Source organism: Pseudomonas sp. E315 (assembly GCF_055406205.1).
Window position 1 is genome coordinate 55862 of sequence record NZ_JBUZPJ010000010.1, and the last position, 115343, is coordinate 171204.

Below are 115343 nucleotides of genomic sequence, written 5' to 3' on the forward strand. Positions count from 1 at the left end.
CCGTTCCGGCCTCGCAGTGGCCGGCGGTACAGAGCAAAGCAACGAATTTTTGTTCGCTGGCGCTGACTACAAACCGACCAAACAACTCACGCTGCAATACTACGCAGCCCAGTTGGAAGACTATTACGTTCAGCATTTCGGCGGCCTGGTACACGTGCTGCCTTTGGGCGAAGGTCAGTCGCTGACCACTGACCTGCGTTACTTCAAGACCGATGCTTCCGGGCGCAACGATTCGGCCTCGGGGCGCGCCGCAGGCTATCGGGTCAGTGGTCTGGGGGATACCGCAGGCAAAATTGACAACGACACGTGGAGCGCAATGTTCACCTACGCGCTGGGGGGTAACGCCTTCTTGCTCGGTTATCAAAGCGTGTCCGACAGCGGCAACTTCGTACAACTGAACCAAGGCAATACCAACGAAGGCGCGGCGGGCAGCAGTATTTACCTGTTCACCGACCGCTTGGTGACCAGTTTCACCCGAGCCGGCGAACGCACCGCGTTCGGACAATACGCTTACAACTTCGCCGCAATGGGTGTGCCCGGTTTGGTGGCATCGGTTACCTACCTCAAGGGCACCAACATCCGCATGGCCAGTGGTGGCGATGAGAAGGAATGGGAGCGCGATATTGCACTGGACTACGTGGTGCAGAGCGGCACCTTCAAAGGGGTTGGCTTCAACTGGCGTAACGGCATGCTGCGCAGTGGCGTGCCCAGCGAATACGCCCAAGACCAAAACCGTCTGACCCTCAGCTACACGCTGGCGCTGTTCTAATCAGCCGGGGGCTGCGTTTATCGAGAGCCCCCTGTTTGGCACAGATCAATAAAAATGGCAGCGGGGTGTTGATCGCCACGCTGCCATTTTTATACCCGAGCCTTTCAGCCCTCGCTCTGCCAGTGCCGACATTTTGATGTTTTGCCGATACCGGGGTTGAAGCTGTTGCATGGGTCCAGCGTTTGATAAAACGCTTTCAGCTCGGCCTTGGCGTGGTAAAGATGGCCCACGTTATGCTCCGCCGGATACTCCGCGCCTCGATCATCCAGCAACGCCCACATTTGATGCTCCACGGCCAGGCAATCGCTGCCCTTACGCACGATGTAATCCTGATGGAAGACGTGGCAGAAGAAATGCCCGTAATACAGTTTGAGGATCAGTTGCTGCTCGATGGCTTCAGGCAGCGTCTCGAACCAGTCTCGATCATTGCGGGCCAAGGCGATGTCCAACGCCACAATGTCCTCGACGGCATCGTCATGAATCGCCCGATACCGTACCGCCGCGCCAGCCGCCGCAAACCGATGCAAAAACGCCTTGCTGCCCTCTTCAGCCGTGCACCGAAAAAAGCCCCCTTCGCGTGCGTCGAACAATTGGCTCAGGTAAGCCTGCGTCGGCGCTGCCGAAGCGCCAGACACTTTGAGCATCAAGTAATGCTCATACCGTTGGCGATAGTCGGCCATACGCTTGGGCAGGTGATCTGGAAAACAGCGCGCAACCCACTGCAACACGCGGTCAGACAGGTGCGATCGCAGCCATCCAAAACGACTGAGCGCGTTGTCCACACGGCTTTTGAGGGCGAACATTTTCGGCAGACGTTGGGTGCCCAGATGATGAATCATCAGGAAGGTGTCCTTGCCGTACTTCGCCGCTACGTCATAAGCGTCGCGGTGCATGTATTCGCCCGCAATCGGCAGCTCGGCGAAGTGCTCAAGCATGTGCCGACGAATCTGGGTCAAATCTTGGGTGTGATTGGTGCCGATATAGAACACGGCGGTGTCGTGCTCAGCAGCAAAGGTGTCCAGCCGCACCGCAAAAACTGCCAGCTTGCCTGCGCTCCCACTGGCTTCGTGCAAGCGCTGTTTATCCGCGTTAAAACGAGCGGGCGTGTCGGCATCAACATCCCGCACATGCTCGGCATAACCGTGATCGGAGCCCCGCCCGTAATCGGCCTGAATGTCCGCGTCGCTATAACGGCCAGCCTCCAGGTTGCCGAGAATTTGCTCTGGCGTGTCACCCAGATGAACCCCCAAGTGATTGACCAGATGCAGTTGCCCCTGCGCATCAAGCTGAGCGTATAGCGACATCTCAGTGTAGGCCGGGCCGCGTCGGATCAACGACCCTCCTGAGTTATTGCACACCCCCCCAAAAACTGAAGCGCCAATGCACGACGAACCGATCACTGAATGGGGCTCGCGTCCCAGCGGCTTGAGCACTTTTTCCAGTTGATCCAGTGTCGAACCGGGAAAGCAAATCACCTGCCGCCCCTGCTCAATCACCTGCACTGTGCGCATGCGCAAAGTGCTGATGATCACAACTTCACGGTCATAGCCACCGTCCGGCGTTGAGCCTCCCGTCAGCCCCGTGTTGGCCGCCTGCATGATGATGATCATGTCGGCGGCCACACAGGCTTTGACCACGCGCCATTGTTCAAGCAGCGAGCCCGGACACACCACCGCGACGGCGCTGCCTTTACCAAATCGAAAGCCTTGGCGAAAGCGCACGGTGTCGCTGGCCTCAGTCAGTACATGGCTGTCACCGACGATGGTTTTAAGGTTGGCGAGCAGTTCGAGGGCACGCAATTGAGGCACTGGGGTGGCAATAGAGTTCATCTGTCTTTGCTCAGGTAAAAAGGGAGAAGCCGTCAGGAAGGGGTGACCACCCGGCGGCGAAGAACTCGCGCCGGGTGACACGTATGACAGGCAGGTTTTAGCAGGATGTTTGCAAGTGAGGCATCGTTAAGCGATACCCAAGCCGCCGCTTAAATTTCCAGAATGCCCGACGCCATAAACCCGCCATCTACCGGGATCACATGACCGCTGATGTATGACGAATCGTCGGACGCGAGAAACGCCACTGCGCCGGCCATTTCTGCTGGCGTTCCATAACGACGCATCGGCACAGCCTTGGCGTAAGACTCACGAGTGGTGGCCGAATGCAGCTTTTGGGTCAGCGGTGTGTCCACCGGGCCGGGCGCGATGCCGTTGACGGTGATGCCGTATTCGGCAAGCTCCACAGCCATCTGCCGCGTTAACCCGATGATCGCGGCTTTGGACGTGCCATAAGCCGTACGCCCCATGCTGGCACGCATGCCGCTGATAGACGCGACGTTGATAATCCGCCCCCAGCCATTAGTGCTCATCAGACGTGCCGCGTGTTGGCCGCACAGCAGCGAACCGGTCAGGTTGATGTTCAGCACACGTTGCCAGTCCACGAGGTCGCAGTCCAAAAACGCTTGGGTCTTGGCAATACCGGCGTTGTTCACCAGCACATCACAGCGGCCAAAGTACTCTTGCAGATAGGCAAACGCTGCTGCGATGGACTGCGCATCCCCCACGTCGATGGCCAGCGCCATCGCTTCAATGCCTTGAGCGTTGAGCTTGGCGACCATTTCTTCGGCCGCCGTCAGGTTGAGGTCGGCGACCACAACGGTATGCCCATCGTGCCCCAGACGCTCGGCAACCGCCGCACCGATCCCCATCGCGGCGCCGGTGACCAAGGCCACACGCCCTTGGACGAGCGCAGCTTTTTTGTTCGCTAATTGGCTCATGACAAATGCTCTCTTAAAGGAAACCGATGGAAATCCATGGGAAGCAGGCAACGATAATCAACGCCACGATCAGGGCACCTAAATAACCCCAGACACGGCGGATGACGTGGTCAGACGAGACCTTGCTGATCGCACAGGCCGCGTAGAAGCCGACACCCAACGGCGGTGCAAACAAGCCAATGCCCATCGCCAGAATCACCACCATCGCGTAATGCACAGGGTGGATGCTGAGCATTTCTGCCAACGGAAACATCAGCGGGCCAAACAATACGATTGCCGGAATACCCTCCAGCACGCTGCCCAGCACCACGAAGATGACGATGGTCACAAACATAAAGCTGATGGCACCGCCCGGAATTTCACTGATCAAGTCCACCAGCGACGCCGAGAACCCAGACTGAGTCAGTGCCCAGGCCATCGCCGAGGCCATGCCAATAATCAACAGGATGGAACCTGACAAGGCCGCCGCTTCGAGCATCATCGGGTACACCCGTTTGAACTCGATATGACGCATGAACAGGTGCATCACCAACCCGACCATCACCACATAAGCCACGCCGATAGTCGACACTTCTGTGGCCGTGGCGGCGCCTTCAAGCACGGCAACTCGAATCAACAACGGCAGCGCCAACGCTGGTAAAGCAACCATGAAGGTGCGTGCGACCACCGACAGCGGCGCGCGCTTGACCTTGGGCATGACTTCTTTGCGCGAACGCCACCAGCACACCATCGCGATCACCACCGTCGCCACGACTGCAGGCATCAAGCCCCCGATGAACAGCGCCGTAATGGACACGCTGCACACTGCGCCAATGGTAATCAGCACCAGACTCGGCGGGATGGTTTCGGTCATAGCCCCGGTCGCTGCCAGCAAGGCCGCCAGCTCCTCAGGCTCGGAGCCGCGTTTTTTCATTTCAGGGAACAGAGCCGGAGCAACAGCTGCCATGTCGGCCACTTTGGAGCCAGAAATACCCGACACCAAAAACATTGCGCCCAGCAAAACGTATTGCAGACCACCGCGCACATGGCCGAGCAACGAAGCCATGAAGTCGATCAGCGTGCGCGCCATGCCCGACAGTTGCAGCACCACGCCAAGCATGACGAACAACGGCACCGCCAACAGCACCATGTGCGACATGCCTTCATCCATGCGGCCGACCACAATCGACAGCGGCGCATGGGTAGCCAGCGCCAGATAGGCCATAGTTGCCGTGCCGAAAGCAAACGCGATAGGAATGCCGCCAAACACACAGGCCCCCAGCAACACCAGAAAGAACACGATCAGGTTGTAGTTGCCGATAGTCGCCAGCAGCGGCTGACTGACCCACAACACAGCAGCCACCACCGCCAACACGCCAATGGCAGCCACAAACTGACGCACCGTAGACAATCGTGCCATGCGCGACACTGCCGCCAGCAGCATCAACACCGCGCCGACCGGCAATGCAGCGGCACGCAAACCGTCAGGAATCCCCAACGCTGGCGTGGTGATCGACATCTGTTCATGGGAGTGCTGCATCGCAGGCCCGATAATCATCACCACAAACAGGCACACCACCAACGCTGACACGGTTTCGCAGAACCCACGCCAAGCGTGGGGCAGCTTGTTAACCAGTGCAGACATACGCATGTGTTCGCCGCGATCCAAGGCCAGCACCGCGCCAAACATGGCCATCCAGATGAACAGCGACGACGCCAGTTCATCCGTCCAGATGAGCGGGTTGTGCATCACGTAGCGAGAAAAAACCCCGGCCAGCAGCACGAAGGTTTCGATCACCATCAAGGCGACAGTGATCGCACCGACCACCTGCATGGCCCATCGGTTCAGACAAACAAGCGCCCGGGCCGGCAGGCGCATGGAAGACGTGGAGGCCACTGCCGCTGGCGCGCCCATCATGCGAGTTTCCCGGCATATTGCTCAAGAATGGCCCAAGCGTCATCACCGAACTTCTCGTGCCAGTCGGCGTAGTAATTGGCGTTTTTGAGCTGCTGACGGAAAGGTTCAGGCGCTGACTCCACCAGTTCAAGGCCTTTTTCCTTGAGCGTGTCGCGGATGGTGCCCTGCAATTTGGCCAAGTCATCGCGTTGAGCAACTACCGCGTTATTGATGTGTTTGCTGACCACCGCTTGCAAGTCTTTAGGCAAGCGGTTGAACGAAGCGCTGTTACCCAACATCCAGAAACCATCCCAAACGTGGTTGGTCAGGGAGCAGTACTTCTGCACCTCGTACAACTTCGCCGATGACACCAACGTAAGCGGGTTTTCCTGGCCTTCCACGATGCGCGTCTGGAGCGCCGAGTACACCTCAGAAAAGTTGATGCTGGTCGGCGCGGCTTCAAAGGCGCGGAAGATCGACATGATAATCGGGCTCGGTGGCACGCGCAGCTTCATGCCCTTCAAGTCATCGGGCGTAGCGATCGGGCGGGTGCTGGTCGTGGTCACACGAAAACCGTTGTCCCAGATTTTGTCGAACGCGAACAGGGTTTCGGTCTTGGCAATTTCGGCGCGCACGTGAGCCCCCAAATCGCCGTCCATAGCATTCCAAACCTGCTCGTAATCTTTGAAGGCGAAACCGACTGCGCTGATTTGCACCGATGGCACCATCGTGCCGAGGATGACTGGCGACAGCGCAAACATGTCCACGGCCCCCGAGCGAACCTGAGCCAAGGTGTCGGTATCACTGCCGAGCTGGCTGCTTGGGAAAATCTGAATCTGCACCGCACCCTCCGTTTCGTCACGAATAGCCTTGGCCATTTCGCGAGCACGCACGTTCATCGAGTGGGTGATGGGCATGTTGTTGGCAAACTTCAACTTGAACTCGGCGGCCTGACTCTTGCCGCTGTATAAACCGACCCCGGCAACCGCAACAGCAGCAGACGCAAGGGAGGCCGTTTTGAGAAAGTTGCGGCGAGTGAAGTCGCTCATTTAGTTCTCCTGACTTTATTGTTTTTATTGATGGGTGGCCTTGGGGTAGCCACTGGATACAAGTGATAAAGCAATTCAGGTGCCAGACGTTGAAAAAAGCATTCAACTCGCCCAAATGGTTAAGCGCATTTGACCTAACCCACTGTATTTACAAGAGAGAGACGTATCTTTACTAAATGTATCCGCTTCTTGTTTTTGGGCTCAAATCACCACTGAGGTAACAGGTGTCTCCTGTGAGCTGTCGCCCGCGGCTCCACAAGCGACACCTGTCATGGGCAACGCTTATGCTTGTGCAATATCGAATACTTTCCCGGCCGCGGGAAGGGGCTCGACCCTTTCTAGAGCTATGGACGCAACGACCCTGTCTTTTTGGCTGTTTGAATGACAAGCCAGTGACAGCGTTAACAACTCGGCGCATGGCTTTATTTGACGTCAATTAAACAATGTTAATTAGCCATCATCTCCTTTAATATCGCCGCGCTTTCTTGCGTAGCACATAGCCACTACCTAAAAGCTCACGCATGGAAGCGCCTGGATTATCAGCCGATGTGTTAAGGAAGATTCTGTGTCCCCTGTTAAATTCCGTAAAAGCCTGCTTGCCCTCGCCATCACCGCGTGCGCCCTACCCGCCTATGCCCAAACCTTGCAATTGACCAATGATGGTCTGCTGCTCGAAGACAAAACCTACACCGATAACGTCGAAATCACCGGGGCTTTCAACAGCTCGACACTCGATGACGACGCGGTGCAGATTGCAGGTTCAAAGTTTGAGAAGGATCTGGTGTTCAACGCCACGATTACCTCCAGCGGCAAGCACCCGGGCGGTATCGATATGGATACCTTTGACGCCGGTAAATGGCCGGACAATGGCAACACCGTAGGCGGCAATCTGATTAACAAGGGCACTGTGTCGGCGACAGGAATCGGCGCCACCGCTTGGCTGATCGACCCGGTTACCGTTGAAGGCGATGTGATCAACCAAGGCGTGTTGATGGCAAGAGGCGAACCTGAAATCGATGAAGATGACGGCTCTTCGCAGCCTGTGCGTGCGGTGAATATTTCCGGTTCCAGCCACATCAAGGGCGACTTCAAAAACGCTGCTGGGGCCCAGATTATTGCTGAAGGCACCGACGCCAAAGCCCTGCGCATGGAAGGCGGAACGCTGGACGGCAAGATCATCAACAACGGCCTGATTTCGGTTTCCGGCGAAGGCTCAACGGCTGTTGATCTGACGTCGCAGGAATACTTCAACGGCCTGCAACTGATCGTTGATCGCGCCAATGTTCGCGGCATCGAAAACAACGGCAAAATCGTCGCCACCGGTAACGATGCCGAGGGCATTCGCGTAGACGGCGCGAACTTCACCCAATCCGACGCCCAAATCGTGAACAACGGTTCGATCCAGGCTGAAGATGCTGCCATCGTGGTAGGCGGGTTCACTGTCAATGGCAAACAAGCTGAGCTGCATATCGTCAACAACGGCGTCCTCACCTCCCTGGACGAAGCGGTTGATGCGTCGGAAAGCGACAGCGAAGTGCGTCTGACCTTGGCCAACGGCAGCCAAACCAACGGCAACTTGATCGACCTGAGCCAGATCTCGGTACAAGGCAACGCCTCGTTCACCGGCACTGACAGCACTGCGGATGGCGCCAATATCCGCATGAAAAACAACGGCTGGGTAGATGTCGGCAGCAAATCTACTCCCGCTCACCTGGACTTGGGCCTGGCCCACACCACGTTGGACGGCAACCTGTACGTGGCGGGCAACTCGTCGCTGGGCCTGAACCTGAGCAACGCCACAGATGCCAACAAAGCGGTATTGAGCGTCAGCGGCACCGCTCAGTTCGGCGAAGGCTCGCAAATTAAACTGGCCGCCAAAGGCAGCGATTTCCGCGCCGATGGCACCACGTACACACTGGTACAAGCCAAAGACCTGCAAGACAACGGTCTGAAAGTTACCAGCAGTTCGTCGCTGCTGAACGTCGACAGCTATGTGGTTGAAAACAACCAGATCGTGACCAAAGTGACGAGCAAAAACTCCGCTGAAGTGGGCGATGTGATCGCCAACATCGGTGGCTCGCATAACGCACAGCAAGCCGGTGCAGCCTTCTCTCAGGTCGCGACCCAACTGGCCCAACTGAGCCCGCAAGACCCGTTGTTCCAGCACTACGTCAACGCGTCGAATAGCCCTGAAGCCTTGAAAAAATTGGCTGAGCAACTGGCACCCGACGTCAACGGCGGCGCCACTCAGGCAGCCACCACCAGCCAGTCCTTGATCAGCAACGTGACGGGCAACCGTACCGGCGGCGGGCGTGGTTTGTCCTCGGGCGACACGCTCAAGGAAACCGGCGTGTGGGTGCAGTCGCTGTACAGCGATGCGACTCAAGACATGCGTGATGGCGTCGCAGGCTTTAATGCTTACAGCCGTGGTATCGCGGTGGGCGCCGATGGCAAGGTCAACGATCAAGTGACGTTGGGCGTGGCGTACAGCTACCTGAACACTGATGTGAATGGCAAAGCTGGCAGCAAAACTGAAGTCGATAGCCATGCGTTCACGCTGTACGGCGGTTTTGAGCAAGGCAATTACTTCGTTGACGCCGGCCTGACCTATGGCATGAACGACAACGACAGCCAGCGCACGGTGGGTAACACCAAAGCCAAAGCTGATTACGACAGCACCCTGTTTGGCGTGAACGTGATGGGTGGTTACACCTACAACATCACCCCAGACCTGCTGATCGAGCCTCGTGTAGCAGCGCGCTACAGCCTGGTAGACATCGATGGTTACCGCGAAAAAGGCTCTTCTGCCGCGCTGAAAGTCAAAGACCAGCGTTACGAAGTGGCCGAGCTGGGCGCAGGTTTGCGCGTTGCTGCCAACTACCCACTGGGCCAAGGCACCCTGACGCCGCAAGCCAAAGTGATGGCGTTCCACGACTTCGCCGCTGACCAAGCCAGCAGCACCTCGACCTTCACCCTCGGCAACACGCCGTTCGTGACCAGCGGTGCTAAAGCTGTGCGCAACAGCTACGAAGCAGGTATCGGCGCAGACTATCGCTTAGGCGCGGTGACGATAGGTCTGAACTACGACTACGTCGGCAAATCAGGCTTCGACGCCGACACCTTTTCGGCCAAAGTGCGTTACGACTTCTGATGAAGTGTGCAGGCTTCAACCCGCGCTCGCGGGTTGGCGTCTGGCTGCCAAGCGTGGCGCTGTTGATCAGCGCTGCGCTTAGCGGTTGCCAGACCCCGCTTCAAGCGTTGCAAGACCAAGCCTCACTCCGGGGCCAGCACCTTGAAGTTATCCACACCCCAAATTTTCCGCTGATGCTGGGCATACCCTCGCCAGCCCCTGCGTTATCGCGTATTCGGGTTTACCTCGAAGGCGACGGCCATGCGTGGGCAACGGCCCGCCAGCCCAGCCTTGATCCCAGCCCGAAAAACCTGTTGGTGGCCCGCCTGGCCTTCAGCGATCCGACACCCAGCCTGTATATGGCCCGGCCCTGCCAGTTTGTGAGCGCCAGCGCTTGCAAAACTGTGCTGTGGACAGACCGGCGTTTCAGCCCCGAGGTCCTCAACAGCCTCGACCAAGCGCTCGACCAGATCAAGCACCGCTTGGGCAACCAGAGCTTCGAACTGGTGGGGTATTCCGGCGGCGCAACCTTGGCGCTACTGCTGGCCAGCCGCCGCGATGATGTGGCGCAAGTGCAAACGCTGGCAGGCAACCTCAGCCCGCGCCAATGGGTCGAGTTGCAACAGCTAAGCCCGCTCAAGGGGTCGCTGGAGCCCTTGGATGAACGCGCACGTCTAGCACGCATCCCGCAGCGGCATTTTGTGGGAAGCGCCGACCGCGTAGTGCCCCCCGTGCTGCTCGAGCATTATCGCCAAGCGCTGGGGGCAACGCGTTGCCTGCAAAGCGTCGTGGTGCCCGGCGCCGATCACACCCAAGGTTGGGAACACGCATGGGCCATATGGCGAAATCAACCTATTGAGTGTCAGCCCTAAAACCGAAACATAAGCTGTTTTCCAAATTCGCGAGAGTATTTGAGAAAAGCCCTACACCCGAAGATTAGGACTATCCGTTAGCGTTCCCGCCCTTGCCTGAAGACAGGCGTGTGCTGAACCAACGGAGGGTCAACTGTGACGTGTGCTTACCTGCTGCTCGACAGCAATCAGATCCCTGACCTCTACGTGCGCCTGTTCCAACTGGAGCAAAACACAGTCCCTCACTCGCTGTACTTAACCACGCAATACGCCGAACTGGCGCCCTGTGGCCCGGTGTTAGTGGCCGTTAAACCCGGCAGTCTGCTGGCTAAAACCTTCACTCAGGAATGGCAAACCACAGCGGGGATCTGGCTGGAGTCCGATGCTGATGAGCCCGCCTTGATCGCACATTTACGCAGCCTGATTCATGTGCGACTTGAGGGCGACGTCACGGCTTTTTTTCGTTACTACGACCCACGCATTACCCGACTTTGGCTGGCAGATTTAACCGGTGCCGAGCGGGATCGTCTGATGGGCCCAGTGTGCTTAATTCGCCTGCCTGATGGCCTGTCGATCACCCGGCAAACCCCTGACCAACACGGCGCGCGTTACGCAAACACACCTTGGCTGAGCCTCAGTTCGCAGCAACTGGAGCATTTGAGCCAAGCCAGCCGTGATCAATTTACCCAACTGCTTATTGCCCATTGCCAAGACCACTTTCCTCAGTGCTTACAAGCGCTTGATGCCCACCAACAACAGGCGTGGGCAGGAGCTTGCCAGCGCAATGCTGCCCGCCAAGGTTACAGCGCAAAAGATGAAGTGCTGAGGTGGGTCGTACTGTATGCCGCTTTTGGAGACGCGTTTCCGGACGGGCGAGGCCAAGAGGTTTATCGCCAATTATTGAGTGAGCGCGAGGTATCCCCTGCGCAGCGTCTGGAGCATGTATTAACGGAGTTAACGCGCCAAGCCTTCAGTGGAGAAGTCACGTTATGAGCAACGAAGACCGTTGGGCCACGGCCGTTCGTTTGTCACAGGCCAATCGCGCCGCCAAGACCCACGAGCACATCGACATCAACCATCTGGTTCAGCAATGCCCGGCTCATCAGCCCCACATTTTTGTTGTCCCGGTCCGCTATGCACTCAGCGAAGAGCCAGCTGCCCACCCTGCTTTTCAGCCCGGTGTTGCCCCCAAAAGCCACCCCTTGGCGGCACGCCCGCTGCGCTCAGGCTTTGTCTACGTGTGGCATGACCAAGGCCCCCTTAAGCGTTACGCAGTGGGATTAAACGCCCTGCTTAAAGAGCAACCTCTGGACGCTGGACACAATCATTTGATGGCGGGCGAGCTCAGCGGTCTGACGCTTGACAAACACCACGAAGCTTGGATGCTTTACAGCGAAATCCCACTTAATGCGGCGCACTGCGAACAACTCAAAGAACGTGACGCCCGAGTGAAACGCATGCGCCGCCTCGATCTGCGCCAAATCGCCAATGAGCTCCAGGCACCGCACTGCGCCCCACTGACCGACGCCAAAAGCGTGATGGCGGAGTTAATCCCTGCCACCTACGACTTGGCGCTGGCCATTGATTACCAACGTAACCAAACGAGCCTTAATAACAGCGCTAATCAATTGGGCGCTCAAGCGCTCAAACACCCAACACCTATCAACATCAATGCCTACACCGAGGCCATGCACTGGCTAAACGAGCGAGAGAACATCGCCGCTCACTACCCGCAAGTGCCCGCCAGCACCCCACCGCCAGGCGATTGGAGCGCCGAAACCTGGGCGCCAACTCGCACGCAAAACCTGATAGAAACCGCCCATACCGCATCACGCGGGCTGTACACCGTGCTCGCCTGCCTAGACGACGACCTTGGCGTATTGCGTGATATCAATCATGAGCAAGAGCAGGTCGAAACCCGCCATGAACAATGGCAAGCCGATAACAACCTGCGCCTGAGCATCGGCGGGTTTGTGCGCAGTTTGATTACTGAGGATGGTGCCGAAGTCGCGGGCAATCTAAGTTATCGCTACCGGGAACACGACATTGAGCTCACCCCAGAACAAGGCAAAACCTTACTCAAGGCCCATCACCGACTCGATGAGTTGTTCAAAGAAGAATCACGCATCAATCAGCAACGTGGTGGCCAATACAGCAACACACAGGCCGAGGCTTTACTACGTAGTGTTCACACCGACGTCCAAGCCGCAGTGGCCCCAGTGCGCATATTTATCCCGGCGCAGTTGCACACAGAAATCGAATACGTCATTCGTGAATACCGTGCAGCGAAAGTCGCCAATCTGCAAAACCACCACGCCAGCGACAAAGTAGAGCAATACATCGACTTGCCCGCCATGAACCAATGGCTGGATGAAACCGCGCCCGCGCACTTTGCGCAGATTCAACAGCGCCACGAAACCCTCTTTGCCGACCGGGGCCTTTACTTGCCCCGGCACCACAGCGGCACCTGGTTTGTTGACTACACCAACGCAAACGACCTCGAATGGCTCGACCAACTGGCCATCACCTGCTTGAGCGCTCAATGCGTGCGCAACGTCGGTGCCGAGCAATACGCTGCCTATGTACGCAGCGCAGATGACGGGGCGTTGCGCCAATTGTTTTCAGGCTGGAACCCCTCGCTTGAAGGTGCGGTAAACACCACCAGCCGAGCGAGCGAATTACTGGCGGCGCTGGCACTTGAAAACCAGTCCAACGCCGAACAGGCCCTCGCCAAAGTGCTGGGCGCGCTGGGGCTGCCAATGATCAAAGCACTGGCACAGCGTGCCAATGATCCACAAGGCAACTGGAGCACTTTGGTCAAACGCCTTGGTGCTGCATTGTTACTGCTCAAAAGCGAACACGGCGCTGCGCCGAGCGCCTCATGGCTGAGCATCCTCGTAGCGGCGCGACTGGGCAACGGCGTGGGCTTGCGTGCCGTCAACGAAGGTGGGCTGCGCGTGTGGCAACTGTTTGGCAAAGCGGCCGAAGACCTGACCCAGTGGGCTAAAAGTACCGGCAAAGCCATCGGCCTCGGCCACGCAGCCAACATCGTCAACTCCCCGGCCGTCAACGGCAGCGCAGGCTTGGTTGCCTTAGTCGCGCTGCTACTTAACAGCTGGAATGCCAGTAATTATCTGGCGCAGGCCGGAGTGTTGGAGGGAGCAGATGATCAGCGGTTATACGACACGGCGTCAGCAACGTTGTATGCGGGGGCGGCGTTGGTGGCGGTGATTGATAGTCAATTGAGAAGGAACGCACCGGATAGGGTATTTGGAATAAAGTTCTCAAATAATCGATGGGTTGGCGCTCCAGTCTTGACACTTTTTGGAGGATTCATTGGCGCGCTTTCATTCGGTGCGGCTGTATCTGAGTTCATATCACTCCAGCAACAATTAGAAGATGCACACAGCACGTTAGACCCTTGGTTAGACCTTCGCCACCTTGTTGTTGGAGGGCAAATAGCTGCTTTTGGTGTGCAAGCCTTTATGGGATTTAGATTCACCTTTAAAGCTATTGCAGGAACTATGACGACTGATGTTGCAATTGCGAGATACCTGCTGTGGATGGGGCCGCTTAACTACCTAATTGCGGTATTGGGCGTGTTGTACCTGGTTGCTTGGTACTTACAGCAGACGCCGATGCAGAACTTTCTTAGTTATTGCTGTTGGTCCAAGGCCCGCGCGCGAGACCTAAACCCACTATCGATTGACGATCAGCAAACAGAACTTAGCCGCTTGTACAGCATTCTTTATATGCCCAGAGTCAGTTTTGTCAGCCACGATCAGACAACTGGAACCAGCAGTCATATGGGGCTTCAATTCACATCCTTTATTGACTCACTGACCATCGACTTACCGGGGGCTGAACCCAGCAGTGCTTATCTTGAAATCACCATGCTGGGTAACCCGCGAGATACCTTGGCAATGCGAGAGCGGGTCAAAAATGGTGAGGGTGTTTATCGTACACAAGAGCCCATGCAAGACATTGCCGACTGCTGGATAGACAGCAGCCGTTGCCAGTGGATACCCGCTAAAGAGGGCCAAGGCTTGCGCTTAACAGGTCTGTTTAAAAAAGAAGTGCCGAACCTGTTCGCCTCGCAGCCCTCCAAAGTATCGTTGCGCTTACGCTACCAAACACCCCTGACCTCAATGCTAGGTGCCCTTGGCTTTATCGGAGGGGAGCATGGTGTTGCATTTACCTTGAGCCAAGCCTCTGGGGTAGTGGCATTGAGGAACGATCCAACCCCAGAACTAGACGAAGCCAAGCGCTATATCTATTTACTTGCAACGAGGGGTTGAATGATGAGCCAGCCTAATGCCGGTACGCGTAAAAATGGACTGCTTTCACAGCATGACTCTCTCGCCCCACTGCCCATCCCTACGGGGAAAAAACCAGCCGATATGCTGAACACTGTTTGGCGAAAAAATGATGTTTTTTTAGATATTGGCAATTACAGCATCGGCTCCGCTGTCATGGTTATGTGGTGCATGTCTATGTTTTATCTGGCGCTAGGTTTGGGCTTAAGAAGTATTGCCCCACAGGGCGGTAATGCCATTTTATGGGGAGGCGCAATAATTGTAGGCATCCCCTCATTGATGTTTATTTACGACCTATTCCAACCCACGCCCTTACCCATCCGCTTCAACCGCCAACGCCGTGAAGTCTGCGTGCCACGCGAAGACGGGGAATATTGGATCGTGCCGTGGGAAACAGTGACTGCCGCCGCGGCTCAAAGCTCATCGGTCAGCCAGGCTGGGCAACATACATCGGGATTGTTGTTCATTGGTTTTGACAATCCCGACCCTGATGCCAAAGAGGACAACAAGCATTTCATGTGGGGTTTTAACTGCGGCGGTAACGAAGCGGCGATGGCGCTGTGGGAGTGCATGCGCAGTTACATGGAAATAGGCCCGCAGGCGTTAACTCAATCCAATGACTTTGAAGGTGGTCGCGACAGCCTCAAAGGGCGAGGCATTGTGTGGGGAATTTGTTGCGAGTATGCAGACGGAATTTGGCAGCACTTACGAACTGGGGAGCTGGGTAAAGCTACATGGCTAGTGCTCTGCATCTTTCTTTTCGGCGGACCTTTCGTGTTTATGCTGCAAATCTGGAAGCTCTCCCCGCCCCCCGACCTCACCCACCCCGACATCATCGAATGGTCTAAACCTCTACCTCCCGAGCAGTGGGCCAAACGCTCACCCGAACTTGAAGCGGCCATCGCCCAGCGCGAGGCTGAGCTGGCCGCGAAGGATGCTTAGTTGGATGCTTTTACTTGTCTCAGCTCTTGCCGTGATTGCATTACGAAACGACCCAACACCTGAGTTGGACGTAGCAAGGCGCTATGTTTTGGCCGATCCGAAGGGTTCGATTTACTTGCAGCCGGGGGGCCGGCGATGAGTTTGTCTACTGCCGGTACGCGTAAAAATGGACTGCTTTCACAGCAGGACTCTCTCGCCCCACTGCCCATCCCTACGGGGAAAAGACCAACCGATATGCTCAATATCGTTTGGCGTAAAAATGACGTTTTTTTAGATGCTGGCAATTACAGCATCGGAACATGTGTGATGCTTTTATGGCCAATGATCATGATGTTTATAGCTCTGGCCTATTTCACAAACGACGCCGACGTTCTTTGGTTGGGAGTAGGCATAACTGGCATCCCAGCACTAATGCTGATCTATAGCTTGTCCCAACCAACACCCCTGCCCATTCGCTTCAACCGCCAACGCCGTGAGGTTTGCGTGCCACGCGAAGACGGGGAATATTGGATCGTGCCGTGGGAAACAGTGACTGCCGCCGCGGCTCAAAGCTCATCGGTCAGCCAGGCTGGGCGACATACCTCGGGGTTGTTGTTCATTGGTTTTGACAATCCCGACCCTGATGCCAAAGAGGACAACAAACATTTCATGTGGGGCTTTAACTGCGGCGGTAACGAAGCGGCGATGGCGCTGTGGGAGTGCATGCGCAGTTACATGGAAATAGGCCCGCAGGCGTTAACTCAATCCAATGACTTTGAAGGTGGTCGCGACAGCCTCAAAGGGCGAGGCATTGTGTGGGGAATTTGTTGCGAGTATGCAGACGGAATTTGGCAGCACTTACGAACTGGGGAGCTGGGTAAAGCTACATGGCTAGTGCTCTGCATCTTTCTTTTCGGCGGACCTTTCGTGTTTATGCTGCAAATCTGGAAGCTCTCCCCGCCCCCCGACCTCACCCACCCCGACATCATCGAATGGTCTAAACCTCTACCTCCCGAGCAATGGGCCAAACGCTCACCCGAACTTGAAGCGGCCATCGCCCAGCGCGAGGCCGAGCTAGCCGATGCGCTGAAATAAGCCAGAAGGTGAGAGCTCACTTTTGGCTACAACCCCCCAGTAAGCTCGGGTGTGGATGCGGGATAGAGTTCGTCTAGCACCTGCATTAGCGCCCGCTTGCGCGGGGTTTCCAGTCCGGTCCAGGCCACGCCGATGCCTGCCCCGCTCATGGCCAGTGCCAAAGGGCGGGTCACAACTCCCATTGGCAACGCCGATGCGGCGCCGCTTGGCAAGATGCCGACCCCCAGCCCCGCAGCCACCAATGCCAACTGAGTGGTGAACTCGCCCATTTCTCGGGCAATGGTCAGGGTAATTTTGCGGCGGTGAAAACCCGCCAGCATCTGGTCATACAACCCGGGGGCGTACTTACGCGCCAGCACCAGCACCGGGCAACCGGCCAAGTCTTGGGGCTGTATCCGACGCTGACTGCATAAGGGGTTGTCTTGCGGCAGCGCCACCACCAGCGACTCTTCGAAGAGCATGCGCGTGTTCACGCCAGACACATTCAAGGGCAAGCGCACCAGACCAAAATCCAAGGCGTTGTCCAACAAAGCCCGGGCCTGCGGCAGCGAAGGCATGTCTTTGAGATCCAGTTCGATACGAGGGTAGCGCTGCTCCAGTGTGCGCACGAGTTCTGGCAATAAGTGCGACAACGTTGAAGACACAAAGGCCAGGCGCAAGACGCCAACTTCTCCAGCCGCAGCCTGCTGCAACACTTCACGGGCACGCCTGGCCTGGCGCAAGGTTGCCAAGGCCTCGGGCAAAAACAGCGCCCCCTCTTCGGTCAACTCCACTCGGTGTCGGTCACGCTCAAAAAGCTGCGCCCCCACATCGTCCTCAAGGGCGCGTATTTGCGCACTCAAGGCTGGCTGAACAATGTGCAGATGCGCCGCTGCACGGCCAAAGTGCAGCTCTTCGGCCAAGGCCACAAAAGCCCGTAGATGTTTGAGTTCCACGTCTTCTCCCGAGTCGGTACAGCGTTTCTGGTGATCACGGTCGGTGATCACGGCATCACCATAAACGATTGGCACGTCAGGGCGATAGCGGTTGAAAGTGGCGTTATTGCTCCACTCATAAACCCAGGACAAGGAGGCACACATGATCGACAACTTTCGCCTTAATCGGCGTCGGGCGCTGATCACCGGTTCAGTGCGCGGCATTGGCCTGGCTCTGGCGCGCGGCCTGGCACAAGCGGGCGCTCAGGTGGTGCTCAATGGCCGCGATGCCGAACGCGCCCAAGGCGCCTGTGCCCTGTTGCGCGATGAAGGCCTGAACGTCGAATACTCGGTGTTCGACGTAACCGACCATCAAGCCGTTGCAACCGCTGTCGATGCGCTGGAGAACCGCTTGGGCCCCCTAGACATTCTGATCAACAACGCCGGGTTGCAGCATCGTCAGACACTTCAAGACGTCAACGCCGAAGACTGGAACCGGCTCATCAATACCAACCTCAATGGCGTATTCAATGTGTCCAAGGCAGTGGCCCGGCACATGATCGCTCGCCAGCGCGGCAAGATCATCAACATCGGCTCGGTACAAAGCGAGCTGGCCCGCCCCTCAATTGCGCCTTATGCCGCCAGCAAAGGCGCCGTGCGCATGCTCACCCGTGGCATGTGCGCCGACTGGGCCGGTCATGGGTTGCAGATCAACGCGCTGGCTCCGGGTTATTTCCAGACTGAATTGAATCAGGCGCTGGTCGACGATCCAGCTTTCTGCGATTGGCTGCTCAAGCGCACTCCCGCCGGGCGCTGGGGCAATGTTGAAGAGCTGTGCGGTGCGGCTGTATTTCTTGCCTCGCCAGCGTCCGACTTCGTGAACGGCCAGACCCTTTTCGTCGATGGTGGCTTGACCAGCGTCGTCTAACTCTCGTGCAAGGACTCCAACATGCCTCAATCCCTGCCAACCCTTTGCGGCTCAATCATGGGTTCGCCATTTTCGCTCGCAGTAAAAATCCACAACGCGGCGTATGCGGCCTTGGGTCTGGACTACACCTTTGTCTGTTTTGGCGTCGAAGACCCGGTTGCTGCCGTAGCGGCCATTCGGGCACTGGGCGTGCGCGGCATGAACGTCTCCATGCCCTACAAAACAGCGGTAATGCCTCATCTGGACAAGATCGACGAATCGGCCCAAGTGATTGGCGCGGTCAACACCATCAATAACGTCGACGGTGTATTGACCGGCTACAACACCGACTACCTGGGTGCGATTCGCGCCTTGCAGGAGGTCACCGAGCTAAGCGGCAAACGTATCGCGGTGCTGGGTGCGGGTGGCGCTGCGCGAGCGGTGGTTTACGGCTGTCTGCAAGCGCAAGCCCAAGTCACCGTGTTCAATCGCAGTGCCGAACGCGGTGGCGCGCTGGCCGAAGACTTGGGCGCCCGTTGGGGCGGCAGCGTCGAAGCCTTTGCGGCCAAGGCCTTCGATATCGTCATCAACGCGACTTCGGTTGGCTTCAAACAGCCGGACAGCAATCCGTTGGACGGCCATTTGGCCAGCCATCTGATTGTCATGGATGTGGCCTTCATGCCAGTGCACACCGCTCTGCTGCTGCAAGCCAAAGCGCTGGGCTGTATCACCGTGAGCGGCACTCGCATGCTGGTGCATCAGGCTTGCCGTCAAATTGAGTTGTACACCGGCAAAGACGCGCCCATCGACATCATGGAGCAGGCCATGCTCCAGGAAATACAGCGGTTGAAACTGTAAGCGACCCAACGACCAGTCCATAACAAGATGCCGTAAAGGCACCTGGAGGTACCAAGATGACTCACGATCATTCGCCATCCGACACCGCCTTGAACCCCGACGCTCAAGCACACAAGAAAGACCTGCACCGTGCCGCTTGGGCCTGCTCTTTGGGCAGTGCCCTGGAGTACTACGATTTTGCGCTTTACACACTGGCCGCTGCGCTGATCTTCGGGCCTCTGTTCTTTCCTGAACAGACCCGGGCCATGAGCCTGATCGCCAGTTTTGGCACCTACTTTTTGGGCTTTGCGATACGGCCACTGGGCGGTGTGCTGTTCGGCATGATCGGTGATCGCGTGGGTCGTAAGTTTGTGCTGACGTCGACGGTGTTGCTGATGGGTATTTCCAGCACCCTGATTGGCGCCTTGCCAACCTTCCACGAGGTCGGTTATTTGGCGCCGGTGCTGCTGGTGATTTTGCGCTTGCTCCAAGGGCTGGGCGCAGGGGCCGAACAAGCCGGGGCAGCGGTAATGATGACCGAATACGCACCCGAGGGCCGACGCGGCTTCTACGCAGCCTTACCGTTTTTGGGCATCCAATTGGGCACCATTCTCGCGGCATTGGTGTATTTCTTGGTGGTGACTGGCAATGACAACGTGATCGAGAGCGGGCTTTGGCGCATACCGTTCTTCAGCAGTGTGGTGATCGTTGCGCTGGGCCTGTACATGCGTCTATCACTCAAGGAGTCACCTACTTTCATCCGCCTCAAGGCACTCAAGCGCGTCTGTGTTAACCCACTGAAAAGTGCAATGAAACACTCCAAACCGACCTTGCTGATCGGCATCGGCCTGCGTCTGGGCGAAAACGGCGGTTCATCGATTTATCAGGCGCTGGCTGTGAGCTACATCGTCGGTGTAGTGGGGCTACAAGGGCCGGTGGGCGTGCTCACGCTTATCTGCGCGGCCAGCCTCGGCGCGATCACTGTGCCGATTGCTGGCAAGCTCAGCGACCGCTTTGGGCGTGTGGTGGTTTACCGAGCCTTCGCACTGCTGCAACTGGCACTGGCCTTTCCGGTGTGGTGGGTGCTCAGCCTGGGCAACGTGGTGGCGAGCATCATTGCTATCTCCATCGCGCTGGGCATCGGCACGTGGGGCATGTTCGGCACTCAGGCGGCGCTCATGCCAGAGCTGTTCGGCTCACGCCACCGCTACATGGGGGTGTCGATAGCCCGGGAAGCCTCGGCAGTGATTGCCGGTGGCATTGCGCCGATGATCGGTGCAGCAATCATCGCTCTGGTGGTGGCAAACAACGATGGCGACGCCAGCGCCGGTATCGGCGCATGGCTACCGATTGCCTGTTATCTGGCGCTGCTCACGCTGATTACCCTTTACGCTACGTTCAAGACCCCAGAAACACTCAACCGCGACTTGGATGAGCCGCGTGATGCCTGGGAAATAGCCAACGCCGTAACAGCCAACCCGGCCCCGTCCAGCGCCTTCACACCTACAGCGTGATGCTGAACTTACTAAAGCGGTATGGCTGATGCACCGTATTGCCTGACTTCACGACACAGAACGTGCTCGCACCTACCGTAAGACTGTTCACTTAAGGGCAACTGTAGGTGCGAGCTTGATGGATTGCACGCATAAAAAAACACCCCAACCCTCAGGACGAGGGTCCGAGGTTTGGGGTGTTTTTTAGACGCGTTTGTTCAGCTGTGTGGCCTGCTTAACAGGCCAGCGGCATCAGAACACGTTGATTGGGTAATCAACGAATACGCGTACTTCGTTACCTTCTTTGTTGTACTTGTCGGCGTTGTTCGACACGCGCAACCATGAGCCACGCAGGCGCACGCTCAAGTCTTTAGCCGGGCCGCTTTGTACAACGTATTTAGCCTGGTTGAAGATTTCACGCTCGTTGCCACGGCCACGGCCTGAACCGTCGTCGATGTTGTTACCGCGCACGTAAGCGATGTTGTAGGTCAGGCCCGGAATACCAACAGCCCCGAAGTCAAAGCCATAGCCCAACTGCCACGAACGTTCGTCCTTGGCGTTGAAGTCAGACCAGTAGGAGTTGGCCAGCAGAATGGTGTTGCCGCCGTCGCCCACGCCGTGGTCATTGGCGTAGCCGCCATACTGGTAGCCGGTTTCGCCCGTGCTCTGCTGGTAAGCCACGATCACCGAGTGCGCGTCAAACGCGTAGGTGGCCGCCAAGCTCCAGATCTTGTTGTCCTGACCATTAACTTCCAGCACGTCGCGTGCGTAGTCAGAGTTCAGGTGCGTGCGGTAGCCGTTAAAGTCAAACGTCAGCGACTGCTTGTCTTGCAGCGGCAGCGCGTAGGTCATGCCCACGTATTGCTTGCGCAGCACGTCTTCCATGTCGGAAGCGTACAGGGAGGCCGAGAAGTTTTCGGTGAACTTGTAGCTACCACCGAATACGTTGATGCTTTTCAGGCCAGTGTCACGGGCTTGAGCACTTTTACGCGACTCAGCGGTGAAACGACCCACGTTAAGCTCAAGGCCTTCGATTTCCTTGGAGGTCAACAAAGTACCGGTGTAGCTTTCTGGCATCAGACGCGAGTTGTCGTACATCAGTACCGGCAGTGCTGGCATTTGATTACCGTACTTGAGCACGGTATTGGACACGCGGAACTTAACCGCAGCGCCTGCTTTGGCAATGTCTTTGGCCGCTTTGCCGCTATCGCCAACTTTGAAGAAGTCGATGCCGCCCGCGCCGCTGAGCTTGCCTTCGCTGCCCAAACGCAGTGCGTAAATACCGAACGCATCCACACCCACACCGACGGTGCCTTGGGTAAAGCCGGAAGTGAAAGTGCCGAGGAAGCCTTGGCCCCATTCTGCTTTGTCGTGGTTACCGTGTTTGTAATCGCGGCTAATGTAAGCGTTGCGCACCAGCACATTGAGGTGGCTGTCTTCTACAAAACCTTTTGCGTCAGCTTGATCGTTAGCCATGGCTTGGGTAGCACTGAGCACACCCAAAGCGAGCAGACCTATCCGTTTGTTCAACATTTTATTTTCCTTATTTCTGAATAAAGGCGCGCTGTGGCTATCAAGCTGAAACATTGAGTGGTGGTTGCTTCACATAAACAAAAAAGACCTTTACCGAAGACGCGGTGCAGGTCTTTCGAAGAGTTGCTGTATGGCTTTCCCCACAGGCGTTGACGGCGATCCTATCTTTCACTACGGCAAAGTGTCAATTTGATGAAACTTCCATAGCCTTTTGTGGTCGCGACAGTTCATCGGTGAAAGCCCGCCAGCATTACGCCCTTACACCCTGCCACGGACAAAATGACGCGCCTGTTGCGAGGCACGTGCAGAGGCGTTTTTCGAGATTTTCACCGCCAAGCAATATATAGAAATACTTTTACCGAGAGCATCAGTGGTAATAATTAACATCAGCTAACAAGAACCATTACTATTTGCACCCTAAAAAATAGAACCGCTTTAACCCTCTCGGAAGTCTCTCAACCATGTTGTCCCCCTATCGCTTAATGCCCCTTAATTTGGGGCTTTGCGCTTTGCTGTACGTCGGATTCAGTCAAGCTGCCACCACCCTGCCAGAACTTGCCATCAACGCCAGCGAAGCCGAGACCGATGCCGATGACCCGCGTGTCAAAGACGTCACCACCGCCACCCGCACCTCAACCCCGGCGCGCTATGTGCCACAAGCCATCGACTCGGTAAAAACCAGCAATCTGCTGGACTACGGAATCAACAGCCTGGGCGAAGCCTTAAGTGGTGTCCCCAACGTCAGCAGTACCGCTGATACCCGTTTTGACAGCCTGCGCATCCGAGGCTTCGACGCCAGTAACGACTTTTATCTGGACGGTATTCGCGACGACAGCCAATACGTGCGCGACCTGCATAACATTGAGCGCATCGAGGTACTCAAAGGCCCGGCAGCGGTGCTCTACGGACGAGGCAGCCAAGGCGGGATCATCAACCGTGTGAGCAAAATGCCGCAATTTGGGCGTCAGTCGAGCATTCAGGCACAAGGCGGCAGCGATGACCTGCGCGGCCTGTACGCAGACCTCAGCGCCGACCCAAGTGACACCATCAGCCTGCGCCTGAACATGGGTAACGAGGACAAAAACAGCTTCCGCGATCACGTCAGTGGCAACCGCCAACTGTTTGCACCGTCGATGAGCTGGCAGATCAACCCCGACCTGAACTGGCTGGTGCAATACGAATACAGTCGCTACAACCGCACGCCAGACCGCGGCATTGCGAGCATTAATGGCCGCCCAGCCGATGTCAGCCGTAAAACCACCTACGGCGGGCAAAACGACTTCATCGACGACAAAACTCAAACCTTGCGCTCCAAACTCAGCTACGAGTTGAGCGACAACTGGCAACTGCGCCACACCTTGGGCGTGTTCACGCTCGACAGTCAGTTCGAAAACACCTACCTGACCGGTTACGACACCAAAACCCACAAGGTCAATCGTCAGAGCTGGCAGCAAGACATGACCACCCGCAACCTCTTTAACAACGTCGAAATAGAAGGCACCTTCGACACTTTCGGGCTAGAGCATCGTCTGCTGACCGGTCTGGAAGTCGGTAGCCAACGTCGCGATCCAAAACTCTATAGCGCCAAAGGTGTGCCTCAGGTTGATGTGTACAACCCGGACCGCCATTTGCGCCCTACCGGGCCGATGGTGATTGCCAGCGACAACCACACTGAAGTGCAAAGCAGAGGCCTGTATGTGCAAGATCAAATTCGCCTCAACGATCAATGGCAAGTACTGGCAGGCTTGCGCTATGACCGTTTTGAAGTTGAATCGACCAGCAACCTGAAAAACATCACCGAAGCGCGCAAAAGCCACAGCACCAGCCCTCGTTTGGGCGTGGTCTGGACGCCACTGGACAACCACTCGTTTTACGCATCGTGGACCAAAACCTTTTCGCCCGTGGGCGGCGGTTTGATCGGCATTACGCCGGGCGCGGCAGGCAATACCAACGACCTGAGCCCTGAACTGACCAAGCAAAAAGAGATCGGCGTAAAAAGCGACTGGCTGGATGATCGACTGAGCACCACGCTGGCGATTTATGAGCTGGAGCTCTACAACCGTCGCACCAAAGACCCAGATGATCCAACCATAACCCTGCTCTCTGGCCTGCAACGCTCACGCGGCATAGAGCTGACCGCCAGTGGCAAACTCGGCGGCAACTGGTATATGCGCGGTGGCGTGGGGGTGCAAAACGCAACGGTGGTCAAAGACAACAATGGGCTTGAAGGCACGCGCATCAGCGGCGTGGCCAAACACAACGCCAGTCTGTTTATTACCTGGAAACCAGAAATGGGCTGGTACGCCGAAACAGGCCTGACCTTGGTTGGCCAACGTTTTGCTGACAACCAAAACACCGTGGTCTTACCGGGTTACGGGCGCTGGGATGCGCTGGTAGGGTATCGCGAGCAGGATTGGGACGTCACGGGCGCGCTGACCAACCTCACTGATCGTTACTACTACGCGTCAGCGACCAGCGGGGCACAGATCATGCCGGGCGAACCGCGCAGCCTGGTCATGACAGGGACGTATAAGTTCTAAATTGCACATTCCACTGGCAGGAGCGAGCGCACTCACTCCTGCGCAGGTGTATCAACTCATCAATACTCCCGACAGAGCCTCCAATTCGGCTTCGCTGAACAACCCGGCCGGGTAACGTTCGCGAAGCAGTTGATAAGCAGACTGGCCTGAATTGTTATTGCACGGTCCATTGCGTTTAAACCAATTGGCCAGAACGAGAAGCGACTCACGGCTTACCGATTGGGGCCGCGAAACGCGCTCGCAAAATACGTTCATGACAGCGCTCTCCAGGTACTTGAGCCGCAAATGTACTCAAGGTGTGTGACAGAACATCGCCGCCTGAAGCAAACGAGTCTGGGCATGGCTCCCTTCGATCTTTTTTATGAACTCTTTTACAAAATCTATACCAATTTTTTAATTAACCTTTTGATCTGGAACAAAAAACCCGCAGTCCTTTCGGACAGCGGGTTTTTATGCAGACCAGTTAACGGCTTAAACGGCTGGCTTAAGCCTTATAAGGCGCTGGCTGTTGTTGAGTCAGACAATGAATATTGCCGCCACCCAGCAAGAGTTCACGGCCCGGCACCATTACCACCTCATGCTGGGGGAATAGCCCCTGCAGGATTTTCTTGGCTTCGCCGTCCATCGGATCATCAAAGCTCGGCGCGATAATGCCGCCGTTAACGATCAAGAAGTTCACGTAAGAGCCAGCCAAACGCACCGAAGGGTTGCGCTCCTGGCTGCCCGCGACCAGATCAACGCCATCGCACTCTTCTTGAGTGGCGTACATCGGGCCCGGAATCGGCATTTTATGCACCAAAAAAGGGCGACCTTTAGCATCAGTGCTCGTTACTAACACATTCATCGCCGCGTGGCAGCGAGCGTAGTTCGGGTCTTGCTCATCGTCCGTCCAGGCCAGCAGCACTTCCCCCGGCGCAACGTAGCAGCAAAAGTTATCCACATGGCCGTCGGTTTCATCGTTGAACAAGCCATCTGGCAGCCAAATGATCTTATCCACAGCCAAGTGCATGCGCAGCACGCCTTCAATCTCTTCACGCGACAAGTGCGGGTTGCGATTGCGGTTCATCAGGCACTCGGCTGTGGTGATCAGCGTACCCTCGCCATCCACGTGGATCGAGCCACCTTCAAGCACAAAGCCCTCGGTGTAGTAGCGCGGGCAACGCTCGATTTCCAGCACCTTGCTGCCCACTTGCTGATCGCGATTCCACGGGAAGTACAAGCCACCGTCAAACCCGCCCCATGCGTTGAAGTCCCAGTTCACACCCCGAACTTCACCGCTGTTGTTGATCACAAACGTTGGCCCGCTGTCACGTACCCACGCATCATCGCTGGACATTTCAACCACGCGAATATTGGGCACGTTGAGCTGGGCACGGGCGTTTTCATATTGCGCGGCCGACACGCCGACAGTGACGGGCTCAAAGCGCGCAATGGCCTTTGCCACCGCCGCGTGGGCAGCCTGAGCGGGCTTGCCACCCAAACGCCAGTTGTCCGGGCGCTCGGGCCAGATCATCCAGGTTTGGGTTTGTGGCGCCCATTCGGCGGGCATGTGAAAACCATCAGCGCGAGGGGAACTGTGCAACGTAGTCATCGTTTTCTGGGCTCCAGAGAACCATCAAGGGTTTTGATCGCGCCGTACAAACCCGGCCGGCAATCACAAAAAGTACCCCACGCGCAGCGAATAAGCGCCCGCTCGTCAAGGTCAAAGGCATCAGGTTAGCGCCAGCATCACCCCGCTGCACGCGTTGCCAGTGATCACGGGACGAAATGCGCGTGTCGTGCGGCGTGCTGTTATACGTGAGCGACAAGGCCCTTTATAGCCGATAAATATCCATAATAAAATGTATTAATTGACTAAAAACCATCTTAAAGGCGATTTTTATCGATATTAATCGGAAATAAAATTTGCTCATCCCTAACGGCTCGCCCTCGTTACTGACTTCTGCTTGCACCGCTTGTTGCCTGCCCACAAGCTATGCGCCAAACGTTTAAACACCGTCAGGGAATAAGGAACATCCACATGCGCATTTTAGTGACCGGCGGCGCCGGCTTTATTGGTTCAGCTTTGATCCGTCATCTGATCAAAAATACAGAGCATGAAGTGCTCAATCTGGACAAGCTGACCTACGCCGGCAACCTTGAATCGCTGCACAGCATCGTCACTGACACCCGCTACGAGTTCGTACAAGCCGATATTGTCGATCAAGCCACCGTCAGCGCCGTGATCGAACGCTTCCAGCCGCAGGCCATCATGCACTTGGCCGCGGAGTCGCACGTGGACCGCTCCATTGACGGCCCATCCGACTTTATCCAAACCAACATTGTGGGCACTTACAGCCTGCTTGAGGCCGCCCGGGCCTATTGGTCGCGCCTTGAAGAGCCGGCTAAAAGTGAGTTCCGTTTCCACCACATTTCCACCGACGAAGTGTATGGCGACCTGCACGGCGTCGACGACCTGTTCACCGAAACCACGCCCTACGCGCCAAGCTCGCCATACTCAGCCAGTAAAGCGGCGTCTGACCATTTGGTCCGCGCCTGGAACCGCACCTACGGCCTGCCGGTATTGCTGACCAACTGTTCAAACAACTACGGCCCGTTCCACTTCCCGGAAAAACTGATCCCGCTGGTGATCCTCAATGCGCTGGCAGGCAAACCGCTGCCGGTGTATGGCAACGGCCTGCAAGTGCGTGACTGGCTGTTCGTCGAAGATCACGCGCGTGCACTGCTCAAAGTTGTGACCGAAGGCACTGTGGGCCAAACCTACAACATTGGCGGCCACAACGAGCAAACGAACATCGACGTGGTGCGCGGAATCTGCGCCCTGCTTGAAGAACTTGCCCCGCAGCACCCGGCAGGTGTTGCGCAATTTGCTGACCTGATCACCTTCGTCAAAGACCGCCCAGGCCATGACCTGCGTTATGCCATTGATGCGAGCAAAATCGAACGTGAGCTTGGCTGGGTACCAGAAGAAACCTTCGAAACGGGTCTGCGCAAAACCGTGCAATGGTATTTGGACAACCTGGAGTGGTGCAAAAACGTTCAGGACGGCAGCTATCAAGGTCAGCGTCTTGGCTACACAGACCCTAAGGATCTGATTGCATGACAAAAGGTATTGTTCTAGCCGGTGGCTCAGGCACACGCCTGCACCCGATCACCCTGAGTGTTTCGAAGCAACTGCTGCCGGTCTATGACAAGCCGATGATTTATTACCCGATATCTGTGTTGATGCTGGCCGGTATTCGCGACATCTTGCTCAAAGCGCCGCAGTACGTTCAAACCATTGAACAGCGCCAAGGCTTGAAGGTCGCGTGCCTCGAGGAGATCGCCTACAACAAGGGTTGGATCGACCGCGATCACGTGTTGGAGCGTGCGCGTTATTTTGGCAAAAGCGGCTATGGTCAATATCTGTACGGTCTGGCGGGGGACCACCCATGACAATCATCACAAGCGATTTGCCAGGCGTCATGATTCTCGAACCCAACGTGTTTGAAGATGCCCGCGGCTTTTTCTATGAGAGCTTCAACGAGCGCGCGTTCGAAAAAGAAACCGGCTTTCAGGGCAAGTTCGTACAAGACAACCACTCGCATTCAAAGCAAAACGTTTTGCGTGGCCTGCATTATCAAATCGACCACCCTCAGGGAAAACTGGTGCGCGTCACAGCCGGTGAAATTCTGGATGTCGCGGTCGATATTCGTCGCAGCTCGTCCAACTTTGGGCGCTGGACCAGCAAGCGTTTATCCGCCAAAAATGCCCATCAACTCTGGATCCCCCCCGGCTTCGCGCATGGCTTTTTGGTCTTAAGTAACTCTGCGGACGTGATGTATAAGACCACGGATTACTACACGCCTTCAGCCGAGCGCTGCATCCGCTGGGACGATCGGCAACTGAACATTGACTGGCAACTAAATGGCCATGTACCGCTGCTGTCCGCCAAGGATCAAGTCGGTTGTGCCCTTGATGAGGCTGAGTTGTTCCCATGAGCACGCCATCGCTGAAGATCCTCATCAGCGGTAAGACCGGTCAACTTTCAATTGAGCTGCAAAAGCGGCTCGTCGATTTAGGCGAGCTGATTGTGCTGGGGCGTGATGAGCTGGATCTAAGCCACCCCGAGCACATTCGGGCGCAGGTTCGGGCACACAAACCCGACCTGATTATCAACGCCGCCGCTTATACCGCTGTCGATCTGGCCGAGCACGAGCCTGAATTGGCCAACACCATCAACGGCACAGCCCCCGGTGTTTTCGCTGAAGAGGCCAAAGCGTTAGGCATCCCCCTGATCCATTACTCCACCGACTACGTGTTTGACGGTACCAAGACGACGCCCTACACCGAAGACGATGAGCCGAATCCACTGAACGTTTACGGTAAAAGCAAGCTGATGGGCGAGCGCGCCATTGCGCGAGTCGGCGGTGACTATTTGATCTTGCGCACCAGTTGGGTGTACGCCAACCACGGCAAAAACTTTTTGCTGAGCATGCAGCGCTTACTGCAAGAAAAACCCGAACTGCGCGTGGTAGCGGATCAGATTGGCGCGCCCACATGGGCAGGCACAATTGCCCAGAGCACACGGCAACTGATTGAACACTGGCAAGCCGGCAAAAATAGAGCCTCGGGCATTTATCACCTGACCGCCCACGGCCAAACCTCATGGTTCGGTTTTGCTCAAGCCATTGGTGAGCAGTTAATTGCTCAAAACAAGCGCTGCGCCATCCTCCAAGCCATTCCGAGCAGCGCCTACCCAACGCCAGCCAAGCGCCCGCTCAACTCACGGCTCGATTGCAGCAAACTCGAACGTGACTGGCACGTGGCTCAGCCCGATTGGCACACCGCATTGCGCGAGTGTTTAGCTGAGCAAGGCTAGGCATAATGCGCCGTACATTCGCGGCGCATTATTCCGATGATTAAAACTCCACCCACTCCTCGCAGACCCCGCTGGCGCAGCTTGGCCCTTTTGGCGCTGTGCCTGGCGCCCTTATTGTGGCCACTGCAACATCTGGCCGAGCGCTATTACCGCAATGAGCTGGCCGGGCAAAACCTTCAAACCCTCGATTTGTATGTGGCCAACCTGCTGGGCACGTTGCATCGTTACGAAGTGCTGCCACAAATTCTCGGTGAGCTGCCTGCATTGCGCGCAGTGCTCTCCACCCCGGAAGACCCGCAAACCGTCGGCAATGCCAACCAGTTGCTCAATGACATCAGCCGAAAAACCGGCGCTGAGGTCATGTACTTGATGGACGCTCACGGCGACACCCTTGCTGCCTCCAACTGGGACAAAAAAGACAGTTTCATCGGGCGTAACTTCGCCTTTCGCCCCTATTTCAGCGAAGCAATGGAAGGCAAATTGGGGCGCTTCTTCGGGTTAGGCACTACATCCGGCAAACGCGGCTACTTCTTTGCCGCCGCCATCACCGACGGTGACCAAAAAATCGGTGTGTTGGTGGTCAAAGTCGATCTCGATCACACCGAACGCCTGTGGGGCAAAACCCCTGAACAACTGCTGATGACCGACCACAACGGCGTGGTCATCCTTACCTCACGCCCAGAGTGGCGTTTTAGAGCCACCCGCGAGTTGTCCGAAGAAGAGCGCCAGGCCATTTTCGCCATCCTGCCCTACCCGACTCGTGACCCGCAGCCGCTGAACCTCGACTTGAATGCCTGGCTGGTGCAAACCCAGAAAATTGACGAAACCGGCTGGAGCGTCAACATTCTCGCGCCGCGAACCTTGATCGACCGCCCCGTGCGTACAGCGTTGGCCATTGGCGGCGCGACCTTGCTGGTGGTCATGTTGTTGATCAGTCTGATGATGCAGCGCCGCCGTCACTACCTTGAGCGCATCGCCTTCGAAGGCAAGGCCCGGCGTGAACTGGAAATGCGTGTGGCCGAACGTACCAGCGATCTGGAAGGCCTCAACCAGCGACTGCGCAAAGAGGTGCTGGAGCGTGAGCACGCCCAGCAAGAGTTGGTGCGCGCGCAGGACGATTTGGTGCAAGCAGGCAAACTCTCGGCGCTGGGCACCATGTCAGCCAGCATCAGCCACGAACTCAACCAGCCACTGGCCGCTATCCGCAGTTACGCCGAAAACGCTGAAGTGCTGCTCGATCACCAACGCATCGACGATGCCCGCGGCAACCTCAAACTGATCAACGAACTGACCGGGCGCATGGCATCGATCATCGCCCACCTGCGCGCCTTTGCCCGGCGTGATCGTCACGCACCTGAAAGTGTTGCCCTGCAACCTGCGCTAGACGACGCCTTGGCACTGCTGGCCAAACGCCGACGCAGCATGGAAGTAGAACTGATTCGCGACTTGCCCGCCGCCACCTTGTGGGTCGAAGCGGGCGAAACGCGCTTGCGCCAAGTGTTGGGCAACCTGCTGGCTAACGCACTGGATGCGTTGACTGAAAAAGGCCCTCCGCGCCGTTTGTGGCTCAGCGCCCAATCCACGGCGCAAGGCGTCACGTTGCACATTCGCGACAACGGCCCGGGGTTTTGCATGGAGGCCTTAGGCCGAGCCGGCGAGCCCTTTTACACCACCAAAACCCGCACCCAGGGCTTGGGCTTGGGGTTGGCCATTTGCGACACATTGATCCGAGCGTTTGGCGGCGAACTGCTATTTGCCAACCATAAAGAAGGCGGCGCCTTAATTACCCTGCGACTGCGCGCGGGAGCGCCGGGCGTCAGCTTGCAAGCTTCAGAGGACTCCAGGTGATGAGCCAACCCATCGACCCACGCGTTCAGATCATCCTGATCGATGATGACCCGCACCTGCGCCAAGCGCTCACTCAAACGCTGGATCTGGCCGGTCTTAACGTACTGCCGCTGGCTCAAGCCACAGGGCTTGCCGAACGTGTCGGCCGCGACTGGCCGGGCGTGGTGGTGAGCGACATCCGTATGCCGGGCATGGACGGCCTTGAGTTGCTGGCCCAACTGCACGCCCAAGACCCTGAGCTGCCGGTGCTGTTGATTACTGGCCACGGCGACGTGCCGCTCGCGGTGCAAGCAATGCGTTCGGGGGCTTACGACTTTCTGGAAAAACCCTTTGCCAGCGACGCGTTAATCGACAGCGTGCGCCGGGCGCTGGCCCTGCGCGCTTTGGTATTGGACAACCGCAGCCTGCGACTGGCCCTGAGTGATCGGCAACAACTGAGCACCCGGCTGGTGGGGCAATCACCCGCCATGCTGCGCCTGCGCGAGCAAATCGGCGCACTGGCCGCCACCAAAGCGGACGTGCTGATTCTGGGCGAAACGGGCTCGGGCAAAGAAGTGGTCGCACGGGCGCTGCATGACTTGTCCAATCGTCGTAACGGGCCGTTTGTGGCGATCAACGCGGGTGCATTGGCCGAATCGGTCGTCGAGAGCGAACTGTTCGGCCACGAACCCGGTGCGTTCACCGGCGCGCAAAAGCGCCGCATCGGCAAGTTTGAGTTTGCCAATGGCGGCACGTTGTTCCTCGATGAAATCGAAAGCATGAGTTTAGACGTGCAAGTCAAACTGCTGCGCCTGTTACAAGAACGGGTGGTTGAACGCTTGGGCGGCAATCAACTGATCCCGCTGGATATCCGAGTGATTGCCGCCACCAAGGAAGACCTGCGCCAAGCCGCAGATCAAGGCCGGTTTCGCGCCGACTTGTATTACCGGCTGAACGTCGCGCCGTTACGAATTGCGCCGTTGCGCGAGCGGGGCGAAGACGCACTGATGCTGTTCCAGCACTTTGCTGACGAAGCCAGCACTCGCCACGGCTTGCCTGCCAATGTACTGCAACCGGCGCACCGCGCCTTACTGCTGCGCCACAACTGGCCGGGCAACGTGCGAGAGCTGCAAAACGTCGCCGAACGCTTTGCACTGGGGTTGGAGTTGGCCTTGGACGATCAATCGGCCCAAGGCACGCAATCGTCCGCTCTTGAAGTCTCGGGCGGGTTGAGTGAACAGGTGGAACACTTCGAAAAAAGCCTGATTGCTGCCGAACTAGAACGCTCTCACAGCTCAATGCGCAGTTTGGCTGAGGCATTGGGCGTGCCGCGTAAAACCCTGCACGACAAATTGCGCAAACATGGCCTGCACTTCGAGAGCGGTAGCCACCCCCATCCTGATGAGCTTGATTGAAGAGGCCTTTGCATGAATCGCGACAGCCGTTATCTGGAATCCGTCCTCCATCACGACATTCCGCTCACGCGTGAAATGGGTCTCAAAGTATTGAGTTGGCACGACCAACAGTTGCGCCTGCAATTACCACTGGACGCCAACATCAACCACAAAAGCACCATGTTTGGCGGCAGCCTGTACTGCGGCGCTGTGCTGGCGGGGTGGGGCTGGCTGCACTTGAGCTTGCGTGACGCGGGGATCGAAGACGGGCACATCGTGATTCAAGAAGGCCACATCAGCTACCCGCTGCCTGTGACCCAAGACGCAATCGTGCTGTGCGATGCGCCCACTGCCGCGGCCTGGAATAAATTTTTAGCCATGTACAAACGCCACGGCCGCGCACGCTTGAGTCTCGATACACGCGTGATCAACGCCGAGGGCGAAGACGATGCGGTTAAATTTAAAGGGCAATACGTGTTGCACCGTTAAACACCTGCATGGGCGCCTACTGCTGCGCGTCTTATGGCTACTAGCGGCACCTGAATTAACGGCAGCGAAGCGATTTTTTGCGCAGGCAACACAAAACGCCAACAGGCAGGCCAAGCCTCTCGCAGTCGCTAAACGATTGAATCAATATCCAGCTCATAAGGCGCACCGATCACGTACTCGCCGATCAATGCCGCAATCGCTTGATCATCGCTGTCGATAACCGGGCCTCTGGGGGAGGCTCTGTAGGCAATTTCATTACTTGCGCTCTGTGGCTGGGCTTGCCAGGGGGCGGCCACACCCTTGAGCACCGCGATCAGGTTGTCCGTTGTGGCGTTTTTCTCGGTCAGTGCAGGCGGGGCAGGTAAGGCTTGCACGGCTTTAACCACGCTGCCCGGGTCTTTGGTGTAGGCCCTAATGGACTCCAGCCCTTCAAGCATCGGCAATACGCGCCCGGTGACGTTGTCAAACGCACTGATGATGGGCAAGCCCACTTTGCCGCGAAACACCGGTGTACCCAAACTAGGAATAATCAGCCCCACCAAAAACCGTGGGTCGTGACGTTTTACACTCAGCCCCACACTGGCCACGGCCAGCCCTACACCGACCACCTGCCCGGCAGCCACGACCAAGGACAGTTCGTTGTTGGACTCATTGTCAAAAAAGATGCCGCGATAGCGAAAGTAGTCGCTGAACAATTCGCGTTCGTTTAAGGCCGAGTTCATAAACCAGGCCCGCGAGTCATGCACATGCTCGTCAAACAGGCCGACGATCAACCAGGCTCTGTCGTCCACCGGTTTGCCTTGGTGACCAAACAGCTGCGCCTCGCAAGCCTCCCCGGCAGCCCGCAAATCGGCGTAGTGCTGGGCTTCATCCTGGCTGTTGGTCATGTACACCAACCCGCCCACCAAGGTATTGGCCAACGTGCCTAAACCGAGCATTTCCGAGGCGCTCAGCCTCCACTCCGGCACGTAATCGCGCCGAAAGTCGTCCATCGCATTGATCAATTGCTGGCAGTCCAGGTTCGGTTCGAAATCCTTACTGGTGTTGAATTCCGGGATGCCGGGCGACGTTCCGGTGCGGGTTTCGTAGCTTCTTTTGATTTTCTTCCAGGCGTCCCGCTGTTTTTCATCGGCCTCAGACAGCACCGGCGGTGCCTCACCCTTAAGGCGAGCCACATCTTCAGCCAGCTGCAAGTTGTGCAGCTTTTTGAAAGCGGTGCGCTCTTCATTGTTCATGTCGGGCGTTTCAGGCTTGCCCGCCTCGTTTTTCGTCACCTTCATGACATTACGATACGAGCCGGTGAACCGGGCTCGGCCCTTGGCGTAACGGTTGATCCGCCAACCGGTGATCAACCCCGCTTCACGGGCCATGACCTCCTCCAACGGGCCGTTGTCCATGTTGTCCAGCCAGGTGTTGAAGCGGTTAATGAGGGTGGGGCCAACGTCGTATTCGTTTCGGGTATCACCATCCATCACCAACCATGGCCAGCGATCTTCCAGTTCAACAGTGAGAGCTTCTTTAGGCGCCTGCAACGGAGCCCCCACTTTGTAGGCTTCGTCAAACATGTGATGCAGCGCAATTTGCGACAACACTTCATGGGTGCCTTCTGATGCCCTGCCTTGATCGCCCGGCGGGTAACCACCGCCCACATCCGAGTGCATACCGGGGTACATAAACTCATCGGTGCCGTTGCGGTAGGTCGAAACGCACTGCGGGTCGTCGGGGTTGGCTTTGCGCCGTATCGAGTCCACCGGGAAGCAACTGCGCTGCTCATGGGCAGCTACCATATGTACGCAGCGCTCCAAAAACTGCTCTGAATCGGGCAAACGCATGCTGCCATCGGCCCAGCCCATATGCCCGGCCGCAAACGGCACTAAATAAGGGATGCCCACCGAGGCCACGGTGTCGAACAAACCCATAAACACAATCTTGATCGGCAGCCCGGCAAACAGGTAGCAGGTGCTGCCTTCCACCTCGACCTTGGTCAGGGCTTCGAGCCAAGTGGCAAACGCCCGCGCCTCAGCAGCGCCTCGTGAAAAGCCGTACACAAACAGACGCAACGCCTTGATTGGGGCGATGCTTTTAGCGCTATGGCAGGCCTCGATTTGGCTTTTTAGCTCGGCCAGCGGTTGTTGCAGTGCGTCTTGACGGCGGGCGTAGCTGCTTTTGAACAAGGAGGCGCCGAGGGCGTCTGCAGTAACGCTGGTGCCCATTTTTTGAACCAAACTGTAACTTTCGTCCATGGTTGGTGGCTTGTTGCCGGTGGCCTTTTTGAGTGCGTCAATCAAACGGGTCAGCCCCCAGTTAACTCTGTTCTCACCGCCAATAGACATCATCAACCCCAGCGAACTGGGCTCAAACTCGCCTATTTCCTTGAACTCAGTGCCAACGCCCGGCATGTAGTAAGCATAAAACCCCTCATAGTCGAAGGCTTTATGCTCAGTCCTGCCCAAACTGGCATGGTACAAACGAGCCACATTCGTAGTCGTTGAAGGCTTGGCGATGTTGTCGCTGGGCTCATGGTTGTTGGTGCCATCAAAGCACAGGGTGATGGACAAAATTTTCATACACGGCGGGCCGACGTAAGGTCGGCTCGCAGCACGAGCTTCGTCCATAGCCTGCTGCTCAAACTCGTTGTAGGCTCTTTGCTGTACGCGGTAGTTACTTAGCACATCACTCGGGGTCGCAGGTAACAGTCCTCCCATCTTGAAGTCTGGGGTTGGGCTCATAAATTGCGGCTTTGGCTTCCGGGTCTTAGGGCTCATGGCTTCGGACATGTCTTGGGCTCCTCCATTTTCCTAAGGTAGTGAAACGGGTAATCTGGACGCCCCGGGTAAGTAGCACCGGCTGACACTGCTACTTGGTTGCACGGTAAAAAATGCACGTTGACCAAACCTAGCTCTTCATACGGCGCAACTGGGGCAACAACGCGATGGCGGGTGTATTTAGCCGCATGCACTTTGTAGGCGGCTCTATAACCGTCAGTGCCTAGCGGCGGCCAATTTACGTAAGCATGTGGATCAGGATCTTTTTCCCACTCCACGACCACGGTCAAATCAGGGCGCCACTTAACCGGTAGCGCCACACAGCAGTTTTGCTTGCCTCCACCACCATAAGGGCTGATGTTGGGCCCGCCGCCGCCGTTGACCGAAAAGCGATTAATCGCTGCCGAGGTATGGCTATACCCCTCAATCGGCGCCCCCAGCATCTTGGGCCTCGGCTCAGCACAGCCTTGCAGCGCTAGGCCGCTAACACAGACTAAGAACAGCAAACGCCTCATGGCTTCGGACATGTCTTGGGCTCCTCCATTTTCCTAGGGAAGTTGAATGGGTATCCCGGCTGGCCGGGTAGCTCGGCAACAGCCGACACTGCAACTTGATTGCAGGGTAAAAAGTGAACATCGACTACACCCAGTCGTTCATACCGAGCAACTGGGGCAACAACGCGATGGCGGGTGTAATGGGTTTCGTGTTCCCTGGCGGCCTTACGCCAAGCATCGGAATATCTGGGCTCAGGCCAGTTTTTTGAATCGTAAGGATCAGGATCTTTTTCCCACTCCACGACCACGGTCAAATCAGGGCGCCACTTAACCGGTAGCGCAACACAGCACATTTGCCCTCCGTTATAGCCATAGGGGCTGAGATTCGGGCCGCCATTGCCGTTGACCGAAAAGCGATTAATCGCCGCCGAGGTATGGCTATAACCCTCAATCGGCGCCCCCAGCATTTTGGGCTTCGGCTCAGCACAACCTTGCAGCGCTAAGCCGCTAACACAGACTAAAAACAGCAAACGCTTCATGGCTTCGGACATGTCTTCGGCTCCTCCATTTTTTGAGGAAAGTGATAGGGGTATCCGGGCTGGCCGGGCAGCTCAGTGCTGGTTAGGGGGGCGCAACGCTCTGCACGCACAGCTTCGCCCTGCTGATTGAGCAGTGCGTGCTGGTAATCCAGTGGGATGGCGCGTCGGCCAATGAGATGGCGACCGTAATGCGTTGGCACAGGCAGGACTGAACATCCGTTGTTCCTCACGTGTGAGCATGGATTTACGGCTTACAACACGGCCCCGACTTGAGGGCGCAATGCGAAGCCGCTCTTCGATCATAGCCCGCGAGCGGTATTAGCCGGTCGTTAGCAGCCGAAGTACCGGGCACCTCCGTGTGCATCGGTAATGGTTCAAATCAAACGCTCGCCAGCAACAATGGCGAAAACGGGCAAATACCTTAGTGTTTTCTACCCGTTAATGCACGTATTGACTGATGGTTTAGCTTAGGGTTGATGTCGGGCATAGCCGGTGGCACCTCAACCATACAAGTTCCTACGTTGCTACTGGCCCTGAGCCAAAGCCAGCAATTGTTCACGCCAGGGGGCGTTTGCGGGCAAGGCCAAAAACGACGCATTGAGCAGCGATTCACGCGCCGGGTACTCAAAAGGCTCGCCGTTGAGTTGCAGCACCACGCCGCCCGCGCCTTCGAGCACGCCTTGGGCTGCCGCCGTGTCCCATTGAGACGTCGGCGCCAAACGCGGGTAACAATCAGCAGCCCCTTCGGCCAACAAACAAAATTTCAACGAGCTGCCCACACTGGTCAGTTGCAACTCGCCCAAGTGCTTACTGAGCCCGGCCAGCAAACGCTCTTGTTCAGGGCTGGAATGGCGACGGCTGGCGACCACCGTCAAGGCTTCGCCGGCTGGCGGTGTGTTGCGTACGCTGATGGGCACAATCACGTCAGCATCTGCACGCCAAGCCCCCAAACCTGCCCCGCCGTAGTAGCAACGACCGCTGGTCGGCATCGACACCACGCCAAACACCACGCGGCCCTGCTCAATCAGGGCAATGTTGACGGTGAACTCCTCGCTGCCCGAAATGAATTCTTTGGTGCCGTCCAGCGGGTCAACCAACCACCAGCGCGTCCAACCTTCACGCACGTTTTGCGCGATGTTGGCGTCTTCTTCCGAAAGCACGGGAATGCTTGGGTCCAATGCCGTCAGGCCATCGAGCAGCACATGATGTGCCGCCAGATCAGCGGCTGTGACCGGTGAATCATCGGCTTTGGCGGTGACCGCAACGTCAGCTCGCCAAAATGGCAAAATCGCTTCGCCCGCCCGATGGGCAAGTGCAATGACCGGGGCCAGTAATGGATGAGGTAAGTGCGCAGCAGGCACACTCACGACGGAAACACTCCACGCTGGGTCAGCAAGTCACGCACCAGATACAGCGCAGCCAACGCGCGGCCTTCGCTGAATTGCGGGTTTTGCACCAGGTTCGACAACTCGCGCAAGTTGACGCGATCCACACGCATAGGCTCCGGCTCGTCGCCCTCCAAATGCGCCTCATACAGATCGGTTGCCAAGACCACTTGAATTTTTTGGCTCATGTAGCCGGGCGACAGCGACAGCTCAGTCAGGTGCTCAAGTTGGCGAGCGCCGTAGCCGGCCTCTTCCTTCAACTCACGCTCGGCGGCCGCCAACACATCTTCGCCCGGCTCAATCAGGCCTTTAGGCAAAGACACTTCGTACTCGTCGGTGCCGCCGCAATACTCTTCGACCAAAATGGCGTGCTCGGCATCGACCATCGCGACAATCATGACCGCGCCATAGCCATTGCCGCGCCCCACCAACCGCTCATAAGTACGCTCAACGCCATTGGAAAAGCGCAGTTGCACTTCTTCGACCCGAAACAAACGGCTGCTGGCAACAATTTCACGGGCAAGTACGGTGGGTTTTTGGCGCATAGGGGCTCCTCAATATGAACGGGTTACTATACCCCGGCTTTTCCGATTGTCTGTCTCGGATATTTATCGACTGCTGGAGACGTTTTGCATGACCGCTTTACCTTGGCGCGACATCGACACCGTACTGCTCGACATGGACGGCACGCTGCTCGACCTGCATTACGACAATCATTTTTGGCTTGAACACTTGCCCAAACGCTATGCCGAGCTGCACGGCATTAGCCGGGCAATGGCAGACCTGGAACTGATGCCACTGTTTGAGCGCAATGCAGGCCAATTGAAATGGTATTGCCTGGACTTTTGGAGCGCCGAGCTCAATATTCCGGTGCGCGAACTGAAGCTCGAAACCGCCGACCTGATCGCCTTGCGCCCCGATGCAGATACCTTTTTAGCCGCGATCAAACAGGCTGGCAAGCGGGTCATCATGATTACCAACGCTCACCGCGATTCGCTGTCGCTCAAACTTGAGCGCATTGAGTTGGCGCCCTACTTCGAGCGTTTAATCAGCTCTCACGACTATGGTTTTGCCAAAGAAAGCCCGGCGTTCTGGGATGCCTTGCAAGCAGACATTGGCTTTGAGCCAAGCCGCAGTTTGTTTATCGACGACACCCTGCCCATTCTGCGCAGCGCCCGTGATTTCGGGATTGCTCACTTGCTGGCCGTGAAACAACCCGACAGCAAAAAAGGACCGAAAGACACCGAAGAATTTGCCGCACTGGGGGATTATCGCGAGTTGCTGGAAGGGCTTTGAGCTGCACCTTGTAGCCGCTGCCGAAGGCGGCGAGAAGGCCCAAGGGCCTTCAAGGCTAAGGCAGCGACTACAAGGTCGAGAGTGTTACTCAGGAATACGCAGTGTTTGCCCTGGGTAAATTTTGTCGGGGTGCTTGAGCATCGGTTTGTTAGCTTCGAAGATTTTGTTGTACTGGTTAGCGTTGCCGTACACCTGAAGCGAAATTGCGCTCAGTGTGTCGCCTTTTTTTACCACCACAAAACGCGAGGCCACAACGGTTGGCCCAGTCACCGTGATCTTGTCTTCAACACTGGCAACGCCTGCGATGTTGCCCGCCGCCAGAATGATTTTTTCTTTCTCTTCCTGCGTGGCGACTTCACCACTGACGGTCACTTTGTCGCCTTCAACGGTGGCCGTGATGTTGGGGTTTCCCAAACCTACCTGCTCAACGTGCTTTTTGAGTTCGTCACTGGCATTGGCATTGCCGGGGGTCAGCAAGTCGATTACTTTCTCGCCCGCTTCCTTGATAAAGCTAAAAATACTCATCGTTCACGCTCCTAGGGTTGGAATAGCCAGACACTGAGCGTAGACCAACATTGGCGAAGCGGGTTCCAACGCAAGCGCGCTAGAATCGCCCGTTGATTTGCACCCGGAGCGACGATGGACATCAAACAGCTGAAATTCCTGATTGCCCTCGATGAAACTCGTCACTTCGGCAAAGCGGCCGCGCGCTGCCATATCACCCAGCCCACACTCTCGATGCGCTTACGCAGCCTTGAGCAAGAGCTTGATCTGCAACTGGTCAATCGCGGCCAACGCTTTGAAAGCTTTACCGCCCCCGGTGAGCGCGTGTTGGCCTGGGCCAAAACAGTCTTGGCTGCTTACGATGGCTTGCAGGCTGAAGCCGCAGCCTGTCGTGGCAACCTGATCGGTACGCTGCGTTTGGGCGTGGTGCCACTATCGAGTTTCGACCCGCTGCTGTTATTGCAACGCCTGCATCAAGCGCACCCCGAGTTGCGCTTTGAACTGTCGGCACTCAGCTCTGAACAAATTCTCGACCAATTGGCCAGCAACCGGCTGGACCTCGGCGTGTCTTATTTGGACCGCCTCGACCATGACCGTTTTGACACGCTGGCCTTGGGCGAAACCCGCATGGGTCTGCTTTATGATCAACGCCATTTCAGTTTTGGTGACCAACCCCTGAGCTGGGAGGCGTTGATCGAACTGCCGCTGGGGCTGCTCAACGGCGGCATGCACTTTCGTCAGTCCATTGACCACAACTTCCACAGTCGCGGCCTCACGCCCCACCCGCTGCTGCAAACCGATGCCGTCCATCAATTGCTGCAAGCCGTACAGGGTGGATTCTGTTGCGCTGTCATGCCGCTCGAAGGCGGGCTTGATGCGTTAACAGACGACCTGCGCCTGCACCCCATTGAAGACGCACACACACTGGCCAATCTGGGCCTGATCATGCGCCGCGAAGCCCCGCGCTCTGCGTTGGCTGAAGCCTGCTTTGCGCTGTACCAGAAATCAGCAACACCATCTTGATCGACACGATCTATCAATAGATCAGCATTAGCGATTAGACGCGACACTGTGTCGCGCCTAGGCTTAGTGCTGAACAAACCGTCGGTAATGCCCTATGAACGCCAAGCGCCCCCTGTGCGCTGCGCCCGCCTCTGATTCGCCCGCGCCTGCTGCCAGCCAGAACTATCACTACGTCACGCTGGACAACAGCACCTGCGCGCAAACCGCTCTCGCTGAAGAAGTCGCACTGGCGATTGCCTACAACGGCATTAGCCAGGCCGTGATGCTGGTTACGCCCACTGACCTTGAAGACTTCATCGTCGGTTTCAGCCTGGGCAGCGGCATCATTCATGACCCCAGCGAAATCTACGACCTCAAGCTCACTGGCGCAGGCTCGGCGCACTACGCGCAGGTCGAAATCGCCAGCCGTGCGTTCTGGAACCTCAAGCAGCAACGCCGACAACTGGCTGGCACCAGCGGCTGCGGCTTGTGCGGTGTAGAAGCGGTTGAGCAAGCCTTGCCTGACCTCAATGTACTGCCGGGCGCGCCCCTGCCGCCCGCGCAATGGCTTGAAGGTTTGCGCCAGCGCATCAGCGAGTTTCAGCCCTTGGGCCAACACTGTGGCGCGGTTCATGCCGCCGTCTATATGGATGCTCAGGGTGAACTCTTGATGGGCCGCGAAGACATCGGCCGCCACAACGCCCTTGATAAATTGATCGGCGCACTGGTGCGTCAAAACATTGATCTGACCGGCGGTGCCGCCATCGTCACCAGCCGTTGCAGCCTTGAGCTGATTCAGAAGGTGTTGCGCGCAGGCATTCAAACCCTGATCAGTCTGTCTTCGCCTACCGGCCTGGCACTGCAATGGGCCCGACGCCACAACCTGAACCTTATTCATCTGCCACAAAAAAGCGCACCGCGTGTTTACAGCCCGGTGCAGGAGAATCAAGCGTGAGCACTCATCATCAAGCCGACCAAAAACCAACTCCGCGCTACAAGCCCTATAAAGGCCCAGCCGGTGGCTGGGGCGCGCTGATCAGTGTGGCGCAAGCGTGGTTGACCAGTGACAACGCACTAAAAAACTTGCGCATGATGCTCAAAACCAACCAGAACGGCGGCTTCGACTGCCCGGGTTGCGCCTGGGGTGACTCGCCAGAAAGCGGGTTGGTCAAGTTCTGTGAAAACGGCGCCAAGGCCGTGAACTGGGAAGCCACCAAGCGTCGAGTGGATGCGGCATTCTTCGCCAAGCACAGCGTCAGCGCCTTGCTGGAACAAAGCGATTATTGGCTGGAATATCAGGGCCGCCTCACCGAGCCCATGACGTACAACGCCCAAACCGATCGTTACCAACCCATCAGTTGGGATGCCGCCTACGCGCTCATCGCCAAACACCTGCTCAATCTTGCTAGCCCCAATGAAGCCGAGTTTTACACCTCGGGCCGGGCCAGCAACGAGGCCGCGTATTTGTACCAACTGTTTGTACGAGCGTTCGGCACCAACAACTTTCCCGATTGCTCAAACATGTGCCACGAAGCCAGTGGCGTCGCTTTGGCGCAAAGTATCGGAGTCGGCAAAGGCACCGTGACGTTCGACGACTTTGAACACGCCGACGCGATTTTCGTACTGGGGCAAAACCCCGGCACCAACCACCCGCGCATGCTTGAGCCCCTGCGCGAAGCGGTTAAACGCGGCGCCCAAGTGGTGTGCGTCAACCCGCTCAAAGAGCGCGGGCTAGAACGCTTCCAACATCCACAACACCCGCTGGAGATGCTCACCAACGGTGACCGCCCTACCAACACAGCCTATTTACGCCCGGCATTGGGCGGCGACATGGCGCTGTTGCGCGGCATGGCCAAATTTTTGTTGCAGTGGGAACGTGACGCTCAAGCCGCTGGCGCACCCGCGGTGTTCGACCACGCCTTCCTGAATGAACACACTGCAGGCGTACTCGATTACATCGCCAGCCTTGATGACACCTCATGGGAGCACATCGTCGAGCAATCGGGCCTGACGCTGGTCGATATCGAACGCGCCGCCCGCATGTACCTTAAAGGCAAAAACGTCATCATGTGCTGGGCAATGGGCATCACCCAGCACCGCCACTCAGTGCAAACCATTCAGGAAATCGCCAACCTGATGCTGCTGCGCGGCAACATCGGCCGCCCAGGCGCGGGGCTTTGCCCGGTGCGCGGCCACAGTAACGTGCAAGGCGACCGCACAATGGGCATTAACGAACGCCCACCGGTGGCCTTTCTTGATTCACTGGAGCGTCGCTTCAAGTTCAAGGTGCCACGCGAAAACGGCCATAACGTGGTTGAAGCCATTCACGCCATGCTTGAAGGTCGCGCCAAAGTCTTTATTGGTCTGGGCGGCAACTTTGCGCAAGCCACACCCGACAGCCCGCGCACAGCTCAAGCCCTGCGCAATTGCGACCTCACCGTGCAAATCAGTACCAAGCTCAATCGCAGCCATTTAATGCACGGCAAAGAGGCGCTGATCCTGCCGTGTTTGGGCCGCACCGACATCGACGTGCAAGCTGAAGGGCCACAAGCCGTCACTGTGGAAGATTCATTCAGCATGGTGCATGCCTCCAACGGGCAATTGCAGCCGCTGTCCAGTCAGATGCGCTCAGAGCCTGCGATCATTGCCGGGATTGCCGCTGCCACACTGGGCACCCATCCCATTGACTGGCATTGGGCTGTGGCCGATTACCGACGTATACGTGACTTGATTGACGACACCATCCCCGGCTTCAAAGACTTCAATACCCGGATTCAAAACCCTGGCGGCTTTTATCTGGGTAACTCAGCAGGCGCGCGAAAGTGGAATACACCCACTCAACGCGCCAACTTCCGAGTCAACGTATTGCCCCAAGACTTGGTGGATGCTCGCACTCGCGCCACAGGGCGGCTGCCGGATCTGATCCTGCAATCCATGCGTTCACACGATCAGTACAACACCACCATTTATGGACTGGATGATCGCTATCGCGGGGTCAAAGGGCAGCGTAATGTCCTGTTCGTCAACGAAGCCGACATTATTCGTCTGGGCTTCAAGCCGGGGCAGCAGGTGGACATTGTTTCGATCTGGAATGACGCCCATGAGCGCCGGGTTACAAACTTCACCCTGCTCGCGTTTGATATTCCCGCCGGGCAAGCTGCCGCTTACTACCCCGAGGTCAACCCACTGGTGCCGCTGGAAAGCACGGGCGACGGCAGTCACACGCCTACGTCCAAGTTCGTGGCGATTTATCTGGAAGCCGCCAGCCCATCAAAATTGATTATGGCCAAAGCGAGCTGACACGCTGACGTCAGTACTCGCATCAAATTTCAGGCACAAAAAAGGCCGTTTTCTTACGAAAGCGGCCTGCCTGAACTAGCTAACAGACCGTCATATATTCATTAAGTTCCCAACTAAAAACAATAACTTAGCGAATTGTGTACAACTCGTGTTACTGGTCGGATTTCGATTGTAAGCAACCGCTTCGAGCCTCAGGATCGCGCCGTCATCCCTTTGAGGCTCACCTATGAAGCTCACCTCGATTCTCTTGTTGTCCCTTGGCCTGGTCAGTGGCGCAGCCTCGGCCGGTGGCACCACCGAAGCCGGTGTAGGCGGCGCATTAGGCGGGGTTCTTGGCGCCGTAGTAGGTCAACAACTCGGCGGCTCGACTGGATCCGCTATTGGTGCCGGTGTAGGCGGCGCAGCAGGCAGCGCCGTAGGTGCTGACAAACGCAGCCGTGGCGAAGCCGCCATTGGTGGCGCTCTGGGCGCAGCAGGCGGTAACGTGTTGGGCCGCAGCATGGGCGGCAACACTGGCAGTCTGGTCGGCGCAGCCGCTGGCGGCGGTGCAGGTGGCGCGCTAGGCAACTACATGGGCAACAAAAGCGATGCCGATGATCGCCGCTACCGTGACCGCGATAACCGCCGCTACTACCGCGACGACAACCGTGGTCGTGGCCACGCCTATGGCCATCGCAAGAAAAACAAACATCGTCACCATTAATACGATGCCTAAAAAACGGGAGCCTCCAAACGGCTCCCGTTTTTTATTGCGAAACAAAAAGCCACTAAATCATTTCAAGGCATTACGCCCGCCTCCAATTGTGTCAACCATGCAATCTGCATGACCAAGCGGAACACTAGGATTTTTAACTCATTGAAAGATATGAAATTTTAATAAATTGGTAATTGGCACAAGCCCTGCAACCTCCTGATTGAACGCTGCACACTCAGCCATTTCAGGAGCACAACAACAATGATCGGGACTAATGAGCACTATCCCGCAGCCCTGCAAGACACCTCTGCACACTCAGGGGTTTCGTGGGCCGCAATCTTTGCCGGTGCTGCCGCCGCTGCCGCGCTTTCTCTGCTGCTACTGATGCTGGGCGCAGGCCTTGGCTTTTCTGCTGTTTCGCCGTGGTCCGGTGAAGGTGTAGGCGCCAAAGGGCTGGGCATTACCGCGATCATCTGGCTGGCGGTGACGCAGATTATCGCATCGGGAATGGGCGGTTATCTGGCGGGCCGTCTGCGGGTCAGATGGGCCAACCTGCACGGTGATGAAGTATATTTTCGCGACACCGCACACGGTTTTCTGGCTTGGGCAGTGGCCACACTGGTCACTGCAACGCTCGTTGCTGGCTCAGTGAGCAGCGTGATCGGCAGCGGCGTGCAAGCCGGGGCCAGCGTTGCATCGGGGGCCGCCACCGCGATGAGCAGCGCAGCCGGTAGTGCTGCGGGCTCTAGCGCCAAGCACAGCTCGGGCAACAACTCGGATTACTTCATCGACACCCTGTTTCGTGATGATCGCGGCACAGCTGTCAGTGAAGACGCCGCTCATGGCGTTGTAACGCGCATCTTTGTACGCAGCCTGAGCAATGATGGCCAGCTCAGCGCCGACGACCGAACCTATCTTGCCCAAGTCGTCGCCCAACGTACCAACCTGAGCCAAGCAGAAGCCGAGCAGCGAGTGGATCAGGTCTACGCCAAGGCTCATCAAGCCGTAGAAGAGGCCAAGGTCAAAGCCAAGGAAGCCGCTGATACCGCTGCAAAAGTTGCTGCCTGGACCACCTTGTGGATGTTTATCACGCTGTTGATCGGTGCGTTCTTCGCCAGCCTTTGCGCCACCTTTGGCGGTCGTCGCCGCGATGCCGTGACGTATCTGGATCACACCACCACAACGACTGTTCGTTAACTCTGGAGAATAAAAATGCGCTCACTTCTGCTGTTTTTCCTCGGCATTCCAATCCCGATTATTATCCTGATCGCGCTGTTTGTTCATTGACACGCACAGGTTTAAAACTGAAAACGGCCTTCCTTGTGAAGGCCGTTTTTTTAGTTCGTTTTAAACCGGCAAACAGGTGGTGGATTTGATTTCAGACAGCGCCACAATCGAGTTCACCTCTTGAATGCCGGGCACCATCGAGAGCTTTTCAAAGAAAAACCGCTCATAGGCTTCGATATCCGAGGTCACAATGCGCAGCAAAAAATCCACAGCCCCCATCAGCACATAACACTCCAACACCTCAGGAAAACCACGAATGGCGTCGGTGAATTCCGTGAAATTGGAACGCCCGTGAGCGTTCAATTTAACCTCGGCAAAAATTTGCGTATTAAGGCCGATTTTCTTGCGATCGAGTAACGTCACCTGCCCGCGAATGATGCCTTCGTCTTTCATTCGTTGAATACGGCGCCAGCAAGGCGATTGCGACAAGCCCACCTTCTCGGCTATCTGCGCACTGGACAGCGAAGCGTCCTCTTGCAGCAGGGCCAAAATGCGACGGTCATAGGCGTCCAATTCACTTTGCATAAAAAAACCCTATAAAAGATTAACGGCGACTTATTTAAGTCTTAAGAAGCCAAATTCCACGCATCATAGATAAATAATTTCCGGCAGGGCATGTGAATATTTCCCCAGCCTAAACCGGAGCCCTTGCATGCCACATCTAGAAGCCGTGAACAGCGCCACCCGCGCCGATGTTTGGGCCGTCAACGCCGTCCCTTGTGCCGTAGTTTTTCGCATCGTGGCCGAGGCCGATGCCGACGTGCTGTGCCGAGCGCTTAATCTATTTGCCTTGCAGCAACTGGTTCCACAGCAGGTTGACGTGGTTCGAGAACAGGAGGTTCTGCGCATTGAAATTATCAGCGACGAACAAAGCTGGCATCGCGCTCAAGTGATTGGCGAAAAACTGCGCAATCTGGTCAGCGTGTGCGAAATGGAGCTTTACCCCCTTCAGGACGCCCAAGCCCGTATTCGGCAGTCGTCTTGATAAACCTTATGCCCGCAAAACAAGCAACAGTTCGCAACCATTGAGCCCGCGCAGGTAAAACCACTGCGACTAGGCTTGGGTTTTCTCGGCCAGACAAGGACACGTCTGAGCCGATGTATAAACCCTCATGGAGCTGTTATGTACGTCGCCTCGTCGCCAGATCGCTGGCTCGACCTGAAACACCTGATGAGCGCGCTGCTCGCCCAAGGCCGCATCCCACAAGAGGACGCCGAACAAGCCTTGATTGCCCATCGCCAAGTCACCCGCGACGCCCACCACCCGCTGGTGTTTTTGGCCGAACAACAACTCCCCGACCTGCGCCGCCCCGGTCACACACTCGACATTGAAACCCTGACAGCCTGGCTGGCAGAAGAGTGTGAACAGCCTTACTTGCGCATTGACCCTCTCAAGATTGAAGTGGCCACCGTCACGGCCCTTATGTCATTTGCCTTTGCCCAACGGCATAAAATTCTCGCCATTGGCGCAGATGAACACGCCGTCACCATTGCCAGCGCACAGCCTTACGTCAGTGGATGGGAGACCGACTTAACCCACACGCTAAAGCGCCCCGTTAAACGCGTTATCGCCAACCCGCTTGAAATCGAGCGTTTGAGCCTTGAGCTGTTTGCGCTGGCAAAGTCAGTGAGCGGCGCGGTGCTTAACGATCAAAAAGCCAACAGCACAGGCAACCTTGAGCAACTGCTCACCCTTGGCGCAGTCGATCAAGAACCTGACGCCAATGACGCACACATTGTGAATATCGTTGACTGGTTGTTTCAGTACGCATTCGAGCAACGCGCCAGCGATGTGCATATCGAGCCACGACGCGAACAAGGCTGCGTGCGCTTTCGTATCGACGGGGTGCTGCACAACGTTTATCAGTTTCCGCAGCAGGTCACGACGGCCATTGTCAGCCGCCTTAAAAGCCTTGGCCGAATGAATGTCGCCGAAAAGCGCAAACCCCAAGACGGTCGAATAAAAACCAAAACCCCAAGCGGAGCTGAGGTCGAGCTAAGGCTTTCAACCCTGCCCACCGCGTTTGGCGAAAAAATGGTGATGCGGATTTTCGACCCGCAGGTGTTGCTTAAAGATTTCGACCAATTAGGATTCAGCCCACACGACCTGCTGCACTGGCAGCAAATGACGGCACGCAGCAACGGCATCATCTTAATCACCGGCCCAACAGGCTCGGGTAAAACCAGCACCTTGTACGCAACGCTCAAGCAGCTCGCGACCCCGCAGATTAACGTGTGCACCATCGAGGACCCCATCGAGATGATTGAACCCGCGTTTAACCAAATGCAGGTTCAGCCCTCAATCGAGCTGAGTTTCGCCAGCGGCGTGCGGGCACTGATGCGCCAAGACCCGGACATCATCATGATCGGCGAGATACGCGACCTCGAAACCGCCGAAATTGCCATTCAAGCTGCGCTGACCGGGCACTTGGTGCTCTCAACCTTGCACACCAACGATGCGCCCAGCGCCATCAGCCGTCTGCAAGAGCTTGGGGTCGCGCCTTATCTGATAAAAGCCACATTGCTGGGGGTCATGGCTCAACGGCTGGTGAGAACCCTGTGCCCAAGCTGCAAAACCGAGCACGCGTTGAGTGCTGCCGACTGGCAGCATTTCGCGCCCAAATGGTTTGCGCCCACGCCGCCTCACACTTGGCGAGCCACTGGCTGCATCGAATGCCGCCACACGGGTTATCACGGGCGGGCGGGGGTTTACGAAATAATGCCCATGAGCGAACCCCTCTGTGCGCTGATCGGCCCCGAAACAAACCTGCCGGCCCTGCGCCACGCAGCTTGGAATGAGGGTTTGAATGACCTGCGGCAGGCGGCGGCGTACAAAGTGGCCTCGGGCCAAACAACACTGGAAGAAGCATTGAGAGTGACCACCGTTCACACCTGATACCTCGCACATCGCTAAATGACACGTTGTCGCTCGAACCCACGGAACTACATCGACCTCGCTAGAATCAAACCTGTCAGTTAACTATTTCGGAGTCACTCATCATGCGTCTCAAATATGCTGTCGCCGCCTTGGCCCTGCTGTCCCTTCCTGTTGGCTCAGCAATGGCCGACAGCTTCTGGCGCAACGTTCTGTCATCAGGTGCAACCACGGGTTCCACGTACCTGACCTTCAAAAAAGACCGCAAAGTCATTGCTGCACAAGATGATGCGGGCAGCTTTGTTGCCAGCAACGGTGCAATTCGTGGCCCATACCTGGAATCTGCAATGCAGCAAGTGCGCACTGACAATCCAAACCTGAAAATCAGCGACATGGACTTGGCCAACGCCATCTTGGCCAAGAACGCCACAGCAGAATAAACCCTGCCCTTACTTTAGGAGCGGGCCTGCTCACGAAGCGCTTAAAGCCTTCGCGAGCAAGCTCGCTCCTACTGGTTTTTGGGAAGCTTTACTCTCTAGCCGCCTAAGAGGGCTACGTTCAGCCTTCATACAGAATTTTCACCCGTCGTGAGCCATGCTCTGGGTATGATCTGGGCACTGTGCTACTGCTCTATGGTCCTCCACACTCACTCACATCGGATGTCACGCCTCTATGAGTTCGCTGCCCTTCCTGCCGTTTTCCAAACCCTCGATTGATGAAGCCACCATTGCGGCTGTAGGCGATGTGTTGCGCTCTGGCTGGATTACCAGCGGCCCCAAGGTGCAGGCATTCGAAGCGCAGCTGTCCGAGTACTTTGGCGGGCGCCCTGTACGCACTTTTAACTCTGGCACCTGCACTATGGAAATCGCCCTGCGTATTGCTGGCATCGGCGCAGGGGATGAAGTCATCACCACCCCCATTTCGTGGGTGGCCACCGCCAACGTGATTATCGAGGTGGGCGCCACGCCGGTGTTTGCCGATATCGACCCGATCACGCGCAACATTGACTTAGCCAAACTCGAAGCCGCCATCACCCCGCGCACCAAAGCGATCATTCCGGTTTATTTGTCGGGTTTGCCGGTGGACATGGACGCCCTGTACACACTGGCCAAAAAGCACAACCTGCGCGTGGTCGAAGATGCGGCGCAGGCGCTGGGCTCCAGCTGGCAAGGCCAGCGCATCGGAGCACGGGGCGATTTTGTTTCGTTCAGTTTTCAGGCCAACAAAAACATCACCTCATCCGAGGGCGGTTGCTTGGTACTGAACAACGAAGAAGAAGCACGGCTGGCCGAGAAGTACCGCCTGCAAGGCGTGACTCGCACAGGCTTTGATGGGCTGGATGTGGACGTGCTGGGCGGCAAGTTCAACATGACTGACATTGCGGCAGCCATCGGCTTGGGCCAGTTTGCCCATATTGAAGCCATCACGGCTCATCGTCGCGCATTGGCCAAACACTATTTCGAGTGTTTCGGCCCCGAGTTCGAAGCCCAATACGGCGCGCAATTACCGGTTGCTGACTTCACTAACACCAACTGGCATTTGTTCCAGTTGGTGCTGCCAGAACGCAAAGACAGCGAGCCTGCGCGGGCAACGTTTATGAAAGACATGCAGGCCTTGGGCGTGGGCGTGGGTTATCACTACCCGCCCATTCACTTACTGAGCTTGTACCGGGCGCAAGGTTTCAAAGAAGGGATGTTTCCCATTGCGGAACACGTAGGACGTTTAATCGTGTCGCTGCCCATGTTTACTGCCATGAGCAAAGCGGATGTGGAGCGTTCGGTTGCCGCCGTGAAAGCGGTCCTGAAGAACAACTGATGCACGCTGTCATTGCTGCCGCAGGCTGGGGCAGCGATGACAGGTTGACGGGTTACTCGCCGATAGCGGCTTTGTAGCCCGCAGCGTCCAGCAACTTATCCAACTCAGCTGTGTTGGTTGGCTTGAGCTTGAAGATCCAGCTGTCGTACGGCTTTTCATTCAGGTTTTCTGGGCTGTCAGCCAGCGCCTCATTGACTGCAATCACTTCGCCCGACACTGGCGAGTAGATGTCAGATGCCGCTTTGACCGACTCAACAACCCCAGCCGTGTCGCCAGCCGCGAATACTTTGCCAACTTCGGCCAACTCAACAAACACCACATCCCCCAACGCTTCTTGAGCGTGATCGCTGATACCCACGGTAACCGTGCCATCCGCTTCAAGGCGTGCCCACTCGTGACTTTCAGCAAAGCGCAACTCAGCAGGGATCAGGCTCATATTCAGTGTCCTCAAGAAGAAATGTCGGCGGCTCACACACGGTGCAAGCCTGCTCGTAAACGTTAGATCAAGGCTTTGCCAAGACGAACAAAAGTCGGTTTGACTACGCGAACCGGGTACCACTTGCCACGAATTTCGACCTCGGCACGGTCTGCCGTAGCCATTGGAACTCGCGCCAAGGCAATCGATTTACTTAGCGTAGGAGAGAAACTACCACTGGTTATCTCTCCTTCGCCAACATCAGCTATACGAACGACCTGATGAGCACGTAGGACACCGCGCTCTTCAAGCACCAAACCGACCAATTTCAACTGCACACCAGCAGCTTTTTCGGCCTCAAGTGCCTCACGCCCTATGAATGCTCGCGTGGCAGGCTCCCACGCAATGGTCCAGGCCATGTTGGCTGAAAGAGGCGAAACAGAGAGGTGAATATCTTGCCCGTAAAGGTTCATTCCGGCCTCAAGACGCAACGTATCGCGGGCACCCAGACCAATAGGCGAAATGCCAGCGCCCACCAGGTCGTTAAACAAGCCGGGGGCCTGATCAGCAGGCAGGATGATTTCCAGACCGTCTTCACCGGTGTAACCGGTACGGGCGATAAACCAATCACCCTCGACCAGCCCTTCGAAAGGTTTGAGCGTCTGGATTAGCTGACCACGCACCTGACTCACCAGCTCAGCCACTTTGTGCCGCGCCTGTGGGCCTTGAATCGCCAGCAGCGCTAATTCGGGGCGTTCCTGCAGTTGAACGTCATAACCTTGGGCCTGCGAGGTCATCCAGGCCAGATCTTGATCGCGGGTGGCTGCGTTGACGACGAGCCGATAACCCTGCGCCATCAGGTAGACGATCATGTCATCGACAACCCCACCCTTCTCATTGAGCATGGCGCTGTACAACGCACGGCCGGGTGTGGTCAAACGCTCGACGTCATTGGCCAGCAAGTGCCGCAGCCATTCTTTGGCTTGAACACCCGTGACATCAATGACGGTCATATGCGAAACATCAAACACCCCGCAGTCTCGGCGCACTTCATGGTGCTCCTCAACTTGCGAACCGTAATGCAAGGGCATATCCCAACCGCCAAAATCGACCATTTTCGCACCAAGGGCGAGGTGCAGGTCATACAGAGGCGTACGCTGTCCCATGGGTTTCTCCTTCCGGGCGTGGCGAAGGTGCGGACAGGCTTGCTTCACACTTCAGACCGTTGAAAGTGGCCTTGCTGTGTTTAACAGAGAACCTGGCCTGACAGACAGACCGCACCGAATGCCGCGCATTGTAGCCGCAAGGAAGAGGACTGACACCTAACCGATGCGATGGGCAGAACGTCGAATAAGCCCGATGACAGGCAACAACCCCACCAGCACCAGCGTCAGTGCCGGCAGAGATGCCCGCGCCCACTCACCTTCACTGGTCATCTCAAAAATTCGCACTGCCAGCGTGTCCCAACCAAACGGGCGCATCAGCAAGGTGGCAGGCATTTCTTTGAGTACATCCACAAATACCAGCAGCGCAGCACTCAACGTGCCCGGCAGCAATAACGGCAGATACACTTTGAAAAACAGTCGTGGCCCACTGACGCCCAAACTGCGAGCCGCTTCTGGCAGAGAAGGCCGAATACGCGCCAGGCTGTTTTCCAAAGGGCCGTAAGCCACGGCAATAAAGCGCACCAAATAGGCCAACAACAAGGCCGACAGGCTGCCCAGCAGCAGGGGTTTACCTGCACCGCCTAGCCAGCTCGATAGCGGAATGACCAGTTCACGGTCCAAATAGCTGAACGCCAGCATGATCGACACTGCCAACACTGAGCCCGGCAAGGCATAACCCAGGTTCGCTAGGCTGACACCCGCGCGAATCGTAGGCGTGGGCGCCTGACGCCGTGCAAAGGCCAACACCAACGCAACGCTGACTGTTATCAGCGCTGCCATGCCCCCCAAGTACAAGGTGTGCAAAATCAGGCCGGTGTAACGCTCATCCAGGTCAAAACGCCCGCGCTGCCAAAACCACACCACCAATTGCAGCATGGGGATCACAAACGCACAGGCAAACACCAGCCCGCACCAACTGCTGGCCAGCCACGCTTTTGGGCCGCTTAGGTGATACAGCGCTTTACCCCGTGGTCGCTCATTACTGGCGCGGCTTGCACCTCGGGCGCGACGTTCGCCATAGAGCACCACTATCACCACTAACAGCAACAAACTCGCTAGTTGCGCCGCTGTCGACAGGCTGAAAAAGCCGTACCAAGTTTTGTAAATGGCGGTGGTGAAGGTGTCGAAGTTGAATACCGATACAGCGCCGAAGTCTGCCAGTGTTTCCATCAACGCTAACGCCACACCGGCGCCAATAGCGGGCCGTGCCATTGGGAGCGCTACGCGCCAGAAGGCTTGCCACGGGCTTTGCCCCAGCACCCGCGCCGCTTCCATCAAACCCTTGCCCTGCGCCAAAAAGGCGGTACGTGCCAGCAGGTAAACGTAGGGGTAGAAGACCAAAATCAGCACGATGATCACGCCGCCGGTCGAGCGTACGCGTGGCAGCCGCAAGCCCGTACCAAACCATTCACGCAGCAGCGTTTGCACAGGGCCGGCAAAATCCAGCAACCCCACAAAAACAAACGCCAGCACATAGGCTGGAATCGCAAACGGCAGCATCAACGCCCAGTCCAGCCAGCGTCTGCCGGGGAACTCACAGAGGCTGGTTAGCCATGCAAGGCTAACCCCGAGCAGTGTCACCCCAATGCCAACACCGACAATCAAAGTCAATGTGTTGCCCAGCAGGCGCGGCATTTGCGTGTCCCACAGGTGGCTCCAAATCTGGGTATCAATGCTTTGCCATGACAACAGCAAAACGCTTAGCGGTAACAACACCAAAGCGGCAATGACAAAAACCAGCGGATACCAGCGACGTTGGGCGGGATGGGCCACGAAAAACTCTCAGAAGGTGTGGGAAGTTGCCAAGGGCAAATGTGGAAGACTCAATGCTGAATGGCAAGCCGCAACTGTACTCGCTGCTGCTGGCGAAGGTTGCGTGCGCTTGTGAACACCCACACGCCTGAGCATGGGTTTTAGCTCAACACCCCGTCACACCTGACGCAGCCCGACGGCAGTTGCTACACAGGGTGAGCAACTGCCGCCAGCATTTTAGTTCCAGCCAGCGCGGTCCATCATGCGGATTGCTTCAGCCTGACGCTTGCCTGCCACTTCAACCGGCAATTTATCTGCTTTGAATGTGCCCCAACTGGCCACTTCGTCCGAGGGCGCAACGCTTGGGTTCGCTGGGAACTCTTGGTTGGTGCCGGCGAAAATGGCTTGGGCTTCTGGGGTAGTCATCCACTCCACCAGCGCTTTTGCCGCCTCAGGGTGCGGTGCGTACTTGGTCAGACCAATGCCCGACAAGTTGACGTGAACGCCACGATCAGCCTGATTAGGCCAGAACAACTTAACGGCCAAGTCCGGCTTCTGCTTATGCAGGCGGCCGTAGTAGTAAGTGTTAACGATGCCGACATCACATTGCCCGGCATTGATCGCATCAAGCACCGCGATGTCATCGGAGAACACATCAGTGGACAGGTTATTGACCCAGCCCTTGAGGATTTCTTCGGTTTTTTCCGGGCCGTTCACTTCGATCATGGTCGCGGTTAGCGATTGGTTATAAACCTTCTTCGCGGTACGCAAGCACAGACGCCCTTCCCACTTTTTGTCCGCTAGGGCTTCGTAAGTGGACAACTCTTGCGGTTTAACCCGATCAGTGGCGTAGGCAATGGTACGAGCGCGCAGGCTTAAACCTGTCCACTCGTGGGACGAGGAGCGATATTGAGGTGGGATATTTTTATCAATCACATCCGAGGTAAACGGCTGCAAGATGCCCATTTGCTCGGCTTGCCACAGGTTGCCAGCGTCAACCGTGAGCAACAGGTCAGCAGTGGCGTTTTGGCCTTCTGCCTTGATGCGCTGCATCAGCGGGGCTTCCTTGTCGGTGATGAACTTGACCTTAACCCCGGTTTTAGCGGTGTAGGCGTCAAATACCGGCTTGATCAGCTCGTCGATACGCGAGGAGTAAACCACCACTTCCTCGGCAGCAAAAACGCTGCTCCCGAACAGGGTAAAGGCCAGGGCAGTCAGTAGACGCTTGGGTGCCAACATGGGAGCGGTCTCTCTCAATGCGAATCGGGCGTAAATGGTAGTGAATCACATTTGCCATCTCAACCGAACTCGCCCTAGAGGCGTTACGGGATGTTACAACGAGCTCTGTATTCGCTGCCCAAGGCTGCGATGGCAGCGACTACAAGACCCGTTACGCCTTGGCCAGCGGCGGTAAGTCACCCGTCAGTCCTAGCGCCTGACGCACGAACATAGCTTTGGCTTCGGGCATTTTGTTGACCCACTTCAAGCCCGTGTTGCGCAACAAGCGTGCCGTTAGGGAGTCCGCCTGAAACAACCGCTCAAAACCTTCCATCGCCGCCATCAGGGCCAGATTGTGTGGCATGCGACGGCGCTCAAAACGGCTTAACACCCGCACATCTGCCAATCGCTCACCCCGATCAATCGCATGCAACAGCACATGCGCCAGCACTGCGGCATCGAGAAAGCCCAAGTTAACGCCCTGTCCGGCCAGCGGATGGATGGTGTGCGCCGCATCGCCAATCAAGGCCAGCCCCTCAGCCACGTAGCGTTTGGCGTGGCGCTGACGCAGGGGCACGCAAACACGCGGGTCAGCGCTGAGTACTTGGCCCAAACGGCCTTCAAATGCCAGTTCTAGTTCGCGGCAAAAAGCGTCGTCATCCAGCGCCATTAGGTATTCGGCTTGCTCGGGCGTGGTAGACCACACAATCGAGCACCAATCTTGCTGGCCATCGCGTTCAAGCGGCAAAAACGCCAACGGCCCATGATCGGTAAAACGCTGCCAGGCGGTCTGCTGATGCGGCTCAGTGCAGCGCACGCTGGTCACGATGGCGTGATGCAGATAATCCCATTGGCGAGTTTCGCAGCCGGTAAGACGGCGCACAGCCGAGTTGGCGCCATCGGCGGCAATCACCAGCGGCGCACGCAAGGTGCGGCCATCGGCCAGCGTCAGTAACCAGTCATCGCCGGAGCGGCGCATTTGCTCCATGCGCGCATTGGCCAGCATCTCGATGTTCGTGTCTTGCAGGCACTCAAGCAGTGCGTCTTGAACCACCCGATTTTCAACGATATGACCCAGCACGTCGGCATGCACACTGGCGGCTGAGAAGTGGATCTGCCCAGTGCCGCTGCCATCCCACACGTGCATGTGCGAGTAAGGACTAACGCGCCGTTGGGTGATGCCATCCCAAGCCCCAAGGCGTTGCAAAATACGCTGGCTAGCTGCCGACAAGGCGCTAACCCGAGGCTCGAACGCAGCGTCAGCGGCAAAGGGTTTAACGCTGAGCGGGCTGCCGTCGAGCAGCAGAATCTTTAATCCGCTGTTTTTGAGCGCCAGCGCCAATGCGCTTCCGACCATTCCGGCCCCAACAATCAGCAGATCTGCGCGCGTTTCCATGCTTTAAGCCTGTCTCGCTAGCGGCGTACGCCGCACCTGAAAAAGTAGATCGACAGGGGCTTACTCGCCCCGGTCGTCATCAAATGTCTGCGCGGGTGCCCAGGCCCATTGCCTGACGGGCAAACCAGCGCTTGGCCGGCGGCAGTAAATCGAGCCCTAACAAACCGAGGTTACGGCCCAACGAAACCAGTGTTTGGTCGCTGCCAAAAAGGCGCGTCACTTGATCCGAAAAACCAATGGTCAGTTGTTGGTCGAGCTTTTGACGCTGTTGATAACTCAACAAAGTGGCAAAGTCGCCCACGCCTTTGTCGCTCGCCAGCAGAGCATCGGCCAACGCCTGAGCATCCCGCAGGGACAAGTTGAAGCCCTGGCCCGCAATCGGATGCAGGCTGTGGGCCGCATTACCCAACACCGTCAGATGTGGGCGCACTTGCTCTTCGGCTTCAATCAGCGTCAGTGGGTACAAATGCCGAGCGCCCACTTGCTTGAGCGTGCCCAAGCGATAGCCAAATACACCCTGCAATTCGCTAAGAAAGCTGCGTTCATCCAGTGCGGCCAACCGTTGCGCGTCCATACCAATACGCGTCCAGACCAACGCGCAGCGGTTCTCTGGCAGCGGCAGCAGCGCCATCGGGCCTTCGTCAGTAAAACGCTCAAACGCCATCCCGCAATGGGACTCGCTTGGGGTGATATTGGCGATCAATGCGCTTTGGTTATAAGGCTGCTGACGCACATGAATACCCAACTGCTCGCGCAGCCCTGAACGACCGCCATCAGCCAGCACCGCGAGGTCGCACTCCAGCGTGGTTTCATCGTTAAGGGTCAGGCGGTAGCCATCTTCGAGCGGCTGCATGTGGATAACTTCAGCCGGGCAACGCCAACTGATAACGTCTGGGTCCAGGCCTTGCCACAGGCATTGGCCGAGCCAAGCGTTTTCGACCACATAGCCCAGCGCCGGAACGCCTTCTTCGATGGCAGACAAACGGGCAGTGGAGAAACGCCCGCGGTCAGACACATGAATGTCTTTGATCGGCTCGGCGCGTGCAGCAATGGCTTGCCACAGGCCCAATCGCTCATAAATTTGCCGGGCGCCGTAGCTCAGCGCCGATGAGCGGGCGTCGTAACTTGGCTGGTACGTGTTGCCGGGTGCGAAGGGTTCGATCAGTACGATCTTCCAGCCGCGTGCTTTGGCCCCGGCCTGCAATGCCAGCGCAAGGCTCGCGCCGACCAGACCGCCACCAATAATTGCCAGATTGACTCGACTCATGCCGCGCTCGCCCTTGCTGCTGCCATCAAGGCCTCGATGTCTGCGACGGTTTTGGGCACGTCGCTGGTCAAGATGTCACAGCCCTGTTTGGTGACCACTACGTCGTCCTCGATTCGCACGCCAATGCCGCGCCACTTTTTGGCGACCTGTTGGTTGTTGGGGCTGATGTAAATACCCGGCTCAACAGTCAGGGTCATGCCCACCTCCAGCACGCGCCACTCGCCGCCCACCTTGTATTCGCCCACGTCATGCACATCCATACCCAGCCAATGGCCAGCGCGGTGCATGTAAAACGCTTTGTAAGCTTCACTGGCGATCAGCTCATCGACGTCGCCCTGCAACAACCCTAACTCGACCAAACCTGCGGTAATCACCTGAACCGTGGCTTCATGTGCCTGATTCCAGTGTTTGTTCGGTGCTATTTGTGCGAATGCGGCCTCTTGCGAGGCCAGCACCAACTCATAAATAGCTTTTTGCTCAGGCGAGAACTGACCGTTCACCGGGAATGTGCGGCTGATGTCACTGGCATAGCAGTCGATTTCACAGCCCGCATCGATCAATACCAGATCGCCATCCCTGAGCAGGGCGTCGTTTTCTTGGTAATGCAAAATGCAGCTGTTGCCACCCGATGCGACGATTGAGCCATAAGCTGGCATTTTTGCCCCGCTTTTACGAAATTCGTAATCCAGTTCGGCCTCAAGGCTGTACTCATGCAACCCGGCCCGACTGGCCTGCATGGCACGCACATGGGCGCGAGCCGAGATTTGCGCCGCATGGCGCATGACCTTGATCTCTGTCGCCGATTTATACAGGCGCATGTCATGCAGCAGATGATCCAGAGCAACAAACTCGTTAGGCGGCTGGGCGCCGAGGCTGGCTTTGGAGCGAATCGTGTTGATCCACTCCATCAAATGGCGATCAAATTCAGGGTTGTTGCCCATCGCCGAATACACCCGATCACGGCCTTCAATCAGGCCAGGCAGGATGTCGTCGATGTCAGTAATCGGAAAGGCATCATCCGCGCCGAAGTTGCGCATGGCGCCTTCTTGCCCGGCACGCAAGCCATCCCACAACTCGCGCTCGGCGTTGCGCTCGCGGCAAAACAGCACGTACTCCCCATGCACCCGGCCCGGAATCAAAACGATCACGGCCTGCGGCTCGGGAAAGCCACTCAGGTACTGGAAGTTACTGTCTTGGCGATAAACGTGTTCAACGTCGCGATTGCGAATGGCTACTGCCGCAGCGGGCAAAATCGCAATGCTGTTGGGCTCCATCTGCGCCATGAGCGCCTTGCGGCGACGTACGTATTCCGATTTCGGGATATGGATCATGGGCAGACGGGTTCCTCTTAACGATCAATCAGTGCAGCGAAGGCTTGGCAGCCGCAGGCTCAACGGTTTTTTTGGTTTCGGTGAACAGCAGCAGCGGCGCGACGCGCAGGTATTCCATTACTTGCATGTAATCGGTTTCGGCGTCTTCGGACTCTTCGAGGGCATCTTGCACCTGAGAAATAGCTGCCAAGTCTTGCAGGACTTCTTTACCTTCAGTGCTCAGGGCATTGTCGCGGTAGTTAAGACCAAAACCGGACAGGAAGCCCTGACACCACTCGCCCAAGGCGATTGCACGCTCGGTCAGCGGCGCGTCATCTGTCGGCAACAGCAGCACGACGGTCATGTCGTCGCTGGTCAGCTCGCCTTTCACCATCTCTTGCAAGCCGATCAGAGCATTGCGTACGTTGTCATTGATTTCGTTGTCGCTTTGAATCAGCTCAGCAGCGTCGGCCAACCAACTGTCGTGGTCGAAGCCTGCGCCAGCAGCACTGCGGCCCAGCAACAGGCCGTGCAGTTCGGCAGGCGAAACATTAAGGCCGCTGGAAGTCAGCAGGGTGACAAAGGCTTGATACGGGGAATTTTGAATAGGCATGGGCTGCTAGGCGCCAAGCGGCGCAATGTCTAGAATGAAGGCCTTGTATCCTAGCATCGGCAGCCGTGGCAGACCATCGAGGCGTCAACTCGTTTGACAGTCACCATCCATCAGAAATTACACAGTAGGACACAATGGAAGACACCGACCTGCATGCACTGATGGCTAGACTCGAGCTGCTAATCAGCCGAGTCGAGCAACTTAAAAGCCAAAACGGACTCTTACTTGCTCAGGAAAAGACTTGGCGCGAGGAACGCGCGCACCTCATTGAAAAAAACGAAATCGCCCGACAAAAGATCGAATCGATGATTTCGCGCCTCAAAGCCCTGGAGCAAGACTCATGAGTTCAAGCAATAGCGTCACCGTGCAGATCCTCGATAAAGAGTATTCGATCATCTGCCCACACGAAGAACGCAACAATCTGGTGAGTGCCGCCCGTTATCTGGATGGCAAAATGCGCGAAATCCGCAGCAGTGGCAAAGTCATTGGCGCCGACCGGATCGCGGTAATGGCCGCGCTAAACATCACTCACGACCTGCTGCACAAGCAAGAAGTAGCGGAAGTCCAAACCAGCAGTTCGACCCGCGAGCAGGTACGCGATCTGCTTGATCGGGTCGACTTGGTGCTTGCCGCTGATCCGAACGAACGTGAGAGCTGATTCAAAAGGTGTCTTTGGGGTATACTCGCGCCACTCCCTGGAGTATTCGCCAGTTAGCGATGTCCCTGAGCCGATTCGCACTACCCTGGAGCTTGCACGTTGGACCGGTGTGCATGTCCGCTCGACGGAAAGCCTTAAGGTCTACTGCAACTTCCACCTTGAACTTTCGGGTTCAAGGGCCAAGCCGACAGCGGTACGTCGGGGAGCCTGATTTCCTAGCCCAATGCCAGCCAACTGCTGGTATTGGCTTTCGTGAGCCAACCGTCCGGTGGCTCAACCTTTGAACAGCACGCCATCATGACCGAACCTGCGACGCCTACCCGCCCGCAACTTCGCCGACTGCTGCGCAAAGCCCGCCGCGAACTTTCGCCCTGCGCACAACGCAAAGCCGCACGCGGCTTGTATCAACAGTTGGCACAGCATCCATTGTTTCGCCGCGCCAAACACATCGCGTTATACCTGCCCACAGACGGTGAAATCGACCCGCGCTTACTGCTGCGCGAAGCTCAGCGCCGCGGCAAGACCACTTACTTGCCGGTGCTCAGCGCCTGGCCTCGCACCAAAATGGTCTTCCAGCGCTTGAGCCCCGGCGAAAAACTTCTGCCCAATCGCTTTCGGATTCTTGAGCCACGCATTAATCGCGCACGCCAACGCAAAGTCTGGGCACTTGATCTGGTGCTGTTACCACTGGTGGGCTTCGATGAGACGGGGGGCCGCTTAGGCATGGGCGGTGGTTTTTATGACCGCAGCCTTGCGTATCAGGCGCGCCGACAAAGTTGGCGCAAGCCGACGCTGTTGGGCTTGGCCCACGAGTGTCAAAAAGTCGGAAGTCTGGCTCAAGCCAGTTGGGATGTACCCTTACAAGGTACTGTTTCGGACAAACAATGGTATGTCGCCCACTGAAAGCCAAGGCATTGCACTAAAAGCGATGCCTTTTAACTGACTTAAGTTAGCGTTTTAGCGGCTGTACTTGTTGTTGCGCCAGCTCAGTAGGCGCCTCGGTCGAGTGGGACCAAAGACTCTGCGCATAACCCGTTGTAACGACGCCTAAACCGAACAAAATAACCAAAATCCACAGTAAATCCGGTTTGCGTTTCATCGATTGCCCCCCTTCAGGCAAATCAACACGATGACAGCAACGGTTTTGTTATAGGCCGTGCAGCAGCGTCAAGCTTAAAATCCCGGCATTCTGCGACAACACGAACAGACACGCAAATACTGACGTCAACCGACTGTCGGTTTAACAAAATGTTGCAAGAGTTAATGACCCAGCAGCACTTGAGGAGTAACAGCAATGGCCTATTGGTTGATGAAATCCGAGCCTGACGAGTTCTCGATCAAGGACTTACAAAAGATCGGCGAAGCTCGCTGGGATGGCGTGCGTAACTATCAGGCACGCAACTTTATGCGCGCGATGGCGGTGGGCGACGAGTTCTTCTTTTATCACTCCAGCTGCCCCGAGCCGGGCATTGCCGGAGTTGGCCGCATTGCTCAAGCCGCTTACCCAGACCCAACAGCGCTTGACCCGCTAAGTCACTATTTTGACCCCAAGGCTAACGCCGAAAAAAACCCGTGGAGCGCATTGCAGGTGGCTCACGTGCAAACCTTTCCCAAGGTCATCAAACTCGACTACTTGAAACAGCAAACTGCGCTGGCTGAAATGCCATTGGTGCAAAAAGGCAGTCGCCTGTCAGTGATGCCCGTCACACCCGAACAATGGGCAGTGGTCATGGGTTTGCTTTAAGGGCACATAACCCCGCAAGAGTGAACCTGTATCAGCAATCAGGCAGCATCCTGCATTAGCGTCTAGGCTAGAACCTTCCTTTGACGGGCATCAAATCGCCTCGGCGTTGAAACCATCAAACTAGAGCGCTCTGTGACACAGGAAGTTGGCATGTCAACGAATCACCGTATTTCCCATTATTTCGTCATCCCTTTGGTTGCCCTGCTGGTCGCAGCAGGCGGGTTTGGTTACTGGAAATCCCAGCACGACCGACTTCCTGAAGGCATCAGCATGGGTAACGGTCGGCTCGAATCCACAGAAGTGCAAATCGCCGCTAAGATTCCTGGGCGTTTGGCCGAGGTGCTGGTTGACGAAGGTGACCGCGTAACCAAGGGCCAATTACTGGCTCGCATGGACACCCGCACGCTCGAAGCCAGCCGCAATCAGGCCGAAGCCGAAGTGCTGCGCGCCCGCCAAACGCTGGCCGCCAACGAAGCCAACGTACAGCTGCGCCAAAGCGAAAAACTGCTCGCCAGCCAAGAGCTCAAGCGTTTTCGCCAGTTGGCCCAACGTGGCTTTGCCAGCGGCCAACAACTCGACCAACAACAGGCACGGTTCGACACTAGCAACGCGGCTGTGGTGGCCGCGCAAGCACAAGTGGCAGCCGCAAAAGCGGCCATTGGCGCCTCTGAGGCACAGGTCGCCCAACTCACCAGCGAAATTGATGACAGCAGCCTGCGCGCGCCCATCGATGGTGTGATTCAGCTACGTTTGGCTGAACCCGGCGAAGTGCTGGGCTCAGGCGGACGCGTATTTATGATGATCGACCCCGGCGATCAGTACATGAACCTGTACCTGCCCGCTTCGGTGGTCGGCAAGCTGACCGTTGGTGCTGACGCCCGTATCGTGCTGGACGCCCTGCCCGACCAGCCGCTGCCCGCGAAAATTGCTTTCGTCGCGGCCAAATCGCAGTTCACCCCAAAAGAAGTCGAAACCCGCGATGAGCGCCAAAAATTGGTGTTCCGCGTCAAGCTACGCCTCACCAACCCAAGTGCTGTGCCGCAAGCAAAACCGGGCATGCCCGGCGCAGGGTATGTGAAAACAGCCGACGTTGACTGGCCGGCTAATCTGCAATGAGTGACTTGGCGCTAAACGCCAGTGGTATTAGCCACCGGTACGGCAAGCAGCAAGCGCTGATCGACATCACCTTCAGCCTGCCCAAAGGAACGCGCTGCGGGTTGATTGGCCCGGATGGCGCGGGCAAATCAAGCTTGCTGGGGCTGATTGCCGGGGTCAAAAAGCTCCAGCAAGGCACACTTGAAGTGCTCGGCGGGCCGATTGATAACCGCCGTCATCGCAACACGCTGTACCCACTGATTGCCTTCATGCCTCAAGGCTTGGGCGGCAACCTGTACCCCGAATTGTCGATCAGCGAAAACATACGGTTTTTTGGCACACTGTTCGGCCTGTCCAGGGACGACTGTGAGCAGCGCATGGCCAGCCTGCTCAAAGCCACTGACCTTGAGCGCTTTGCTGAGCGCCCGGCAGGCAAGTTGTCAGGCGGCATGAAGCAAAAACTCGGGCTGTGTTGCGCGCTGATCCACGAGCCTGACTTGCTGATCCTTGACGAACCCACCACGGGCGTCGATCCGTTGTCACGGCGGCGTTTTTGGGAGCTGGTCGATGACGTGCGCAGCCAACGGCCACAACTGACACTGCTGGTCGCTACGGCCTACATGGAAGAAGCCGAGCAGTTCGAACATTGCTTGATGCTCGATCGTGGCAAGTTGATTGCGGCAGGCTTAAGCCAAGAACTGGCCGCCGTTACCCCTAACGGCAAACTCGATGAAGCCTTTACCCACTATCAGGGAGACAGCGGCCACAACAATGAGCCGCTGGTGATCCCGCCCCGCACCAGTGACAACAGCGATATCGCAATTGAAGCCCATGATCTGACCCTTAAATTCGGTGATTTCACCGCTGTGAACAAGGTGAGTTTTGCCATTGGCCGGGGCGAGATCTTCGGCTTTTTGGGCTCCAATGGCTGTGGCAAAACCACCACCATGAAAGTCCTGACCGGTTTAATGCCAGCCACCGAAGGCAGCGCCAAACTATTGGGCAACCCGGTCAACGCCAAAGACCTGGCCACCCGCAAACGTGTGGGTTTTATGTCGCAAAGCTTCTCGCTGTATGGCGAGTTGAGCGTGCGGCAAAACTTGGTGCTGCACGCGCAACTGTTCGATTTGCCCAAAGATGATAGCCATGCGCGCATCGAAGAACTCATTGAACGTTTCGACCTCGGCGAAGTGGCCGAACAGCAATCCGGCGAGCTACCTCTGGGTCTGCGTCAGCGTCTGTCATTGGCAGTGGCGGTGCTTCACCGCCCTGAAGTGTTGATCCTCGACGAGCCAACCTCAGGCGTCGACCCGGCAGCGCGCGATGACTTCTGGCGACTGCTCATTGAGCTGTCTCGCGAACAAGGCGTAACGATTTTCCTCTCAACTCACTTCATGAATGAAGCCCAGCGCTGCGACCGAATCTCGCTGATGCACGCAGGTAAAGTGCTGGCCTGCGATACCCCACACGCTCTGCAACAGCAGTTCAAGGGCGACACGCTGGAGGCGGCTTTTGTCACCTGTTTAGAGCAAGCGCAAAACGAGCAAAGCGCGAGCCCGGCACCTGCCGCCGAGGCCAACGCAGCACCTGCGCTCAACGCACCACCGCCACCGAGTAAAAGCGGCTTCAGCCTGTCACGACTAATTGCCGTCGCCAGTCGCGAATCCAAAGAGTTGTTGCGCGATAAAGTCCGCATGGCCTTCGCCCTGTTGGGCGCCGTGTTCATGATGGTGATTTTTGGCTATGGCATTTCGCTGGACGTCGAAAACCTCGCCTTTGCCGTGTATGACCAAGACCAAAGCCCGCAGAGCCGCGCCTACCTTGAGGCATTTCGCAGCTCGCGGTACTTCGAAGAGCATGCACCGATCCAAAGCGCAGACGAACTACACAAACGCCTGCAACGCTCCGAGATCAAAATCGCGCTGGAAATCCCACCGGGTTTTGGTCGCGATTTGTACGCCGGGCGCCAGCCCACAGTGGCCGCTTGGCTCGACGGCGGCATGCCGTTTCGTGCCGAGACCAGTCGTAACTACGTTGAAGCTGTACACACGGCTAACCTTGAGCAACTGGCCGCGCACAGTAGTCTGGCGCAAAACAAGCAGGCTGTTGCAAAGCTCGAAACCCGTTTTCGGTACAACCAAGACGTCATCAGCGTAAACGCCATCGGCCCCGGCGTGATGGCTCTGATTCTCGCCTTTATCCCTGCAATGCTCACCGCACTGGGCATTGTGCGCGAAAAAGAACTGGGCTCGATCACCAACTTCTACGCCACCCCACTCACCCGGCTTGAATTTTTATTGGGTAAACAGGCGCCTTATCTGGCCGTGAGTCTGGTCAATTTGGCATTGCTCGTGGCGATGAACCGGTGGCTGTTTGGCGTGCCCTTTAAAGGCAGCGCAATGACGCTTGCATTGGGCGGGCTGCTGTATGTGCTGGCGACCACCAGCATGGGCCTGCTGATATCGGCCTTCACCCGCACCCAGATCGCGGCGATCTTGGGCACGATGATCATCACCAGCCTGCCGACGATTCAGTTTTCGGGGTTGATCGTGCCGCGCTCCTCGCTCGACGGCTCGGCAGCGTTGATGGGCATGCTGTTCCCGGCCGGGCACTTTCTCGACATTGCTGTGGGCACCTTCACCAAAGCGCTAGACCTTCGCCAACTGTGGCCGCAGTGCTTGGCGCTGCTGGGGTTCTTTGTGGCGTTTACGGGGCTGAGCCTGATCATGCTCAAGAAGCAGGAGGTTTGATGCACAAGCTCTCGCACATCCTGCGCCTGGGTCTCAAGGAACTCACCAGCCTGCGACACGACAGTGTGCTGCTGCTGTTTTTGTTTTACGCCTTCACTGTGGCGATTTATATGCCAGCGGCAGGCTCAATTATTGGCGTACATAACGCCAGCGTCGCCATCGTCGATGAAGACCACAGCGCCCTGTCACGCAAACTGAGCGAGTCGCTATTGCCGCCGGAATTCCAGACACCGCAACCTCTGCCCTACGACCAACTGGATCAGTCGATGGACAGTGGCCAGTACACGTTTGTGATTAACCTGCCGGCCAACTTTCAAGCCGACTTGCTGGCGGGCCGCGAGCCGAGCGTGCAGGTCAACGTCGATGCCACCGCCATGAGCCAAGCGTTTATGGGGGCGGGTTATATCGGGCGGATCTTCCAGCGCGAGCTGCTCGACTATGCAGGCCAAGCACAAGCGGCAGCAAAAACACCCGCATTGCTCAGCAGCCGTGCGTTGTTCAACCCCAACCTGGAAGGTGGCTGGTTTTTAGCAGTAATCCAGATCGTCAACAACATCACCATTTTGGCCATTGTGTTGACGGGCACGGCACTGCTGCGCGAGCGCGAACATGGGACTCTCGATCACTTGCTGGTGTTGCCGCTGACTGCGCTGGAAATCATGCTCGCCAAAATCTGGAGCAACATGCTGGTGGTGGTGCTGTGCACTTGGGTGTCACTGGAAGTCATCGTCAAATGGGCACTGGGCGTGCCGCTGGCAGGGTCGTTGTCGCTATTTTTAGGGGTGACGGCGCTGTACCTGTTTGCTAGCACTGCGTTGGGTATTTTTCTCGCCACCTTGGCACGCTCTACACCGCAATTCGGGCTACTGGCGATTCCCGTAATCATCCCGATGCTACTGCTCTCGGGGGGCAGCACGCCGCTGGACAGCATGCCCGAGTGGCTGCAATGGGTGATGCAATGCTCGCCATCCACCCATTTTGTGAGCTTGAGCGCGGCTATCTTGTTCCGCGATGCCGGGGTAGAAGTGGTGTGGCCGGACTTACTGGCACTGGCCACCATCGGGCTGGTGTTCTTCGCCATTGCATTGGCTAGATTCCGCAAGAGCCTAGCGTCGTAAGCACCTACATGTATCGACAAGGCACTAGCGAAAGCTGCGAACTTTAGTCGTTTAAAGCTCGCAGCCTTGCCAGCGTCTACGGGATTGGCGTTGCGCCCTTACTGAACAATCAAATTGTTGAACAGTAAATCTTCCACCATTGGCTTGCCGGTTTCGTCGTTCATTACCTGCTGGATCTGCTTCAAGGCTTCTTGACGCAGTTTTTCCTTGGCTTCGACGTTGCTCATGCCTTCTGCGGTTTGCTGGGTAAATAGCCCAACCAGTTGATTACGAATCAACGGCTCATTGTCTTTCACGGCCTTGGCCGCCTCAGCCCCCGTAACGCGCAGGGAAATATCCGCCTTATAGACCTTGAGCTTCGGGCTGCCGTCCAAGCCGTAATTGCCCACAAATGGAGGCGTCAGACTGATGTAGCTGACCTTGGTGTCACCCTCTTTAGCCTCTTGCGCGACCGCCGCCATCGGCAAAGACAGGGCCAGCATCAACATGATCCACGCTTTCACAATTCGCTCCTTTGTACGGTTTGGGGCCAAGCATACGGGGCAGCTTGAAGGCCTATCCAGTGTTATCGGCCAATTCCCGGAGAAAAGAAGAGCTTGTTGACATGAATAAAACCGCACGCCCTGTACGCAGGCTTAAAGAGGCGAATACGGGCAAGCCCGAATCATTAGGCGGCTCATTGTTCAGCGGCTATTTTTTGCTCCATCGCACCAAGGTTTACAGCCCCTGCTAACAGGAGTGCCTGAGTACTTTCGGGCAGCATGTCCACAAATTTGCGGCTGGTTTTACGCTGGCACGTTCTTACTATTGCCTTCATTTGTTGCGAAAGGTCATACAACCCGGTCGATAACTGTTCATTGGAGTACCGACCTTTTACATAGCCATCAATCAATCGGCTGCGCGTTATCTGAAACAAGCTCAAGTTTTGCAAAGGCATATGGCGATGACCATGGCGAAAGAGGTCTTCAACCTCGAGGTTGAACTGGCGACAGGTAGCGGCCGTGATATCGAAGCCTGGTTTTATCTTGAGAGTTTTGGGATTGGAATGGGCATTGAAAACCACTGAAGTAGTCGCTTTTATCTCCTTAGGGCTATCTCCCTCTATCGGCCAGCTTGAGAACCTCCACTGACGAACAGCCTCAAGCGTCGCTCCCGCAAAATCAGGGTGGGTGCTGTAAAGAATTTTAGGATCAACTGCAGAGCCGTCAGGCTTAATCACGAATGCCACCCGAACATCCCCGGACAATCCCATTTTGCCTGGCCCTAGTGGGTATTCAGGCTCTGGCTTGTACTCAAGCGCGGGTGGCACCTGATCTGCCCACACGCCAAACGCTATAAACATCACCACCCATCCAGCTAAACACTTCATCACCTTCACCCCGGTGCTCGCGCCATACGCGCCTGCATCAATGCAGAGGTAGGGATGATATGAATATGTAGCCAATTCTTTCAGTTCACGAGCTCCGATCGTGATGTGGGATGGCTCCGATTAAACGGGCAGCCGTAAAGCCTATAAATACGCCTGCACCGGCCATTCTTCAGGCCCTGTGGATAGTTTCACTCCCGACTCAAAGGCACGTCACCTGTGGACAGGTTTATACGTGAACGACATGTTCATAAGTGAACATGCCACGCCCGATGTTTCCTTCCGCTTCAGATGACAAGGCCTGTCATTTTCAGTAACGAAAATGTAACGTTCGGCACCGCTGATATAACAAGAAATTTGGAGCTCTTGAATGTTTGCTTTTTTCCGACCTGCCGCACACCAGGCACCTCTGCCTGAAGAAAAAATAGACAGCACTTACCGACGCCTTCGATGGCAGATTTTCGCCGGTATCTTTTTTGGCTACGCGGGTTACTACCTGCTGCGCAAAAACTTCTCGCTGGCCATGCCGTACTTGATTGACGAGGGTTACACCCGGGGCCAGCTTGGCGTTGCCATGTCTGCCATTGCCATTGCTTACGGTTTGTCCAAGTTCCTGATGGGTTTGGTGTCCGACCGCTCTAACCCAAGGTTTTTTCTGCCGTTTGGCTTGCTGATTTCAGCAGCCGTAATGTTTATTTTCGGTTTCGCACCTTGGGCAACGTCCAGCGTGACCATGATGTTCATTTTGCTGTTTATCAATGGCTGGGCGCAGGGCATGGGCTGGCCGCCCAGTGGCCGGACGATGGTGCATTGGTGGTCGCAAAAAGAACGCGGTGGCGTGGTTTCAGTCTGGAACGTGGCGCATAACGTGGGCGGTGGTTTAATCGGCCCTCTGTTTTTACTGGGCATGGCCTGGTTCAACGATTGGCATGCGGCCTTTTATGTGCCCGCGACCGTGGCGCTGTTGGTGGCGATATTTGCCTTTGTCACCATGCGCGACACCCCGCAGTCGGTAGGCTTACCGCCGATTGAGCAGTATAAAAATGATTACCCGGCGGGTTACGACTCCAGCCACGAAGACGAATTCAGCGCCAAAGAGATTTTCGTCAAATACGTGCTGCGCAACAAAATGCTGTGGTACATCGCGCTGGCCAACGTGTTCGTCTACCTGCTGCGCTATGGCGTATTGGACTGGGCGCCCACCTACCTCAAAGAAGCTAAGCATTTCACGGTGGATACAACATCGTGGGCGTACTTCTTTTATGAGTGGGCCGGGATTCCGGGCACGCTGTTGTGTGGCTGGATGTCGGACAAGATTTTCCGTGGCAACCGCGGCCTGACCGGGATTGTGTTTATGTCACTGGTCACTGTGGCGACGCTGGTGTACTGGCTCAACCCACCGGGCAACCCGACCATCGACATGATCGCGCTGTTCTCCATCGGCTTCCTGATTTACGGGCCGGTCATGCTGATTGGCTTGCAGGCACTGGAGCTGGCGCCGAAGAAAGCAGCAGGAACGGCGGCAGGCTTTACCGGACTATTCGGCTACTTGGGCGGCTCGGTCGCAGCCAGTGCCGCAATGGGCTATCTGGTTGACCACTTCGGTTGGGATGGCGGCTTTGTGCTGCTGATCAGCGCTTGCCTATTGGCCATCGCGTTCATGATCCCGACCTTGCGCCACAAGAAAGAGGCCAGCGAAGCACGCAACGCTTAAGGCTGAATTGACTCACAGCGCTTGAGCCGCGCCTCCAGATTACGATCTGGCATGGCGCGGCTACGCAGAACACTCAAGGTATGCCCAACATGAACATGAACATGAATGAAGTTATCGCCCGCGCAGCCTATAACGTTCTTCCAACATCCTCGACACGTCCATTCAACAAATGACAACGCGTCATATACGGAAATAAAGCGCCATAAATAGTGGCGAAAGACCAGTCCGTCCAATGAAAGAACTGGAAGCAATATCAGCATCACATTAATGCGCACTTAACGTACTATCGCGCCTTGAAATAAGGCACTCGAACATGATGAACTTAGAACACATAATAAATAAGCACCATTACAGAAAATCGGTAGGTTTTTACAACGCTCTAATCAAAAAAGCGCTTCCTCCTACCCACACGAAGAAAAAAATCCTACTTGTTTGCCCAGGTTATAATTCAACCTTATCTATGATCGAAAGCATTTCAAAAAATTTCGATCTATGCGGAATCATTCTTAAAAACTCGACAAATAAAAATAACCTGACACGACGCATATTACTGCGGTCAAATTATCCGATTCTTGATATATCAAAAAGTGACATGACTGCACTCTCCGATGAGACCGTCAGCACGATAGAACGGGCTATTGGCAGCGATGGCGACTGCATTGTCCTTGATCATGGTGGTTACTTCTCACTCAACCCGAACACGTTGAAAGTGTTCAAACCTAATATGATATCGGGCATTGCTGAATACGCTATCAATGGTGAAAACCGATACCTCAACAGTACGGTTAACGATAGACCCATGATATCTATTGGTCGCTTGAGTATTAAAAAGAAAAGCGATTTTGCTTCATCTGATAGCATCATGCTGGTCTCTGAACTCTATCTTCAAAACGAAGGAATCATGCTATTTGGAGACGACATTAAAGTAGGTATCATTGGGCATGGAACGCTAGGGGGACGCATAAGATACTTGCTGCAGGAACGCGGGGTTAAAAACTTTCTTGTTTATGATATCGACGAAAAAAAACTAAACGATATAGCGCTGGAAAATATTGCCCCGCACAAAACTGAGTTATTGAAACAGTGTGATGTTTTATTTTGTGCCACCGGCAATAAAGCCATTACCAAGGAGGATTTAAAGTTTCTGAAAGATGGCGCAATTATTCTCACCGTCACGTCTCCAGACGACGAGTTAGACCTTCCTGCACTGAAGAAACAAAAGCTGGTTCAGCTCAAAACTGAAAAATGCAGAGAGCAGACCTTCATCTACAGCATTTCAGAAACGGGTCATGAGTTGGTGCTTCCTTTTGACGGTGAATCACCCAATACACAGATCAGCTTCGGAATCGCTGACGCCTCAATTCATCAACCCTGCGCAACACACATTGTTGCCGGCATACGCCTTATGCAAGGTTGCGCCGAACATAAAACCGGCATGCACGCCTTAAGCTTGAAAGATGAGCTAATGGTTGAGCAGGTTTGGGATGAACATTTCAAATCTCTGGCTTGATCAATACACAGCGCTTGAGCCGCGCCTCCAGATTACGATCTGGCATGGCGTGGCTACGCAGGGCGCTCACGGTCTGCTCGACATAATCGCGAGTGGTGCCATAGCGCCCGCAAGCGTTGGCCAGTACCTGACTGAGCACGCCATCTGGCAGGTTGCCCGCGTAGCTGGGCAAATGCCGCTCTAACACAAATCCCAACGCCTGAACCTGAGTGCCGTCTTCAAGCCGGCAAGTGAGCCAGTGCGGCCGATAAGAGGGCACGGGCATTTCACGCAACCACAGGGCGTAGAGCGCAGCGTCGAGGTTTTCTTCTGGCAGGCGATAGGCAAAACCACTGCACGAGCCGCCACGATCCAGACCAAATACCAAACCCGGTAACTGGGGCGTTCCGCGATGCTCGTGGGACCACAAATACAGGCCGCGATGGTAGCCATGCACCCGCCCCCGCACACGTTCAACCGCCGAACACTCAGGCCGCCAAATCAGTGAACCATAGGCAAACAACCAGACAGGCCCGCCTTGATGGCGCGCCATGGTGCTGTGCATGGAGCTAAGCAATTGTTCGGGGGTTAACGGCGCCCCAAGATCGAGTTGCGGGGGATAAACCGACGTTAAACAGGCGGATTCAATGACAGTCATATCGAAAGGTAAGGGGCCTTGCAGGCTGCAAACAAAAATAACGCGATGAATCTTATAGCACTAAAAATGGAATGACTCGCACCACCTGACATATGACAAGCCAATGTCACAAACACGGCTACGCTCAACGGGACGTTCACGGGTCTGTATGGGTAAGGTTCAAGCTGAGCGCAAAAATTATCTCTATAGTGGCCCGCCACAGGCGCATGCCTAATGACTGACAGAGCCTTTAAATGACGAAATCAAGAACCTTTGGCCTCTTGATGTTGGCAAGTGCCAGCGCCGCAGTCGCGCAAGACAACACACAACAACAGGGCAAGGAGTTCTGGTACGTACAAACCAGCGTCTATACCAAGCACTTCTCGCCAGACCCCGAACACAATAACAATCAGGATTTGATTGGCCTTGAATACCACGACGGTTCGGGGTGGCTGGTAGGGGGCGCGACGTTTCGTAACTCGTTCAGGCAGCGTTCGTACTACGCCTACTTCGGCAAGCGCTTTGATAGCGATAACTACCCGGTCTATCTCAAGCTAACCGGCGGGTTGCTGGAAGGCTATCACGGCGACTATCAGGACAAGATCCCACTCAACCGCTTTGGCGTTGCGCCGGTAATTATCCCGTCGGTGGGCCTGCATTACGGCCCAGTGGCTGCCGAGCTGGTCTTGCTCGGCTTTAACGCCGCCATGATTACCACCGGGTTGCGTTTTTAATCTGGGCTCAAGTGCGCGGGCAGTAGGCAAACACATCCGCGCGCATTTGATGAGCGTCCATACCCGCTTCAACCAACGCGTCCAGGGTGCCGTAAATCATCGCCGGGGAACCACTGGCATAAACGTAGACGGAGCTGAGGTCGCTGATGTCTTGACACACGGCCTCGTGCAGCAGACCACAACGACCTTCCCAACCGCATACATCGCTCACCACCTTGTGCAGGAACAGATTGGGCGTTTGCTCCCACGCGCTCCACTCGTCCAAGGTGTAAAAGTCGTCAGGACGGCGCACACCCCAATACAGGTGCACCGGGTGGGCAAAACCCTGTTTACGGCAGTGCTCGATCAGGCTGTGCATCTGAGCCATTCCCGTGCCCGCCGCAATCAATACCAACGGGGCATTCGGCAGTTCGGATAAATGCGTGTCACCAAACGGCAGCTCAACACGAATCATCTTATTGCGCTGCAACTGCTCGATCAGGCTGCGAGCGCTGTCTTCGCGCACCAACACATGCAGCTCAAGATCACGCCCGGCATGCGGCGCGCTGGCCAGCGAAAAGGCCGATTTCTCGCCGTTCTCGCGCTCCAGCATCACGTATTGCCCCGCGTGATAACGCGGCGGCTTGCCCGCTGGCGCACGCAAGCGCACACGCCACACATCGCCACCCAACTCGACACATTCAACCAACTGACAGGCCAAACTACGCACCGGCAATTCTCCTGGCGCAAGCACGCCATCCCACAACACAACGCAGTCGTCCACAGGCTCGGCAAGACAGGTATAGATCTCGCCGTGGTCGCGCACATCACCGGCTTGCTGCACTTGGCCTTCAACCAGCAAGGCAGCACACACATGGCAGTTTCCGTTACGACAGCTTTGCGGGCATTCGTAGCCCAGACGCTGCGCTGCATCCAGAATCCGCTCGCCAGGCAAGGTCTCCAACACGGCGCCTGACGGCTGCAAGGTTACACGCATCAATCTATTCCTAATTGATTCCAAATGTCATCGATCCGGCGAGTAACAGCCTCGTCCTTGACGATAACCCGGCCCCATTCACGGTCGGTTTCACCCGGCCACTTGTTGGTCGCATCCAGCCCCATCTTCGAGCCCAGGCCCGACACGGGCGAAGCAAAGTCGAGGTAGTCGATAGGCGTGTTTTCGATCATCACCGTGTCACGCTTGGGGTCCATGCGCGTGGTAATGGCCCAAATCACGTCGTTCCAGTCGCGGGCGTTGATGTCGTCGTCGGTCACGATAACGAACTTGGTGTACATGAACTGGCGCAAAAACGACCACACACCGAGCATGACCCGCTTGGCATGGCCGGGGTACTGCTTCTTCATGGTCACGATGGCCATGCGGTACGAGCAGCCTTCAGGCGGCAGGTAAAAATCGGTGATCTCCGGGAACTGCTTTTGCAGTATCGGCACGAACACTTCGTTCAGCGCCACACCCAAAATCGCTGGCTCATCGGGTGGACGGCCAGTGTAGGTGCTGTGGTAAATCGGTTTGACCCGATGGGTGATGCGTTCAACGGTGAACACCGGGAAGCTGTCGACTTCGTTGTAATAGCCGGTGTGGTCGCCATACGGGCCTTCAGGGGCCATCTCGCCTGGGTGAATCACGCCTTCGAGGATGATTTCAGCCGTGGCTGGCACTTGCAAATCATTGCCCCGGCACTTCACCAGTTCGGTGCGATTACCGCGCAACAAGCCTGCAAACGCGTATTCAGACAAGCTGTCTGGCACGGGAGTTACAGCGCCAAGAATCGTCGCTGGGTCGGCACCAAGCGCAACGGACACAGGGAACGGCTGACCGGGATGCTTTTCGCACCAGTCGCGATAGTCCAGCGCCCCGCCACGATGGCTCAACCAGCGCATGATGACCTTGTTACGGCCAATCACTTGCTGACGATAAATGCCCAGGTTCTGGCGATCTTTGTTTGGGCCTTTGGTGACAGTCAAACCCCACGTGATCAACGGAGCCACGTCGCCCGGCCAGCAATGCTGAACTGGCAGCATAGCCAGATCTACGTCATCACCTTCAATCACGACTTCCTGGCACACCGCGTCTTTGACGACTTTCGGGGCCATAGAGATGATTTTGCGGAAAATCGGCAGCTTGGACCACGCGTCTTTCAGGCCCTTAGGCGGCTCCGGCTCTTTGAGGAAGGCCAGCAATTTGCCGATTTCTCGCAACTCACTGACCGCTTCAGCGCCCATGCCTAAAGCAACACGCTCGGGTGTACCGAACAAGTTGCCCAATACCGGGATGGTGTGGCCCGTGGGGTTCTCGAACAACAGCGCCGGACCTTTGGCTCGCAGCGTGCGGTCGCAGATTTCTGTCATTTCAAGCTTAGGGGACACCGGGATCTGGATGCGCTTAAGTTCGCCGCGCGTTTCCAGCCCGCTAATAAAATCGCGTAAATCGCGGTACTGCATGCTTGAGCCTCGTGTTGGCCGTGGCGTTGGGAGACCGAGTGTAGCGCCCAAGCCGCCTGTTCAGAAGGGAGAGCTGCCCAGATCAAAAAAGGTCAGACAGCAAAAAGCCGGGGTTCCCCGGCTCTTGCTTGGCGTGCAACGTATTACTTGCGCTTCATCGACAAGAAGAACTCGTCGTTGGTCTTAGTCTGCTTGAGCTTATCGATCAAGAACTCGATAGCCGCGACTTCGTCCATAGGGTGCAACAGCTTGCGCAGAATCCACATGCGTTGCAGCTCGTCATCAGCGGTCAGCAGCTCTTCACGGCGGGTGCCGGAGCGGTTGATGTTGATCGCAGGGAAGACGCGCTTTTCAGCGATTTTGCGGTCCAGAGGCAGTTCCATGTTGCCGGTGCCTTTGAACTCTTCGTAGATCACTTCATCCATCTTCGAGCCGGTTTCAACCAGCGCGGTAGCGATGATGGTCAGCGAGCCGCCTTCTTCGATGTTTCGCGCAGCACCGAAGAAACGCTTTGGTTTCTCCAGGGCGTGGGCATCAACACCACCAGTCAATACCTTGCCGGAGCTTGGGATCACGGTGTTGTAGGCACGCGCCAGACGAGTGATGGAGTCGAGCAGAATCACTACGTCTTTTTTGTGCTCAACCAGGCGCTTAGCCTTCTCGATCACCATTTCAGCAACCTGCACGTGGCGGGTTGGTGGCTCGTCGAAGGTGGAGGCAACCACTTCGCCGCGCACGGTGCGCTGCATTTCGGTGACTTCTTCCGGGCGCTCGTCGATCAGCAGAACGATCAAGTGCACTTCAGGGTTGTTACGTGAAATGTTCGACGCGATGTTCTGCAACATGATGGTTTTGCCCGCTTTTGGCGGAGCAACGATCAGACCACGCTGACCTTTACCAATCGGAGCACACAGGTCGATAACACGACCGGTCAAATCTTCGGTGGAACCGTTACCGATTTCCATCTTCATGCGCACAGTCGGGAACAGCGGGGTCAAGTTCTCAAAGAGAATCTTGTTTTTCGCGTTCTCTGGACGATCGTAGTTGATCGTGTCGACCTTCAGCAGTGCGAAGTACCGCTCGCCTTCTTTTGGCGGACGGATTTTGCCGACGATGGTGTCACCAGTGCGCAAGTTGAAGCGACGAATCTGGCTAGGCGAGACGTAGATATCGTCCGGGCCGGCCAAGTAAGAGGCGTCAGCAGAACGCAGGAAGCCGAAGCCGTCCTGGAGGATCTCCAGCACGCCATCACCGGAGATTTCCTCGCCGCTTTTCGCGTGCTTTTTCAGCAGGGAGAAAATCACGTCCTGCTTGCGCGAACGGGCCATATTTTCTATGCCCATCTGTTCGGCCAATTCGAGCAGTTCGGTAATCGGCTTTTGCTTGAGTTCAGTCAGGTTCATATAGGAATGACGTAATCATTTATGGAGGGGGAAATTAAGCTTTTGGCTTAATGAGGCCGCGCCGCAGAGAAGGCGACAGGATCGCGTACTAATTCGATAAGGAGTGCGTCGGCGACGGCTTGTAGGGGGCAGTGGAGAAACCAGTGCGGGGCCGAATGTACCACTTGAGTTTCATAGCGTCTAGTCCTTGAGCCATGAAAAAGCCCCGCATTTAGCGGGGCTTTTATCGACACTTAGATGTTAGCGTCGAGGAACGCAGCCAGCTGCGACTTCGACAGCGCACCTACTTTAGTCGCTTCAACGTTGCCGTTTTTGAACAGCATCAGCGTTGGAATACCGCGTACGCCGTGTTTGGCCGGGGTTTCCTGGTTTTCATCAATGTTCAGCTTGGCAACAGTCAACTTGCCTTTGTAAGTCTCTGCGATCTCGTCCAGAACTGGCGCGATCATTTTGCAAGGGCCACACCATTCAGCCCAGTAATCGACCAATACAGCGCCTTCAGCCTTGAGAACATCGGCCTCAAAGCTAGCGTCGGTGACGTGTTTAATAAGATCGCTGCTCATGGAAGTCTCCGTGGTTGTAAGCAAAAACGTAGCACATCATAGCCGTCATCACCGCGTTCAGGAAGCTGAGGGACGATTGACTTTCACTATAGTTGCGCGTGAGTGCGGGTATGGGTCATTTCAAACACTCAACACTGTCATGAACGCAATTGATGTGAGCGTTCAATCGGTGGTGATCAGCTCAAACGTACCCGCCCCTTCAATCAAAGTTTCTTCCAGAACTTTAGTTTGCTGCTCATTAAGCTGCGCCTGTACCTCGATCTGGGCGGTAAACAACTTAGCATGGCCTAGACCTCCAGAACCCTGTGCAATTACGACCTGACCGCCGTCAAATGTCTGATGCCGCTCAAATGTGTTGCTACCCTCTTGAGCAAGCAGCGCAAGCGTCCCATCGAACATGGCATCTCGGATCCGCAAGCTGAATTGGCCTTGATGACCTAGTCGAAATAACTGTGCTCCTGCGCTGACGCCGTTAAATCGTAATTTAATCAACTCCGGGGCCTGACAACTCACACTCAACGTGAGCATACGGGTGCCCAATGTCAGCAAATTTTGCCCGGAGTGTAGATCCATCAACTCTCCTCGGTGCAACCGACCATAATCCACTTCATTGCCACTCAACCAAACATTGCAGTCTGATGCTAGAGCCAGGGGTGCTCCAAATAGCCCACACGATACGGCGCCCATCCTCAAGTATCTCTTGAGTGTGCGTATTGCAAACATCCTGCAATTGATCTCAGCGAACATGGCAAACTCTTTGTGCTGTTTCGTACAACGACTCCCCATCAGGCAACGGCGACACAGCCAGCTGCAGTTCACACTCGCGTAAATCGGCCATTTTTACCATCAGTGTTTCTTCACCTTGAATATCGCTCAAAAAGACCTTTCCAGCCTCCACTACCGAGCCCAGAAACTTCCCGTTTTTCGTCAACACGGATGCGCCACGTGAAATCGGTAGCCCTTGCTCATCCAGTATCTGCAGCAACAAACGGCGCACCTGAACCACTTCAAAATCAATCGTATTGAATGACCCACGTCCGGCCTGCACTTGCTTGAAACCATTCTGGATATCAATCTGGCGCGGCAACGTCCTGGTAACCACCTCAACTCGGCCAGGGCTATAGGCCGGGAGGCTGGCAATAACTGCCTGCCCTTTGGGGTCGGTCCAAGCGGGGCCCAACGGTGTAGAAATTTTGACCCCTGAAAGCTCTCCTACTGAGGCAATACCAAAGGTTTCCTGAATCGGATAAGGAGATAACGTAATGCCACCTCCGTGCAAGACAGCACCCCCTCTGAGCTGACCTATAGAGTAAGTGCTTGAATCGTCATGACTAACCCCAAGATTGAGCTGGGTATAACGCGGCAATAGACCAATGTCCGCATTGAATCTGGTGGTGCGCCCCCCATTCCCGCCCTCGACACCCAGTCGGTAGCTCAGAGAGTCGCTCACCTGCTCGCCAAGAGATGTACCCAGCGCCAATGTCTTGTTCCGATGACTCGCGTAGGAGCGCAACTGGCGAGAGCGACCCAAGGCGACACTCACACTCAAATAAGCCGACAGAGCGTTTTGATCCTTGTGCGTCGACCCCACGTTTTTCTCGACACTGAGAGACACGCCGGCGTAGCCAAAACTTTTACCCCAAGAGCCGTAAACACGTTGATTGCTTAGCCCGTTACTGAGTGCGCTGCGACTGTAACCAACACTTAGCCCACCCCACTGCGGGTCAACCCATCCAAGCGTTGCCGTGTATTGATTTGCAAAGCGCTGACGAGACAAATCATCGCTATCGCGCTGGTCATCAAGCAAATCGCTATAAGCCTTGCTTCGCAGGGTCGCACTCAGGCTTGCGCTTGCCCTCTGAAAAAAAGCACTTGAGACAGAAATACTCTGCTGCACGCCGCTGTCATCGGTTACTGCTTGACGCGCAACGATCGTGCGCCAACGCACATCAAAGTGCTCAAATAGCCGAGTGTCGAGCCCCCAGCCAGCCGCGTGGTAACCCTCGGCCCCCATCAGTCCAGCACTGAACATCACTTCGCGCCCCAACCCCCAACTGCCGCCAGCAGTTGCAACGGACTGAGGCTCAACGTTGTAGTTAGAAACCGACCGCACCTTGCCCATTGCCAAGTAATACCCCGCAGGCGCCTGAGTGATGTGATGAAAAGAGGCTGAAGACACCGAAAACTCTCGTGACGAACCGCTTTCATCAATCACTCTGACCTGCAAATCATTGCTGGCGTTAAGCAAACTAAAGCCACTCACACTGAACGGCCCCGCGGGCACGATGGTCGTGTGTATCAACGCACCCGATTGTCGTATTTCAATACGCGATTGACTGGTCGCCACCCCTTCAACCCTTGTGCCGTCCAAATCCTGGATGCCTCGCCGGTTACTGGGAAACAGTTGAGCTCCCGTAATCGGCAGACCGGAGAACATTGGGCCTGCTGTATTGATTTGGCCCAGTTGGAACGTTGAGTCCAAGCGTTGAAAATCGTGCTGCGCAAAAGCATAGAGGTGCTCAAAACGATTAACTTTCGACTCGAACACCCATTGCTGACGGCTTCGTACAACCCAGTTGCCCGCATTGAACCCTGCCAACGTCGACGCCGAGAGATGTCGGGTAGAACTACCTGGTACCCGATTCTCCCCCCCCAATAAGTCATAGCTGAACATTCCCGCAGTACCAGCATCGGAGAACACAGTATCGGGAGGGGCAATATCGTCTAACGCCTGGGTCGGCACGACCAGAAAGACTTCTTCTTGATTAGGCCTCAAGGTCACCCTTGTTTGGGGATAACGAGCCAAAAAAGCGTGGCAGGTTTGGGCTCCATCATTTTGTGCAGCCATGCGGCGCAGCCCTGCTTTATCAAGTAATGCTGGAGAGAAACACAGCACACCATTACGATCGAATCGGGCACGAACCAAGCCGCGTCGATTGCCATTGACCACCAGCGTGACGACCCGCTCACCCTCGCGAAAACGGGGTTCGTACCGAAAGTATTCTGCAAGGGCCGAGTCAACACCTCGGCTGCTCATGACGTCAGTATCAAACTCTACATTTTGAGCGATGATCTGAGCGTCTGATGCGCCCAACACGCACGGTGTGACGCCTCCCATACCGAAAAAACAAACACCTTTGAGCAATGACCACGATGAGCGGCTAAGACGCTTGAAACCACTGGCGCATACAACAGCACTGCAAATAGCGTTCATTGAGTCATTTCTGCCGAACGACAGGCGCGTGGTAACTCTCTACCGTAAAACCGTAAACCGTAGCCGGATAGAACGTCACTCCAGTCGTGCCACTCAGCGAGACGTTCACTTGCGTGTGCAGCACCTCTCCGGGCAAAACATAAGTACGAGCAATATCCAGATGCTGATTTTGGGGGACGAGCAACACGAGTTGAGACAGGCGCACAACATACGGACTGTCATTTCGAATCTGCAGGCTCTTGCCGTCGACCCGCCATTGCAGCAGCGTCCAAGGAGTAGGATTTTTCTCTAGGCCACGAGGATGAATAATCAACGGCAAATTTTGCCGAAGTGTTACCCCTACTGACGCTTTATCATTGGCCTTTTTGGGCTTTATCCCTTCAAAAATTGCACGTTTAAGACGCTGCGTTTTCAGAGGCTGTGAAAATTGCCCGATAAAGCGAACTAACTGTTTTTCACCGGGTTCAACTCGGGTTATAGGCGGGGTCACAAAGACTAATAACTCGGTATCTTCGGGAATATTTTCAATAGAAGAATGCAGCAGGCTGGGCATACCATCTGTATTTTTTACATTTATTGTTGCCTCTCCTTCCCCCTCATCAAGAATAATGACTGTTGTTTCAGGAACCATGCCATCAGCAAAAACAGAAGATATTGCAACAAAAAATAATAACGAAACTTTTTTAAAAAAATTCATTGCAACAAAAACATTACCCACACGAGCCCCTCATCGCGAAAACTATCGTCGCAATTTAATTACCTTAGGCATTCTACTTAAAATAATAAATCACCTTCGATATGTCACACCCGCGTGACATATCGAACAGCGAAAATACTACTAGAGGTAGCTAAGCTCGAACGTCGTCAACCCATCGAGAGTCACATCGTCGTCAATGGCCAAGTCGTCGATTTTATTGATGACTGCCTGAACTTCCATTGCACCGCTTAAGGTAACAAACGATACCGGAGATAAAGCACCTGTTTGGGTGGACCAAGACATCATATTAGTGTTCTGACCGACAGCCCCAGTGGCCGTTGTCAACCAAGTTTGACCATCGTCCAGTGAGGCGATGGCTCTAACCGGCGTGCCGTCTGCGTTGAAGCTGCCCGCCTTGAGGTTGATCGCGTAACCCCCGATCTTGTTACTGCCTTCGCTCATACCGAGACCGTAGTTATAGTTATCGGTGTAATCAGCGCCTATTGTAGAGGCCAGAATCCCGGGTATTTGACTAAAACTTTTTCCATCAAGGGCTTTGAGCCCCACTTTCGTCCCGGACTGGCAGTTGATGCTGAAGGCTATTTCCTTTTTATCGAGCACAGTGTAAGAAGTTTGATTCAAACTTTCAGCTGTAATGATTCCATAATCAACAACCCCTCCACCCTGCATGAATGGCACACAACTGGCGGGGACAATAGTGCCCTTCACGCGCAAATCAATAGCCGCTTGGGCGTTAACCGCAGCAACAGCAACCACAGCAATCGCTGCAAATCTATATATATTTTTCACACGATGACCCTGTACAGTAATGCGAACACGCTTACAAGCTTTAAATATGACAATTCTATTTCAAGCCTAAAGCAGAAAGTAAAACAACACCTGAAAATATAAAAGCGTTATATAAATACCACTGCTCATTCCAAGTGGCTGACAGCTTGATAGTTATCCCTACATATAAGAATAGGAATTGACAACACTGAAAGTAGGATCTTCCACCAGAAAAACGAAGGATAAGCACTTAAGGTTATTGCTACCTTCATGTTCACCCCTAATATAAATACCAATTGCGTGTGGGATTTTGCCAAGGCCAGCCAAGGATGTGCCTTCCAGAGGTGAACGCCCTACGATCAGCGCGTCTATTTTGGTCGTCAAAGCAAAACGCTGACCGCTGCGCGTTGGCGCCAGCGTTTGATCGTGGCACGATGGCGAGGTTATCGACCGAGACCCCTCAACCATGCCCCAATCCCAAAGCAAGAATCCGTCCCTGATCGCCGCTATTGATCTGGGTTCTAACAGCTTTCATATGGTGGTAGCCAAGGCGCAGAACGGTGAAATCCGTATCCTCGAGCGGCTTGGTGAAAAGGTGCAGTTAGCTGCTGGCATCGACGAAGAGCGCAAACTCAACGAAGAATCCATGCAGCGCGGGCTCGATTGCCTGAAACGCTTTGCCCAACTGATCAACGGTATGCCGTTGGGCGCCGTGCGCATCGTCGGCACCAACGCCCTGCGTGAAGCACGTAACCGCAATGAGTTCATCGTGCGCGCCGAAGAAATCCTCGGCCACACTGTTGAAGTCATTTCTGGCCGTGAAGAAGCACGCCTCATCTATTTAGGCGTTTCGCACACGCTGGCCGACACACCGGGCAAACGCTTGGTCGCCGATATTGGCGGCGGCAGTACCGAGTTCATCATCGGCCAGCGCTTTGAACCTCTGCTGCGCGAAAGCCTGCAAATGGGCTGCGTCAGTTTTACCCAGCGCTATTTCCGTGACGGCAAGATCACTCCTGCACGTTATGCGCAGGCTTACACCGCCGCCCGTCTTGAGCTGATGAGCATCGAACACGCCTTGCGTCGTTTGACCTGGGATGAAGCCATCGGCTCTTCAGGCACTATTCGCGCCATCGGTTTGGCCCTCAAAGCAGGTGGTCATGGCAGCGGCGAAGTGAATGCTGAAGGCTTGGCCTGGCTCAAGCGCAAGCTGTTCAAGCTGGGCGAAGCAGACAAAATCGACTTTGAAGGCATCAAACCCGACCGCCGCGCTATTTTCCCGGCAGGTCTGGCAATTCTTGAGGCGGTGTTCGATGCCCTTGAATTGCAACGCATGGACCATTGCGACGGCGCGCTACGTGAAGGGGTGCTCTACGACCTGCTGGGCCGTCATCACCATGAAGACGTGCGTGAGCGCACGCTCAGCTCGCTGATGGATCGCTACCATGTTGATCGTGAACAAGCGGCACGAGTTGAACGCAAAGCCCTGCGCGCCTTCGATCAAGTGGCCAAGTCGTGGGATCTCAAAGACGGGATCTGGCGCGAATTGTTGAGCTGGGCGGCCAAAGTGCATGAAGTGGGGTTGGACATTGCCCACTATCACTACCACAAGCACGGCGCCTACCTGATCGAGCACTCCGACCTTGCAGGGTTTTCACGCGAGGACCAGCTAATGCTCGCGCTGCTGGTGCGCGGTCATCGCCGTAACATTCCGAAGGACAAGTTCGCCGAGTTCGGCAAAGACGCCATCAAGCTGATTCGTCTGTGTGTGCTGTTGCGCTTTGCGATCCTGTTCTACCACATCCGCGGTAATCAGGAAGCCTCACAAGTAAAGCTGCGCGCTGATGGCGATCACCTTGAGGTGATCTTCCCCGAAGGCTGGCTTGAGCAAAACCCGTTGACCCAAGCCGACTTTGAGCAAGAAGCTCAATGGCTGACTCGCGTCGGGATTGTGCTGACTGTGTCGTAACGATAACAACCTGTAGGCGCGAACTTGCTCGCGCCTACAGGTTTAGCGTTAAACAGAAGGCCCGGTGCTCACCGTCAATACAGGCAGGCTTAGGCGATCCAGCAAGGTAGCCTGGGCGCTGCGCGGGTTTTGATTACCGGTTGGCGTGTTACGCACGTAACGGCCGTCTGACTGTAGGCTCCAGCTGTGAGTGTTGTCCGTCAGGTAGCATTCCAGCTCTTTCTTGACCCGCAGAATCAGCTTTTTGCCCTCTATCGGGAAGCACGTTTCGACGCGCTTATCGAGGTTGCGCTCCATCCAGTCAGCACTCGACAAGAACATCTGCTCTTCGCCGCCATTGAGGAAGTAGAACACCCGCGTGTGCTCCAGGAAGCGACCGATGATCGAGCGCACATGAATATTGTGCGAAACCCCGGCAATACCCGGGCGCAAGCAACACATCCCACGCACCACCAGATCAATACGCACGCCAGCCTGACTTGCCTTGTACAGCGCACGGATGATTTTTGGGTCCGTCAACGAGTTGAATTTGGCGATGATATGCGCCGGCTTACCCTCTGTTGCGAACTGGGTTTCGCGGGCAATCATGTCGAGCATGCCTTTTTTCAACGTAAACGGCGCATGCAGCAGCTTTTTCATGCGCAGCGTTTTGCCCATACCGATCAACTGGCTGAACAATTTGCCAACGTCTTCGCACAACGCATCGTCGGACGTCAGCAAGCTGTAGTCGGTGTAGAGCTTGGCGTTACCGGCGTGATAGTTGCCAGTGCCCAAGTGCGCGTATCGCACGATTTCGCCCGCTTCACGGCGCAGAATCAGCATCATCTTGGCGTGGGTCTTAAAGCCCACCACGCCATAAATCACTACGGCGCCCGCTGCTTGCAGACGGCTGGCCAGTTGCAAGTTGGATTCTTCGTCAAACCGCGCACGCAGTTCGACCACCGCCGTCACTTCTTTGCCGTTACGCGCAGCATCAACCAGCGCATCGACAATTTCGGAGTTGGCGCCACTGCGGTAAAGCGTCTGGCGCACGGCCAGTACATGTGGGTCTTTGGCCGCCTGACGCAACAAATCAACCACGGGCGTAAACGATTCAAAAGGGTGCAGCAGCAAAATGTCCTGCTTGCTGATCACACTGAAAATGTTCTCGCTGTTCTGCAACAACTTAGGAATGGCCGGGGTAAACGGCGTGTATTGCAGCTCAGGGTGGCTGTCCAGGCTGGTAATGCTGAATAGCCGCGTGAGGTTTACCGGGCCATTGACCGTGTACAACTCGGTCTCGTGCAGGTTGAACTGTTTGAGCAAGTAGTCGGACAGGTGTTTAGGGCAGGTGTCGGCCACTTCCAGACGCACCGCATCGCCATAGCGACGCGAAAACAACTCGCCGCGCAGCGCACGGGCCAAGTCTTCAACATCTTCAGTGTCGACAGCCAAGTCTGCGTTTCGCGTCAGACGGAACTGGTAGCAGCCCTTAACTTTCATGCCCTGAAACAGGTCATCTGCGTGGGCGTGAATCATCGACGACAAGAACACATAGTTGTCCCCTGCACCGCCAACGTCTTCAGGCACCTTGATGACGCGGGGCAGCAAACGCGGGGCCGGGATAATGGCCAAACCTGAATCACGGCCAAAGGCGTCGATGCCCTCAAGCTCAACAATAAAGTTCAGGCTTTTGTTAACCAGCAACGGGAACGGGTGCGTCGGGTCAAGACCGATCGGGGTAATGATCGGGGCGATTTCGTCACGGAAAAAGCGCCGTACCCAGGCTTTGATTTTGGTGTTCCAGTGCCGACGACGAATGAAGCGTACTTGGTGCTTTTCAAGCTCGGGCAACAAGATGTCATTGAGGATCGCGTATTGGCGGTCAACATGGCCGTGAACCAACTCACTGATCCGGGCCAACGCTTGATGCGGCTGCAAGCCGTCAGCACCCGCCTGTTCGCGGGCGAAGGTAATTTGCTTCTTCAAGCCCGCGACACGAATCTCAAAAAACTCATCCAGGTTGCTGGAAAAAATCAGCAGAAACTTCAACCGCTCAAGCAATGGATACGACTCATCCAGTGCCTGCTCCAGCACACGGATGTTGAACTGCAATTGCGACAGCTCGCGATGGATATACAGGCTGCTGTCATCCAGACCAGGAATGGCAATCGCTGGATGCGCCGAAGCGTGGGCCTCAGGCGCAACAGGTGCGTGAGTTTCCGGCACAGGCGGGGTTTGCGGGGCCTGTTCAACAACGGGCTCGGCCTCAGTAGCAACGAGTTCTGTCTGTCCTTCGGTATTCATTGAGTGTTCCTGTAAGAGCGGGTTTGACTCTCGTAACAGTTAAGCGGCGCGTGCAATCAAGCTGCCAGAATGCCACCAACGCCTGTGGGTTTAAACCGCTCAAAGACGCTTTATGCGGGCTGAAGCCTATTAGAGGGTCATTTGTCGCAATTGTTCGGGCGCGTAACTTTTCGTATTGCCTTCGGAGCCACTGTCACAGGCTAGAACAAGGCCCGCTTTGGCTTCAAAAAACAGCCTTGCTGCGCAACTTTCTCGCCGTTTTACCGGCATCCGAAGATGTCCCCTGCGGCATACAGACACGCGCGCGACCTTTATAGCGACGCCCGATGAACACTAGATGACAGCCTCGTAAATGTAAGGCAGAAGCGTAGGATTTGTAGGATTTGTTAACGACAAGACACATTTCGATACTTTCATGAAAGTGCCTTAAGGCGTAGGCTGCGCGTTCATTTCGCCAGCATCCAGACAATGCTCCAACAATTTCTTCAAGAATTCGGCTACTTCGCCCTGTTTCTCGGGACGTTCTTCGAAGGCGAAACCATTCTGGTTCTCGCAGGCTTCTTGGCGTTTCGCGGATACATGGACCTCAAACTGGTGATGATCGTAGCGTTTCTGGGCAGTTATGCCGGGGATCAGCTGTGGTACTTCCTGGGGCGCAAGCATGGCCGCAAACTGTTGGCGCGCAAACCGCGCTGGCAACTCATGGGCGACAAAGCGCTGGAGCATATCCGCAGGCACCCCGACATCTGGGTCTTGAGCTTCCGCTTCGTCTACGGCCTGCGCACTGTCATGCCCGTCGCAATTGGCTTGTCAGGCTACCCGCCGGGGCGCTACCTGCTGCTCAACGGCATTGGTGCCGCCATCTGGGCCATCGCACTGGCAACGGCCGCTTATCACTTCGGTGCCGTGCTTGAAGGTTTGCTGGGCAGCGTCAAAAAATACGAGCTTTGGGTGCTGGGCGCATTGCTGGTGCTAGGCATCGGCCTGTGGGTACGCAGGCGCTTCAAGAATGCCCGCTTAGCCAAACAGACCGCGCTTGAAGAAGAAAAAACCAAGCTCGCCGAAGCTAACAACCCGCCAGTTGAGTAACCCGGTTTCTGCACACGTAGAGTCCGATAATGCTCAAAGCGCTGTAACTGAACAGGCCGACCCAGCCCAACACGCTGGCCGGCCACAGCCCCAGCCACGGAGCCAGCCCTACCAGCGGCACGTTCAGCGCCAGCCTTAGCCCTTCAAGTTTCAATGCCCAAGGGCGATTCTCAAGCCCCGCGCCAAGCACAAACAACCCCAATGCCATATAACCCCAACCCAGCATTAATGCTTGGGGCGGCAGGCTTTCGCCCAGGTTCAGCAAATAACTGCCCAGCGCGACATAAACGGCAAATTGCAGCACGATGTACAACTGCTGACGTAACGGCAACGCCACCTCAAACTTTTTAAATTGACTCAAGTCAGGCTTGTTCATCGGGTACTTGGCCGCCACATCCACAGGCCGCCAGCCCGTGGGCATAAACCAGATCCGCAGCTTGTCCCGCCACCGCTCAGCACGGCGTGCATCAGCCAGTAACTGGCCATAAAACTGCCAGTTGGCCCATAACGGATTCCAACTCGCCAGCGGTGTCGTCACTCCGAAAATCACTGGCTCAGCAGCGTCCTCCTCTTGGAAGGTGCCAAACAAACGATCCCAAATAATGAACACTCCGCCGTAGTTGCGATCCATATAAAGCGCGTTTTGCGCATGGTGAGCCCGATGATTGGATGGCGAAACGAAGAACCACTCAAACCAGCCCAGCTTGGGAATGTGGCGGGTGTGAACCCAAAACTGATAGAGCAAATTGAGCGTCGCCACCGTCACAAACACCAACAGCGGCACACCCAACACGGCCATTGGCAGGTAGAAGACCCAGCCAAACACAAAGCCGGTGCTGGTTTGGCGCAAAGCAGTGGACAGGTTGTAGTCCTCACTCTGGTGATGCACCGAATGCGCCGCCCACAACACATTACGCTCGTGCCCCAACCGATGGTGCCAGTAGTAGCAAAAGTCGTAGAACACAAAAGCGAACAGCCACACCCACAGACTGTCTTCAGGCAACTTAATAATTGCCAGATATTTCAAAGCAAAGGCATAGGTGACCAGCCCAACGCCCTTGGTGATCAGCCCCGTAGTGGTCGATAACACCCCTGCGCTCAGGCTGCTGATGGTGTCTGCCAAGCGGTAAGTGCGCACGCCACGCCAGCGGTCAGCCAATAACTCGACAGCGATTAGCACAAAGAAGAACGGCACTGCATACAGAATCAACTTCATGACACACCTCGCCTGACGATGATTCAAGCGTAGGCGCTGGTGGTACAAAACCCTATGGCATCAAACGCCAAATCAGGCGACATTAACGCCACGAACAAGGAGACCCGACATGACCCAAAAAAAAGTTGCCGTCATTCTTTCTGGCTGCGGCGTCTACGACGGCGCTGAAATCCATGAAAGCGTCATCACCCTGCTGCGCCTCGACCAGCGTGGCGCCAAGGTGCAATGTTTTGCGCCCAACATTGCGCAACTGCACGTCATCAACCACCTGACCGGCGAAGAAATGCCTGAGTCGCGTAATGTTCTGGTCGAGTCAGCACGTATCGCCCGAGGTGAAATCAAGGATATTCGTGAGGCCAAAGTCGAAGATTTCGATGCGCTGATCGTGCCGGGCGGGTTTGGCGCAGCTAAAAATCTTTCAAATTTCGCCACCGACGGTACAGCCTGTACCGTGCAAGCTGACGTGCTCGCACTGGCCGAGGCCTTTGCTGAAGCGGGCAAGCCCATTGGCTTGATGTGCATTTCACCCGCCATTGCTGCCAAAATTTATGGCCCCGGCGTAACCTGCACCATCGGCAAAGATGAAGCCACTGCTGCTGCCGTGACCAAAATGGGGGCCATCCACGAAGAGTGCGAGGTGACCGAAATTGTCGAAGACAAAGCCAGAAAACTGGTCAGCACCCCGGCTTACATGCTTGCACAGTCCATCAGCGAAGCCGCTTCAGGCATTAACAAAATGATCGACCGGGTGCTGGAACTGACCCACGAAGCAGACTGATCAGACTCTCGCCAAGCGAGTCAAAATCCGATCCAGCGCATTGGCGAACGCCTGTTTCTCGCGTTCGCCATACGCACCCTGCCCGCCGCTCATCTGCCCTTGCTCACGCAAGTCGGTAAACAGGTTGCGCACTGCCAGCCGCTCGCCCATGTTCTGTGGGTCAAACTCCTTGCCGCGGGGGTCCAGAGCCGCCACGCCCTTCTTCACCAGCCGATCCGCCAGCGGCACATCGCTGCAAATCACTAACTCGCCGGGCGCGGCGTGCTCAACCAGGTAATCGTCTGCGGCATCCGGCCCACTGGGTACCACGATCAATTTGACCAACGCGTAGGTCGGCTTGATCTGGCTCTGCCCCGCCACCAGCACCACCTCAAATTGACGTTTGAGGGCGAACTTGATGACTTGATCCTTCGCAGCCTTGGGGCAAGCATCGGCGTCGATCCAGACACGCATGGGGAAACTCCTGAAAAGTGATAAGTAAAGGCTATCACTTGTGGGCTCACCTGGCCGGTCGCCTGTTCAGTCATTGATCTTGTAGCCGCCCCCTTCAGCCCCTTCATGCAACGCAGACTGAATGCGCTCGTATAAGGCATTAGCTTCGAGAGTTGTTATAGAGCGCGAACAATCTCGCAGTACGACGCGCAGCAAAACATTTTCTTGCCCCGGTAAAAGCCCAAGCCGCTCGATCGCTTGCTCAGGCAGATCCTCTGCGGCCCATCGGCCTTTAACCTTCATTTCCTCTATCCAATCCGAGCAATCACGCGCCGCAATCAGCATTTTTTCAGTCAGCACCTCTTCGCTTTGGCCGGGCGTGACCGCCAGCGAGATGTCTCGTGTAATAGACGGCAAACGCGAGACAGCTTTCCAAGGACGCAGATCATGCATTTGAGCCTGAACGCGATCATTCGGATCGCGTAACAAACGAATGTCAGGAATGCCCTTACGCAGCATGGTCAAGCGATCCAACCCCATGCCCAACGCCAAGCCACCATGCCTGGTGGGGTCAATGCCCAACCTTTGCAGCAGTGACCGTGCCATGCACCCACACTCAAGCACTTCGACAGGCTGCTCTTTAGTAAGCACATTCACTTCAATTCCGCCGTCAGTGTAGTGATGCGGATTATCTCTGTACGTCCACTGCTGATTCGGCACGGCACACTCAAGGATGTCGCTCACCAGCCTTAATAAATGCTCTCGTGTGCCAAGTGCAGGGTCGCCAAGCACCCAGATATCCATCTGATGAGGTTCTGCGCAGTGCCACCTGTCACGGCTGTCGCGCCTGAATGTGATACCCGGCGCCGCCAACAGCACAACCTCACCGTCTTTACGGTTATCTGCTACCTGCTGCAAAGCACTGGGAATCAAGCTGGTTGTCTGCGTTCGCAAGAGTGAGTCCTCGCTGACCCAGCGCGTGTGCTCATTTCCCAGAGTGACCTCTTCAGGGTCATAGCCAAGTAACCCATAGTTCTCTTGTGCAGAGACAACTCTGGGGCCTCTTAACATCTGACCTGCAGGCCAGCCCCGGGCAACTAACCCATCAAGCACTTCGCTTAACAAAAGCCCAATCGCGTGAACGGAATGACCCCGCTCGGTGAAATCGCAAAGCTCAAGTGCTTTATTAAGTGAGTGCGTGCCAATGTATTTTTTCGAAGAAAGCATAACGACTCCTTGCTCAATACGCGGCAAGTGACCGCAAAATCTTGCATACGCTCAAATCTAAATCAAACATCTAAAACACAACAATATAAAATCACCAAAACCTTACAAACCAACCAAATATCAGACGCGCCCTACATATAATTCCCACACTAATTACCGGGCGACCTAAAAACAAAAAATAGAACAAAAAACAATATAACCACTCAAGCAGTGTCACTTTATTTTTTTAACTACTTACTTTAAACATGCCTCACCTGAGAACATCAGGTCATACTCACTCACTATGAAGGTAGGAAAATGACTACACTAACGTTAATAAAGCCAACATTAAACCGCATTGTATCGAGCCCGGATAATTTCGGCTGGGCTCCACTCGCCTGGGCTTATCAGCCAGATTGAGAACTGCATGAGTGAGCACGGCGTGCTCACTCATCTTTTTAGAGAGATAGGTTTATGTCACAGAACAAAACTCCATTTGATCTCACCGAACTATGGGTTATTTCAGACAATGACACGTTTCTTCAGCGATGCACTGCCAGCGGTTTCAAAACCCAGGCACTCAGTAAAATAGACTACCTGCCTGCCCAGAGTCTTGTTTTTTCATTCAGCAACGAGGCCGCGAAACGAACCTTCGACATTGCAAAAAATACACCTTCCAAAAAAAGTATATTTTGTGCCACCCATGTCTTTGATCCGTCCGTCACCAGCGCGCTCTACAGCCTTAAACTGATCATGAAGAGCAACTTTTATGATGCGCTTGATAGGCAGCGATCTGTATTAACCCTGCTGGACACCTACACACAATTTCATCTAGAAGGGGATCAATCTCAGGCCAACGTTGTCATTGCAGAGCAGACCACCCCTTATGCCATGATCAAAGAAGACATCACCCCTTCATATATATACTCCGTAGCAGAATTTTTTGAAGTCCACTATGCACACATCGACGCCCAAGCACCTTGTCCATTCACATTCAATGGCCGATTAAAAATATCAGGCATACTCACCGTACTCCGAAGGCAACCGACAACTCCAAACCCTAAACTTAAACGAGCGCTGAAAAAACTAGTGCAACATGTCGCATGCCATACAGCAACGCTGACAATAGAAAACAACATCATCACTTCATTCGTGGCTAACAACATAGAACACAAGCAACTTCTTAACGCCGCAGCAGGGCCTCGAGGATTAACACTGACAGAGTTCGCCGTAGGCGTTAACGGTGCAATATCACCTTGTATTGACTACCGCATCAACTCACAAATGAACGAAGGCATTAGCGGAGTGCATGTTGCACTGGGTGATGGCTCTTCGGGTTACCACATCGATTTTCTAAGCCCTGACGTGACCTTCAACCCCGTCCACCTCTAAATACGCTCAAACACACAGCTCATAAAACGTGATTGTCCGGCGCTCTATGTCGATTCAATCGCAGGCAAGACGCGCACCTATTAAAAGGTACGCGCCATGCCCCAAATACGTGGCTGCTTACAAAGCTTGCAACCGACGCTTTTCAGCGAGTTTGCTGCGGCTGTAAAGCACGATGATCGCCAGTATCGCCACCATTTGAGCGCCCAACGAGTAAGCATCTGCATGAATGCCCAGCCAGTCGAACTCAAAGAACGCAACAGGACGCGTACCGAAAATACCGGCTTCTTGCAGCGCTTTCACCCCGTGGCCTGCGAATACCACTGACAAGGCACAGAGCAGTGCGGCGTTGATTCCGAAGAACAGGGCCAGTGGCAATTTGGCCGAGCCGCGCAAGATGATCCACGCCAAGCCGACTAACAGCACCAACGCTGTCGCGCCGCCTGCCAATACCGCGTTGTGACCCGCCGGGCCGGCTTGCAGCCACAGGGTTTCGTAAAACAGAATCACTTCGAACAGTTCGCGGTACACCGAAAAGAACGCCAGAATCGCGAAACCAAAACGCCCGCCGCCGCTGACTAAACTGCTTTTGATGTAGTCCTGCCAAGCCGCGGCGTGACGGCGGTCGTGCATCCACACGCCAAGCCACAGCACCATGACGCTGGCAAACAAGGCAGTGCAGCCTTCGAGCAATTCGCGCTGAGCGCCACTGACGTCAATCACATACGCCGCCAGCGCCCACGTGGCCAAGCCCGCGACCAAGGCCAAGCCCCAACCGATGTTGACGCTGCGCACCGCTGATTGCTGACCCGTGTTACGCAAAAAGGCGAGGATTGCTGCCAACACCAGAATCGCTTCCAGACCTTCGCGCAGCAAAATCAACAGGCCAGAAATGTAACTCAGCGACCAGCTCAAACCATCGCTGCCCAACAACCCGGCTGACTGTTTGAGCAGGGCTTTGGCGGCGTCTAAACGCTGTTCAACTTGCTCGATCGGTAAACCGTCCTGCAAGGACTGCCGATAAGCCATCAGGGCTTTTTCGGTGTTTTTACGCACGTTGCTGTCAACGTTATCGAGCGAGCTTTCAACCAGCTCAAACCCTTCCAGATACGCGGCTACTGACAGGTCATAGGCTTGTTCACGATCACCCGCTCGATAAGCCGCAAGGCTCTTGTCGAGGGTTTCACTCGTGTAATCGAGCAACTGCGCCGGGCCGCGTTTGACCTGCGGTGGCTGAGCCCGTTGCGCACGGAAGGTGGCGGCGGCTTCTGGACCTTCAGCAGCCAGCACTTCACTGGGCGTTTGACGGGCAAGGTCTGCCAAGTTGTAGGTCTTGTCCGCTTTGGTTGCAGCCGGATCAGCGCTCAAGCCGGCGATATAAGTGGCCAGATCCCAGCGTTGACGCTCATCCAACTGATCGGCAAAGGCCGGCATGTCCGTGCCCTCAACGCCCAGGCCCAGGGTGTTGAAGATCGCGTAGAGGCTCAGTCGATCCAAGCGCTCAGCGTCACGCAGATTGGCCGGCGGCGGCGTCATGCCCACCCCGGCAGGGCCGTCGCCAGCGCCCGCCTCGCCGTGGCAGACCGAGCAGTGTTGGGCGTACAACGGCGCGCCGCGGGTTGGGTCGGGAGTAATAACAGGTGCTTGGCTGACCTCGTAGGCCACAGCCAGTTTGGCGCCTAGCTGTCGTGCTTCGCGAGCCACACTGGCGCCGTCTTCACGCTGCTCAATGGCCGATTGCAAGGCACTCACGCCCTGCGCCAGCTCGGCACGCTCAGGGCGTTGCGGCAAGTCCGCGATCAACCCCTTGAGAACCGCCAAAAACTCTAACTGCTCGCGGTACTCGGTTTCATCAATGACCTTGCCGTCAGCCACTGTGGGCGGATAGTCAGCACCGATGTAGTCAATTAAATGCAGCGCTTGTGAAGCGCCTTCCGGGGAGTTGGCAGACACTGCGAGGCTGCACAACGCAAACACTGGCAACATCAGCCAGGCCAAAAAACGCGAGCGGGCGGTCATTGTTAATTCCGGATGGAAATGAGAAGTAACACATTGTTCACCTCCAATCAGAATGACTCAAGGGCTTTACACTGTTGCGCGATGTAACGTCGCCAAAAAGCCAGCCGCCCCCACAAACAAACCCGCAAAGGTGCGGTTCATGCGCCGCTGTTGCTTGGGTGTGCGCAGCAAACGCAGCACTTTAGACGCAAGGCCGGTGTAACCCGCCATCACGATGAGGTCGACGCAAATCATGGTTGTGCCAAGGATCAGGTATTGGCTGACCAGCGGCGCATTGGGGTCTACAAACTGCGGCAATACCGCAAGCATAAATACCAGCGCTTTGGGGTTACTGACATTCACCAGAAAACCGCGAAACACCAGCGCCAGTGGCTTGCCGATAGCGCGCACAGCCCCGTCATCGCTGAGGTCGGTGGGCAAGGCTCGCCATTGTTTAACGGCAAGATAGATCAGGTAGGCCACGCCGAACCATTTGATCGCATAGAACGCAGTGGATGACGCGGCGAGCACTGCACCCACACCGGCAGCGACAATGGCGATTTGCAACGCAAGCCCCAGTTGCAAGCCCAGCGCATTCCAGTAGCCGCGCCAAAAACCGTATTGCAGGCCACACGACATGGACGCAATTGCGCCTGCGCCAGGAGAAAGGCTAATGACCCAAGAGGCCGCAAAAAAGGCTAACCACGTTTCCAGCGACATCGCGCACCTCGGACAAAAGTTGTAACAAGTCCTTTAAGCTAATGTGCTGGCTGAAAATTAACCACATTTTTTTGAAGCGATTGATGCTCCCGTCGGCGGGGGCGAAGGCGGCGCTCTTTAGTGTTTAAAGAGGCTACCGCCTTTGGCAGCGCTAACAGACGACTGTTAAATGTCGCCTTCGCGCCAGCGCCGAACCGAGCGCTGGAAGAACAGGCTGTTGGGGACTTGCACCATGCTGCTGCCCGAACCCGCTTCTGCGGCTTCAATCAACGTGGTGTAGAGCAAATTGATAGCCACAACCCGGCCTTTGACGCCCGGTTTGTCGAGGGTGTCGACCAACTCCACCACGTCGCCAATACGAAACGGGCCCACGGTGAAGATCAGCACGGCGCACAACAGATTGGAGAGCACGCTCCACATCGCGAAAAAGGCAATGGCTGCCACCGCGACAAAGCCCGAGAGTGCGGTCCATAGCACCGTGGCTGACACCCCAAGGCGTTCGAGCACGATGATGACTGCGCTGCCCATAATGAACCAGCGCAAACCACCGCGCAGAGGCATCAGCAACTGCGGCGGCAATGGGTAGCGCTCACCCAAACGGGTGAGGAAGCGGGCAATGCCGCGTTGCAGAAAATAACCGACCAGCAGGATCAGCAAGATCTGCACGGCAATCCACAGCGGGGCCATCAACTCAGCAGGTACGGGCAGATGCAAAGCTTCCATCAGGACAAGGCTTCCAGTTCTGCCTGCAAGGTTTCAAGCACCTCAAGGGCCTCCATCCAGCGCTCTTCAAGCTGACCTTCGAGCACTTTCAGTTTGGCCTGCTCGGCCAGCAGGTCACGCAGCTCGTCTTTGCGAGCCGCCTCGTAAACGGCGCTGTCGCCCAAGCTGGTTTCGATCTGAGCGAGTTTCTCGTTGACTTTACCCAGTTCGCTTTCGAGCTTGTCGGCTTCGCGCTTGTGCGGAGCCAATTGCTGACGCAAGGCAGCGGCAGCCTGACGCTGAGCCTTTTTATCGGTTTTATCGGGGTTGACCGGCGTGTTGCTGATGGGCGCATTGCGCAAACGGTAATCGGCCAGCCAACGGGCGTAATCTTCGAGGTCGCCGTCGAATTCCTGCACCTTGCCATCTGCCACCAACAAGAACTCGTCGGTGGTGCTTTTGAGCAAATGCCGATCGTGAGACACCACCAACACTGCGCCACTGAACTCTTGCAGGGCCATCGTCAGCGCCAAACGCATTTCGAGGTCGAGGTGGTTGGTCGGTTCGTCGAGCAGCAACAGGTTGGGGCGGCCCCACGCAATCAATGCCAACGCCAGGCGCGCTTTTTCGCCACCCGAGAAGTTCAGCACTGGCTCGTCGATGCGCGCACCTCGGAAGTCAAAACCCCCAAGAAAGTCGCGTAAAGTCTGCTCGCGCTCAGCCGGTGCCAGACGCTGCATGTGCAGCAGCGGGCTGGCCTTGGCGTCCAGCGAGTCGAGCTGATGCTGGGCAAAGTAGCCCACAACCAGGTTTTCGCCGCGAGCCAAACGGCCAGACAGCGGCTCCAGCTCGCCGGCAAGGTTTTTGATCAGCGTTGATTTACCTGCGCCATTAGGCCCAAGCAAACCAATACGAGCACCCGGCACCAGTTGCAACTTGACCTTCTCAAGGATGGTTTTGTCGCCATAACCCAAGCGCGCATCAGACAAGTCGAGCAAAGGGCTAGACAGTTTGACGGCTTCTCGGAAAACGAAGTCGAACGGTGAGTCGACATGGGCCGCGCTCAGTTCTTCCATGCGCTCCAGTGCTTTGATCCGGCTTTGAGCCTGACGAGCCTTGGTGGCCTGAGCCTTGAAACGGGCGATGTAGCTTTCCATGTGCGCACGTTGCGCCTGCTGCTTCTCGTAGGCTTGCTGCTGCTGAGCCAGACGTTCGGCGCGGGCGCGTTCAAAAGCGCTGTAACCACCGCGATAGAGCGTGATTTTGCGCTGATCAACGTGAGCAATGTTATCGACCACAGCATCGAGAAAATCCCGGTCGTGGGAGATCAACAGCAAGGTGCCGGGGTAGTTTTTCAGGAAATCTTCGAGCCACAGAATAGCGTCGAGATCCAAGTGGTTGGTGGGTTCGTCGAGCAACAGCAGGTCGGAGGGGCACATCAACGCCTGCGCCAGGTTCAGACGCATCCGCCAGCCGCCCGAGAAGTCAGCCACTGGACGATCCATTTGCTCGTTGGTGAAGCCCAACCCCGCAAGCATTTTGCGAGCACGAGCGTCAGCGGTGTAGCCGTCGGCGCTGTCCAGCTCCACATGCCAGCGGGCCAGAGCGGCACCGTCGTGATCGGCCTCAGCCTGAGCCAGACTGGCTTGCACCTGACGCAAACGTTGGTCGCCATCGAGCACATAATCGATCGCGATGCGGTCGAGGGTGTCGATTTCTTGCCGCATGTGGGCAATCCGCCAGTCAGCGGGCAGCAGACAATCCCCGGAATCAGGCGTCAACTCACCCAGCAACAAGGCGAACAAAGTGGATTTACCGGCGCCATTGGCGCCGACCAAACCGGCTTTGTGGCCGGCGTGCAGGGTCAGCTCGGCGTCTTCTAGCAGACGTTGCGGGCCACGCTGTAAAGTCAGGTTCTGAAGTCGGATCATAATGGCGGCGGAGTCTACCAGCTTCCCTCTCAACTGGCGCGAATTGCACTATGCACACTGACCTGTGGAACTACTGTTTAAAACTTTACGCACGTCCGGGTGTGGAGCACGCCTGCTTGCGCCTGCAAGACCAAGGCCTGGATGTGTGCCTGTTGTTATGCGGCGCCTGGTTGCAGCAACGCGGTGTTGCCTACAACGAAGCGCGCTGGCAGCAATTAAAAGCCTGTGCCGTGCCTTGGCAACATGAGGTGGTCACACCGCTGCGCCAAGTGCGTATTCAATGGCGTGAAGCGGCCACCCACGACGAAGCGCTGAGCGCACTTAGAGCGCAGATCAAATCATTGGAGTTGGAGGCAGAACGGACGTTGTTGCGGCGTTTGGAAGCCTTAACCCAAAGCTGGGCACCCGCTCAAACACAAGACAGCAGTGATTGGCTGAGCGCGATGGCTGAAGACGCCCAACAACCCGATGGCGGCGCGCTGCTTGAGCTGCGCGCCGCTATCGACTGCGCTTAAGAAGCGCTGGTTGGCGTTGTAGCCGGGGTTGCCACTGGCGCAGCAGTGGGCGCCGGAGCTGAAGCCGAAGGCGCGGCAGCAGGTGCTACAGCAGGCTTGACTGGCGTTGCGCTTGGCTTAGCCGCAACAGGCTTTTTAACTGCTGGCTTGGCGACTGGCTTTGCAACTGCGTTTGTCGCAGGCTTGGCGGCAGACTTGACCGGTGCTTTGGCGGCGGCAGCTGGCTTGACGGCAGGTTTAGCGGCAGGCTTGGCCACGGCTTTCACAGGGGCTTTTGCCGGAGTTTTGGCTGGGGCTTTTGCTGCAACTGCTTTTGCAGCGGCCGGTTTTGCCGCAGGTTTGGCAGCAGCTGTTTTAGCAGCAGCAGGCTTGGCGGCGGAGGCTTTTACAGCCGTAGTTTTTGCGGCCGCAGGTTTAGCGACGCGGGCGGCTACTGGCTTTTTCGCTGCTGGCTTGGCCGCAGGCTGGCTGGCGGCTTTAACCGCAGGCTTTGCTGCTGCCTTGGCAGGTGCTTTTGCCGCTGGTTTGGTAGCAGGTTTAGCAGCGGCTTTAGTGGCAGTTTTAGCAGCAGGCTTTTTAGCACTTGCTACAGGCTTGGCATCGCGAGTGCTCAGTGCTTTAGCCACTGCCTCTTTCACTCGGCCAATGCCCTGAGCCAACTTCAGGCTTTCTTGAGCATCACGCTTAAGGTGCAAGATGTAATCGCGGGTTTCAGTTTGACGCTCTTTGAGTGCGTCCAACAGTTGCTCAAGCTCCTTAACAGCAGACTTGGCTTTAGACTGCGCCTTGGATTTACCTGCATTCGCAGCATCTTGTAATTTGGCGCGAGACTTGTGCAGTTTTTCCTGAGCTTTGCCACGCTGTTTTTCGAGCTTCGCAAGCAGCTTCTCAGCATCAGCCAACGCTTGAGAACAAGCGCTTTCCAAATGCTCAAGCAAACTGCCTGAGAGCTGTTGGAGCAGGTGCAACGGCGTATTTACTGGCTTCTTTTTGGCCGACATGGTTTACCTCCTGGCTGACGTGAGTGCGGCTCATACTAGACCTCTGCAAGAACCGCCGCTAGGTCATGTTGACACTAACGATTGACTTGGGTTGCATGCCGCTTAAAAACTTGCGCTGGATCAAGCGCTGGCGCACTGGCTGACTTAATTTCAATTGCCTGGCAGCGTGCGTTCGGTCTGTATTAGACGCTGTGAATAAAACCGCTGTCGCTCGGCCCGGCACTGGCATAATCCCTCGCATCTCAGGCCGGAGAGCACCCATGCCGCGTTACCTCTTACTGTCGTTGTTGTGCATCGCACCCTTGACTCATGCAGCCACGCCACCCGCTCCCGATGCCGCACACGACCTGGCTTACAGCTTGGGCGCAAGCCTTGGCGAACGCCTGCGTCAGGAGGTGCCCGACCTGCAACTTAAAGCCCTGGTCGAAGGCCTGCGCACAGCCTATCAAGGCAAGCCACTGGCCCTGAGTGATGAGCGCATTGAGCAAATACTGACTGAGCATCAAGCCCAAGAAGATGAAGCGTCTGCCAAGCCGGCGAGTGAAGTTGCACTTGTCGCCGAGCGTGATTTTTTGTTGAAAGAAAAACAAAAACCACAGGCTCGAGCGCTGCCTGACGGCATTATCTTGACTGAACTCAAGCCTGGAACCGGCGCAAAGCCCGGCACCCATGACTCGGTCAATGTGAACTACGTGGGGCGATTGCCGGACGGCACCATTTTCGATCAAAGCTCGCAGCCTCAATGGTTTCGACTCGACAGCGTGATTGCTGGCTGGCAAAGCGCATTGGTACAGATGCCGGTTGGCGCGAGCTGGCGTCTGGTCATTCCGTCCAGCCAAGCGTATGGCGCAGAGGGGGCTGGGGGGCTAATCGCGCCCTACACGCCTCTGGTCTTTGAAATCGAGTTGCTAGCAATCAAAAAGTGAACGCCAGCAACGCAAAACGGCGCGCAATGCGCACCGTTTTTGATTTGAAAATGGCTTAAGCCTGAGCGACTTCTTTTTCTTTATGGGCTGTGTGCAGCACTTCGATCAAGCAGTCTTCAAGCTCAAAACGCTCGTGAAGCAGTGCGCCCAGTTGTACGAATTTTTCAGCCAGCTTTTCGCAATCGGGGCGATGGTCTTTGCCATCACATTGATCGTTGAAGGCCAGAGCCGCCTCAGTGATCACATCAATGCGCGGGTAAATGGTGTGTGCGAGCTCTAAGCCACGATCATCTTCAAACGCTTCAGCTTCGCGGTTCAGTTGCTCATAGATTTCAAAATGGCCTGCAGAAACATAGTCCACCAAGATCTGGCAAAACTCTTTTTGAGTTTTGCGCTTTGGATTTGAAGACTCCTGCTCGGCCCTGACAGCCTCGTAGGCTTTCACAAGTTCGCGGCGCTCATGCAGCCAGTTATCAATCAACTTGTGGACGCCGTTGAAGCGATCCTGAGCATTCTTGCAACTCTCGAGCATGATGTTCTCTCTTCCCTTGTGGGCCCATGCCACCGAGCCAGACTGGGGCATCTATTGACTCAAATGTGCGACAGCGCAACGTCTTTGGGCGGCATATTTCCAAAAATGCGTGCGGGCCAGATTATGCCCGCGCGACAACTGCTTCAAGGTACGCACGAGAGAATGTTCATACAAGCGTTTAATACGCGGTGCTACTTCCCGTCGCAGACAGGGGCAATGGGCGAGCTAAAAATGAGCCAATGACTTGAAATAAACTCAACACCGCCAGCCCTGTAAACGCCAGCAGGCTCAGTTCAGGAATGCTCAAATCAAACAGCGTCCAATGAACCTGCGCGCCGGCTTCAGTGCCTCGATAAACAGAAGCTAGCATCTCGCGTAACGGCAGGTTGTGCCATAAATGCGCCAACTCGGGCTGACAAAACATTAATTGCTCAGGCGGCAGGCTTTGCCACAGAACTTGTTTGGTTGCAGTCGCTGCGCCTCCCAACGCCAGCAACATGACTAGCATGGAGTAAATCCGCGAGCCCATTTGTTGAGGCCCGTGTACATAGGCCACCAAATTCACAAGGCCGAAGGCTTGCAAGAAATATCGCTGTACCAGACATAACGAACAGGGCTCCAAACCGTGCCCATATTCCAGATACAGAGATGCACCCAACACTAAGGTACTGGCCAGAAAAGCCACAAGGAACATGAAACGTGAGCAGGCCAAAAACATGGCTTATCCGTAACAAAAGAGACAAGTAGTTACGGTAGAGGAAAGCCATTAACCCTTTCAAGGCGCGCCAGTACGGACGCGTCCTTAAGGCTGTAGGGAATTACCGACAGCAATTGAAGGCCTCGGTAACTAGCAACGTAGGAACGGGTTTAAGCCTTGGATTGGGTACGATTTTTCAGCGATACAGACCGGTTTATGCCTCAACATAAGCCGGTCTGATCAGGCTAAAGACTGGCCGCTGCAGCGGGCAAAGGCAGCGCTAATAAACGCTCGTCCAGCAGGTTCAAACCTTCTTGAAACAGCTGATTACTGCGTGCCGTATCGCCCAGTTGAGCCAGCAAACGTGCAAGCTCTGCGCAGGTTTCAGGATTACGCTCAAGCCTAAGGCTGCTTTCAAAGTAATCCCGGGCCTTGCCCCACAAGCTGTTCTGCAAACAGAGACGGCCCAATGTCAGCAACAGACTCGGATCGTCTGAATGCGCCTTGAGCCAACCTTCAGCAACCTGTAATTGCTTTGCCGGGTCGCTGCCACGCAACAGGCCATATAACCGCACAAGGTGACTGTCATAGCTGCGCTTGAGCGCACCGCGCAGCACTTCCTCGGCCTCAGGCTGCGCCCCGAGCTGGCGCAGTTGTTCGGCATAAGCCAGCACCAGAGTGGGTTCTTGGCGCTGAGCAGTCGTCAGCTGTTGCCAAGCGCGCTGAAGGGATTGCAGGCCCGCCTCGCCTTCTGTTTCGCGCTGAGCGGCCAGAGTCAAGTTTTGACCCCAGGCCCGTCGCTCAAGCTCTGCAAGCTCGTTAGCCGGGAGCACTTTGTCTTTGCGCAGCTCGGGCAGCAAACGAATCAAAGCGGCCCAATCGCCGCGCTGCTGATGCAAACGTTGCAACTGACGCAACACCTGCACATTGTGCGGATGACGCTCGTGCATGGCTTGCAGTGTCACCAGCGCGCCTTCCGTGTCGGCACGGTCCACTTGCAACTGTGCATGACTCAAGGCAATGGCCAGCTCAGCCTGAGGTTGGCGTTCCAATGCGCGCTCCAGCAAGCTGTCGCTTTCTTCGTAACGCCCTTGTTCGTTGGCCGCACGCGCAGCACCCAAGTAATAGAGCAGCGGCTGACGCTCGGCTTCGGCCGCGCGGGCCAAGTGCTTTTGAGCGCTGGCCCAACGACCTTCGGCGAGGTCCATTTGCCCTTGCTCAATGGCTAACTGCACCCGGCGACTGCGATTGCGCCGCGACCACGGATTGACCAACCCGGTCGAAGCCGTCACCAGTTCGACCAATAGCTTGATGCCCCAGATCAGCAGCCACAGCACCACCACCAACGCCAACGTGGCCCAAACACTGGACTCGTAGCGGAAGTTTTTGTAAGCGATCAGCACATAGCCCGCATCCTCGGCGATTGCCAGGCCGATGCAGGCTGCCGCTGCAATCAACAAAAACACAATCACATAGAGGCGCTTCATGGGCTGGTCTCCTGCGCAGGATTTGCAGCCGCCTTGCCGGGTTCATCGGCGTTTACATGCCGACGCTCAAGGTAGGCCTGCACTGCGCTCAAGGTCGTAGCCAAGTCTGGGGTTTGTACCGTGACCGGCTGCTTGCTGAGCTCAACCACTTGTTCGAGTATTTTTTTACTTTGCGCGTTGTCCTGATTGAAGTTGCCCTTGAGCACCTCTTCAGCCTGCGCCAACGCTTGAGCATAAACCGATGCCTGACCATTAAGCGCAGCCCATTGCGCTTGCTCCAGCGCCAAGCTCAAGGCAAGGCGCACTTGAGTCAGGCTTTGGCCTGCCAACAATGGCCGCACATTTTTGTCCGCGTTGAAGTCGATGCGAATGTAATGCGAGATTTCATCCCACCACTGCGCCCAGCGACTGGCACCATCACCATCCGCTGTCAGCCCCAGCAATGAGTCACCTGAGTCCTTAAACGCAGGGGCCAGAGCATTGAGCTGTGCGACTTGATCACGCAAGGCGCCCAGTTGCAGGAACAAGCCCGTACGATCGGGTTGGTCAACACTGCGCAGCGCCGCCAAGCTTTTGGCAAGCTGTTCACGGGCGGCAAATGAGCCCGGATCGTTCTGCTCGCGCAGAATATCGTCCGCCCCTTGCACCAGCGCTTGAGCACTGCTGATGTCTTGCAGCGCCGACAAGCGCAAGCTGGCCAGACGCAACAAATGCTCGGCTTCGGCCAAGCGCCAGTCCTTGCGGCTTGCGCCCAATACCGTCTCAAGACGTTGGTTTAAGCGCTGTTGATCGCCTTGAAGTTGCACCACCAATTGGCGCTGATCATCCAGCTCACTGGCCGAGGGCAATTGATTGAGGCGAGTGAGTATTTTTTGCTCACTTTGTTTGATCGACAGCGTTTGCGCAGCCAATGCTTGAACGTCGCCAAGCTGTTGCTCGGTGCTGGTTTGCAGGTGACGCACCTGCCACACACCCCAGCCACCGACAGCAATGCCGGCAGCGCCGAGCAACAAGGCGACAACGGCCAGGCCATTGCCCCGGCGCTCAGGCTTGACGACAGGCTTCTCAGCCGGCGCTTGTGGCGCGGGCTGCACGGGTTCTTTTGACAAGACTGTTTCGCTCACGTATCCATCCTTTGCATTAGAAAGCAGGTACGGGAAGCTCCCGTAACGCCGCCAGCAAAGCCGTGGCACTGGCACCACGACAATCCACAACAGTTTGAGCCCCGGCGCTACGCGCCATCTCAGCAACCCGAGGGCTGGGAACAAACAACGTCAAACGTGCCAATCGGGGCCAGGCATCGCCTGCCAATTGGCGTAAATGTTCAAAACCTTGTCCACTGCTGACCACCAGCCCGTTCAAGCGTTCCGCGTTTACACGCTCAAGCAGGACATCATTGGGATAAGGCGGCAGGCATCGACGATACAACTCAAGATAGTCGACCTGCACCCCAAGGGTACGCAGATGCTGCGCGAGCATCTCTCGGCCGCCCTCTCCACGCAGGATCAACACCTTCGGCTGGTCGCACTCAACAGCTTGCGTAAACGCGGGCAAACTCAGCAAGGCTTCGCTGTCATCACCCGCTTGAGGGTAGCTAACATCAAGCCCGCGGTCGGCAAGAATTTGCCCAGTGCCAGCCCCAACACTGAACCATTTTTGGGTCGGCGCCTGCGACCAATATTCATCGAGCAACGCTACGCCCAAGCGTGCAGCTGGCTTGCTGACCACAATGACCGCGCAGTACCGATCCAGGTTTGCAATCAACGCTCGCTGCGCGTCGGCCAAGGGCAGAGGCTCAATGGCCAACAGCGGGAGGCTGCTGCTCACGATACCGGCCCCCGCCAGCTCGCTGGCTAACGCCAGTGAGTCTTCGGCGGGACGAGTCAGCAGCAGCCGCCAACCTGTCACTCGTGGCCCGCCTCACCGTAAACGGCTTTGAGGATATCGCCAGCACCTTGTGCTAACAGAGCTTCAGCGACCTGCACGCCCAGCGTGGTCGCATCGCTTTGCGGCGCACGTGCATCAGCACTGAGTAACAAACCACCGCTAGGATCGCCCACCAAGCCACGCAACCAAAGATCGTCGCCTTCAAGCACTGCATAGCAAGCGATCGGGACTTGGCAGCCGCCGTTCAAATGCTTGTTCAACGCTCGCTCTGCAGTGACACGCACGGCGGTGTCGGCATGGTGCAATGGCGCCAGCAACGCATGAATTTCGCTGTCAGCACTGCGGCACTCAATGCCTACTGCGCCTTGCCCACCGGCGGGCAAGCTGTCTTCAATGCTGATGGCCGAGGTGATGCGATCTTCAAAGCCAAGGCGAATCAAACCTGCCGCAGCGAGGATGATGGCGTCATATTCACCTGCGTCGAGCTTGGCCAGACGGGTGTTGACGTTGCCGCGCAGGAAGCGGATTTCCAAATCCGGGCGACGAGTCAGCAGTTGAGCCTGACGGCGCAGACTGGACGTGCCCACCACGCTACCCTTGGGCAAATCGTCGAGGCTGGCGAACGTATTGGAAACAAACGCATCACGCGGGTCTTCACGCTCGCAGATGCAGAACAGGCCCAAGCCTTCTGGGAAGTCCATCGGCACGTCTTTCATCGAGTGCACAGCGATGTCAGCTTCGTTTTCGAGCAGAGCGGTTTCCAGCTCTTTGACGAACAGCCCCTTGCCGCCGATTTTCGACAACGGCGAGTCCAGCAGCTTGTCGCCACGGCTGACCATAGGCACTAGCGTCACCACAAGACCTGGGTGAGCCTGTTCTAAACGGGCTTTGACGTATTCGGCCTGCCACAGAGCCAGGGCGCTTTTACGGGTAGCGATGCGAATTTCGCGAGAGGACATGGATCAATCCGTACTGAAAAGATACGGCGGATAATAACAGCTCAGCCAAAACAGCTTTGACTTGTATCAGAAAGTCCGCGGCCTCCCTGGCCTAAAACCCTCCACACGCGCCCTTTTGGCGCGCATTAAAGCTGCTGCATCATCTTGCGTACACCCGCGACATGACGGCGGCTGACAATTAGCGCATCGCCATTGAGCCCCTTAAGAAACAGCTGAAAATGCCCAAGTGGCGTGCGTTGCAGGCGCTCAATGCGATCACGAGCCACCAGCGCGTTGCGGTGAATACGTACAAAACGTTCGCCGAACTCGTCTTCGAGGGCTTTCAGTGGTTCATCGAGCAACACTTCGCCGCCTTCGTGACGCAAGGTCACGTATTTATGGTCAGCAATGAAGTAAATCACTTGGTCGATTGGGATCAGCTCAATGCCTTTGCGGGTTCGGGCGCTGATATGGCTGCGTGGGCCACTGCCGGTTTGCGCAGCAGGCCGCGTGAGCGCAGCCAGTTGCGTGCGATTAGGCCGGTGAGCGTTTCTCAGGGCAGTGCCCAAGGCCTCGGCACTCACAGGCTTGAACACATAGCTGACGCCACTGTCTTGCAGGGCCTGCTCAGCGAATTCGTCAGGCGCCACACAAAACACCACCGATGGCGGCAGTTCGCGCTCACAGAGTTTGGCTGCAACCTGTAACCCGTCCAAGCCTGGCATGTGGATATCGAGTAAAACGACATCTGGTTTCAGGCTATCGATCAGGCTCAATGCCTCTTCGCCATGAGAGGCGCTCGGCTCCAGCGGTTTGTAGCCAGCAAGCGTACCGAGCAAACGGCTCAGGTGCTCGCGGGCCAAGGTTTCGTCATCAACGATCAGGACATTCATATAGCGCTGTATTCCTGCGTGAGTCTCGCACAAGGATAGCGTAGACAGGTGATGTGACGACTGTCACGGCGATCCACGCTAAGACTAGCGCGAAGGCCAAAAAGTGCCGCAAACGGCACAGCAAAATTCACCTGTGTCTGTTGCTCGATTCAATATTGGATAAGTCTAGCGCAGTACAAAAACTTGCTATGACTGATCCATACGAGCAACTGTAGACGGTTGCCAAGACGAAAGTATTCATTCGATACATTTCGTTTCGGTATTTTGTTTATACATCACTTCGCGCAAAACCTGCCGACCTGCGTCAACGCCATGATTGGCAACCCTGTTATGATCCGCAGTAACTTTTTATCTACTCCCCCTCAGCCGATTACGAGCGAATCCATGAGCACCGACAAGACCAATCAGTCCTGGGGCGGCCGCTTCAGTGAACCCGTCGACGCCTTCGTTGCGCGTTTCACCGCCTCCGTCACTTTCGACCAGCGCCTTTATCGTCACGACATCATGGGCTCCGTCGCCCACGCCACCATGCTGGCCAAGGTCGGCGTGCTGACCGATGCCGAGCGCGACAGCATCATTGACGGTCTGAAAACCATCCAGAGTGAAATCGAAGCCGGCACCTTTGACTGGCGCATCGATCTGGAAGACGTGCACATGAACATCGAGGCGCGCCTGACTGATCGCATCGGCGTAACTGGCAAAAAGCTGCACACTGGCCGTAGCCGTAACGACCAGGTAGCCACTGATATTCGCCTGTGGCTGCGTGATGAAATCGACATCATCCTGTCTGAAATCACCCGCCTGCAAAAAGGCCTGCTGGAACAAGCCGAGCGTGAAGCCGACACCATCATGCCGGGCTTCACGCACCTGCAAACAGCTCAGCCGGTCACCTTCGGGCACCATATGCTGGCCTGGTTCGAAATGCTCAGCCGCGACTATGAACGTCTCGTTGACTGCCGCAAACGCACTAACCGCATGCCGTTGGGCAGTGCTGCACTGGCCGGCACAACCTACCCGATCGACCGCGAGCTGACCGCTCAGTTGTTGAGCTTTGACGCTGTTGGCGGTAACTCGCTGGATAACGTGTCGGATCGCGACTTCGCCATCGAGTTCTGCGCTGCGGCCAGCATTGCGATGATGCACTTGTCGCGGTTTTCCGAAGAGCTGGTGCTGTGGACCAGCGCTCAGTTCCAGTTCATTGATCTGCCAGACCGCTTCTGCACCGGCAGCTCGATCATGCCGCAAAAGAAAAACCCTGATGTGCCAGAACTGGTTCGTGGCAAAAGTGGCCGTGTATTCGGTGCATTGATGGGCCTGCTGACCCTGATGAAAGGCCAGCCATTGGCCTACAACAAAGACAACCAGGAAGACAAAGAGCCGCTGTTCGACGCTGCCGACACCTTGCGCGACTCGTTGCGGGCCTTTGCTGACATGATCCCGGCGATCAAGCCTAAGCACGCAATCATGCGTGAAGCAGCATTGCGCGGGTTCTCGACGGCGACGGATCTGGCGGACTATCTGGTACGCCGTGGCCTGCCGTTCCGTGATTGCCACGAAATCGTAGGGCATGCTGTGAAGTACGGCGTAGAAACCGGCAAAGACCTGGCAGAAATGAGCCTGGAAGAACTGCGCCAGTTCAGCGATAAAATCGACGAAGACGTATTTGCCGTGCTGACACTGGAAGGCTCGGTCAATGCCCGTAACCATATCGGCGGCACTGCACCTGCGCAGGTAAAAGCGGCTGTTGCGCGCGGTCAAGCCTTGTTGGCTAATCGCTAACAACACGCTTAGCCACCGCAGCTGACTGCGACAGTGGCCACAAAAAACGGGCGCTTCAAGCGCCCGTTTTTTATCCTGCGATTTTGATTCGCTCCAAAAATAGCGGAATGTCAGCGGCTCGTTCTGCTGCAACCCTTTGCACGTTGGGCCTCTTGGCCAATAGCTCCAGCAACGCCAGGGCTTGAGGCAGGTCGCCCAGCAGATCCAGATCGAACAACTTTTTAGCCACCTGCGCTGCCAAATCCACGCTGTACAGAAAATATACATCCGCAATCGTGAGCTGCTCGCCCATCACATATGGCGCAAACTTTGCTCGCCGCGCCAACGCTGCAAACCCCTTGATCATGTCTCGCTCAGCCTTGCGCTTGAGCCCTTCAGGTGTTGGGCGGCCGCCAAAAAAAACTTCGGCGTAACACAGCCGAGCGGGCAGCTCGATGTACAGCTCAATCTCTTTGGCCATAGCACGCACTTGCGCACGCTCGAAAGGGTCGCTGGGCAATAGCGCTGGGCCAGTTTGGGTTTCTTCAAGGTAATCAAGAATGGCGTCGGTTTCTGTGAGAAACCCTTGTTCTGTCTCTAGTGCCGGGACTTTGCCTCGCGGGCTGACCGCAAGAATGGCGGGGTTCTGACAACCATGAAAAGGCACGGTTTCAAAAGCCAGGCCCTTTTCTAGCAGCGCCAGTTGAACCATGTTGAAGTAGTTGCTGGCTGCAAATCCATACAGTTTCAGCGTCATAGGTAGTCCTCGAATAGTTAGAGCATTAGCACTATTGAGGCTAAAGACTGGAGCGAAATTCACACTAAACGACTTATTACAAAATACATCCAAATGAGTGAATTTATTACCAAAACACAGAGACAATTCCTACAAGCACACTCAAAAGAACGCCAGCACATTGGCCGACGTTCTCACAATAAACGCTTACTTTTTGCTGTTGATCCACGCTAAAAATTTCGGCATTGCAGCCTCGCGGTCCGCAGCAATGCGCTGCACATGCGGATTTTTCTCTAAACGCTCTAAAAGAGCTTTAGCGGCTGGTAACTCCGCCAGCAAGTCTAGATCAAAGACTTTTTGCCCCACAGCACAGGCAAGTCCTACGCTGTACAAGAAGTAAATATCTGCAACGCTCAGCGATTCGCCGGCCACGTAAGGGGCGAATTTTCCGTGGTGAGCGAGAGAAGCAACACCTTGTAGCAACTCAGTTTTGGCTTTTTCTTTGATCGCGTCCGGCACCTGCATACCGAAAAACGCTTCAGGGTAACAAGTACGCGCTGGCAGCTCGATGTACAGCTCAATTTCTTTAGCCAATGCCAACACTTGGGCCCGTTCAAACGGGTCAACCGGCAGCAATTTCGGGCCTGGTTGAGTCTGCTCAATGTATTCAAGAATGACGCTGGTTTCGTTGATAAAGCCCTGTTCGACGCCTAGAACCGGCACTTTCCCACGGGGGCTGATCGCTAATGCCTCGGGGGTTTGCTCGGCAAAAAACGGTACTTCTTCGAAAAGTACGCCCTTTTCCAGCAGGGCCAGTTTGACCATGTTGTAGTAGTTACTGACCGCAAATCCATAAAGTTTAAGCATTACAAAGCCTCCAGGCTGTGTGGGTTGGCAGCCGCAGTTATAGTGCTTCGCCGCTAGGCTGGCTAGCAGCATCAGTGTGCTGAATGCAGTTAAACTGCTGGCCTTTACTTAAGGAGCCTGCCAATGAGCGAGCCAACCGATATCGATAACGACGAAGAAGAGTTCGCCGAATCCACCCTGATCCAGGCAATCGAAAACCAAATTGAAAGCGATAACCCGCCTGCCGCCAAAGCCACATTCAATAAGCTGACGTTGGTGGGCTACGAGCGCGACGATATTTTGAACATGATGGCCCACGTACTGGCCGTAGAGATTGACGCGCTCCTCGAAGAGGACCGCGCCTTTAACAGCGAGTGGTACGAAGCGGCTTTGCGCGCGCTCCCGGAGTTACCACCCGAGAAGAACTGAGGCTCGGTTCAAGGGCTAATGGCGGGCGCTCGCTGCCAGTCCAGTTCACTGGCTGGCATCGGGCGACCAAACCAGTAACCCTGCCCCAGATCACAGTTGTAGTTGAGCAAAAACTGCGCCTGCTCAATGTGCTCAATCCCTTCGGCATGCACTTGCATACCCATGCTTTGAGCCAGGGCGATGACTGCGCGAACAATCGCCACATCGTCGTCGTCACTCGGCAGCCCCGCTACAAAGCCCTGATCGATCTTGAGCTTTTGCACGGGCATGCGTTTAAGTCGCAACAGCGATGAAAACCCGGTGCCGAAGTCGTCGATTGCCAGTCGCAGGCCCAGCTCCCGCAAATGGTGCATTTGTTCGAGCGCCACTTCTGAGTTGTCCATTACCGCACTCTCGGTCACCTCAAGCTCCAGCAAGGCTGGATTAAGGCCTGTGTCCGCCAAAACTGTTGATACCAACTGGTACAGCTCGGGGCGCGCAAACAGTCGGCTGGATATGTTCACGGCCACGAACGACAGCTCAATGCCAGCCGCTTGCCACTGACACATTTGCCAGCACGACTGCTCCAACACCCAAGCATCAATTTCTGCAATCAGCCCAGTGCGCTCAGCAATCGGAATGAACTCGCCAGGAGACACCAAGCCACGCTGCGGGTGCTGCCAACGTACCAAGGCTTCTACGCCGATCAAGCGGCTGGTGCTCAGGTCATGAACAGGCTGGTAAAACACCCGCAGCTCGTGCTGCTCCAACGCGCGACGCAAATCACTGGCCACTTCGATCCGGTACTGGGCATGAGCGGTCAGTTCCTCGGTGTACAACGCGTAGCCTTCGCGCCCGGCACTTTTGGCCTTAAACAAAGCCGAGTCTGCGTTGCGCAGCAATTGCTCTGCATTCAACGCGTCGTTAGGAAACAAGCTAATGCCCACGCTGGCGCTGATAAATAACTGATGTTTATCGACCAGAAATGCGCCCTTCATGACCTCTAAAACCTGCTGCGCCAAAGCCGCTGCTTGAGCCACTTGCGAGCAATTTTCGATCAATACGGCAAATTCATCGCCACCCAGCCGGGCCACCGTGAACCCTTTGCCAAAGACACTGAGCAAGCGCTCGCCGACTTCTTTGAGCAGTAAGTCACCGACGTTATGGCCGAGGCTGTCATTGATGATTTTGAAATGGTCCAAGTCGATCATCAGCAACGCACAACCTGACTTGTGACGTTGCGCGGAGGCCAGTGCTTGTTCGGCGCGATCGGTAAATAGCAAGCGATTGGGCAAGTCGGTCAGTGGGTCATGATGAGCGAGACGCATCAGCTCGGTTTGTGAGTTTTTGATCGCGGAGATATCAGAAAACACGGCAACGTAATGGCTGACCTGCCCTTTTGCATCGCAAATAGAGCGAATCGTCTGCCATTGCGGGTAAACCTCCCCACTTTTGCGACGATTCCAGATCTCCCCATGCCATTGGCCGGTATTTTTGAGCGACTCAAACACGCTCTGATAAAACTCAGGCCCATGCCGGCCGGACTTAAACAGGCTGGGGCTTTGGCCCAGGACCTCTTGGGGCGAATAACCGGTGATTTCCACCAAGGCGCGGTTTACATGCACGATCAGACCATTTCGATCACTGACCAGCACCCCTTCGCGAGTACAGTCAAAAACAACAGCGGCCTGTCGCAAGCGCTCTTGGTCCTGGCGCTGACGCTTCAAACGGGCGCCCATTCCCAAAAAGCTAAACAAACGAGCACGCGCAAGAAATATCAGTACCGCACTGAAAATCACCCAAACGTAACTATTTATATGCGCCCACTGCGCCTGCTGAGCTGAATCATCGAAATAACTGTTCAATAAATGATCAGTTGTTTGCAGCCAAAGAATCGACAACAGCCCGTATAACAAGGCTGCTCGCAATGCATCACGATAAGAAACCGACATAAGACAGTCAAAACGCCTACAAAAAAAAGGGAATTATAGAGTAAGAAACATTCAGCCACTCTTATCAGAAAGGCCGACTGGTTTTATCGGCCCACATAGTGATAATGCGTGTTGCAGTTTTTTTATCTTCCCGAGGGCCAAACAGCCTATGTGGTACAACGGTTTTCTCGACTTGTCAGCCTGGCAACTGGTTGCAGTCACCCTGTTGATGACCCACGTGACCATTATCGGTGTCACGGTTTATCTTCACCGCTACTCAGCCCACCGTTCGCTGGAACTCAACGCTGGCCTGAAACACTTCTTCCGCTTCTGGCTATGGTTAACCACGGCACAGAACACCCGTGAGTGGACAGCCATCCACCGCAAACACCACGCCAAATGCGAAACCGTCGACGACCCACACAGCCCGGTTATAAAAGGGTTATCGACCGTATTGCGCAAAGGTGCAGAGCTTTATCGCGAAGAAGCACAAAACACCGAAACGCTGCGTATCTACGGCAAAAACTGCCCCGAAGACTGGATTGAGCGCAATCTTTACTCGCGCTACAAACTCTTGGGCGTAGGTTTGATGCTGGCAATCGACCTGCTGCTGTTCGGCGCCATTGGCCTGACCATTTGGGCCATCCAGATGATGTGGATCCCGGTATGGGCGGCAGGTGTGGTCAATGGTTTAGGCCATGCGGTGGGTTATCGCAACTTTGAGTGCCGCGATGCGGCGACCAATTTGGTCCCGTGGGGCATCATCATTGGCGGCGAAGAGCTGCACAACAACCATCACACCTACCCGAACTCGGCCAAGATGTCGGTCAAGAAGTGGGAGTTCGATTTGGGCTGGGCATGGATCAAAGTGTTCAGCTTTTTGCGTCTGGCCAAGGTTCAGCGTGTTGCGCCAATCGCCCACCGGGTTGAAGGCAAAGGCAGCCTGGACATGGACACCGCAATGGCGATCCTCAACAACCGCTTCCAGATCATGGCTCAGTACCGAAAATTGGTGATCGCGCCACTGGTGCAGCAAGAGCTGGCCAAGGTCGATCATTCGGTACGTCATCAGTTCCGCCGCGCAAAACGGCTGCTGTCGCGGGAAACCAGCTTGCTGGAAGACCGCCATCATCAGCGTATCGAAACCCTGCTGGAGCATAGCCAGTCGCTGAAAGTGATCTACGAGAAGCGTTTGGCACTGCAACAAATCTGGGTCAAGACCAGCTCTAACGGTCACGACATGCTGGCAGCGATCAAAGAATGGGTACACGAGGCAGAAGCCAGCGGGATTCACTCCCTGCGTGAGTTTGCCAAACAGCTGAAGACCTACTCGCTGCGCCCTGCAGCGGTATAAACCGACGAAATAACCTGTGGGGGCAAGCTAGCCCCCACACCCAGTTTACCTACGGCTTTTTGATCAGCCGCGCCAGCTCTGGCATTCCCACTTTCAACAATCGCGCCGTTTTACTGTTGGCCAGCGCTTGGACACCTTCTTCCGGCTTCAAGGTGGCTACCTGCCCTGCGAGGTTCATCAGTAGCGCCTCACGCGAATACACCCCGCCGCCCAAGTGATAGATCGCCGCGATCAATTCTCGCAACTCCAACGGTAAGCGCCAGCGCGTGCGCAACGCTGAGCCATAAGCCGCGCCGAACTCGGCCAGCGACTCCTCAATGGCCTGGGTGTCCAGCTCACCGCCCGCTTGTAGCCACTCCTGCAAACAACGCAACAACGCCAAGTCGCCCAGACGATGCAACAGCCCTGCGCAATAGCAGCGTTCTTGATCGAGCGTCAGCATGCGCGCCAAGGTGCGCCCGTATTCGGCTGTATGCAGTGATAGCTTCCAATACTGCTCGGCATAGTCGGCCAAGCAAGGGTCGCTCAACTGCGCGCTGCGCTTGAGCGTCAGCCCAAGCACCAAGTTCATGCTTTGCCCTGCCCCTAAACGCTGCAACGCTTGCGCCAGCGTTTGGGCCTGACTGCCACGGTGTTGTGCTGC

102 protein-coding genes, 1 other RNA gene and 2 pseudogenes (2 of these 105 running past the window's edge) are annotated in these 115343 nt (G+C 55.9%); 48 read left to right on the plus strand and 57 right to left on the minus strand.

The genetic code is table 11. The features are described from left to right. Positions 1–769, plus strand: partial view of an OprD family porin gene (locus tag ACZRJQ_RS14955; protein WP_463979104.1) — the 3' portion only. It extends 560 nt beyond the left edge of the window; 769 of the gene's 1329 nt are visible here — the last part of the coding sequence; the start codon falls outside the window, past its left edge; it ends in the stop codon at positions 767–769. Between the two features lie 104 nt (positions 770–873). Here ACZRJQ_RS14955 and dld read toward each other — a convergent pair whose 3' ends face one another. The 4 genes from dld to ACZRJQ_RS14975 all read right to left on the minus strand — a co-directional run bounded on the left by dld (position 874) and on the right by ACZRJQ_RS14975 (position 6461). Continuing rightward, positions 874–2598, minus strand: coding sequence for a D-lactate dehydrogenase (dld, locus tag ACZRJQ_RS14960; protein WP_463979105.1), 1725 nt, complete (start codon positions 2596–2598; stop codon positions 874–876). Between the two features lie 149 nt (positions 2599–2747). Continuing rightward, complete coding sequence (locus tag ACZRJQ_RS14965; protein ID WP_463979106.1) at positions 2748–3536, minus strand: SDR family NAD(P)-dependent oxidoreductase; 789 nt, start codon at positions 3534–3536, stop codon at positions 2748–2750. 13 nt (positions 3537–3549) lie between these two features. Further along, the gene (locus ACZRJQ_RS14970; protein ID WP_463979107.1) at positions 3550–5433 is read right to left on the minus strand and encodes a TRAP transporter large permease; all 1884 of its coding nucleotides are present in this window, start codon (positions 5431–5433) and stop codon (positions 3550–3552) included. Next, the gene (locus ACZRJQ_RS14975) at positions 5430–6461 is read right to left on the minus strand and encodes a TRAP transporter substrate-binding protein (protein WP_463979108.1); all 1032 of its coding nucleotides are present in this window, start codon (positions 6459–6461) and stop codon (positions 5430–5432) included. The genes ACZRJQ_RS14970 and ACZRJQ_RS14975 overlap by 4 nt, the downstream gene beginning before the upstream one ends. Before the next feature lie 565 nt (positions 6462–7026). Here ACZRJQ_RS14975 and ACZRJQ_RS14980 point away from each other — a divergent pair. The 6 genes from ACZRJQ_RS14980 (at position 7027) to ACZRJQ_RS15005 (ending at position 16774) form a co-directional block, all read left to right on the plus strand. Continuing rightward, entirely contained in the window at positions 7027–9612 is a 2586-nt protein-coding gene (locus tag ACZRJQ_RS14980; protein ID WP_463979109.1) for an autotransporter family protein, read from the plus strand. Then, positions 9612–10463 (plus strand): alpha/beta fold hydrolase, encoded by an 852-nt coding sequence (locus ACZRJQ_RS14985; RefSeq protein ID WP_463979110.1) that lies wholly within the window; start codon positions 9612–9614, stop codon positions 10461–10463. The genes ACZRJQ_RS14980 and ACZRJQ_RS14985 overlap by 1 nt, the downstream gene beginning before the upstream one ends. Positions 10464–10598: 135 nt before the next feature. Continuing rightward, positions 10599–11435: a DUF4123 domain-containing protein gene (locus ACZRJQ_RS14990; RefSeq protein ID WP_463979111.1), complete on the plus strand. Its 837-nt coding sequence runs from the start codon at positions 10599–10601 to the stop codon at positions 11433–11435. Next, positions 11432–14740, plus strand: a complete 3309-nt coding sequence (locus ACZRJQ_RS14995; protein WP_463979112.1) for a toxin VasX — start codon at positions 11432–11434, stop codon at positions 14738–14740. Before ACZRJQ_RS14990 ends, ACZRJQ_RS14995 begins: the two co-directional genes overlap by 4 nt. Positions 14741–14743: 3 nt before the next feature. Then, positions 14744–15700, plus strand: a complete 957-nt coding sequence (locus tag ACZRJQ_RS15000; RefSeq protein WP_463979113.1) for a DUF6708 domain-containing protein — start codon at positions 14744–14746, stop codon at positions 15698–15700. A gap of 135 nt (positions 15701–15835) precedes the next feature. Then, entirely contained in the window at positions 15836–16774 is a 939-nt protein-coding gene (locus ACZRJQ_RS15005; protein WP_463979114.1) for a hypothetical protein, read from the plus strand. 26 nt (positions 16775–16800) lie between these two features. On the opposite strand, the gene ACZRJQ_RS15010 is transcribed toward ACZRJQ_RS15005, so the two are convergent. Beyond that, on the minus strand, positions 16801–17709 hold the full coding sequence (locus ACZRJQ_RS15010) for a LysR substrate-binding domain-containing protein (protein WP_463979219.1): 909 nt from the start codon (positions 17707–17709) through the stop codon (positions 16801–16803). A 142-nt stretch (positions 17710–17851) separates the two neighbouring features. Here ACZRJQ_RS15010 and ACZRJQ_RS15015 point away from each other — a divergent pair, with 142 nt between their 5' ends. The 3 genes from ACZRJQ_RS15015 to ACZRJQ_RS15025 are packed head-to-tail and all read left to right on the plus strand — an operon-like array spanning position 17852 to position 20946. Then, positions 17852–18616, plus strand: coding sequence for an SDR family NAD(P)-dependent oxidoreductase (locus ACZRJQ_RS15015; RefSeq protein ID WP_463979115.1), 765 nt, complete (start codon positions 17852–17854; stop codon positions 18614–18616). 21 nt (positions 18617–18637) lie between these two features. Beyond that, entirely contained in the window at positions 18638–19453 is an 816-nt protein-coding gene (aroE, locus tag ACZRJQ_RS15020; RefSeq protein ID WP_463979116.1) for a shikimate dehydrogenase, read from the plus strand. Between the two features lie 56 nt (positions 19454–19509). Beyond that, complete coding sequence (locus ACZRJQ_RS15025) at positions 19510–20946, plus strand: MFS transporter (RefSeq protein ID WP_463979117.1); 1437 nt, start codon at positions 19510–19512, stop codon at positions 20944–20946. 231 nt (positions 20947–21177) lie between these two features. On the opposite strand, the gene ACZRJQ_RS15030 is transcribed toward ACZRJQ_RS15025, so the two are convergent. Then, complete coding sequence (locus tag ACZRJQ_RS15030; RefSeq protein ID WP_463979118.1) at positions 21178–22458, minus strand: OprD family porin; 1281 nt, start codon at positions 22456–22458, stop codon at positions 21178–21180. Between the two features lie 461 nt (positions 22459–22919). Between ACZRJQ_RS15030 and ACZRJQ_RS15035 the strand changes: the two genes are divergently transcribed. After that, positions 22920–24998 (plus strand): TonB-dependent receptor, encoded by a 2079-nt coding sequence (locus tag ACZRJQ_RS15035; RefSeq protein WP_463979119.1) that lies wholly within the window; start codon positions 22920–22922, stop codon positions 24996–24998. Between the two features lie 51 nt (positions 24999–25049). On the opposite strand, the gene ACZRJQ_RS15040 is transcribed toward ACZRJQ_RS15035, so the two are convergent. From ACZRJQ_RS15040 to ACZRJQ_RS15050, 3 genes and pseudogenes are all read right to left on the minus strand, one after another. Beyond that, positions 25050–25253 (minus strand): hypothetical protein, encoded by a 204-nt coding sequence (locus ACZRJQ_RS15040; protein WP_463979120.1) that lies wholly within the window; start codon positions 25251–25253, stop codon positions 25050–25052. Positions 25254–25482: 229 nt separating this feature from the next. Beyond that, positions 25483–26589 carry an agmatine deiminase gene (aguA, locus tag ACZRJQ_RS15045; RefSeq protein ID WP_463979121.1) on the minus strand — a complete coding sequence of 369 codons (1107 nt, stop codon included), beginning with the start codon at positions 26587–26589 and terminating at the stop codon, positions 25483–25485. Next, positions 26586–26788 (minus strand): annotated as a pseudogene (locus tag ACZRJQ_RS15050) (N-carbamoylputrescine amidase); the annotation flags it as partial. The gene aguA and the pseudogene ACZRJQ_RS15050, both read right to left, overlap by 4 nt. 230 nt (positions 26789–27018) lie before the next feature. Between ACZRJQ_RS15050 and rfbB the strand changes: the two are divergent. From rfbB to ACZRJQ_RS15085, 7 genes are read left to right on the plus strand one after another with little or no spacing between them, the layout of a single operon-like run. Then, positions 27019–28101, plus strand: coding sequence for a dTDP-glucose 4,6-dehydratase (gene rfbB, locus ACZRJQ_RS15055; protein WP_463979122.1), 1083 nt, complete (start codon positions 27019–27021; stop codon positions 28099–28101). Continuing rightward, a complete protein-coding gene (locus ACZRJQ_RS15060; protein ID WP_463979123.1) occupies positions 28098–28433 on the plus strand; it encodes a sugar phosphate nucleotidyltransferase in 336 nt (111 codons plus the stop codon). The genes rfbB and ACZRJQ_RS15060 overlap by 4 nt, the downstream gene beginning before the upstream one ends. Continuing rightward, a complete protein-coding gene (rfbC, locus tag ACZRJQ_RS15065) occupies positions 28430–28978 on the plus strand; it encodes a dTDP-4-dehydrorhamnose 3,5-epimerase (protein ID WP_463979124.1) in 549 nt (182 codons plus the stop codon). Before ACZRJQ_RS15060 ends, rfbC begins: the two co-directional genes overlap by 4 nt. Then, the gene (gene rfbD, locus ACZRJQ_RS15070; RefSeq protein WP_463979125.1) at positions 28975–29859 is read left to right on the plus strand and encodes a dTDP-4-dehydrorhamnose reductase; all 885 of its coding nucleotides are present in this window, start codon (positions 28975–28977) and stop codon (positions 29857–29859) included. The genes rfbC and rfbD overlap by 4 nt, the downstream gene beginning before the upstream one ends. A gap of 36 nt (positions 29860–29895) precedes the next feature. Beyond that, positions 29896–31707: a sensor histidine kinase gene (locus ACZRJQ_RS15075; RefSeq protein WP_463979126.1), complete on the plus strand. Its 1812-nt coding sequence runs from the start codon at positions 29896–29898 to the stop codon at positions 31705–31707. Then, the gene (locus tag ACZRJQ_RS15080; protein ID WP_463979127.1) at positions 31707–33101 is read left to right on the plus strand and encodes a sigma-54-dependent transcriptional regulator; all 1395 of its coding nucleotides are present in this window, start codon (positions 31707–31709) and stop codon (positions 33099–33101) included. The genes ACZRJQ_RS15075 and ACZRJQ_RS15080 overlap by 1 nt, the downstream gene beginning before the upstream one ends. Before the next feature lie 12 nt (positions 33102–33113). Beyond that, positions 33114–33569 carry a thioesterase domain-containing protein gene (locus tag ACZRJQ_RS15085; protein WP_463979128.1) on the plus strand — a complete coding sequence of 152 codons (456 nt, stop codon included), beginning with the start codon at positions 33114–33116 and terminating at the stop codon, positions 33567–33569. Between the two features lie 128 nt (positions 33570–33697). On the opposite strand, the gene ACZRJQ_RS15090 is transcribed toward ACZRJQ_RS15085, so the two are convergent. From ACZRJQ_RS15090 to nudE, 5 genes are all read right to left on the minus strand, one after another. Next, entirely contained in the window at positions 33698–36346 is a 2649-nt protein-coding gene (locus ACZRJQ_RS15090; RefSeq protein ID WP_463979129.1) for a T6SS phospholipase effector Tle1-like catalytic domain-containing protein, read from the minus strand. Continuing rightward, positions 36331–36861 (minus strand): DUF3304 domain-containing protein, encoded by a 531-nt coding sequence (locus ACZRJQ_RS15095; protein WP_463979130.1) that lies wholly within the window; start codon positions 36859–36861, stop codon positions 36331–36333. Before ACZRJQ_RS15095 ends, ACZRJQ_RS15090 begins: the two co-directional genes overlap by 16 nt. Further along, positions 36846–37379 (minus strand): DUF3304 domain-containing protein, encoded by a 534-nt coding sequence (locus ACZRJQ_RS15100; RefSeq protein WP_463979131.1) that lies wholly within the window; start codon positions 37377–37379, stop codon positions 36846–36848. Before ACZRJQ_RS15100 ends, ACZRJQ_RS15095 begins: the two co-directional genes overlap by 16 nt. 512 nt (positions 37380–37891) lie before the next feature. Further along, on the minus strand, positions 37892–38728 hold the full coding sequence (gene cysQ / locus ACZRJQ_RS15105) for a 3'(2'),5'-bisphosphate nucleotidase CysQ (RefSeq protein ID WP_463979220.1): 837 nt from the start codon (positions 38726–38728) through the stop codon (positions 37892–37894). 2 nt (positions 38729–38730) lie between these two features. Next, positions 38731–39297 (minus strand): ADP compounds hydrolase NudE, encoded by a 567-nt coding sequence (gene nudE / locus ACZRJQ_RS15110; protein ID WP_463979132.1) that lies wholly within the window; start codon positions 39295–39297, stop codon positions 38731–38733. Between the two features lie 88 nt (positions 39298–39385). Between nudE and yrfG the strand changes: the two genes are divergently transcribed. Beyond that, positions 39386–40048 (plus strand): GMP/IMP nucleotidase, encoded by a 663-nt coding sequence (gene yrfG / locus ACZRJQ_RS15115; protein WP_463979133.1) that lies wholly within the window; start codon positions 39386–39388, stop codon positions 40046–40048. Positions 40049–40132: 84 nt separating this feature from the next. On the opposite strand, the gene lysM is transcribed toward yrfG, so the two are convergent. Next, positions 40133–40573 (minus strand): peptidoglycan-binding protein LysM, encoded by a 441-nt coding sequence (gene lysM / locus ACZRJQ_RS15120; RefSeq protein ID WP_463979134.1) that lies wholly within the window; start codon positions 40571–40573, stop codon positions 40133–40135. Positions 40574–40687: 114 nt separating this feature from the next. On the opposite strand from lysM, the gene ACZRJQ_RS15125 reads away from it, so the two are divergent. The 5 genes from ACZRJQ_RS15125 to ACZRJQ_RS15145 all read left to right on the plus strand — a co-directional run bounded on the left by ACZRJQ_RS15125 (position 40688) and on the right by ACZRJQ_RS15145 (position 46745). After that, positions 40688–41575: a LysR family transcriptional regulator gene (locus ACZRJQ_RS15125; protein WP_463979135.1), complete on the plus strand. Its 888-nt coding sequence runs from the start codon at positions 40688–40690 to the stop codon at positions 41573–41575. 94 nt (positions 41576–41669) lie between these two features. Next, positions 41670–42509 (plus strand): formate dehydrogenase accessory sulfurtransferase FdhD, encoded by an 840-nt coding sequence (gene fdhD / locus ACZRJQ_RS15130; protein ID WP_463979136.1) that lies wholly within the window; start codon positions 41670–41672, stop codon positions 42507–42509. Continuing rightward, the gene (locus ACZRJQ_RS15135) at positions 42506–44854 is read left to right on the plus strand and encodes an FdhF/YdeP family oxidoreductase (RefSeq protein WP_463979137.1); all 2349 of its coding nucleotides are present in this window, start codon (positions 42506–42508) and stop codon (positions 44852–44854) included. Before fdhD ends, ACZRJQ_RS15135 begins: the two co-directional genes overlap by 4 nt. A gap of 226 nt (positions 44855–45080) precedes the next feature. Beyond that, entirely contained in the window at positions 45081–45557 is a 477-nt protein-coding gene (locus ACZRJQ_RS15140; RefSeq protein ID WP_463979138.1) for a glycine zipper domain-containing protein, read from the plus strand. A 252-nt stretch (positions 45558–45809) separates the two neighbouring features. Next, positions 45810–46745 carry a hypothetical protein gene (locus tag ACZRJQ_RS15145; RefSeq protein ID WP_463979139.1) on the plus strand — a complete coding sequence of 312 codons (936 nt, stop codon included), beginning with the start codon at positions 45810–45812 and terminating at the stop codon, positions 46743–46745. A 150-nt stretch (positions 46746–46895) separates the two neighbouring features. On the opposite strand, the gene ACZRJQ_RS15150 is transcribed toward ACZRJQ_RS15145, so the two are convergent. Continuing rightward, on the minus strand, positions 46896–47360 hold the full coding sequence (locus ACZRJQ_RS15150; RefSeq protein WP_463979140.1) for an Lrp/AsnC family transcriptional regulator: 465 nt from the start codon (positions 47358–47360) through the stop codon (positions 46896–46898). A 127-nt stretch (positions 47361–47487) separates the two neighbouring features. Between ACZRJQ_RS15150 and ACZRJQ_RS15155 the strand changes: the two genes are divergently transcribed. The 4 genes from ACZRJQ_RS15155 to ACZRJQ_RS15170 all read left to right on the plus strand — a co-directional run bounded on the left by ACZRJQ_RS15155 (position 47488) and on the right by ACZRJQ_RS15170 (position 51525). Beyond that, positions 47488–47820, plus strand: a complete 333-nt coding sequence (locus ACZRJQ_RS15155; RefSeq protein WP_463979141.1) for a hypothetical protein — start codon at positions 47488–47490, stop codon at positions 47818–47820. A 138-nt stretch (positions 47821–47958) separates the two neighbouring features. Continuing rightward, the gene (gene tfpB, locus ACZRJQ_RS15160; protein ID WP_463979142.1) at positions 47959–49731 is read left to right on the plus strand and encodes a type IV pilus assembly ATPase TfpB; all 1773 of its coding nucleotides are present in this window, start codon (positions 47959–47961) and stop codon (positions 49729–49731) included. A 104-nt stretch (positions 49732–49835) separates the two neighbouring features. Then, on the plus strand, positions 49836–50150 hold the full coding sequence (locus ACZRJQ_RS15165; protein WP_463979143.1) for a DUF2388 domain-containing protein: 315 nt from the start codon (positions 49836–49838) through the stop codon (positions 50148–50150). 232 nt (positions 50151–50382) lie between these two features. Beyond that, positions 50383–51525 (plus strand): DegT/DnrJ/EryC1/StrS family aminotransferase, encoded by a 1143-nt coding sequence (locus ACZRJQ_RS15170; protein WP_463979144.1) that lies wholly within the window; start codon positions 50383–50385, stop codon positions 51523–51525. Between the two features lie 52 nt (positions 51526–51577). On the opposite strand, the gene gcvH is transcribed toward ACZRJQ_RS15170, so the two are convergent. The 8 genes from gcvH to ACZRJQ_RS15210 all read right to left on the minus strand — a co-directional run bounded on the left by gcvH (position 51578) and on the right by ACZRJQ_RS15210 (position 60662). Next, positions 51578–51961 (minus strand): glycine cleavage system protein GcvH, encoded by a 384-nt coding sequence (gcvH, locus tag ACZRJQ_RS15175; protein WP_463979145.1) that lies wholly within the window; start codon positions 51959–51961, stop codon positions 51578–51580. 62 nt (positions 51962–52023) lie between these two features. Beyond that, a complete protein-coding gene (gene gcvT, locus ACZRJQ_RS15180; RefSeq protein ID WP_463979146.1) occupies positions 52024–53106 on the minus strand; it encodes a glycine cleavage system aminomethyltransferase GcvT in 1083 nt (360 codons plus the stop codon). Positions 53107–53262: 156 nt separating this feature from the next. Further along, positions 53263–54879: an ABC transporter permease gene (locus ACZRJQ_RS15185; protein WP_463979147.1), complete on the minus strand. Its 1617-nt coding sequence runs from the start codon at positions 54877–54879 to the stop codon at positions 53263–53265. A 216-nt stretch (positions 54880–55095) separates the two neighbouring features. Beyond that, positions 55096–56097 carry an extracellular solute-binding protein gene (locus ACZRJQ_RS15190; protein WP_463979148.1) on the minus strand — a complete coding sequence of 334 codons (1002 nt, stop codon included), beginning with the start codon at positions 56095–56097 and terminating at the stop codon, positions 55096–55098. A gap of 151 nt (positions 56098–56248) precedes the next feature. After that, positions 56249–57472, minus strand: coding sequence for a 2-octaprenyl-3-methyl-6-methoxy-1,4-benzoquinol hydroxylase (locus ACZRJQ_RS15195; protein WP_463979149.1), 1224 nt, complete (start codon positions 57470–57472; stop codon positions 56249–56251). 79 nt (positions 57473–57551) lie between these two features. Continuing rightward, positions 57552–58739: a 2-octaprenyl-6-methoxyphenyl hydroxylase gene (ubiH, locus tag ACZRJQ_RS15200; protein ID WP_463979150.1), complete on the minus strand. Its 1188-nt coding sequence runs from the start codon at positions 58737–58739 to the stop codon at positions 57552–57554. After that, on the minus strand, positions 58736–60070 hold the full coding sequence (gene pepP, locus ACZRJQ_RS15205; protein WP_463979151.1) for a Xaa-Pro aminopeptidase: 1335 nt from the start codon (positions 60068–60070) through the stop codon (positions 58736–58738). The genes ubiH and pepP overlap by 4 nt, the downstream gene beginning before the upstream one ends. Positions 60071–60098: 28 nt before the next feature. Next, positions 60099–60662 (minus strand): YecA/YgfB family protein, encoded by a 564-nt coding sequence (locus ACZRJQ_RS15210; protein WP_463979152.1) that lies wholly within the window; start codon positions 60660–60662, stop codon positions 60099–60101. A 134-nt stretch (positions 60663–60796) separates the two neighbouring features. Between ACZRJQ_RS15210 and ACZRJQ_RS15215 the strand changes: the two genes are divergently transcribed. The 4 genes from ACZRJQ_RS15215 to ACZRJQ_RS15230 all read left to right on the plus strand — a co-directional run bounded on the left by ACZRJQ_RS15215 (position 60797) and on the right by ACZRJQ_RS15230 (position 62223). Further along, complete coding sequence (locus ACZRJQ_RS15215; RefSeq protein ID WP_463979153.1) at positions 60797–61006, plus strand: TIGR02449 family protein; 210 nt, start codon at positions 60797–60799, stop codon at positions 61004–61006. Further along, positions 61003–61320, plus strand: a complete 318-nt coding sequence (locus ACZRJQ_RS15220) for a cell division protein ZapA (RefSeq protein ID WP_463979154.1) — start codon at positions 61003–61005, stop codon at positions 61318–61320. Before ACZRJQ_RS15215 ends, ACZRJQ_RS15220 begins: the two co-directional genes overlap by 4 nt. A 31-nt stretch (positions 61321–61351) precedes the next feature. Then, positions 61352–61529, plus strand: a non-coding RNA gene (ssrS, locus tag ACZRJQ_RS15225) — 6S RNA. 88 nt (positions 61530–61617) lie between these two features. Beyond that, on the plus strand, positions 61618–62223 hold the full coding sequence (locus ACZRJQ_RS15230; RefSeq protein WP_463979221.1) for a 5-formyltetrahydrofolate cyclo-ligase: 606 nt from the start codon (positions 61618–61620) through the stop codon (positions 62221–62223). Positions 62224–62269: 46 nt separating this feature from the next. Here the strand turns inward: ACZRJQ_RS15230 and ACZRJQ_RS15235 are convergent, their stop codons facing one another. Beyond that, entirely contained in the window at positions 62270–62419 is a 150-nt protein-coding gene (locus ACZRJQ_RS15235) for a hypothetical protein (RefSeq protein WP_463979155.1), read from the minus strand. Positions 62420–62614: 195 nt separating this feature from the next. Between ACZRJQ_RS15235 and ACZRJQ_RS15240 the strand changes: the two genes are divergently transcribed. The 4 genes from ACZRJQ_RS15240 to ACZRJQ_RS15255 all read left to right on the plus strand — a co-directional run bounded on the left by ACZRJQ_RS15240 (position 62615) and on the right by ACZRJQ_RS15255 (position 68027). Further along, positions 62615–63064: an EVE domain-containing protein gene (locus tag ACZRJQ_RS15240; protein ID WP_463979156.1), complete on the plus strand. Its 450-nt coding sequence runs from the start codon at positions 62615–62617 to the stop codon at positions 63062–63064. A gap of 150 nt (positions 63065–63214) precedes the next feature. Continuing rightward, on the plus strand, positions 63215–64180 hold the full coding sequence (locus tag ACZRJQ_RS15245; RefSeq protein ID WP_463979157.1) for an HlyD family secretion protein: 966 nt from the start codon (positions 63215–63217) through the stop codon (positions 64178–64180). Beyond that, the gene (gene rbbA, locus ACZRJQ_RS15250; protein WP_463979158.1) at positions 64177–66909 is read left to right on the plus strand and encodes a ribosome-associated ATPase/putative transporter RbbA; all 2733 of its coding nucleotides are present in this window, start codon (positions 64177–64179) and stop codon (positions 66907–66909) included. Before ACZRJQ_RS15245 ends, rbbA begins: the two co-directional genes overlap by 4 nt. After that, a complete protein-coding gene (locus ACZRJQ_RS15255) occupies positions 66909–68027 on the plus strand; it encodes an ABC transporter permease (protein ID WP_463979159.1) in 1119 nt (372 codons plus the stop codon). Before rbbA ends, ACZRJQ_RS15255 begins: the two co-directional genes overlap by 1 nt. A gap of 98 nt (positions 68028–68125) precedes the next feature. On the opposite strand, the gene ACZRJQ_RS15260 is transcribed toward ACZRJQ_RS15255, so the two are convergent. Together ACZRJQ_RS15260 and ACZRJQ_RS15265 are read right to left on the minus strand one after the other, a co-directional pair. Beyond that, a complete protein-coding gene (locus tag ACZRJQ_RS15260) occupies positions 68126–68530 on the minus strand; it encodes a flagellar basal body-associated protein FliL (protein WP_463979160.1) in 405 nt (134 codons plus the stop codon). Positions 68531–68703: 173 nt separating this feature from the next. Further along, the gene (locus tag ACZRJQ_RS15265; protein WP_463979161.1) at positions 68704–69396 is read right to left on the minus strand and encodes an energy transducer TonB; all 693 of its coding nucleotides are present in this window, start codon (positions 69394–69396) and stop codon (positions 68704–68706) included. Between the two features lie 367 nt (positions 69397–69763). Here ACZRJQ_RS15265 and glpT point away from each other — a divergent pair, with 367 nt between their 5' ends. Together glpT and ACZRJQ_RS15275 are read left to right on the plus strand one after the other, a co-directional pair. Further along, positions 69764–71107 (plus strand): glycerol-3-phosphate transporter, encoded by a 1344-nt coding sequence (gene glpT, locus ACZRJQ_RS15270; protein ID WP_463979162.1) that lies wholly within the window; start codon positions 69764–69766, stop codon positions 71105–71107. A gap of 313 nt (positions 71108–71420) precedes the next feature. Next, positions 71421–72617, plus strand: coding sequence for a hypothetical protein (locus tag ACZRJQ_RS15275; protein WP_463979163.1), 1197 nt, complete (start codon positions 71421–71423; stop codon positions 72615–72617). On the opposite strand, the gene ACZRJQ_RS15280 is transcribed toward ACZRJQ_RS15275, so the two are convergent. Next, entirely contained in the window at positions 72601–73254 is a 654-nt protein-coding gene (locus ACZRJQ_RS15280; protein ID WP_463979164.1) for a gamma-glutamylcyclotransferase, read from the minus strand. The two genes, ACZRJQ_RS15275 and ACZRJQ_RS15280, sit on opposite strands and share 17 nt — an antisense overlap. A 263-nt stretch (positions 73255–73517) precedes the next feature. Here ACZRJQ_RS15280 and ACZRJQ_RS15285 point away from each other — a divergent pair, with 263 nt between their 5' ends. Continuing rightward, positions 73518–73967 carry a sn-glycerol-3-phosphate transporter gene (locus ACZRJQ_RS15285; RefSeq protein WP_463979222.1) on the plus strand — a complete coding sequence of 150 codons (450 nt, stop codon included), beginning with the start codon at positions 73518–73520 and terminating at the stop codon, positions 73965–73967. Between the two features lie 7 nt (positions 73968–73974). Here ACZRJQ_RS15285 and ACZRJQ_RS15290 read toward each other — a convergent pair whose 3' ends face one another. From ACZRJQ_RS15290 to ACZRJQ_RS15325, 8 genes are all read right to left on the minus strand, one after another. Next, positions 73975–74943: a CDP-6-deoxy-delta-3,4-glucoseen reductase gene (locus ACZRJQ_RS15290; protein WP_463979165.1), complete on the minus strand. Its 969-nt coding sequence runs from the start codon at positions 74941–74943 to the stop codon at positions 73975–73977. After that, positions 74943–76409, minus strand: a complete 1467-nt coding sequence (ubiD, locus tag ACZRJQ_RS15295; RefSeq protein WP_463979166.1) for a 4-hydroxy-3-polyprenylbenzoate decarboxylase — start codon at positions 76407–76409, stop codon at positions 74943–74945. The genes ACZRJQ_RS15290 and ubiD overlap by 1 nt, the downstream gene beginning before the upstream one ends. A 143-nt stretch (positions 76410–76552) precedes the next feature. Further along, positions 76553–77812 carry a transcription termination factor Rho gene (gene rho / locus ACZRJQ_RS15300; RefSeq protein WP_003438291.1) on the minus strand — a complete coding sequence of 420 codons (1260 nt, stop codon included), beginning with the start codon at positions 77810–77812 and terminating at the stop codon, positions 76553–76555. 233 nt (positions 77813–78045) lie between these two features. Then, entirely contained in the window at positions 78046–78375 is a 330-nt protein-coding gene (gene trxA, locus ACZRJQ_RS15305; RefSeq protein ID WP_016783018.1) for a thioredoxin TrxA, read from the minus strand. Between the two features lie 162 nt (positions 78376–78537). Further along, entirely contained in the window at positions 78538–78948 is a 411-nt protein-coding gene (locus tag ACZRJQ_RS15310) for a DUF1120 domain-containing protein (protein ID WP_463979167.1), read from the minus strand. A gap of 163 nt (positions 78949–79111) precedes the next feature. Then, a complete protein-coding gene (locus ACZRJQ_RS15315; RefSeq protein ID WP_463979168.1) occupies positions 79112–81589 on the minus strand; it encodes a fimbria/pilus outer membrane usher protein in 2478 nt (825 codons plus the stop codon). A 4-nt stretch (positions 81590–81593) separates the two neighbouring features. Next, positions 81594–82307, minus strand: coding sequence for a fimbria/pilus chaperone family protein (locus ACZRJQ_RS15320; protein ID WP_463979169.1), 714 nt, complete (start codon positions 82305–82307; stop codon positions 81594–81596). A gap of 120 nt (positions 82308–82427) precedes the next feature. Beyond that, positions 82428–83096, minus strand: a complete 669-nt coding sequence (locus tag ACZRJQ_RS15325; RefSeq protein WP_463979170.1) for a DUF1120 domain-containing protein — start codon at positions 83094–83096, stop codon at positions 82428–82430. A 445-nt stretch (positions 83097–83541) separates the two neighbouring features. On the opposite strand from ACZRJQ_RS15325, the gene ppx reads away from it, so the two are divergent. Then, the gene (gene ppx, locus ACZRJQ_RS15330; protein WP_463979171.1) at positions 83542–85044 is read left to right on the plus strand and encodes an exopolyphosphatase; all 1503 of its coding nucleotides are present in this window, start codon (positions 83542–83544) and stop codon (positions 85042–85044) included. A 48-nt stretch (positions 85045–85092) separates the two neighbouring features. Here ppx and ppk1 read toward each other — a convergent pair whose 3' ends face one another. After that, complete coding sequence (gene ppk1, locus ACZRJQ_RS15335) at positions 85093–87330, minus strand: polyphosphate kinase 1 (protein ID WP_463979172.1); 2238 nt, start codon at positions 87328–87330, stop codon at positions 85093–85095. Between the two features lie 468 nt (positions 87331–87798). Here ppk1 and ACZRJQ_RS15340 point away from each other — a divergent pair, with 468 nt between their 5' ends. After that, entirely contained in the window at positions 87799–88419 is a 621-nt protein-coding gene (locus ACZRJQ_RS15340; protein WP_463979173.1) for a DedA family protein, read from the plus strand. Here the strand turns inward: ACZRJQ_RS15340 and ACZRJQ_RS15345 are convergent. Further along, entirely contained in the window at positions 88397–89635 is a 1239-nt protein-coding gene (locus ACZRJQ_RS15345) for a sterol desaturase family protein (protein WP_463979174.1), read from the minus strand. The genes ACZRJQ_RS15340 and ACZRJQ_RS15345 overlap by 23 nt on opposite strands. Positions 89636–89744: 109 nt before the next feature. Here ACZRJQ_RS15345 and elbB point away from each other — a divergent pair, with 109 nt between their 5' ends. Beyond that, entirely contained in the window at positions 89745–90413 is a 669-nt protein-coding gene (gene elbB / locus ACZRJQ_RS15350; RefSeq protein WP_463979175.1) for an isoprenoid biosynthesis glyoxalase ElbB, read from the plus strand. Here the strand turns inward: elbB and ACZRJQ_RS15355 are convergent, their stop codons facing one another. After that, positions 90414–90866, minus strand: a complete 453-nt coding sequence (locus ACZRJQ_RS15355; protein ID WP_463979176.1) for a YaiI/YqxD family protein — start codon at positions 90864–90866, stop codon at positions 90414–90416. Between the two features lie 66 nt (positions 90867–90932). Then, positions 90933–92072: a PheS-related mystery ligase SrmL gene (srmL, locus tag ACZRJQ_RS15360; protein WP_463979177.1), complete on the minus strand. Its 1140-nt coding sequence runs from the start codon at positions 92070–92072 to the stop codon at positions 90933–90935. Between the two features lie 453 nt (positions 92073–92525). Between srmL and ACZRJQ_RS15365 the strand changes: the two genes are divergently transcribed. After that, positions 92526–93443, plus strand: coding sequence for a hypothetical protein (locus ACZRJQ_RS15365; RefSeq protein WP_463979178.1), 918 nt, complete (start codon positions 92526–92528; stop codon positions 93441–93443). A 117-nt stretch (positions 93444–93560) separates the two neighbouring features. Here the strand turns inward: ACZRJQ_RS15365 and ACZRJQ_RS15370 are convergent, their stop codons facing one another. From ACZRJQ_RS15370 to ACZRJQ_RS15385, 4 genes are all read right to left on the minus strand, one after another. Next, entirely contained in the window at positions 93561–95459 is a 1899-nt protein-coding gene (locus ACZRJQ_RS15370; RefSeq protein ID WP_463979179.1) for an FTR1 family protein, read from the minus strand. Positions 95460–95525: 66 nt separating this feature from the next. Next, a complete protein-coding gene (locus ACZRJQ_RS15375; RefSeq protein WP_463979180.1) occupies positions 95526–96158 on the minus strand; it encodes a LysE family transporter in 633 nt (210 codons plus the stop codon). 165 nt (positions 96159–96323) lie between these two features. Beyond that, the gene (locus tag ACZRJQ_RS15380) at positions 96324–96881 is read right to left on the minus strand and encodes a mechanosensitive ion channel domain-containing protein (protein ID WP_463979181.1); all 558 of its coding nucleotides are present in this window, start codon (positions 96879–96881) and stop codon (positions 96324–96326) included. Continuing rightward, entirely contained in the window at positions 96881–98791 is a 1911-nt protein-coding gene (locus ACZRJQ_RS15385) for an ATP-binding cassette domain-containing protein (protein WP_463979182.1), read from the minus strand. Before ACZRJQ_RS15385 ends, ACZRJQ_RS15380 begins: the two co-directional genes overlap by 1 nt. Positions 98792–98841: 50 nt before the next feature. On the opposite strand from ACZRJQ_RS15385, the gene ACZRJQ_RS15390 reads away from it, so the two are divergent. Then, complete coding sequence (locus ACZRJQ_RS15390) at positions 98842–99306, plus strand: TIGR02444 family protein (RefSeq protein ID WP_463979183.1); 465 nt, start codon at positions 98842–98844, stop codon at positions 99304–99306. Here ACZRJQ_RS15390 and ACZRJQ_RS15395 read toward each other — a convergent pair. Further along, positions 99303–100307, minus strand: a complete 1005-nt coding sequence (locus ACZRJQ_RS15395) for an AlgP family protein (RefSeq protein ID WP_463979184.1) — start codon at positions 100305–100307, stop codon at positions 99303–99305. The genes ACZRJQ_RS15390 and ACZRJQ_RS15395 overlap by 4 nt on opposite strands. Positions 100308–100567: 260 nt before the next feature. Here ACZRJQ_RS15395 and ACZRJQ_RS15400 point away from each other — a divergent pair, with 260 nt between their 5' ends. Continuing rightward, positions 100568–101233, plus strand: a complete 666-nt coding sequence (locus ACZRJQ_RS15400; RefSeq protein WP_463979185.1) for an FKBP-type peptidyl-prolyl cis-trans isomerase — start codon at positions 100568–100570, stop codon at positions 101231–101233. A gap of 55 nt (positions 101234–101288) precedes the next feature. Here ACZRJQ_RS15400 and rsd read toward each other — a convergent pair whose 3' ends face one another. From rsd to ACZRJQ_RS15440, 8 genes and pseudogenes are all read right to left on the minus strand, one after another. Beyond that, a complete protein-coding gene (rsd, locus tag ACZRJQ_RS15405) occupies positions 101289–101765 on the minus strand; it encodes a sigma D regulator (RefSeq protein WP_463979186.1) in 477 nt (158 codons plus the stop codon). A 178-nt stretch (positions 101766–101943) separates the two neighbouring features. After that, positions 101944–102483 (minus strand): disulfide bond formation protein B, encoded by a 540-nt coding sequence (locus tag ACZRJQ_RS15410; RefSeq protein ID WP_463979187.1) that lies wholly within the window; start codon positions 102481–102483, stop codon positions 101944–101946. Positions 102484–102707: 224 nt separating this feature from the next. Beyond that, positions 102708–103949: a heme biosynthesis HemY N-terminal domain-containing protein gene (locus ACZRJQ_RS15415; RefSeq protein WP_463979188.1), complete on the minus strand. Its 1242-nt coding sequence runs from the start codon at positions 103947–103949 to the stop codon at positions 102708–102710. Further along, on the minus strand, positions 103946–105073 hold the full coding sequence (locus ACZRJQ_RS15420) for a uroporphyrinogen-III C-methyltransferase (protein ID WP_463979189.1): 1128 nt from the start codon (positions 105071–105073) through the stop codon (positions 103946–103948). The genes ACZRJQ_RS15415 and ACZRJQ_RS15420 overlap by 4 nt, the downstream gene beginning before the upstream one ends. A 16-nt stretch (positions 105074–105089) precedes the next feature. Further along, entirely contained in the window at positions 105090–105857 is a 768-nt protein-coding gene (locus ACZRJQ_RS15425; RefSeq protein WP_463979190.1) for a uroporphyrinogen-III synthase, read from the minus strand. After that, positions 105854–106795, minus strand: coding sequence for a hydroxymethylbilane synthase (gene hemC, locus ACZRJQ_RS15430; protein WP_463979191.1), 942 nt, complete (start codon positions 106793–106795; stop codon positions 105854–105856). Before hemC ends, ACZRJQ_RS15425 begins: the two co-directional genes overlap by 4 nt. A gap of 125 nt (positions 106796–106920) precedes the next feature. Beyond that, positions 106921–107667 carry a LytR/AlgR family response regulator transcription factor gene (locus tag ACZRJQ_RS15435; protein ID WP_463979192.1) on the minus strand — a complete coding sequence of 249 codons (747 nt, stop codon included), beginning with the start codon at positions 107665–107667 and terminating at the stop codon, positions 106921–106923. Next, positions 107664–107777, minus strand: a pseudogene (locus ACZRJQ_RS15440) (sensor histidine kinase); the annotation flags it as partial. The pseudogene ACZRJQ_RS15440 and the gene ACZRJQ_RS15435, both read right to left, overlap by 4 nt. Positions 107778–108051: 274 nt before the next feature. Between ACZRJQ_RS15440 and argH the strand changes: the two are divergent. Continuing rightward, positions 108052–109446, plus strand: coding sequence for an argininosuccinate lyase (gene argH, locus ACZRJQ_RS15445; protein WP_463979193.1), 1395 nt, complete (start codon positions 108052–108054; stop codon positions 109444–109446). Positions 109447–109516: 70 nt separating this feature from the next. Here the strand turns inward: argH and ACZRJQ_RS15450 are convergent, their stop codons facing one another. Continuing rightward, positions 109517–110182 carry a glutathione S-transferase family protein gene (locus tag ACZRJQ_RS15450; RefSeq protein ID WP_463979194.1) on the minus strand — a complete coding sequence of 222 codons (666 nt, stop codon included), beginning with the start codon at positions 110180–110182 and terminating at the stop codon, positions 109517–109519. 186 nt (positions 110183–110368) lie between these two features. Continuing rightward, positions 110369–111028 carry a glutathione S-transferase family protein gene (locus ACZRJQ_RS15455; protein ID WP_463979195.1) on the minus strand — a complete coding sequence of 220 codons (660 nt, stop codon included), beginning with the start codon at positions 111026–111028 and terminating at the stop codon, positions 110369–110371. Positions 111029–111151: 123 nt separating this feature from the next. Between ACZRJQ_RS15455 and ACZRJQ_RS15460 the strand changes: the two genes are divergently transcribed. Further along, positions 111152–111436, plus strand: a complete 285-nt coding sequence (locus ACZRJQ_RS15460) for a hypothetical protein (protein ID WP_463979196.1) — start codon at positions 111152–111154, stop codon at positions 111434–111436. Between the two features lie 8 nt (positions 111437–111444). Here ACZRJQ_RS15460 and dibA read toward each other — a convergent pair whose 3' ends face one another. Next, positions 111445–113367, minus strand: coding sequence for a phosphodiesterase DibA (dibA, locus tag ACZRJQ_RS15465; protein WP_463979197.1), 1923 nt, complete (start codon positions 113365–113367; stop codon positions 111445–111447). A gap of 148 nt (positions 113368–113515) precedes the next feature. Between dibA and desA the strand changes: the two genes are divergently transcribed. Next, complete coding sequence (gene desA / locus ACZRJQ_RS15470; protein WP_463979198.1) at positions 113516–114700, plus strand: delta-9 fatty acid desaturase DesA; 1185 nt, start codon at positions 113516–113518, stop codon at positions 114698–114700. 49 nt (positions 114701–114749) lie between these two features. Here desA and ACZRJQ_RS15475 read toward each other — a convergent pair whose 3' ends face one another. Further along, positions 114750–115343, minus strand: the 3' end of a protein-coding gene (locus ACZRJQ_RS15475) for an HDOD domain-containing protein (protein ID WP_463979199.1). 621 nt of this gene lie beyond the right edge of the window; only the last 594 of its 1215 coding nucleotides appear in the window; its start codon lies beyond the right edge, outside the window — the gene reads right to left on this strand; it ends in the stop codon at positions 114750–114752.

Coding starts and splice junctions, on each gene's coding strand:
- dld (WP_463979105.1), bottom strand. CDS start 2,598: ATGAACTCTATTGCCACCCCAGTGCCTCAATTGCGTGCCCTCGAACTG.
- ACZRJQ_RS14965 (WP_463979106.1), bottom strand. CDS start 3,536: ATGAGCCAATTAGCGAACAAAAAAGCTGCGCTCGTCCAAGGGCGTGTG.
- ACZRJQ_RS14970 (WP_463979107.1), bottom strand. CDS start 5,433: ATGATGGGCGCGCCAGCGGCAGTGGCCTCCACGTCTTCCATGCGCCTG.
- ACZRJQ_RS14975 (WP_463979108.1), bottom strand. CDS start 6,461: ATGAGCGACTTCACTCGCCGCAACTTTCTCAAAACGGCCTCCCTTGCG.
- ACZRJQ_RS14985 (WP_463979110.1), top strand. CDS start 9,612: ATGAAGTGTGCAGGCTTCAACCCGCGCTCGCGGGTTGGCGTCTGGCTG.
- ACZRJQ_RS14995 (WP_463979112.1), top strand. CDS start 11,432: ATGAGCAACGAAGACCGTTGGGCCACGGCCGTTCGTTTGTCACAGGCC.
- ACZRJQ_RS15000 (WP_463979113.1), top strand. CDS start 14,744: ATGAGCCAGCCTAATGCCGGTACGCGTAAAAATGGACTGCTTTCACAG.
- ACZRJQ_RS15005 (WP_463979114.1), top strand. CDS start 15,836: ATGAGTTTGTCTACTGCCGGTACGCGTAAAAATGGACTGCTTTCACAG.
- ACZRJQ_RS15015 (WP_463979115.1), top strand. CDS start 17,852: ATGATCGACAACTTTCGCCTTAATCGGCGTCGGGCGCTGATCACCGGT.
- aroE (WP_463979116.1), top strand. CDS start 18,638: ATGCCTCAATCCCTGCCAACCCTTTGCGGCTCAATCATGGGTTCGCCA.
- ACZRJQ_RS15025 (WP_463979117.1), top strand. CDS start 19,510: ATGACTCACGATCATTCGCCATCCGACACCGCCTTGAACCCCGACGCT.
- ACZRJQ_RS15030 (WP_463979118.1), bottom strand. CDS start 22,458: ATGTTGAACAAACGGATAGGTCTGCTCGCTTTGGGTGTGCTCAGTGCT.
- ACZRJQ_RS15035 (WP_463979119.1), top strand. CDS start 22,920: ATGTTGTCCCCCTATCGCTTAATGCCCCTTAATTTGGGGCTTTGCGCT.
- ACZRJQ_RS15040 (WP_463979120.1), bottom strand. CDS start 25,253: ATGAACGTATTTTGCGAGCGCGTTTCGCGGCCCCAATCGGTAAGCCGT.
- aguA (WP_463979121.1), bottom strand. CDS start 26,589: ATGACTACGTTGCACAGTTCCCCTCGCGCTGATGGTTTTCACATGCCC.
- rfbB (WP_463979122.1), top strand. CDS start 27,019: ATGCGCATTTTAGTGACCGGCGGCGCCGGCTTTATTGGTTCAGCTTTG.
- ACZRJQ_RS15060 (WP_463979123.1), top strand. CDS start 28,098: ATGACAAAAGGTATTGTTCTAGCCGGTGGCTCAGGCACACGCCTGCAC.
- rfbC (WP_463979124.1), top strand. CDS start 28,430: ATGACAATCATCACAAGCGATTTGCCAGGCGTCATGATTCTCGAACCC.
- rfbD (WP_463979125.1), top strand. CDS start 28,975: ATGAGCACGCCATCGCTGAAGATCCTCATCAGCGGTAAGACCGGTCAA.
- ACZRJQ_RS15075 (WP_463979126.1), top strand. CDS start 29,896: ATGATTAAAACTCCACCCACTCCTCGCAGACCCCGCTGGCGCAGCTTG.
- ACZRJQ_RS15080 (WP_463979127.1), top strand. CDS start 31,707: ATGAGCCAACCCATCGACCCACGCGTTCAGATCATCCTGATCGATGAT.
- ACZRJQ_RS15085 (WP_463979128.1), top strand. CDS start 33,114: ATGAATCGCGACAGCCGTTATCTGGAATCCGTCCTCCATCACGACATT.
- ACZRJQ_RS15090 (WP_463979129.1), bottom strand. CDS start 36,346: ATGTCCGAAGCCATGAGCCCTAAGACCCGGAAGCCAAAGCCGCAATTT.
- ACZRJQ_RS15095 (WP_463979130.1), bottom strand. CDS start 36,861: ATGTCCGAAGCCATGAGGCGTTTGCTGTTCTTAGTCTGTGTTAGCGGC.
- ACZRJQ_RS15100 (WP_463979131.1), bottom strand. CDS start 37,379: ATGTCCGAAGCCATGAAGCGTTTGCTGTTTTTAGTCTGTGTTAGCGGC.
- nudE (WP_463979132.1), bottom strand. CDS start 39,297: ATGCGCCAAAAACCCACCGTACTTGCCCGTGAAATTGTTGCCAGCAGC.
- yrfG (WP_463979133.1), top strand. CDS start 39,386: ATGACCGCTTTACCTTGGCGCGACATCGACACCGTACTGCTCGACATG.
- lysM (WP_463979134.1), bottom strand. CDS start 40,573: ATGAGTATTTTTAGCTTTATCAAGGAAGCGGGCGAGAAAGTAATCGAC.
- ACZRJQ_RS15125 (WP_463979135.1), top strand. CDS start 40,688: ATGGACATCAAACAGCTGAAATTCCTGATTGCCCTCGATGAAACTCGT.
- fdhD (WP_463979136.1), top strand. CDS start 41,670: ATGAACGCCAAGCGCCCCCTGTGCGCTGCGCCCGCCTCTGATTCGCCC.
- ACZRJQ_RS15140 (WP_463979138.1), top strand. CDS start 45,081: ATGAAGCTCACCTCGATTCTCTTGTTGTCCCTTGGCCTGGTCAGTGGC.
- ACZRJQ_RS15145 (WP_463979139.1), top strand. CDS start 45,810: ATGATCGGGACTAATGAGCACTATCCCGCAGCCCTGCAAGACACCTCT.
- ACZRJQ_RS15150 (WP_463979140.1), bottom strand. CDS start 47,360: ATGCAAAGTGAATTGGACGCCTATGACCGTCGCATTTTGGCCCTGCTG.
- ACZRJQ_RS15155 (WP_463979141.1), top strand. CDS start 47,488: ATGCCACATCTAGAAGCCGTGAACAGCGCCACCCGCGCCGATGTTTGG.
- tfpB (WP_463979142.1), top strand. CDS start 47,959: ATGTACGTCGCCTCGTCGCCAGATCGCTGGCTCGACCTGAAACACCTG.
- ACZRJQ_RS15165 (WP_463979143.1), top strand. CDS start 49,836: ATGCGTCTCAAATATGCTGTCGCCGCCTTGGCCCTGCTGTCCCTTCCT.
- ACZRJQ_RS15170 (WP_463979144.1), top strand. CDS start 50,383: ATGAGTTCGCTGCCCTTCCTGCCGTTTTCCAAACCCTCGATTGATGAA.
- gcvH (WP_463979145.1), bottom strand. CDS start 51,961: ATGAGCCTGATCCCTGCTGAGTTGCGCTTTGCTGAAAGTCACGAGTGG.
- gcvT (WP_463979146.1), bottom strand. CDS start 53,106: ATGGGACAGCGTACGCCTCTGTATGACCTGCACCTCGCCCTTGGTGCG.
- ACZRJQ_RS15190 (WP_463979148.1), bottom strand. CDS start 56,097: ATGTTGGCACCCAAGCGTCTACTGACTGCCCTGGCCTTTACCCTGTTC.
- ACZRJQ_RS15195 (WP_463979149.1), bottom strand. CDS start 57,472: ATGGAAACGCGCGCAGATCTGCTGATTGTTGGGGCCGGAATGGTCGGA.
- ubiH (WP_463979150.1), bottom strand. CDS start 58,739: ATGAGTCGAGTCAATCTGGCAATTATTGGTGGCGGTCTGGTCGGCGCG.
- pepP (WP_463979151.1), bottom strand. CDS start 60,070: ATGATCCATATCCCGAAATCGGAATACGTACGTCGCCGCAAGGCGCTC.
- ACZRJQ_RS15210 (WP_463979152.1), bottom strand. CDS start 60,662: ATGCCTATTCAAAATTCCCCGTATCAAGCCTTTGTCACCCTGCTGACT.
- ACZRJQ_RS15215 (WP_463979153.1), top strand. CDS start 60,797: ATGGAAGACACCGACCTGCATGCACTGATGGCTAGACTCGAGCTGCTA.
- ACZRJQ_RS15220 (WP_463979154.1), top strand. CDS start 61,003: ATGAGTTCAAGCAATAGCGTCACCGTGCAGATCCTCGATAAAGAGTAT.
- ACZRJQ_RS15230 (WP_463979221.1), top strand. CDS start 61,618: ATGACCGAACCTGCGACGCCTACCCGCCCGCAACTTCGCCGACTGCTG.
- ACZRJQ_RS15235 (WP_463979155.1), bottom strand. CDS start 62,419: ATGAAACGCAAACCGGATTTACTGTGGATTTTGGTTATTTTGTTCGGT.
- ACZRJQ_RS15240 (WP_463979156.1), top strand. CDS start 62,615: ATGGCCTATTGGTTGATGAAATCCGAGCCTGACGAGTTCTCGATCAAG.
- ACZRJQ_RS15245 (WP_463979157.1), top strand. CDS start 63,215: ATGTCAACGAATCACCGTATTTCCCATTATTTCGTCATCCCTTTGGTT.
- rbbA (WP_463979158.1), top strand. CDS start 64,177: ATGAGTGACTTGGCGCTAAACGCCAGTGGTATTAGCCACCGGTACGGC.
- ACZRJQ_RS15255 (WP_463979159.1), top strand. CDS start 66,909: ATGCACAAGCTCTCGCACATCCTGCGCCTGGGTCTCAAGGAACTCACC.
- ACZRJQ_RS15265 (WP_463979161.1), bottom strand. CDS start 69,396: ATGAAGTGTTTAGCTGGATGGGTGGTGATGTTTATAGCGTTTGGCGTG.
- glpT (WP_463979162.1), top strand. CDS start 69,764: ATGTTTGCTTTTTTCCGACCTGCCGCACACCAGGCACCTCTGCCTGAA.
- ACZRJQ_RS15275 (WP_463979163.1), top strand. CDS start 71,421: ATGATGAACTTAGAACACATAATAAATAAGCACCATTACAGAAAATCG.
- ACZRJQ_RS15280 (WP_463979164.1), bottom strand. CDS start 73,254: ATGACTGTCATTGAATCCGCCTGTTTAACGTCGGTTTATCCCCCGCAA.
- ACZRJQ_RS15285 (WP_463979222.1), top strand. CDS start 73,518: ATGTTGGCAAGTGCCAGCGCCGCAGTCGCGCAAGACAACACACAACAA.
- ACZRJQ_RS15290 (WP_463979165.1), bottom strand. CDS start 74,943: ATGCGTGTAACCTTGCAGCCGTCAGGCGCCGTGTTGGAGACCTTGCCT.
- ubiD (WP_463979166.1), bottom strand. CDS start 76,409: ATGCAGTACCGCGATTTACGCGATTTTATTAGCGGGCTGGAAACGCGC.
- rho (WP_003438291.1), bottom strand. CDS start 77,812: ATGAACCTGACTGAACTCAAGCAAAAGCCGATTACCGAACTGCTCGAA.
- trxA (WP_016783018.1), bottom strand. CDS start 78,375: ATGAGCAGCGATCTTATTAAACACGTCACCGACGCTAGCTTTGAGGCC.
- ACZRJQ_RS15310 (WP_463979167.1), bottom strand. CDS start 78,948: ATGGATCTACACTCCGGGCAAAATTTGCTGACATTGGGCACCCGTATG.
- ACZRJQ_RS15315 (WP_463979168.1), bottom strand. CDS start 81,589: ATGAACGCTATTTGCAGTGCTGTTGTATGCGCCAGTGGTTTCAAGCGT.
- ppx (WP_463979171.1), top strand. CDS start 83,542: ATGCCCCAATCCCAAAGCAAGAATCCGTCCCTGATCGCCGCTATTGAT.
- ppk1 (WP_463979172.1), bottom strand. CDS start 87,330: ATGAATACCGAAGGACAGACAGAACTCGTTGCTACTGAGGCCGAGCCC.
- ACZRJQ_RS15340 (WP_463979173.1), top strand. CDS start 87,799: ATGCTCCAACAATTTCTTCAAGAATTCGGCTACTTCGCCCTGTTTCTC.
- ACZRJQ_RS15345 (WP_463979174.1), bottom strand. CDS start 89,635: ATGAAGTTGATTCTGTATGCAGTGCCGTTCTTCTTTGTGCTAATCGCT.
- elbB (WP_463979175.1), top strand. CDS start 89,745: ATGACCCAAAAAAAAGTTGCCGTCATTCTTTCTGGCTGCGGCGTCTAC.
- ACZRJQ_RS15355 (WP_463979176.1), bottom strand. CDS start 90,866: ATGCGTGTCTGGATCGACGCCGATGCTTGCCCCAAGGCTGCGAAGGAT.
- srmL (WP_463979177.1), bottom strand. CDS start 92,072: ATGCTTTCTTCGAAAAAATACATTGGCACGCACTCACTTAATAAAGCA.
- ACZRJQ_RS15365 (WP_463979178.1), top strand. CDS start 92,526: ATGTCACAGAACAAAACTCCATTTGATCTCACCGAACTATGGGTTATT.
- ACZRJQ_RS15370 (WP_463979179.1), bottom strand. CDS start 95,459: ATGACCGCCCGCTCGCGTTTTTTGGCCTGGCTGATGTTGCCAGTGTTT.
- ACZRJQ_RS15375 (WP_463979180.1), bottom strand. CDS start 96,158: ATGTCGCTGGAAACGTGGTTAGCCTTTTTTGCGGCCTCTTGGGTCATT.
- ACZRJQ_RS15380 (WP_463979181.1), bottom strand. CDS start 96,881: ATGGAAGCTTTGCATCTGCCCGTACCTGCTGAGTTGATGGCCCCGCTG.
- ACZRJQ_RS15385 (WP_463979182.1), bottom strand. CDS start 98,791: ATGATCCGACTTCAGAACCTGACTTTACAGCGTGGCCCGCAACGTCTG.
- ACZRJQ_RS15390 (WP_463979183.1), top strand. CDS start 98,842: ATGCACACTGACCTGTGGAACTACTGTTTAAAACTTTACGCACGTCCG.
- ACZRJQ_RS15395 (WP_463979184.1), bottom strand. CDS start 100,307: ATGTCGGCCAAAAAGAAGCCAGTAAATACGCCGTTGCACCTGCTCCAA.
- ACZRJQ_RS15400 (WP_463979185.1), top strand. CDS start 100,568: ATGCCGCGTTACCTCTTACTGTCGTTGTTGTGCATCGCACCCTTGACT.
- rsd (WP_463979186.1), bottom strand. CDS start 101,765: ATGCTCGAGAGTTGCAAGAATGCTCAGGATCGCTTCAACGGCGTCCAC.
- ACZRJQ_RS15410 (WP_463979187.1), bottom strand. CDS start 102,483: ATGTTTTTGGCCTGCTCACGTTTCATGTTCCTTGTGGCTTTTCTGGCC.
- ACZRJQ_RS15415 (WP_463979188.1), bottom strand. CDS start 103,949: ATGAAGCGCCTCTATGTGATTGTGTTTTTGTTGATTGCAGCGGCAGCC.
- hemC (WP_463979191.1), bottom strand. CDS start 106,795: ATGTCCTCTCGCGAAATTCGCATCGCTACCCGTAAAAGCGCCCTGGCT.
- ACZRJQ_RS15435 (WP_463979192.1), bottom strand. CDS start 107,667: ATGAATGTCCTGATCGTTGATGACGAAACCTTGGCCCGCGAGCACCTG.
- argH (WP_463979193.1), top strand. CDS start 108,052: ATGAGCACCGACAAGACCAATCAGTCCTGGGGCGGCCGCTTCAGTGAA.
- ACZRJQ_RS15450 (WP_463979194.1), bottom strand. CDS start 110,182: ATGACGCTGAAACTGTATGGATTTGCAGCCAGCAACTACTTCAACATG.
- ACZRJQ_RS15455 (WP_463979195.1), bottom strand. CDS start 111,028: ATGCTTAAACTTTATGGATTTGCGGTCAGTAACTACTACAACATGGTC.
- ACZRJQ_RS15460 (WP_463979196.1), top strand. CDS start 111,152: ATGAGCGAGCCAACCGATATCGATAACGACGAAGAAGAGTTCGCCGAA.
- dibA (WP_463979197.1), bottom strand. CDS start 113,367: ATGTCGGTTTCTTATCGTGATGCATTGCGAGCAGCCTTGTTATACGGG.
- desA (WP_463979198.1), top strand. CDS start 113,516: ATGTGGTACAACGGTTTTCTCGACTTGTCAGCCTGGCAACTGGTTGCA.